The following is a 111649-nucleotide window of genomic DNA, read 5'->3' as shown; positions in this document are numbered from 1 at the left end:
ACGAGGCCTACAAGGACGAACCCGGTGCCGTGCTGCGGGTGGGCAACCTGCCCCGCAATGCCGACACCGCCGTCCACGCGGTTGACGACGTGGTGCTGCAGGCCACCGGCCCCGGCGCCGAGGGCTTCCATGGCTACATGGAGCAATCCGACGTCTACCGCGTCCTGGCCGAAACCTTTGCCCTGGGTCAGGTGCAGAAGTAATCTGCCCTGACGGCCCCCCGCCTGCGTGCCCCTGAGGGTGCGCAGGCTTTTCCCTTTTCCGAAAGGACCGCCGCGATGTCCCTGCGTCTTTCCCCCGATCCCCTGCGCCGCCGCCTGCTGGCGGGTCTGGCCTGCGGCACCGGCCTGCTGGCCGCCCGCCCGGCGCTGGCCGCCACGCCCGCGATCGGCTTCGACGATCTCTATGCCTCGTTCGGGGTGCTGGGGCTGGAATTCTCGGACCGGGTCAAGGCGCTGACCGGCCAGAAGATCGAGATGGACGGTTTCATGGCCCCGCCGCTGAAGGCCGAGGCGCAGTTCTTCGTGCTGACCCAGATCCCGATGGCGCTCTGCCCGTTCTGCTCGACCGATGCGGACTGGCCCGACAACATCATGGTGGTCTATCTGCGCCGCCGCCAGACCTTCACCCAGCCGAACCAGACGATCCGCGTCACCGGCCGGCTGGAGCGCGGCCACTGGATCGACCCCGATACCGGTTTCGTCAGCCAGCTGCGGCTGCGCGACGCGGCCTTCCGCACCGCCTGAGCCGCCATGCTGTCGCTGACCCTGACGGGGCTTTCGATGCGCTTTGCGGGCCTTGATGCCCCGGTCCTGAGCGTGCCGTCGCTGCAAATCCCGGCCGGAACGCAGGTCGCGCTGACCGGGTCTTCGGGATCCGGGAAATCGACGCTGGCGAACCTGATCACCGGACTGATGCGGCCCTCTGCCGGGCAGGTGCTGTGGGATGGCACCGATCTGGCGCAGCTTTCGGAAGGGGCGCGGGATCGCTGGCGCGGCGCCCATGTCGGGCTGGTGATGCAGGATTTCCACCTGTTTCCGGGGCTTTCGGCGCGCGACAACGTGCTGCTGCCGGCGCGTCTGGCGGGGGTCAGGGACCGCAGCCTGCCCGCCCGCGCCTCGGATCTGCTGGCCCGCACCGGCCTGTCGCGCCCCGACCAGCCCGTCGAAACCCTGTCGCGCGGCGAGATGCAGCGCGTGGCCGTCGCCCGCGCCCTGTTGCGCCGACCGGCCATCCTGGTCGCGGATGAACCGACCGCCAGCCTGGATGCCGACCACGGCGCGGCGATCGGTGCCCTGTTGCTGGACCTTGCCCGCGACACCGGCGCCACGCTGATCGTCGTCACCCATGACCCGGGCCTGACCGCCCGCCTGCCCCGCCGCATCCGGCTGGAGCGCGGTCGCCTGACCGAAGACACGACCCGAGACCTGATTCCATGCTGAAATTCATCCTGGCCGACCTGCGCCGCCTCTGGCCGGGGGCGCTGATCGTGGTGCTGCTGGTCTCGCTTGCCGTTGCCATGGGCACGGCGATCACGCTGGGGGAACGGGCGCTTCGGCTGGGCTCGGCCCGGGCGTCGCAGGCCTTTGACCTGGTGATCGGCGCCCCGGGAAGCGAGACCCAGCTGGTGCTCTCCAGCGTGTTCCTGCAGGCGGCGGCGCTGCCGCTGATGCCGGGATCGGTGCTGGCGGATCTGCAGCGCGATCCGCGGGTTGCCTGGGCGGCGCCGGTGGGCTTTGGCGACTTTGCCGAAGGTTTCCCGGTCATCGGCACCACGACGCCGCTGCTGAACGGCCTGGCGCAAGGTCTGGCCGAGGGCCGCGCCTTCACGGCCGAAGGCGAGGCGGTGGTGGGATCCGCCGTCAACCTGCCCCTGGGCGCCGAAGTGCATCCGACCCATGGCGCGCTGGCACAGGGCGGCCATGCCCATGCGGGCGTGCACTACAGCGTCGTCGGCCGCCTGCCCGCCACCGGCACCCCCTGGGACCGCGCCATCCTGGTGCCGATCCAGGCAGTCTGGCATGTCCACGGGCTGCAGGATCACGACGCGGAAGACCACGCCGCAGGGCAGGACCACGACGCTCATGATCATGAAGCGCAGGACCACGCCGCCCAGGACCATCAGGCACAGGACCATGATGCGGCGGGCCATGCCCCGGGCGATCCTGCGATCGCGGCACGGGCAGGGCATGGGGCGGCCTCCGGCCCTGATGCCGCAGAAGACCATGACCACGACGCCGCCTTCGACCCCGATGCGCCCCTGCACGAGGGCCTGCTGCAGGCCGATGCCCCCGGCCTGCCCGCGATCCTGGTCAAGCCGGTCAGCTGGTCCGCCGCCTACCGCCTGCGACAGGACTACCGCGCCCGCCCCGACACGCTGGCCGTCTTCCCGGCCGAGGTGCTGACCGCGCTCTATGCGCTGATGGGGGATGCGCGGGTGCTTCTGGCGGCGGTGGCGGCGGCGGCGCAGGGGCTGGTGGCCGCGGCGCTGGTGCTGGTCGCGGTGATGCATGTCGGCCAGCGGCGGCGCCAGATCGGCGCGCTCAGGGCCTTTGGCGCCCCGCGTCCGGCGATCTTCGCCATCGTCTGGGGGGAACTGTTCCTGCTGGCCTGCCTCAGCATCGCGCTCGGCAGCGGGCTGGGGGTGCTGGCGGCGCGGGTCCTGGCCGGGGTCGTCGGCCGCCGCCAGGGCTTTGCCCTGCCGGTCGAGGCCGCGCCTTCGGACCTGCTGTCGCTGGGGCTGCTGCTGGCGCTTGCCGCGGTGATGCCGCTTCTGCCGGCAGCGCTGGCCTGGCGGCAATCCCCCGTCAGCGCCCTGCGCGGCTAGCCTGCCGTCTTTCCGATTGCCCGCGACGATTTTTTGAGACATATCTCAAAAGTATCTTCAGAGGAGGAGGACGACATGCATTACAGGGCGATCAGGGACGCTGAGCTGCACGGGATGGCGGCCAGCCGCGACGGGCGGGACTGGCACGCGCTGTTCGAGGGGGACGCGGGCTTTCCGGGAATGCTCGACGACATCCTGCGCGCGGGCGAGGGCGCGCTGCAGGCGGCGGGACAGGCGCTGCTGGCGGGGCCCGCGGTGCGCATCGAGGCCTATGACTGCCTGCCGCCGCTGACGCGCGCCGGCAAGATCCTGTGCGTCGGGCTAAACTATCGCGCCCATGCGGCCGAAAGCGGCGTGCCGGTGCCCGATTATCCGACTGTCTTTGCCCGCTTCAACACCGGTCTGGTGGGGCATGATCAGCCGCTGCTGCGGCCGGATTGCTCGGACCAGTTCGACTTCGAATCCGAGCTGGCGGTGGTGATCGGCCGGACCGCCCGCCATGTCGGCGCCGAGACCGCGCTGGATCACGTGGCGGGCTATTCGATCTTCAACGACGGCTCGATCCGCGATTACCAGCTGCGCACGCCGCAATGGACCATCGGCAAGAATTTCGACGCCACCGGCGGCTTCGGCCCCGATCTGGTCAGCGCCGATGCCCTGCCGCCGGGCTGCAAGGGCCTGACGATGACCGGCCGCCTGAACGGAGAGATCGTCCAGCAGACACCGCTGTCGGACATGGTGTTCGACGTCGCGCAGCTGGTGTCGCTGCTGTCGCAGGCCATGACGCTGGAACCGGGCGACGTGATCATCACCGGCACGCCCTCGGGGGTGGGCATGTCGTGGGCGCCGCCGAAGATGATGAAGGCCGGCGATGTCTTCGAGGTCGAGATCGACCGCATCGGCACCCTGCGCAACCCGGTGCGCGACGCGGCCTAGACCGCCAGCCGCGCCTGCGCCTGCAGCCAGCCCGCCCGGGCCAGGCTGCGGGCGCGTTCGGCCGGAACCCCCAGCAGCCGCAGCTGCTGTTCGGCGGCAAAGCGGCTCAGCCCGTCGTTGTCCGGCTCTGCGATCTGGTGGCGGATGGCCATGGCGTTGATGGCGCCGAACATCTCGAACAGCAGCGGGCCGGGGGTGATGTCGAACTGCCCCGCCGCGATGCCCTGCTCGATGTCCTGCGCCAGATGGGTAAAGAACCCCTCGCGCAGCGCCAGCGGGCCGGTCATCGTCTCGGCCACCAGAGCGCCGGTGGTGGGCTCGGCCCGGGCCTTCAGCACCAGCCATTGCACCCCGAAGGCGACGCGCGCCTCGGGGCTGCCGATGCGTTCGACCTCGGCATTCAGGGCGTCCAGAATGGAACGGGTCAGATAGGCGCGCACCGCCTCCAGCAGCGCGTCCTTGTTGGCGAAATGGTAGTAGAACGACCCGTTCGACACCTGCGCCGCCTCGGTGATCGCCAGGATCGAGGTCCCCTCCAGGCCGCGCTCGGCGATCAGCCGGATCGCCGTGTCCAGCAGCATGGCCCGGGTCCTGTCGCGTTTCGCCGGGGTCTTCGCCGCCGCGCCCCCTGCCGATCTGTCCCGCGCCATCTCTGCCCGCCATCCTGTCCGATCCGCGGCACCTTAGCCGCCAGGCCGGGGAAGGGCAAACATGGTTGACAGACTCATTTTTGAGAGTACTCTCATTTTTTGAGAGCGTTCCGGAAGGACCCGTGAGGAGACGGGTCCCGGACCGTCGGAGGAAATCATGACACCAGATGGACATCCGCCCCCCGCGGAGCGACCCGCCATGCCCGCATGGACGCAGGCCGAGGCCACGACCTGTGCCGGGCTGCTGACCGCGCTGGTCAACGGGCTGGACGCAGGCGACGTGGCGAAGGTTGCGGCGCTCTTTGCCGCCCAGGGCATATGGGCCCGCCATGGCCGCAGCCTGACCGGGCGCGCGGCGATCCTGGCCGATCTGACGGCCCATCCCCCCGCGCCCCGCCGCCGCCATGTCCTGAGCAATATCGAGGTCACCCCCGGCAGCCCCGGCACCGCCCGGGCCGAGGCCTGCGTGCTGCTGTATCACGGCACCGAAGGCGCGCCGCGCCTCGACGGCATCGGTGGCTATCGCAGCCTGTTCCTGCTCACCCCCGAGGGTTGGCGCATCGCCAGCCACGAGGCCGCCCGCATCCTCTGACCCGGCCCCGCGCGCCCCGCGGCCGGATGCCCCGCCCCGTGCCCCCGTTCCGGGCGGCGCGCCCATCCCTGCATTCCGACGAAAGGATCCCCATGACCCGCCATTCCGCCTTTCCCGATCCGCGCACGCCCCCCGTCGTCATTGTCGGCGCCGGCCCCTCGGGGGTGATCACGGCGCTGCTGCTGGCGCAGTTCGGCCTGCGCTCGGTGCTGCTGGAACGCGCCGAGGCGCCGATGCTGGCACCGCGCGCCCATGCGCTGAACCCCCGCAGCCTGGAAATCCTGCGCGCCATCGGCTTTGACATGCAGGGCCTTCTGGCCTCTGGCCTGACCCGCGCCGAAGGCGGCATGGTGCGCTACATGACCTCGCTGACCGGCCGAGAGCTGGGCGCGCTGCCCTATGAACGCCAGGACGATGCCGCCCGCGCCCTGACCCCGATGCCGCTGCTGAACATCGACCAGCCCCGCTTCGAGGCCCTGCTGTTCGAGGCCCTTGCCGCCGAACCCCTGGCCGAGCTGCGCCGCGGCCATGCCTTCCTGACCTTCCGCCAGGACGATCACCGCGTCGAGGTCCAGGTCCTGGGCCCCGACGGGCCCTACAGCCTGACCACCCCCTACGTGATCGGGGCCGACGGGGCGGCCAGCGCCGTGCGCAGCTGCGCCGGCATCGCGATGCAGGGCGAAGAGGCCGTGCAGGCGGCGCTCTCGATCATCGTCGAGGCCGATTTCAGCGATCTGGTCGCCGATCATCCGGCCATCCTCTACTGGCTGACGCGCTCGGACATCCGGGGCGGGTTCCTGGCCTATGATCCGAAACGCCTCTGGAGCTACGTGACCACCTATCCGGCAGGCTATATCGACATCGACACCTTCACCCCCGAACGCTGCGAGGCCATCGTGCGCAAGGCCCTGGGACCGCGCGGCGGGGCGGTGCCGCTGACGATCCGCACCGTGGTCCCCTGGACCATGCGCAACGAGGTCGCCGAGACCTATCGCTGCGGCCGGGTGCTGCTGGTGGGCGATGCCGCGCACCGCTTTCCGCCGACCGGCGGGCTGGGGCTGAACACCGGCCTGCAGGATGCCCACAACCTGGTCTGGAAACTGGCGATGGTGCTGGCGGGCACGGCATCGGATGCGCTCCTCGACAGCTATACCGCCGATCGCCGCCCCGTCGCCCTGCGCAATGCCGCCCAAAGCACCGGCAACGCCCGCCGCCTGCCCGCCCTGGCCGCGCTTGACTGTCCGCCCGAATTGGAGGGCGACGAGGCCGCCTTTGCCCTTTGGCTGGCCACCGCCGGACGCGCCGACAGGATCGCCGCCGCCATCGCCCTGCAACGGCAGCATTTCAACTCGATCGGGTTGCAGCTGGGGTTCTCCTACGATCCCGCCACCGCCCCGCCCGAGGTCGAACGCTATACCCCCCGCGCCCGACCCGGCGACCGGATGCCCCATGCCTGGCTGGACGGGGCCGAGGCGACCTCGACCCTGGATCTTCTGGATCCGCGGCAGTTCAGCGTGCTCTGCCCCGGCACGCCACCCCGGGGGCCCTGGCACGCGGTATCGCTGGCCGGGCGACAGGTGCCGCAGGACTGGCTGGCGCTGACCGGGCTGGATCAGGGCGGGGCGCTGGTGGTGCGGCCCGACGGCCATGTGCTGGCGCGCCTGCCCGATGCCACCCCCGGCCCCATCGCCACCGCCATCGCCGCGCTGACCGGCGCCCCCCAGACCGCCACCGCCTGACCGGAGTGCCCATGTTCACCCCCCTTCCCGAGGACCTGACCCCCGCCTTTCGCATCAGCCGCTCCGGGCACCTGCGCCTGCAGGTCCGCGACCTGGGCGCCGCGCGCGCCTTCTACGCCGATCTGCTGGGCTTTCTGGTGACCGCGGAAACCGCCGATACGCTCTACCTGCGCGGGCTGGAGGAAATCGCCCACCATTCCCTGGTGCTGGAACGCGCCGAGCAGCCCGCAGTCACCCGGCTGGGCTTTCGCTGCCTGACCGGCGACGACCTGCAGGGCTGTTTCGACCATTACGCCCGGCTGGGGCTGGCGCCCGAATGGATCGCCCTGCCCGGCCAGGGGCGCAGCTTCCGCGTCACCGATGCCAGCGGGGCGGCGCTGGAATATTGCGCCTCGATGGCGGTGCAGCCGCGCCGGATCGCCGATTTCGCCGCCTGGCGGGGGGCGGCGCCGCTGCGGCTGGATCACTTCCAACTGCTGCTGCCCGATGTCGCCGCCGCCTATCGCGCCTGGACCGCCATGGGGTTCCGCCTGTCCGACGCGATCGTGCGACAGGACCGGCTGATCGCCACCTTCCTGCAGCGCAAGGGCAATCCGCATGATCTGGTGCTGCTGCAGGGCCCCGGACCCCGGCTGCATCATGTGGCCTTCACCCTGCCCGACAGCGAAAGGCTGTTGGCGCTTGGCGATCTGCTGGCCCAGGCCGGGCATCATCACGCCATCGAATGGGGGCCGAACCGCCACTGGGGGCCGGGCTGGGCCCGCAGCCTGTACCTGCGCGACCCCGACGGCCACCGGATCGAATTCCTGGTCAACCATTACCAGTGCATCGACATCGACGAGACCGCCCGGATCTGGCAGCTGGACGATCTGATGGCCCGCCCCGGCTGGGGCGCCGCGCCGCCACGCAGCTGGATGGACGAGGCCACGGACTTTGCCGGCCAGCCCCCCCGCATCCCTGCCGCCAGCGCCTTTGCCGCGCTGGCCGATCCCCGCTGAAAGGACATCCCATGGATCTGCACCTGACAGGCCGCCATGCGCTGGTCTGCGCCGCCTCCTCCGGGCTGGGGCTGGCCTGCGCCACGGCCCTCGCCCGCGAGGGCTGTTCGCTGACCCTCAACAGCCGCAACCCCGAGCGCCTGGCTGCCGCCGCCGAGCACCTGCGCGACCAGACCGGCGCCCACATCACCGAACATCCCTGCGACCTGAATGACGCCGATGCCCGCGCCGGGCTGGCCCAGGCCGCAGGCGCCGCCGACATCCTGGTCAACAACAACGGCGGCCCGCCCCCCGGCCCCTTCGGCGACATCGCCCGGGACGACTGGCTGGCCGCCTTCGAGGCGAATTTCCTTTGTGCCGCCGACCTGATCGCGCGGCTGGCGCCGGGGATGCGCCAGCGCGGCTTTGGCCGGATCGTCAACATCACCTCGGCCATGGTGAAGACGCCGCATCCGATGATGACCCTGTCGACAGCCCCGCGTACCGCGCTGACGGCACTGACCCGGGCACTGGCGCGCGACATGGCGGCCGACAATGTCACCGTCAACACCCTGCTGCCCGAGCGCCTGGCCACCGACCGCCAGGTCTTCATGGTGGGCCGCATGGCCAGCGAACGCGGCATCCCGCCCGAGGAGATGCGGGCCGAGATCGCCCGCACCATCCCCGCCCGCCGCTTTGGCCGCCCCGAAGAGCTGGGCGATCTGTGCGCCTATCTGTGCAGCCCCCGGGCGGGCTTTGTCACCGGGCAGCACATCCAGATCGACGGCGGCGCCTATGCGGCGCTGATCTGATCGCGGCGGGGGCGGCCGGGACAGGAGGCCCGCCGCCCCCGTCATCGCAACGGGAGGAGACAACATGAAAATCCATCATCATCCGGCGCCAGGGCGCCGCAGTCCGGGCACGCTGCAGGGGCTTTTGCTGGTGTCGCTGGGCATCCTGTCGGTCATGGCGATCGTACTGCTGGCGCCCTCGGTGCCGCAGCTGGCGGCCGCCTTTCCCGACCGGCCCGAAGCCATGCAGCTGGCGACCTTCGCACTGACCTGCCCCGCGCTTTGCGTGGCGGTGCTGTCGCTGGTCGTCGGCCGCCTGCTGGACCGGTTCGGCCGCCGCGGCCCGCTGCTGGTGGCGCTGGCGGCCTACACGATTTGCGGCACCGCGCCCTTTTACCTGCAGGATCTGGGGCTGATCGTGCTCAGCCGGCTGGGGGTGGGCGCCAGCGAAAGCGTCATCCTGGCGGCCTCGCTCGCGCTGCTGGGAGACTATTTCGAAGGCCCCCGGCGGGAACGCTTCCTGGCGGCCAACACCGCCATCACCTCGGTCGCGGCGGTGCTGTTCTTCGCGCTTGGCGGCTATCTGGGCGGCTTCGGCTGGCGGGTGCCCTATCTGGTCTACCTGCTGGCACCGGTGATGCTGCTGGCGGTGCTGGTCCTGACATGGGAACCCGAGGCCACCCGCGTCCGTGGCGCCACCGGTTCGCTGGCCGCCCTGCCCTGGGCGGTGCTGGCGCGTGTCGCGGGGCTGACGCTGCTGGGGGCGGTGATGTTCATCCTGCCGCAGATCCTGATCGCGCCGATCGCTGCGGCGCATGGGTTTTCCGCCCCGCAACAGGCGGGCCTTGTCGGGGCGATCGGATCTGCCGCCATGCCTCTGGGTGCCTGGGGCTACATGCGGGCCCGGCAGACCGGGCGCCCGCAGCAAGCGCTGATCGTGCTGTCTTTCGTGCTGATGGGCGCGGGGTTGCTGGCGCTGGCGCTGGCCCCGGGTCTGGTGGCGCTGTCGGCGGCCATGGTGCTGCACGAATTCGGCGGCGGCATCCTGCTGTCGGGGCTGATGGCCTGGAGCCAGGGCCAGTTCACCGACACCGACCGCGGCATCGGCACCGGCTGCTACTTTTCCGCCTTCTTCCTGGCCCAGCCGATCTGCGGCGCGCTGTTCGGGCTGCTGGCCGATCACGTCACCGGATCGGTCCTGAGCACTCTTGCAGGCTTTGGCCTGGCCTGCCTGCTGGTGGCGCTGGTGCTGCCCGTTTCGGGCTTCCGCCGCCGCGCCCCGGCCTGAGGCAGGCGCCCCCCGGGCAGGAATTTGCCCGGGGGGTGGTCTTGCCGCGTCACCGCACTAATTTGCTGGAACAGCGCCCCAGGCTTTCCGTGTTGCCGACACGCCCTTGCACCCCTGGGCCTGTCATCTGCGGCCCGTTTGCGTCACACGGGCGCCCGATGACATTGGCAACCAACGTGGTGACATGAAAAAGACACGAACGTGGCTCTCCGTCTGGCTGATCCTGGCCGGGCTGGCGATGACGAGCCTGGCGCCCGCCCCCGGATGGGCCCAGACCACCGACACGACAACCGCACAGGGCGCCTCGACCGACACGGCCTCGGACGATGGCAGCACCACCGGCAGCGACCAGAACAGCCTGAAGCTGCTGCTGAACGTGATCCAGGACGACAAGAGCCGCGCGGCGCTGATCGATCAGCTGAAAGCGGCCGAAAAGACCGCGGACACGCCCGTCAGCGACAAGATCGTCGACGGGCTGGCCGAGGCGACGCCCTCCAAGCAGGCCCCGGCCGAGACGCTGTCCTTTGGCAAGCGCATCGCGCTGATCACCCAGGAGGTGGCGCAGAACGCCGCCGGCCAGCTGCAATCCGCCTGGAGCCAGATCGTCCTGGCCCCCCAGGTCTTTGACGGGCTGAGCGGCGACGAGGTATCAGTACTGCTGGAGGCCCTGAAGGAGCTGGCGCTGGTGATCGTCGTCACCGTCGCCGTCTTCCTGGTGCTGCGGCGGCTGGCCAAGGCGCTTTACGTGCGCATGGGCGCCCGGGCGCAGCGCAGCGGCCTGATCCGCACGCTGGCGCTGTTCGTCGTCTCGGTGGTGACGGATGCGCTGATCGTCGTGGTGTCCTGGGCGGTGGGCTATCTGATCGCCACCCTGCTGCTGGGCACCTTCGGCCAGATCGGCATCCGCCAGACCCTTTATCTGAACGCCTTCCTGCTGGTCGAGACGTCGAAGGTCGCGGTGCGCATGGTGCTGTCGCCCTCGGCGCGCAGCCTGCGGCCGCTGCCGGTTTCGGACCAGGCGGCGCGCTACCTGACGGGGCGGCTGAACTTCATGGTGGGGCTGGTGGGCTATGGTCAGCTGCTGATCGTGCCGATCATCAATTCCAACGCCAGCTATGCGGCCTCCAGGGCCGTGTCGGCGCTGATCGCGCTGATCGTGGTGGCGCTGGCGATCTGGATGGTGTTCCGCAACCGCCACGGCGTCGCCGGATGGCTGGAACGCGGCGGCCGCACCCGCGCCGAACAGGTGCAGGAACAGCGCTTTGCCGAAGCCGCCGAGGCCGAGGCCGAACTGCCCGATACCGACACCCCTGACGCCCCGGTTGACGAGATCCCCGAGGAATTCCCCATGGGCACCCCGGAAGAACCCGCGGGGCCGCGCGGCGCGATCAGCTTCCTGGTGCGGCACTGGCACTGGCCGGCGCTGGTCTACCTGCTGACCATGCTGGTGCTGGTGCTGGTGCAACCCGGCGACGTGGCCTTCCGTTCGCTGATGAATTCGGGGCAGGTGCTGGTTGTGGCGCTGCTGGGGGTCACGATTTCCGGGATGCTGACCCGCGTCATGGTGCGCGGCGTGCAGCTGCCGGAAAACGTCAACCTGCGCCTGCCGCTGCTGGAGCGCCGCCTGAACACCTTCGTGCCGAAGGCGCTGTTCGTGCTGCGTTTCGTGATCTTCGTGCTGGTGGTGGCCTTCGCGCTGAACGCCATCAGCCTGATCGACCTGAAGGCCTGGCTGGCCAGCCAGATCGGGGTGCAGCTGACCAGTCGGCTGTTCGCCGTGGCGGCCGTGCTGGTGGTGTCCTTCGTGATCTGGGTGGCGATGACATCCTGGGTAGATTACCGGCTGAACCCGGAATTCGGCAAGGTGCCGACGGCGCGCGAACGCACCCTGCTGACGCTGCTGCGGAACGCCGCCACCATCGCGCTGATCATCATCACGCTGATGTTCGTGCTGTCGGAAGTGGGCCTGGACATCGCGCCGCTGCTGGCTTCGGCCGGGGTGCTGGGCCTGGCGATCGGTTTTGGCGCCCAGAAGATGGTGCAGGACATCATCACCGGCATCTTCATCCAGTTCGAGAACGCGATGAACGTCGGCGACGTGGTGACGGTGGGCTCGACTACCGGCGTGGTCGAGCGGCTGACCATCCGCTCCGTCAGCCTGCGCGACTATACCGGCGCCTTCCATGTCATCCCGTTCTCGTCCGTCGACATGGTGACGAACTTCGTGCGCGAATTCGGCTATTCCGTCTGCGACATGGGCGTTGCCTACCGCGAGAACATCGACGACGTGAAACAGGCCATGCAGGATGCCTTCGAGGCGCTGCGCCGCGACCCGGCCCAATCCGCCAACATCATGGGCGATCTGGAATGGTTCGGCATCAACTCGTTCGGGGACAGTGCTGTGAACGTGCGCACGCGGATCAAATGCGTGCCGGGCGCCCAGTGGGGCGTGGGACGCGCCTATAACGGCCTGCTGAAGACGATCTTCGACGAACGCAACATCGAGATCCCCTTCCCCCACCAGACGATCTACCTGGGCGAGGCGAAGGACGGCAGCACCCAGCCCTTCCGCATCCGCGCCGAAGGCCCCGGCGCGGCCGAGGTCCTGCCGCCGACACCCTCGGGCACCGGCGGTCCCGAAACCGCCTGACCCCCGGATCCGGGCGCCCCAGCGGGCGCCCGGTTTCGTTTCAGAACAGCTCGACCAGGGGTTCGGCAGAGCCGTTCACCGCGGCCTGCCCCCCGCCCCCGTCATGGGCCTGCCGCTGCGACTCCATCACGTAGGATTGCGACAGCTCCTGCAGCAGGTCGCGCAGGCGGCCTTCCAGCGCGACCGCATCCGGATCCCCCCGGGAGACGTCGCGCAGCCGGGTCATGCAGGTGATGATGGTCTCGATCTGCTGTCGGATGATGTCGCCATATTGCGCCGAGGCCAGCGCCGAGCGGATCGACTGCTCGACATCCTCGCCGACGTGCTGGGCATGGCGAACGTTATCGCGATTGGCGCGGATCAGATCATCGTAATCCTCGCTCAGCCGGCCGATCTTGCCGCGCACCATTTCCAGCAGGCCCACCTGCTCGGCCAGGCGGCGGCCGATCTCGGTGGCATCATGGCTGACATCCTGGTCGCGGGATCCGTGGCTCATCACCGTGGCGCGGGCCTCCTGGATCAGCGGCTCCATGCGCGAGGTCAGCCCGTGGGTCTTGGTGGCAAGGTCCCGGATCGCCCCGGCAATGACGGCAAAGCCCGCGCCCGCCTCGCCCGCGCGGGCGGCGGTGATCGCGGCATTGATCGACAGGATGTTGATTTCGCGCGCGATGCGGCCGATGTCGCCCAGTTCCTCGTGCATGCGCAGGATCGTTTCATCCACCGCATGCAGGGCCCGGGTCGAGGCCGCATATTCCACCTGAACCGCCTCGTTGAAACCGATCGCCGCACCGATCGCATCGGCGATATGGGCGCTGTCGGCGGCGTGATCCTGGGCCATGTCGTCGATCCCCTGCAACGAGGCCGCCGCCGCATCATGGCGCAGGTTGGCGGAATTCACCCGCTGTTCGATATCGCCCAGCTGGCGGATGAAATCGAGGCTGGAGCGGTTGGTATCCGCGACCGCGTTCAGCGCCAGCCGTTCGAGGACCTGCAGAACATCGGGCAGATAGCGGCCCCAGGGGGTGCTGCCATCGCCGGTCGGGGCCTGCAGGGCGATCACCTCGGCCGGGTCCGGCGGCGGCGCGGCCTTAGGGGCAACGTCCCTGTCTGCGGGCGGCGGCAGGGCGCGGCGGCGCGGCCGGAGCAGATGCTGCGCGCCCAGCACCAGCAGCACCAGCCCCGCAGCCCCCGCAGGCCCCAGCACGAAGGCCCCCAGCCCGGCGGCAAGCACCGGGCCCAGCAGAGCAATCAGGCGGATCACGGTCGCTTTCATGGCCTAGCCGTTCGGCAGCAGCTTCTTCAGCACGCCTTCCAGCTGCGCCGGATCCACAGGTTTCACCAGCCAGCCCGTGGCGCCGGCAGATTTCGCCTCGTCCCGGCGTTCGCGCTGGCTTTCCGTGGTCAGCACCAGCATCGGCGTGAAGCGATGCGCCGCCATGCCACGCAGGGCGCGGATCAGCTCGGCCCCGTTGCGGCCGGGCATATTGAAATCCGTGATCACAAGGTTCGGACGCAGCCCGCCGTTGACGACCCGCAGCGCATCCTCGGCGCTGTTGGCCTTGCTGACCCCGTAGCCGAACCGCGACAGCAGCTGTTCCATGCTCATCAGCACGGTCGGACTGTCGTCGACGATGAGGATTGTACTCATTTTCTCACTCCACTTCTTGCGGCGCGGCCGCGGCCAGCAGCGCCCGCCAGTCTGTCTGGCCCGTCGCGCCCTGGATCTGCGGCCGGGTCGCCAGCAGCACCTGCAGCACCGCCATATGGGCCGAGCCACAGCCCGAGACATCGACACGCGGCGCCGTCTGTCCGCGCAGCCAGTCCAGCAGGGTCTCGGCCTCGGTGATCTCGGCATGGCCGGTCAGGACGGCCAGGGTTTCGTTCAGTTCCAACGGCATGACAGAACCTCCGCCAAGTTGAGCGCCAGCAGTACCGAGCCGTCGCCCAGAAGCGCCGTGCCCGCAAAACAGCCCACGCCGCCAAGGATGCCTTCCATGGGTTTCACCACCGCATCGACGCCGGCATGGAAGCGGTCCACCACCAGCCCGACCTCGTTGCCATCCACATTTACGACCATGACATTGATTTCCGGTTTCGGATCCTCGGGCGGGCAGCCGAACAGGCTGCGCAGCCGCAGCAGCGGGATCATCCGCTGGCGCAACAGGATCATCTCCTCGTGGCGGTGGCAGTGGATGCGTTCGGCCGCAAGGCGCTGGCTTTCCACCACCTGGTCCACCGGCACGCCGTAAAGACCGCCTGCGACCTCGACCATCATCAGCCGCTGCACGGCCATCGACAGCGGCAGAGAGATCCGCACCACGGTGCCCGCGCCGGGGGTGCTTTGCAGGCCGATCTGGCCGCCCACCCGGCGCACCATGCTGCCCACCACATCCATCCCGACGCCCCGCCCCGACAGGTCCGAGATCTGGTCGCGCGTCGACAGCCCGGCCAGGAAGATCAGCTGCAGACGCTCTTCAGGGCCCATGGCCGCCAGGGTGTCGGCCTCGATCAGGCCCTTTTCCAGCGCCTTGGCGGCGACGCGCTCGGTGTCGATGCCACGGCCGTCGTCCGCGATTTCGATCACCACGCTGTCGTCGCGCTGATAGGCGGTCAGGCGGATCACGCCCTCCTCGGGCTTGCCGGCGGCGCGGCGATCGGCCGGGGTTTCCAGCCCGTGATCCAGCGCATTGCGGATCAGGTGCACCATCGGATCGGCCAGTTCCTCGACCACGGCCTTGTCGGCCTCGGTCTCCTCGCCCTCGATCTCCAGCCGGATGCGCTTGTCGAGCTTGCGCGACAGGTCCCGCACCAGCCGGTTGAACCGCCCCAGAACCGAGCCCACCGGCACCATGCGGATCTTCATCACCGCCGATTGCAGCTCATCGGCAATGCGGTTGATGACATCGTGCTGGGCCTTGATCTCGCGCGCAAGGATGCGGGGATCGGCGGCTTCCTCTGCCTTGCGGACCAGGAAGGGCATCGCGTTCTTGGCGACGATCAGCTCTCCGGCCAGGTTCATCAGCTGGTCGATGCGATCGGCATCGACGCGGATCGGCGCGGCCTTGCGGGGCCCCGAGGGCCCCGGGCCGGTGTCAACCGGATCGGGATCTTCGGGCAGCGGCGGCGGCGGGGCGGCCTGCGGCACCTCGGGCGGCACCGACAGCGCCTGGGCCAGGGTCTCCGCCAGCCGGTCCAGCTGCGCCGCCGCATCTGCAGCGCCAGGATCGAGCGCCGCGACCTGCAGCGCGACCTCCGGGTGATCAAGATGCCCGGCCAGGCGGCGCAGCACCTGCCGGGCGCTGGCCAGATGCGCCGGCTGCGGGGCCTCGGCCTGGATCTGCAGCAGCCGCCGCTGCGACGCCAGCAACCCGAGCGCCATGGACGTGGCCGGATCCGTCGGCGCGGCAGCAGCGGGCAGCGGCGCGATGCTGACCTGGTCCTCGACATAGAGGAAATGTGCCTGCAAGACCTCGGGCGGGGCATCGCTGACCAGTTGGAACCCCATCAGCGCGGTGAAGGGATCCATCTGCTCCAGCGGTGGCCAGGCGGCGGGCGGCAGGGCGATGCGCCAGCGCAGACCGGGGGTGGTGGTGACCGTCAGCAGCGGGTCGTCACCGGCGTAAAAGGCCTCGGGCTGGGGATGGTAGGTGACCAGATGGGCGGTGCCGCTGCGCAACGCGGGCGGCACCGCATCGGGCCAGGGGACGGTGGCCTGGGCCGTGGCCACGGGCGCCTCGGTGGCAGGGGTGCCCTCGACCAGGCGGGTGCGCAGGGCCTCGGACAACCGATCACCAATGGCACCGGCACCATCGGACAGGGTCTCGGTCTGCTCCAGCTCGTCCAGCCATTCCGAGACCTGGTCCAGCAGGTCCAGCAGCAGGTCCGCCAGATCCGCATCAAAGCGCACGTCGCCCGCGCGCACCGCATCCATCAGGTCCTCGCCTGCATGAACGGCGCGGGTGAAGGGGGCGATCTCGAACAGGCCCGAGCCGCCCTTGATCGTGTGCACCGCGCGGAACAGCCCGTCGAGATGGCCGGTATTGCCAGGCTCTGCCTCAAGCGCCAGCAGCGCCTTCGAGGCCTGTTCCAGCAGGTTTCGGCCCTCGCTCACGAACTGGGTCAGCAGCGCGTTCATGGCCGGTCCTCCGGGCTGAGCAGGTCGAGGATCGCGTGCAGATCCTGCGGCTGCGCGGGTTTCACCAGGTAATGGTTGGCGCCCGCCGCGAAGGCCCGGTCGCTGTCGAGCATCTGCGCCTCGGTCGAGATCATCACCGCAGGCACATCGGCCAGTGCCGCGCTGGCACGGGCGGCCTCGACAAAGCGGTAGCCGTCCATCACCGGCATGTTGACGTCGACGAACATCAGGTCGATGCGCATGTCCATGGCGCGCTCCAGCGCCTCCATGCCGTTCTCGGCCTCGACCACCTGCCAGCCGGCGGCCTCGACCAGGCTGCGATGGTACATGCGCACCGTGTTGGCATCGTCGACGACAAGGGCCACGGGGCGGCGGGGGGCGGATGCGGGATCGGTCATGACAGGGGCCTCTGGTAGACGATCGCCTCGGGGAACTTGCGCACGGCAAAGAGCGAGGACATGCGGCTCATGCTTTCGGAATGGCCAAGGAACAGGAAACCGCCGGGGTTCAGCGCGTCATAAAGCGCATCCGTCGCCGCCCGACGCGAGCTGTCGTCGAAATAGATCAGCATGTTGCGACAGAAGATGACGTCGTAATTGCGCAGGCCGCGGGCCTCGTCGGGGTTCGACAGGTTGATGCGGAAAAAATCTACCGAGCCGCGCAGGTCTTCACCGATGCGATAGCCCCGGTCCCCCTCGCGGGTGAACTGCGCCGACAGCACCTTGGGCGGCACGTTCTGCACCGACCGTGCGCTGAACAGCCCCTCGCGGGCGCGGCTCAGGACCTCGGTGTCGATGTCACAGCCCGCAAGCTCGACATCGTGATGCGCCAGCCCCGGCCAGTCGGCGATCAGCGACAGCGCGATCGAGAACGGTTCCTCGCCGGTCGAGCAGGGCAGCGACAGGATGCGGATCGGGCCCTTGCGGCGGCGGCGGATCTCGACCAGCTCGTCCAGCACATGGCCCGTCAGACAGCGGAACTGGTGTTCCTCGCGGAAGAAGTAGGTTTCGTTCACCGTCATCACGTTGACGATGTTCTGGAATTCCTTCTGGCTGGCCTCGAAGCGCAGCTTGACGAAATAGTCGCGAAAGGTCGCGGCGCCGGTGGCCTCCATGCGCTTGAGGATCCGCTTGTCGACGAAGTAGCGCTTGCTCTCGTCGAACTCGATCCCTGTCTTCTTGTAGAAATATTCCCGGAAAACGCTGAAATCCTCGGCGCTGAGGCTGGCGGTCATGCGCCGCCCTCCCCGGCCATGGCCTCGATGCGACGGATCACCAGATCAGTGGCAAAGCAGATATAGGGTTCGGCGGCAAAGCGATGGCGCACCGCTCGCAAGGCCGGCAGGTGGTCGGGGCTGCCGATCTCGGCCAGGCGATCGACGATGACGCCCACCACGTTCACATGGGTCTCGCGTTCCAGCAGATCGCCCAGCCAGTGCGGCGCCTCGGGGTGGGGTAGCAGGCGCAGCACGTCCACCGCCATGATGCGCATGTCGGGATCGGGGTCCTTCAGCAGCGCCGCCATGTGCTGCGCCACCGGCGCCGACAGGTGTTGCAAAGCGGTGACGGCCTCGTTGCGGCGCTCGGCATTCTCGACCCGAAGGGTCTCGATCAGCGCCGCCACCACCCGGTCCGACCCGATGGCCGCCAGCGCCTCCAGCAGGGCGGCACGCACCGCGGCCTCGGGCTCGGTGGCCAGCCGGGCGATCAGCGGTTCGGTCGCTTCCGCATCCCCGGAAAGGTCCAGCGCGGCCTGACGACGCGCGAAGGGGGTGCCCTCGGCCAGGGCCTTCAGGGCCGCGGCCCGGCCGGGCTTGCGACGCGGCACCGGCCGTTCGGCCGGAGACGAGATCAGCGGCATCGGACTTCCCTTTCGGCAGGGGCGGACTGGACCCAGCGTCGGATCTGGTCCGCAATGCGATAGGCAGGCAGGACCTTGGTGGCACCGCCATGGGCGATCAGCTTTTCCGGCATGCCGAAGACCGCGGCGGTTTCCTCGGATTCCGCGACGGTCCGGCCACCGCCGGTGTGGATGCGCGTCATCTCGGAAGCGCCGTCATCGCCCATCCCGGTCAGCATCACACCGATCATCCGGTCCGGTGTGACATGATCCAGTGCCGAGGCCACCATGCGTGCCACGCTCGGGTGCCAGGTAAAGGACGTATCCGACGCTGCGGTATCGGCCAGCAGGCCACGGCCGCGGCGCTTGACCACCACGTCGCTGCCGCCGGCTGCGATCAGCGCCGTGCCAGGCATCAGCGGGACGGGTCCGGTGACCTCGCGGACCTTCAGCGCGCAGGCCCCGTCAAGGCGGCTGGCGAAGATCCGGGTGAAACGTTCCGGCATGTGCTGGGCAACCAGGATCGGCACCGGGAAATCGGCGGGCAGCGCCTCCAGGATGGCGCCCACCGTCTTCGGACCACCGGTCGAACTGCCGATCAGCAGCAGTTCCGGCGCCCCCACGGGCAGAGGGCGGCCCGGCACGGCCGCGGCCTTGGCGGGACGCGGCGCGGCGCGCGGGGCCGGCCTGGGCGCCGCGCGGGCCATCGGCGCCGGGCGCCCCCGGGCCCGTCCTGCAGCACGCACCTTGGCGCGCAGCTCCTCGAAGACCATCTCAAGGTTCAGCGACACCGTGCCACCGGGCTTGGCGACAAAGTCCACCGCCCCCAGTTCCAGCGCCTCGAAAGTGGCCAGCGCGCCCTTCTCGGTCAGCGACGAGACCATGATCACCGCAGCATCGCTGATCTCGCTCAGATGGGCCAGGCAGGTCAGCCCGTCCATCTTCGGCATGTTGATGTCGAGCGTCACCACGTCGGGCCGGAATTCCTGGGCGACGCGCAGCGCATCTTCGCCATCGCGGGCAATGGCAATCTCGATGCCGTCCTCGCCCTCGAAGCATTGCTGCAGGACCCGGCGCATCAGGGCGGAATCATCGACGATCAGCAACTTCATCCCGGTCGCCCCCCGCGTCAGCCGCCAGCCATCAGGGCGTCAAGCCCCTCTTCATCGGCCACCAGTGCCTCGGCATCCAGAACCAGCACCATGCGGGCCCCATTCTGCAGGCTGGCCACCCGGCCGACCAGCCGGTCCGCCTCCTTCGACAGCCGCGGCGAAGCCTCGGTCGCCGAGGCCGGCACCCGCAGCACCTCGGACACGCTGTCGACGATGTAGCCCGTGCGCATGCCGCCGACGTTCAGCACCAGGATGCGCTGGCGGTCGTTGCGTTCCATCGGAGCCAGACCGAAACGGCGGCGCATCTCGACCACCGGCAAGACCATGCCGCGCAGGTTCAGGATCCCCTCGACCGTGTCGGGGGCCTTGGGCACGCGCGCCAGCTTTTCCGGCAGGCGGATGATTTCCTGCACCGAATGGATGTCCACCCCGAATTCCTGCGCCTCCAGCTGGTAGACCACCAGCTGGGTCTCGTCGGTCTCATCCCCGATCATGACGTCGTGGTCCTCTTCCTCGGTCTCTGCGGTGGCCAGCTGCGCCGCCTCGCGCAGCGCCGGCATCTCGAACAGCGCCGGACCCGACAGCACCGAGACCAGGCGGGCGCCGTCCTCCAGCTGGCAGACCGCCTCGATTTCGTGACGCTCGCCCCGGCGCAGCACCCCGGGCAGCCGGTCGCGGGCCGAGGCCGGCACCCGCAACACCTCGCGCACCTGATCGACCACGACGCCGACGCGCAGCGCCTCGCCGTCTTCCTCGCCCAGCCGCAGCACGACGACGCGGTTGCTGTCGCTACGCTCGGCCGCGGGCAGCTGGAAGATGCCGCGCAGGCAGACCAGCGGCAGCAGCCGGTGGCGCAGGTTGATCAGCCCCAGCACATGCGGCGCATTGCAGGGCACGACCGAGATCTTCTCGGGGACGCGGACGATTTCGTCGACAGTGTCGATCGGAAAGGCATATTCCTCGCCCGCGACAACCAGGCTGACCAGCTGGACGGTATCATCCTCGGCCTCCTCGGTGACGGCCGGCCGGGCGGCCGCCGACAATGCCGCCGCCATTGCCGTGCCGGGGCCGCCTTCCGGCGCCGGAAACTGCCGCGCGATCACCAGCGCCGGGTCGAGGATCTGCACCAGCTCGGCGTCGGAATGGTTCTTCACCACGCCGGTCAGAACCTCGACATCGACGGCGCGCTCGACACCATTGGCGGGCTCGATCTGGTCCTCGGAGACATTGGTGACGCGGGCCACCCGGTCCACCACCAGTCCGACGGACTGGCCCGCATGGACCACGATCACCCGGGACGCCTCGCCGTAATCGGCGGTTTCAATGTCCAGCGCGGCGCGCAGGTCCACCACCGGCAGCACCACGCCACGCAGGTTGGCCAGCCCGATCAGCGCCGGCGGCGTCATCGGCACCGCCACCGTATCGGGAACGCGGATGATCTCCTGCACCATGTCGATCGGGAAGGCAAAGCATTCGCCGCGCAGGTGGAAGGTCACGTACTGGCGCGTCAGCGCCTCCTCGGCCGTGCCGGGAGAGTCCTCTAGCAGATCGTCCGTCAGGGTCATGCAGGCATCCTCCTGGGTCCGGGCGCGCGCATCAGGCGCTCTGCAGCTCGTCGGCGATCGAGGCGATGGCGTCGATCGCATTGGCCAGCTCCTGGCCGCCTTCGCTTTGCTGGCGGGCGGCGGCACTGGCCTGCTCGGCGGCGGTGCGCGCCTGTTCGGCGGCGGCGGCGATCTGTTCCATGCCGCGCTTGGCATCGGCGACGGCCTTGGCGATCTCCTGGCTGGCGGTCTGGATCTCGCGGTTGCCCGAGATCACCTTGGTCATGTCACCGGCCACCGTGACCAGCTTCTGAGTGGTCAGCGCAGCGCGCTCGACCTCGGCCAGCGAGGCCTCGGCCGTGGCGATCAGGTCCAGGCGCACCACCCCGATCTGATCCTGGATGCCCTTGACCATGTCCTTGATCTGCTCGGCGTTCAGCGCCGCATCATTGGCCAGGTTCTGGATGTCGGTCGACACCACCGCGAAACCCTTGCCGTATTCGCCCGCCCGCGCCGCCTCGACCGCGCCGTTGACCGCCAGCATGCTGGTCTGGATCGCGACGTTGGAAATCGCATCGACAATCTTGTCGATCTTGCGGCTGATCAGCTCCAGCTCCTGAATCTCTTCCACCGATTTCTGTGCCGAATCCATGGCATCGGTGACGCCGGCGATGATCTCGTCGATGCTGGTCTTGTTGGTCTCCAGCAGGGCACTGATCGCATCGCCCTTCTCCAGAGCCTCGCCCGCCCGGGTTTCCGCCAGGTCCGAGTTCTTCTCGATCTGCGCGATGCCCGCGACGCCTTCCTCGACCGCGGCGGCCTGGGTGGCGGCGGTCTCGGCGATCTCGCGGATGGCGGCCATGATCTGGCTGCTGGCGCGGTTCAGTTCCTGGATGGTGGCCGAAAGCTCCTCGGCGGCGGCCGCGACCTCCTCGGAGGATTTCGCGATGTCGGTCGAGGTCTTCAGCTCGTCCGAGAGGTCATCAAGCTCGGCGGCGGCGCGCTCGGCCTCCGACAGGGCCTGGGCCTGCATGTCGACGGCCTTGCGGGCCTGAAGGGCCCCGGCAGACTGTTCCTCGGCGGCGGCGGCGACCTCTTCGGCGCCCTTCTGCGCCTGCTCGGCGGCGGCGCCCATCTCCAGCGCGGCATCGGCCAGCTGGCGCGCGCCGGTCATGATCAGCGCCATGTCATCCTTGATCTCGTCCAGCTGGGTGGTCACCACCTTGCCCTTCTCGACCTCGCGGCTCGCCGTCTCGGCCGAGCTGCGCACCCCGTCCGAGATCTCGCGCGCGCCGGTCTGGATCTGCCGGATCAGCACCTCGATGCTGGTGGCGTTCTTCTCCGAGGCCTCGGCCAGGGTGCGCACCGTGTCGGCCACCACCGCAAATCCCTTGCCATGCTTGCCCGCCCGTGCCGCCTCGATCGCCGCGTTCAGCGCCAGCAGGTTGGTCTGGTCGGCGATGCGGATGACCTGGTTCACCGCCTCGATGATGCCCTTGGCCTGGCTTTCCAGCTCTTCCATCTTGACCACCGAGGCCGACTGCCGCCGGGCCGCCCGGCCGACGTTCTCGATCAGAAGGGAAACGCCGGTGTTGGTCTCTTCCAGCAAGGCCTGCAGCTTCTGGGTGACGTCACGGGACTGGTCGGCGGCCTCGCGTTGCAGCCCCACCCGGCGGCTGATCTGGGTCATCGCCGCGGCGCTTTCCTCACTGGCCGAGGCCGCTTCCTCGGCGCCGCCAGAGATCTGGTTCATCGCCTTGGCCAGTTCCTCGGTCGCGGCACTGGCCTGCGACACGCCCGCGTTCAGCTCCAGCGAGGCCGAGGCAATGCGCTCTGCCGCCTGCTGCTGGCGCGCCAGGGTGCGGGCCCGCTGACGCTTCTGGTCCACCCCGGCCCCCGCCCGCGGCTTGCGCTCGCTCGCGGCGGACTGGAACTCGGCATCCAGCGCCTCTTCCGGGGCGGCCGAGGGGCTTGAGGATTGCTTCTTGATCAGGGCCATGTCGTCATCTCCCGCGGCGTTGATCGGGTGCTGTGGCCTTGCCTTCGGGATGCCCCGGCGCCCGGCCTGTCCTTTGGCGGGATACGGCAGCGGGTCTTAACCGGACGTTGATCCCGCAGCGGTTCCGCGCCCCGGTCGCCCACATTCCACGGCAGGACAGGGACTTGGGCCGTTTCACGCCGGAAAGGAAATTGCGCGGCATTTGCCTTAATTCTCCTCAAGCTGGCCAAAGACCGCCCGAGCCCCCAATTCCTGACTTTTTCACTTGAGTATTGCGCGACACTTTGTCATGCCCCGCTCAGGTAGCCAGACGATCCCCTGCGGGGCCGCAGCCCGCCCAATGATCCGCGTTCCGCCCCGGCGGAATCCCATCAAAGGAGGGTGCTATGACACGTCCGTTCCCGCAGATCCTGGCCGAGGCGACCGACCCGACCCCCGCTTTCGCATTCCTCGAGGCCTCTGGTCCGCGCGTTGCCGCAGGCCAGGTCACCGCCCTGCCGCGCGGCACGGCCGACACGCTGGCCACGCGCCTGGCAGCGGCAAAGCCGGGCCCCGACGGGCTGATCGCCGGCGCCCTGCCCTTCGATCGCACCCAGCCCGACTGCCTGTGGACCAGCACCGCGACCGCCGCACCGGCGCTGCCGCAGGCCGCGCCCGGCCCCTGCCGCCTGCGGGCCGAACCCGCCGCCGCCGCCTATGCCCGCGCCGTCGCCACCGCGCTGGATGCCATGGCCACCAGCACCCGGCTGGAAAAGGTCGTGCTGGCGCGCAGCCTGCGGCTGGAGGCCGAGGCGCCGATCGACCGCGCCGCGCTGCTGGCCCGCCTGGCCCGTGATCCCGCCGCGCTCGGCTTTTCGGTGCGCCTGCCCGATACGGCCGCAGGTCCCCGCCACCTGGTCGGCGCCACCCCCGAGCTGCTGCTGCGCAAGACCGGCGGACAGGTCTTCTCGCATCCGCTGGCGGGCTCGGCCCGGCGGCAGGCCGACCCGGTGCAGGACCGCGCCGCCGCCGAGGCGCTGCGCGGCTCGCCCAAGGACCGGCGCGAACATGCGCTGGTGGTCGAGGCGATCATGGACACGCTGGCGCCGCTGTGCCGTCAGCTGGCCGCGCCCGAGGGCACGACCGTCACCTCGACCGGCAGCATGTGGCACCTGGGCACCCGCATCGAGGGCCGGCTGAGCGACCCCGAGACCCCCGCCCCCGTGCTGGCCGCGCTGCTGCACCCGACGCCCGCCGTCTGTGGTGCCCCCCGCGCCGAGGCCGCAGCCCTGATCCGCCAGCTGGAACCCGTTGACCGTGATTTCTATGCCGGCGCCGTGGGATACAGCGATGCGCAGGGCGATGGCGCCTGGTACGTGGCGATCCGCTGCGCCGAAGTCGGCCAGCATCATGCCCGCCTTTATGCCGGGGCGGGGATCGTGCCCGGCTCGGATCCGCTGGCCGAAACCGCCGAGACCGGCGCCAAATTCGCCGCCATGCTGGAGGCCTTCGGCCTGCCGCGTGACGCCGCCCTGACCCTGACGGAGTAACCCATGGCCCTGCCCGGCATTGCCCCCTATCCGCTGCCCGAGGCAGCCAGCCTGCCCGCCCCCCGCGCGCCCTTCCACCCCGAAGCCCGCCGCCTGGCCCTGCTGGTCCACGACATGCAGCGCTATTTCTGCGCCCCCTATCCGCAGGACACGCCCCTGCTGCCCGTGGTCGCCAACATCGCCCGGCTGATCGCTGCGGCCCGGGCCGCGGGCGTGCCGGTCTTCTGGACCGCGCAGAAGGGCAACCAGTTCCGCCCCGACCGCGGCCTGCAGGCCGACCTCTGGGGGCCCGGCATGAAAGCCACCGCCGAGCATGAACAGATCCTGCCCGACCTCGCCCCCCTGGCCGAAGAGATCGTGCTGACCAAGCACCGCTACAGCGCCTTCCAGCGCACCAACCTGGAAACCCTGATGCGCGCGCGGGGCCGCGACCAGCTGATGATCACCGGGATCTATGCCCATATCGGCTGCCTGTGCACCGCCGCCGAGGCGTTCCAGCGCGACATCGAACCCTTCGCCGTGGCCGATGCCCAGGCCGATTTCGACCGTGCCCGCCACGACATGGCGATGGGCTGGGTGGCGGCGACCTGCGGCGGGGTCGTCTCGACCGAGGCGGCTCTGGCCACCCTCTCTCCGGCCGAGGTGCTGGCATGAAGCTGACCGGATTCGAAGGCCGCAATGCGCTGGTCACGGGTGCCGCGGGCGGCATCGGACAGGCGATGGTGGGGCTGCTTCTGGCCTCGGGGGCGCGGGTGACGGCGACGGACCACCCGGATGCGCTGGACCGGCTGGCGCCCGAGGACCGCGAGGGGCTGGCCTGGGTCGGCCTCGACGTGCGCGACACCGAGGGCGCCGAGGTCTGCGTGGCCGAGGCCGAGGCACGCTTTGGCCCCCTGGGGCTGGGCGTGCACGGCGCGGGCGTGCTGGCGATGGGCCCGCTGCTGGAGACCTCGGCCGAGGACTGGCAGCGCGTCATGGACATCAACGCCGGCGGCACCTTCGCGGTGACGCGCGCGATGGGCCGGGCGATGGCGCGGCACCGGGCGGGGGCGATCGTGGTGATCAGCTCGAACGCGGCGGGGATCCCGCGGGCGGGAATGGGCGCCTATGGCCCCTCGAAGGCCGCAGTCACCATGCTGACCCGCTGCCTGGGGCTGGAGCTGGCGCCCTATGGCGTGCGCTGCAACATCCTGGCGCCGGGCTCGACGCTGACACCGATGCAGACCGGCATGTGGGCGGACGAGAGCGGCGCCGAACGGATCATCGCCGGTGATCTTGCCAGCCACCGCACCGGCATCCCGCTGGGCAAGCTGGCCACCCCCGAGGACATTGCCCGCGCGGCGATGTTCCTTCTGTCGGAAGAGGCCGGGCATGTGACCATGGCGGATCTCTATGTCGACGGTGGCGCGACGCTCAGGGCCTAGGGGCCTGTCTGCAGGGCCGCACCCTAGGCCTCGCCGGTGATGAGGCTGGCGCCGCGATGCGCCAGCATCGTCACCGCCGCCCGCCCCGGCCCCGAGACCGGTTTCGGCAGCACCGAGGCGTCGATCACCCGCAGCCCCGCGATGCCGCGCACCCGCAGCCCCGGATCCACCACCGCGCCCGGATCGGCGCCCATCCGGCAGGTGCCGCAGGCATCACCCGTCAGCACCAGCCCCGCGGCCGGCAGCCCGGCCAGGGGCGTTTGCAACTGCGGCGCGAAGGGCCTCACTGGCGGCTGGTCCATCATGAGGCGCGCCAGCGACAGGCCGGCGGTCAGGGTGCTGCGGTCCTCGTCGCGGGTCAGCAGGCCCGCCACCAGCTGGGGCGGGCGGAAGGGATCGGGATCGACCGCATGGACACGGCCGCGCGACTGCGGCCGCAGCAGCCCCACCTGCAAGGTGACGTCCCCATCGCCCGGCCGCAGTTCCAGCTGCACATCGGCGCGCATCGCCCCCGGTCGCGCCCGCAAAAAGCCCCCTGCCACCGCCGCAGGCCGCAGCCGCCCGGCCAGGTGCTGCAGGATCCGCGCGCGCCATGGCAAAGCGCCGTCAGGCTGGCCCAGGTGCCAGTGCAGCGGCACCGCCTGGCCCAGCGACAGCCCCTCGCCCACGCCCGAGGCCGCCACCACCGGCCGCACCCCAAGCGCCACCAGCCGCATCGGGTCGCCGATCCCCGACAGCTCCAGAAGCTGCGGGCTCTGGACCGGCCCGGCGCACAGGATCACCTGGCCTGCCAGCACCTCGGCCCGCTCGGTCCCGCGCTGCAGCCGCAGGCCGGTGACGCGGCGGCCGTCCAGCAGGATCTGCAGGGCGCGGGTGCCGGTCAGGATCATCAGGTTCGCCCGGCCCCGCGCCGGGGCCAGCCAGACCTGCCGGGCCGAGCGCTGGCGCCCATGCCGCCGGGTCTGCTGCAACCAGCCGACGCCCTCGGGCAGCGCGCCGTTGCAATCTGGGGTAAAGCGCTGGCCCTGCTGGGTCGCGGCCTCCAGGAAGGCGCGGGCCAGCGGGGCACGCCAGCCCGCCGCCGTCACCGGCATCGCCCCGTCCCGCCCGCGCGAGGGGTCGGGATCGGGACCGGCCCAGGCCTCGATGGCGCGCAAATGCGGCAGCACGTCGGACCAGCCCCAGCCCGGGACCCGCCAGTCGTCGTAATCCTGCGGCAGGCCGCGCATCCAGGGCGCATCGTCGCGGCGTGTCAGCAGCAGCGCCCGGCGGCCGGTGGCCGCTTCGGGTTCGGCGGCGAAACCGGGCGGCGCTGTCCGCTGCCAGGGACGCGGCGCGGCCCGCGCCTCGATCAGCAGGACCCGGGCACGGCCCGAGCGCGACAGCGCCTCGGCCAGCAGGCAACCGGCGGTCCCGGCCCCGACGATCACGTGATCGAAGCGCGCGCCCGCCGGCAGGGTCATGGTCAGAGCGCCCCCATGTGCTGCGCCATCATGCGGATCTGCTGCTGCAGCATCGGCCGGCCCGGCTGGATCCGGGCGCCGGCCGCGCGGGCCGCGGCCAGCAGCGGCGTCTCGACCGGATCAAGTATCGCATCCGCCACCACCTGCCCGGGCCGGAACGCCAGATCCGCCAGCGGCAGCGGATCGCCCGCCCGCATCCCCAGCGGCGTCGCGTTGACCAGCAGATCCCGGCTGGCCGTCAACGGCAGCCCGGCATGGACATCGACACCCGGGTAGCGCCCAGCCACCCGCGCCGCCAGGTCCCGCGCCCGCAGCCCAGAGCGGTTGACGATCGTCAGCCGCGCCACCCCCGCGCCCGCCAGCGCGAAGGCGATGGCCGATCCCGCCCCGCCCGCCCCCAGCAGGCAGGCATCCATCCCCGCCAGCGCGATCCCCGCCGCCTGCAACCCGCCCACGAAGCCCGTGCCGTCCAGCATGGCGCCCACCAGCCGCCCGTCGGCCTCGCGGCGCAGGACGTTGACGGCCCCGATCAGTGCCGCGTCCCCCTCCAGCGCATCGCACAGAGCCAGCGCCGCCGCCTTGTGCGGCATCGTCACCACCGCGCCGCCGAAACTGCCGATGCCGCGCAGCCCCGCCAGCACCGGCCCCAGGCCCCCCGCAGGCACCTGCAGCGGCGCCAGCACCGCATCCACCCCCTCGCGCGCGAAAAGGGCGTTCATCTCTTCCGGGGTCTTCGCCTGAACGATCGGGTCGCCCAGGATGCCGAAAAGCCGCGTCCGGCCGGTGATCGGGGTCATGCCATGTCCTGCTTCGGGTTTGCCGCCATCCTGTCAGCCCGCGCCCGCCTGCGCCAGAGGGGCATCCTGTCCCGCCCCGCCCGATGCCCCCGGTGCAGGGCGATTGCGCATCCCCGCACCGCCAAGGCCCTTTCGCCCGGCGCCCCGCCGCCTTATCTGTCGCTCACGGAACAGAAAGGGCCCGCAGCATGTATACCGGCATCGTCCAGACCGTCGCCTCGGTCGCCTCGGTCACCGAACACCCCGGCTATCGCAGCCTTGTCATCGACATCGACCAGGGCCACCTGCAGGATCTGAAGATCGGCGGCAGCGTCGCCATCGAAGGCGTCTGCCTGTCCGCCACCGCCATCGCGGACAGCAAGGTATCCTTCGATGCCATGACCATGACGCTGGAACGCACCAACCTGGGCCGGCTGGAACCGGGCATGGCAGTGAATGTCGAACGCTCGGCCAGGATGTCGGACGAGAACGGCGGCCACCCGATTGCCGGCCATATCTCCTGCACGGCCGAGGTCGTGGCCCTGAAGACCGACGAGGACGGCGCCTTCCTGCGTTTCCGCGTGCCCGCCGACTGGGCCAAGTACATCTTCAACCGCGGCTTCATCGCGGTGAACGGCGCCAGCCTGACCGTCGCCGAGGCCGAGGGGGACGAATTCACCATCTACCTGATCCCCGAGACCCTGCGCCAGACCACCTTCCGCAACTACCGGCCTGGCGATCACGTCAACATCGAGGTCGATCACCAGACCAAGGTCACCGTCGATGTCATGGAACGCACCCTGGAACGGCTGCTGCCGCAATACCTGGGCGGACGCTGACCGGCGGCCGCAAGGCCACCAGGACGTGATTTGCCTCCGGCGGGGCAAAAGATCAGAACCGGCGCTCAGGGCGACGCGGCCCGGCGGCACGACGACGCAATAAAATCGCCTTCACGGTTTTGTGAGCGACGGAATGTGCCGCTGACTGCGTTGAACCCTGAAACAACACGGAACATTGTTAGGCCCATGAACAGAACGCTCGCGATTGCCCTGTCCGCCCTTCTCGCCTTCGGTCCCGCTGCCGGCGCCTTTGCGGAAACGCACACGCCCACCACGCAGGACTGCAGCGGCTCGAAGTCGGACTGCAGCACCAAGAAGAGCACCCAGGCCGCCCCACAGGCCAGCTCGAAGACCACCAGCAAGACCGAGGCCAAGACCCCCGAGAAGAAATCCTCGGTCTCGTCGAACACGAAATCGGCCACCAAGACCTCGGCTCCGAAGGTCGGGGAAAGCGGCAAGTCCGGCAGCAAGTTCACGCCCTCTTCCAAGAGCAAGCTGAGCAAAGCGCCCTCGGGCGAGGAATACCGCGTGGTCGGAAACTATCTGGTGCTGATCAAGACCAGCTCGCTGAAGATCTCGAAGGTGGTCGGCCCGGCGGCCAACTACCGCTGATCACACTGGCGGAAACCGGCGCCCCGCGTCGCACCGCCTTGCGGGGCCCCCATGCGGGGCCCCGTTGCCTGTCTGCAGGCAGGGCCTTGCCGGCTGCGGCCATTGGCTCGGCGTCTTTTCACCGATTCTCAGCTATTTTCCGGCTCCTGTAGCCGTCAGGGAACGGCTGCGGCCCCGGCCGCGTTCTTCCCGAACGGTTTCATCGTCCGGCTGCATGCCCCCGGGCGGCCCGTCCCGTGCGGATGCGGGGCCCGGCCCCTGCGGCAATACGGCGCCTATGGCGCGAAAATGCTTATTGAAGCGCCGCTACCACGACGATACGAGCCGGAATTTGTCCTGTCCGCACTCTGCGGGCAAGTCCCTGTCGAGGATCAACCCTTGGAAGCGAAACAGATAAAGCGTCATGACTACCTGGACGGGATGCGGGGCTTCTTCCTGCTGACCATGACCCTGTCGCATCTGGTGCTGCAGGGCGGCGTCTGGCTGACCGAGGTCCATTTCCGCCAGGTGATGTTCGTCGAAAGCGCCCAGGGCTTCGTGTTCCTGTCGGGTCTGATGATCGGGCTGGTGCAGGGCCGCAGGCTGCTGCGCGACGGCCCCACGGCGATGCACCGCTCGATCCGCGGCCGCATGGCCGAGCTGTGGCTGTGGAGCATCGGGCTGGTCTTCGCCGCACTTCTGGCACGCGACATCCTGCCCGGCGGCGTGGCGGCCTGGCACAACTGGGTCTCGACCGCGCGGATCGACGACCCGCTGCGGGTCTTCGCGATCCTGACGCTGCTGTTCCAGCCCACCTTCATGGACATCCTGCCGATGTACATCCTGTTCATGGCGGCCGCACCGCTGATGCTTCGCTGGGTGATGGCGGGGCGCTGGATGCTGGCGGCCGGGGTGGCCGGGCTGGTCTGGACGGCCTGCCAGATGCAGGTGATGCTGCCGATATCGGGCGCTGTGGACCGGGCGCTGGAAACCACCGACAGCCAGGGCCTGCGCATGGCCTTCGACCCGATGGGCTGGCAGCTACCGTTCATGGCGGGCGTCATCCTGGGCGGGCTGTGGGTTTCCGGCCGGCTGCGGTGGGAGGCCTTCCTGGGCCCGCGCACCCGCGATCTGGCACTGGTGGCGGCGCTGTTCATGGCGCTCTTCGCGCCGCTGCGCATCGCCTCGGCCAACGGGATGATGTCGCCCGAGCTGCTGAAGGTCTTTGCACCGCTGGAACTGCGGACCAATTTCGGCCCCGTCTACCTGCTGAACTTTGCCGCTGCGGCCTTCCTGTTCGCCTGGCTGGCCATCGGCGGGCGCGAGGCGCCGCAGGGCTGGATCCGGGGCCTGTCGGGGGCCATGCGGTGGCTGTTCACCCAGCCCGCGCTGTGCCTTCTGGGGCGTCATTCGCTGCATGTCTATGCCTGGCACGTCGTGCTGGTCTATGCGGCCTGCTACATCTCGGCCATGCACAGCGGGGGCGGGGCGCTGGTCAACACCACCATCGGGCTTTACGTCCTGGCCCTGCTGTGGCTGCCGGCGCTGTGGCGCGAACGCACCCGGCCGGTCACGGTGCCCGCACCGGCAAAGCCGCCGCACAGGCCGTGACGCAACAGGGGCGCCCCATCGGGACGCCCCTTTTCACTGACCCCGAGGGGCCCCGGATCACAGCCCGCCGAAGTGGAAGGCCTTGGTTTCCAGGTATTCCTCGATGCCTTCCTGGGCGCCTTCGCGACCCAGCCCCGAGGCCTTGACGCCACCGAAGGGGGCCTCGGCATGGGAGACGGCACCGGTGTTCAGCCCCACCAGGCCCACCTCGAGCGCCTCGCCAAAGCGGAAGGCGCGGGCCATGTCGGTGGTGTAGAAATAGGCCGCAAGACCAAAGGGCGTGCCGTTGGCGATCGCCAGCGCCTCTGCCTCGGTCTCGAACTTGAAGACCGGGGCGACGGGGCCGAAGGTTTCCTCGGAGGCCAGGCGCATCTCGGTGGTGGCGCCGGTCAGCACGACCGGATCGGCATACTGGCCCGCCACATCGCGCTGCGCGGTGGCGCGGGTGGCGCCCTTCGACAGCGCATCCGCGACATGGGCGTTGATCTTGGTGATCGCGGCGTCGTTGATCATCGGGCCGATGGTGGTTCCCGCGGCAATGCCCGACCCGACCTTCAGCGCATCGACCTTGGCCGCCAGAGCCGCCACGAAGGCGTCATGGATGCCCGACTGCACCAGGATCCGGTTGGCGCAGACGCAGGTCTGGCCGCCGTTGCGGAACTTCGACACCATCGCGCCCTCGACCGCCGCGTCCAGATCGGCGTCGTCGAAGACGATGAAGGGCGCGTTGCCCCCCAGCTCCAGCGACAGCTTCTTCAGCGTCGGCGCGCATTGTTCGGCCAAGAGGGCCCCCACGCGGGTCGAGCCGGTGAACGACAGCTTGCGCACCACGGGGCTTGCCGTCAGCGTCGCGCCGATCACCTCGGGGCGGCCGGTCAGCACGTTCAGAACGCCCGCGGGAATGCCCGCGCGTTCCGCCAGCACGCACAGCGCCAGCGCCGAATAGGGCGTGAAGTCCGAGGGCTTGATGACCATGGTGCAGCCCGCCGCCAGACCCGGTGCCACCTTGCGGGTGATCATCGCGTTGGGGAAGTTCCACGGCGTGATGATCGCGCAGACGCCCACGGGTTCCTTCATGGCAAAGATCTTCTTGCCGGGCACGGGGCTGGGGATGATCGCGCCGTTGATGCGGCGGGCTTCCTCGGCGAACCAGCGCACGAAGGAGGCGCCATACAGGATCTCGCCCCTGGCCTCGGCCAGCGGCTTGCCCTGTTCGGCCGTCAGGATCATCGCCAGATCATCGGCATGTTCCAGCATCAGATTGTACCAGACCATCAGGATGTCGGCACGTTCGGCATGGGTGCGGGCCTTCCAGGCCTTCATCGCCTCGGCGGCGGCGGCGATCGCGGCCGAGGTTTCCTCGGCCGTGCAATCGGGCATCTGGCCCAGGATGCCGCCCGTCGCCGGGTTGGTGACGCCCATGTCGTCCCGGGCGATCCACTGGCCATTGATCAGCGCGGCTTCGCGGAACAGATCCGCATCCTTCAGCGCAGCGCGGATGTCGGTGGGGAAGGTGTCGTGAACGGTCATGGATCAGGCCTCCAGCGCGGCAAGGATCGCCGCGGTGATCGCGGATGTGGAATGGCTGCCCGGGCGGGTGCCGATGCCCTGGGCGGTGGCGGCTTCGATGGCGGCAAGGATCTCGGCGGCGGTCTCGGTCTCGCCCAGGTGCTCCAGCATCATGGCGCCGGACCAGATCGCGGCGATCGGGTTGGCGATGTCCTTGCCGGCGATATCGGGGGCCGAGCCATGCACCGGTTCGAACATCGAGGGCACCGAAGGATCGGGGCAGATGTTGGCGGAGGCCGCAAAGCCCAGACCGCCCTGGATCGCGGCGCCCAGGTCCGTCAGGATGTCGCCGAAGAGGTTCGAGGCCACGATCACGTCCAGATCCTGCGGCGCCATCACCATCTTGGCCGCCATGGCGTCGATATGCATGTGGCTGACGGTCACGTCCGGGTATTCCTTGGCGACTTCCTTCGTCACCTCGTCCCAGAACACCATCGAGTATTTCTGGGCATTGGATTTGGTGACCGAGGTCAGGTGCTTGCGCCGGGCGCGTGCCTGTTCGAAACCAAAGCGGATGATGCGTTCGACGCCCTTGCGGGTAAAGACCGACACCTCGGTCGCGACTTCGTTGTCCTGGCCCTGATGGACGCGGCCACCGGCGCCGGCATATTCGCCCTCGGTGTTCTCGCGGATGCACAGGATGTCAAAGCCCTCGGCCTTCAGCGGCCCTTCGACACCTGCCAGCAGGCGGTGCGGACGGATGTTGGCATATTGGGTGAAGGCCTTGCGGATCGGCAGCAGCAGGCCGTGCAGCGACACGGCATCGGGCACGGTCGCGGGCCAGCCGACGGCGCCCAGGTAGATCGCGTCGAAGGCGCTCAGGGTCTTGATGCCGTCTTCGGGCATCATCTGGCCATGTTCCAGGTAATATTCGCAGGACCAGGGGAAGGTGGTGGTCTCCAGCGTGAAACGACCCTTGGCGGCGGCGCTCAGCACCTCCATCGTGGCGTCGGTCACGTCGACACCGATCCCGTCACCGGGGATCAGGGCAAGGCGGTGGTTGGTCATCGAAAGGCTCCCCTGGGGTCTTACAGGTCGATCAGAACGGATTTGGTGCGGCGGTTGGCAAGGTAGGCTTCGCGGCCCAGGTCCTTGCCCAGGCCGCTTGCCTTCCAGCCGCCGGTCGGCAGGATGTGGTCGCGCGAACGGCCGTAGCGGTTGACCCAGACGGTCCCGGCCTCGAGGCGGCGCGACAGGCGCAGCGCCCGGCTGAGATCGCGGGTGAACAGGCCCGCCGCCAGACCATAGGTCTGATGGGCGGCCAGCGCCATCGCCTCGTCCTCGCCTTTGAAGGTCTGGAAGGTGGCGACGGGGCCAAAGATTTCCTCGGTCACGGCGGGGTTGTCCTGGGTGACACCGCCAATCAGCGTCGGCTGGTAGAAGCTGCCTTCGCGGTCGAAGGCGGCGCCGCCGCACAGGATCTGGCCGCCCTGCCGGGCCGAGGCCTGCACGATGCTGTCGATCCGCGCCATCTGCCGCGCCGAGATGATCGGAGAGAACCCGGCCTCGGGCGCCAGCGTGTCGGCGGGCCGGTAGGCGGCAAAGCGTTCCTGCAGCCGTTCGGCCAGCGCGCCCGCGATGCTTTCCTCGACCAGGATGCGGGATCCGGCGACGCAGAACTGCCCGGCATTCGGCATGATGCCGCGATCAAGGCAGCTGGCGGCCAGGTCCAGGTCGGCATCGGCAAAGACGACCATCGGGCTCTTGCCGCCCAGTTCCAGCGTCATCGGCTTGATGCCGGTGCGGGCGATGTTCTCCATGATGGCGGATCCGGCGCGGGTCGAGCCGGTGAAGGACACCTTGTCGATCTGCGGATGGCCGGTGATCGCGGTGCCGGTGACGGGGCCGTCGCCCAGCACGATGTTGATCAGGCCCGCCGGGATGCCCGCCCGCACCGCCAGTTCCGCCATGTAGAGCGTGCTGTAGGGCGTCATTTCCGAAGGCTTCAGCACCACGGCATTGCCTGCCGCCAGCGCCGGGCCCAGTTTCCAGCCCGCCATCGAGATCGGGAAGTTCCAGGGCGTGATCGCCCCCACCACGCCGTAGGGTTCATCCGAGATATAGCCGAAGGCCGCGTCCGACGTGGGCACCAGCGCGCCGCCTTCCTTGTCGGCGAATTCGGCGAAGAAGCGGATCTGCTCGGCGGTGACACTGACGTCGCCCGCCTTGGCCTGCACCAGCGGGCGCGAGGAACAGATGGCCTCCAGATAGGCCAGCGTCTCGGCCTCGGCCTCGATCAGGTCGGCCCAGGCGTGCAGCGCCTTCAGCCGTTCGCGGGGGCTGATGCCCCCCCAGTTCGAGGTCCGCCGCGCCTCGATCGCGGCCTGCACGGCCATGTCGACCACGGCGGCATCGGCACAGGGGATGGCCCCGATGCGCTGCCCCGTCGAGGGCGAGATCACGTCGATGGCGTCCTCACCGGGGACATAGCGGCCACCGATGTAATGACCCGCGGGCAGCGGGATGTCGAAGCCGGGCATGGGCATCTCCTGTCGTTCCTTGAGTGCAGGCTGCCGTGAAACGCCCGGCGGAAGGTGCCGAATGCCGGACCGCGGCAGAATAACCTGCGGGATGCGGCGGGCTGGCAGATTATTCTGCCTTGCCCGCCGGGTCTTCGGGGGTCAGCCAGGCGCCGATCAGCGCCGGACGGGCCGGGGGCTGGGCGCGCAGGCGACCGGCACGGAGCACGGGAATCCCCTCGGCGGCGGCGATGATCTCGGCCCCGGCCAGCTGGCAGTAGCGGCCCTGACAGCGCCCCATGCCGACACGCGCCAGCGACTTGGCGCGGTTCGCCTCGGGGCCCGAAAGCGGCAGGGTGGCGCGCAGATCACCCGCCCGGATGCCTTCGCAGCGGCAGATGACGGCATCGTCGGGCAGCGCGCGGATGGCGTCTTCGGGCCAGGGGAAGGCGCGGGCCAGACCTTGCGCGAACCGCTGCATCCGGTGCAGCCGCGACAGCACGGGCTGCGGGTCGGGATGGGGCAGACCCAGATCCTTCAGGCAGGCGATGGCGGCGGCGCGCCCGGCGGCCTCGGCACCGTCGGCGCCCAGGATGCGCAGGCCGTCGCCCGCCAGATAAAGGCCCGGGGCGGCACGGCCCAGCGGATCGGTCTGCGGCAGCCACTGGCGGAAGTCGGGGCACCATTCAAAGGTCGCCCCCGCGATGTCGGGCAGGGTGCTGTCGGCGCGCAGGTGCCAGCCCAGCCCCACCATGTCGCAGGCGGTGCCATGGGCCTTGCCCTGCGCATCGCTCCAACGGATCGCGGTGGGCCCCGAAGCATCGGCCTCGATCTGCTGCAGGCGGACGCCCGCATGATAGATCCGGCCCAGCCCCGCGCGCATCCGCAGCCCGCGCAGGGTGACGAGGGGGCGCGCCAGCGCCATCCGCATCCCGCCCGCAATCTGGGTCTTCATCGGCGCGGTATCCAGCACCGCCGCGACGCTGGCGCCCGCCGCCAGCAGCTGCGTCGCCAGCAGCGTCAGCAGCGGACCCGAGCCCGCCAGCACGATCTGCCGTCCAAGCGCCACGCCCTGCGCCTTCAGCGCGATCTGCGCGGCGCCCAGCGAATAGACGCCCGGCGATTGCCAGCCGGGCACCGGCGCCAGCCGGTCGGTGGCCCCGGTCGCCAGGATCAGCCGGTCATGGGCAATCTCCTGCCGCTTGCCTTCGGGGCCATGGCCCAGCACATGCGCCACGCCATCGCGCAGCGCCATGACCGAGCGGTTCGGCAGATGCGTCACGCGGCCTTCCGCGACCAGCCGGTCAAAGGTGGCGTGCAGGGCACGGGCCTTGGCGGCCTCGGAACCATAGAGTTTCTCGGGCGGGCGGGTGAACCCTTCGGGGGGGCGGCGGTAGATCTGGCCACCGGCACGGGCGGCTTCATCCACGACGATGGGGTGCAGCCCCGCGGCGGCAAGGGTTTCGGCGGCGCGGATGCCCGCGGGGCCGGCGCCGACGATCAGGATACGGGTCATGCGGGCTCTCCGGGCCAGGTGGGCGTGGCGCCGGTCAGAAGGCGCATCCCCTCGGTCAGGGGCGTCGAGCACGCGCGCAGGCGCGGCCCCTCTTCCTGCCAGACCCAGCAGTCCTGGCAGGCGCCCATCAGGCAGAAACCAGCACGGGATTCGGGGCCGAACTCGGCGCTGCGCAGGGCCCGGCGCGACAGCAGGATCGCCGTCAGCACCGTGTCCCCGTCAAGCCCCGTCAGCTCCTCTCCATCCAGAGAGAAGCGGACGGGGGCGCGGGCCGTCTCGGCCAGGCGGACGAGACGACCCTGGCTCATTGTGCGGCCTCGGCGAAGGCTGCGGGGCGCGGCAGCTCGGGGAAGCGCGCGCAGGTGGCATCGAAGGCCGCGTCCACGGCCTGGGCACCGGTGCCCTCGATCCGGGCAAAGATCTCGGTCTTGGTGAAGAAGCGCCAGTGGATCGGCAGCGCCGCCAGGATTTCCGTCAGCCGGTCATAGGCATCCGAGGTCCAGCGCGCCTCGTAGCCGTCACGCTCGGGGCCATAATGGAAGAAGGCACCCGAGGGGCCGGGCATCGCGGCGCGGGCCTTGGCGGTTGCGTCCTCGTCCACCTCGCCATCCTTCAGGATGACGCCGTAGTCGCGTTCGGCAGCCTCGGCCGAGACATAGCCGCGGGCCACGTCGCGGGCCACCCGCCAGGGTTCGCGATCCAACGGATTGCCGCGGCCGCCACCCCCGGCCGAGCGCACTTCCAGCACGTCGCCCGGTTGCAGGATCGCCGTGTCCTTCGAGCCCATGCGGCGTTCGTCCGGCGTGCCGGGGTTCACCACCATGTCCGCCAGACCCGCCGCGCGGCCGCCATCCGTGCCCCAGGGCCGGAAGAAGCTGCGGTCGCGGTTGCGCGCGGTGATGCGGCTGTCGGGGGTGAAGACACGGAAGGCCATCTCGGTCGCCAGACCGCCGCGCCAACGCCCGGCACCGCCGGTGTCCTTGGCCAGACCGTATTTCACGAACTCGACCGGAACTTCGGTTTCGGTGATCTCGATCGGGGTGTTCTTCAGATAGGCCGCATCGGCGCCCGAACCGTTGGTGCCGTCGCGATGCGGCATCCCGCCGCCACCGCCCACCACCGGGTTCACGGCGGCAATCACGGTCTTCTGGCTGCGTTCGTCCCGGGTCATCACGTTGACGATGCAGTTGTTGCCGGCGGGGGCCGCGGGCATCCGGTCGGGGATCGCCTGGACGAAGGCGCCGAAGATCACCGAACGCAGACGCGCACAGGTCAGCGAGCGCATCCCCACGGCGGCGGGCGATACCGGGTTCAGCACCGTGCCTTCGGGCGTGATGCAGGTGAAGGGCCGGGTCAGGCCGGTGTTCAGCAGGATGCGCGGGTTCAGCGTGTAAAGCACGTAGTACACGCCCACCAGCAGCATCGTGTGCCGCGGATCACCGCCCGAGGGCACGTTGAGCGAGGACGCCAGCTGCGGATCCGAGCCGGTGAAGTCCAGGATCGCCTCGTCGCCCTTGATGGTCAGCGTCAGCTTCAGGCGGCAGGGGTTGGCCTGATCGCTGTCCTCGTCGGCGTAATCGGCAAAGACGTACTGGCCGTCGGGGATCTCCGACAGGATCGAGCGCGCCTGGGCCTCGGCCTGCTCCATCAGGGCGGCGACGCCCGACAGGAAGCCATGATGCCCGAAGCGGTCGATCATCGCATGGACCTTGCGCTCGCCGGTGTTCAGGGCGCCGACCAGCGCCTTGATGTCCCCGATGTTCAGCGACGGCTTGCGCACGTTCGTCGACATGATCTTCATGATCTGCTCGTCGAAGACGCCTTCGCGCACCAGCTTCATCGGCGGAAAGCGCAGGCCCTCCTGGTGGATCTCGGTCAGCGAGCGCGACAGCGAGGCGGGCACGGCGCCGCCCATGTCGGTGTTGTGGATGTGGCCGCCGGTCCAGGCGACGATCTCGCCCTCGGAGAACACCGGTTTCCACAGGTGGGTGTCGGGGGCGTGGGTCGCGACATGGCCCGAATAGGGATCGTTGGTGAAGGCCACGTCACCGGGGCGGTAGTCCTCGTCGACCATGTTTATGGCACGGCCATAGGTCAGGCCCGGGTACCAGGTCGCGCCCAGTTCCATCGGCACGGCGAAGGTGTCGCCGCGCTGGTCCATCAGCATGACGGTAAAGTCCTGCGTTTCCTTCACGAAGGCCGAATGCGCCGTGCGATGCAGGGTGTGGGCCATGTTCTCGGCCGCGGCGCGGGCGTGGTTCGCGAGCACCTGGAGGGTCATCTTGTCGAACATGGATCAGTCCTCGAAGCTGAGATGGATGTTGAGGTTCTCGTCCACACGGGCCTTCGAGCCCACGGGGATGGCAAAGGTGGTGTCTTCCTGCGCGACGATCGCAGGGCCATCGAAGGTGGTGCCCGCCGCCAGCGCCGCACGGGTGTGCAGCGGCACCGGACGCCAGCCGCCGATATGCACCTGCACATCGCGCGAGGTGCCGGCCTCGACCTGGGCCAGTTCGGCAAGGTCGGGCTTGGGACCGGCGCCGATGGCGGAAAGGCGCAGGTTGACCATCTCGATCCGGCCTTCGGGATCGTCGAAATCGTAGATCCGGCGGTGGGTCTCGTGGAAGGCCTGCGTCATCTTCGGCAGATCCGACAGCCAGTCGGGATCCAGCACGACCTCGATTTCATAGCTTTGACCGGCATAGCGCATGTCGGCCGACAGCTTCAGCTCGATCACGCCGTCGTGGCCCTGGGCCGCCAGCCAGTCCCGGCCTTCGGCCGCCAGCGCCTGGAAGTGGTCGCGCAGCAGCGGCAGGCGTGCCTCGTCCAGATCGGCAAAGACGGTGCGGATGAAGTCGCCCTTCAGATCCGCCACCAGACCGCCAAGCGCCGAAACCACGCCCGGACGGCGCGGTGCCATGACGCGCGGCATCCCCAGTTCCTTGGCCAGGAAGGCCCCCAGCATGGGGCCGCCGCCGCCGAAGGGCATCAGCGCAAAGTCCCGCAGATCGACACCGGCGCGCGACGACAGCTTCTCGACCTCGACGAACATTTCCGAGATCGCGATGTCGAGGATCGCCTGCGCGGTCTCTTCCAGGCCGCGGCCCAGTTGCGCGGCCAGCCTGCCCACGACCTCGCGCGCCAGATCGACATTCATGTCAAGCTGCCCATAGGCCATTTCGCTATGCCCCAGCCAGCCGCAGACGGCCATGGCATCGGTCACGGTGGCGCGTTCGCCGCCACGGCCATAGCAGGCGGGCCCGGGGGTGGACCCGGCGCTTTCGGGGCCGACGCGCAGCACGCCGTGGTCATCCACCGACGCAATCGAGCCACCGCCGATGCCGATCGAGCTGACCGAGACCGAGGGGATGTGCAGCGGGAATTCCCCCACCAGCTCGTCCGAGCCGAACTGAACCTCGCCGTCGATGATCAGCGCGAAATCGGCCGAGGTGCCGCCGATGTCCAGCGTCAGGATACGGCTTTCACCGGCCTGACGGGCCAGCCATGCGGCGCCGATGACGCCCGAAGCGGTGCCCGACAGCAGCATCGACACGCAGTCGCGGCGGCCTTCGGCGGCGGTCATCACGCCACCGTTGGATTTCGTCAGCATGGCACGCGCCGGAACGCCCTGGGCCTTCAGGCGGGCCTCCAGCGCCTCCAGATAGCCAGAGACGCGCGGGTAGACATAGCCGTTCAGGATCGCGGTCGAGGTGCGCTCGTACTCGCGGATCACCGGCCAGACCTCGGACGAGGTGAAGACGAACAGATCGGGGGCGATGGCCTCGATTTCCTTGCGGATCTCGGCCTCTTGCGCGCTGTCGCGCCAGGCATGCAGCAGCGCCACGATGACACCTTCGGCGCCCGCGGCGCGGGCCTTGGCGACGGCTTCGGCAACGGCGCCCTCGGGGGCGTCGGTGCGGCGGCCATCGGCGCGCATCCGCACCGGCAGGCCAAAGATCATGTCGCGCGTCACCAGCGGATCGGGACGCTGGCAGAACAGCGAATACATGTCGGGCATCCGCAGGCGGGCCAGCTCGATCACGTCCTCGAAGCCGGCATTGGTGAACATCGCCAGTTTCGCGCCCTTGCGCTGGATGATCGTGTTGATGCCCACCGTGGTGCCATGCACGAAGCGGCTGACCGCCTCGGGCGACAGGCCCTCGCGCTCGGCCAGCAGGTCGAGGCCGGTGCGCAGTTCGGCCCCCGGATCATTCGGCGTCGTCAGCACCTTGAGCGAGGCGATGCGCCCCGAGCGTGCTTCGAGCGCGCAGAAATCCATGAAGGTGCCGCCGATGTCGACACCGATCTTCCAGTCTTCGCCAGGGGTATGGCCGTCCATGGGTCATCGCCTTTCGTTCCGTTTGCCCCAATCGAACAGAGCCGGGGCGCGCGGTCCAAGTCGGATGACGGCCGAAGCCATAAGTTCAGCCTATGGGACGGCGAGTCCCTCGGGCAAAAGCGCCCGGACCTGACCGCGCATCAGCTCTTCGGCGCGTGACAGGCTGCGGCCGCGCAGGGTCAGCAGCGACAGCGGCAGGGCGGGGGAATCGGCCAGGGGGCGGATCTCGATGCCGGCGAACTGCTCCCATGGCAGCAGGGAATCGACCACCGCAATGCCCAGCCCCGCCTGCACGAAGCCCACGGCGGAAATCGAGGTGTCGATTTCCAGCCGCGGTTCGAACCGGCGGCCCGACCGGCGGGCGACCTTGTCCAGCTCTTCGTGGGGGCGGGTGGCGGCGCGGTAGGAAATCACGAATTCCTCGGCCAGCTGCGCCAGCGCGATACTGTCCTGCGCGGCCAGCCGGTGATCGGCGGGCAGCAGGCAGCAAAAGCCGGTGCGGCCCAGGACCTCGACCTCGATTTCCTCGGGCATCCGGTCGGTCAGGGCCAGCGCCATCGCGGCATCGCCCTCGCGCAGCATGGTGCGCAGCGATTGCACCGGGGCCACGTTGCAGCGCAGCGCGATGTCGGGGTGACGGGCGCGGAACGCCGCCATCACCCGGGGCAGCAGCGACATGGCGGGGGGCGTCGAACAGCCGATGCGCACCAGACCGGCGCGCCCCAGCTTCAGATCGGCGGTCTTGCGGCGCAGCCCCTCCAGTTCCCCGAACAGCCGTTCGGCCTCGGGGTACAGCTCCTGCGCCTCGGGGGTGGGTTTCAGCCGGCCCTTCTCGCGGTCGAACAGGGCAAAGCCCAGCTCGTCCTCGGTATGGCGCAGCACCTGGCTCAGCGCGGGCTGCGAGATGTTCAGCATCCGGGCGGCCTCGGTCACGGTTCCGGCACGCATCACGGCGGTAAAGACTTCCAGCTGGCGGGCCCGCATCCCGATACCCCATAGGTTATGCTTATGACATTCCCCGTTTCCCGTCTTTGACGCCACAGGTCAAGCCGGGCTTTGCTGGCGCAACCACGGAAAGGAGATCCAATGCAGGTGATCGTTCTGGGAGGCGGCCTGATGGGCACCTCGACCGCCTTTTTCCTGGCCCGTCGCGGCCTGCAGGTGCGGCTGATCGAACGCGGCTACATCGGCGCCGGGGCGACCGTGGCCTCCTTCGGCAATATCCGGCGCACCGGGCGCTACCTGCCGCAGCTGCCGCTGGCGCATCGTTCGCTGGCGCTGTGGAACCGCGCCGAAGGCTTGCTGGGCCGCGACGTGGAATTCCGTGCCACCGGCCATCTGCGACTGATCTTCGACGAGGCCTCGCGCGCCGACATGCGGCGCTTTGCCGAAGCCGCCAAGCCCTGGGGCCTTGCCATCGACGAGCTGACCCCCGAAGAGATCCGCCGCCGCTTCCCGGGCCTTGGGCCCGCAGCGATCGGGGCCAGTTTCTCTGCGATGGATGGCAGCGCCAATCCGCGGCTGGTGGGCCCGGCCTTTGCCGATGCCGCCGCCCGCGCCGGGGCCCGGATCGTCACCCAGGCCGGAGAACCGCAGATCGCCAGGACCGCGCAGGGCTTCCAGGTGACCACCGCCCGGGGCACCTTCGAAGCCGATGTGCTGGTCAACTGCGCCGGGGCCTGGGGCCGCGACATCGCCCGCCAGTTCGGCGAGGAAGTGCCGCTGACCATGCATGGCCCCCAGATGGCGGTGACCGAGCCCCTGCCCCACCGCATCCTGCCGGTGGTCGGCATGTGGTCGCAGGACAGCGGCGCCTATCTGCGGCAGGTGGAACGCGGCAACGTCGTCTTCGGCGGCGGCGTGCCGCGGATGCCGGTGGACGAGACGGGCTTTGCCAGGAACCACCCCGGCCGCCTTGCCGCGCAGCTGGCGAAGGTGGTGCAGCTGTGCCCGGCGCTGGCCCATGTCGCGATCATCCGCCAGTGGTCCGGCTGCGAGGGCTACGTGGCCGACAGCCTGCCGGTGATGGGCGCCTCGCAGACCACGCCGGGGCTGTTCCACGCCTTCGGCTTTTGCGGTCACGGCTTTCAGCTGGGGCCGGGGGTGGGCGATGCGATGGCGGAACTGGTGGCGACGGGGCGGTGCGAAACCCCCTTGGGGGATTTCGCCATTTCAAGGTTCGCGGCGTGACCTCAGAACTCCGAGACCTTGCCCCATTGCGACTGGTTGAACCGGGCCAGGCGGTACTGGCGGGTCTCGGTGATGGGATCGCGGCCCAGCATCAGATCGGCCACCAGATGGCCGACGCCCGGGCCGATGCCAAAGCCGTGACCCGACAGGCCCGCCGCCAGCGTCAGGCCCGGCAGGCCCACATCGGTGTCGATCACCGGCACGCCGTCGGGGGTGCTGTCGATGAAGCCCGCCCAGGTTGCCTGCACCGGCAGCGCCTTCAGCGCCGGCATCAGCGCATGGGCATTGCGCAGCGTCTCCTGGATCAGGCTGTCCGAGGGCTTGGGGTCGAGGATCCGCATCCGCTCCATCGGGGTCTCGCGATCCAGCGCCCAGCGTTTGCGGGTCTCGTGACCGGCGCGCCAGGCCTGCAGCCCACCCGGGGCCAGCGCCTTCCAGCGCTTTGCGGCCATCGGCAGGAAATGCTTGAACCCCATCAGCGCGCCCGGCGTCAGATCCAGGTTGGCCCGCCCCGAGATCGCCAGCGTCCAGGCGCCATCGCCGCGCGCGGTGACCGAGATATCCTTGGTGTGCAGCGCCGGCGGCAGCCCCGCAGCGCCCGGCCCCACCGACAGGATCGAGGACCGCACGGCGCTTTGCGGGAACCTGATGCCCAGCTGATACAGAAAGCTGCCCGCCCAGGCGCCGCCCGCCATGACAACCTGTTTCGTGCGGATCGTGCCGCGTTCGGTGACCACGCCACTGACCGCGCCGCCTTCGGTTTCCAGACCCCGCGCCGCGCAGTATTGCAGCACCGTGCCGCCGTGCTTCATCACGCCTCGGGCAATGATCGGCGCGGCCTTCGACGGGTCGGAAATGCCATCGGTCGGCGACCAGACGCCGCCCTTCCAGGGCTTGCCCGTGGCGGCGCCGCGCTCGGCCGCCTCGGCGGCGCTCAGCATCCGGGTGTCGATGCCCTCGCCGCGGGCAAAGCGGCCCCACTTGGCCCAGCCCTCGATCTCGGCCTCGTTGTTGGACAGGTACAGCAGCCCGCAGCGGCGGAACCCCATGTCCTCGCCGATGTCGCGGGTCATCTCTTGCCACAGGTCCAGGCTGCGGGTCGACAGCGGCAGTTCACGCGCATCGCGGTTCTGCTGGCGGCACCAGCCCCAGTTGCGGCTGGACTGTTCGGCACCCACCTTGCCCTTTTCCAGCAACACCACCTTCAGACCGGCGCGCGCCAGCCAGTAGGCCGCGCTGACGCCGACGATGCCCGCACCGATGACGACGCAATCGGCGCTTTCGGGCGGCGTTTCCTGGGTTACGATATGCAGAAGCGGGGCGGTCATGGCGTCTCTCTCCGGTATTTGTCTCAGGGGTATCACCGCCATGCCAGCGCCATCTGCCATTTCCCGGCCCGGTTCAGCATTTCCTTCCGAATGCGATTGACACGACGGCCCTGCTGGCCTTTTCACATGACAATGACCAAGACCTGGGGACCCCCCGCATGACCGCCCGATACAAGCTCGACCGGATCGATCTGAAGATTCTCGCCGAGTTGCAACGCAACGGGCGCATCACCAACGTAGAGCTTGCCGACAAGGTGGCGCTCTCGCCCTCGCCCTGCCTGATGCGGGTGAAAAAGCTGCAGCAGGCCGGTTACATCACCGGCTACGCGGCCCAGATCGACGTGCCGAAACTGGGGGAAACCCTGACGGTCTTTACGGAATTCACCCTGAAGAACCACCGCCAGATCGATTTCGCGCGCTTCCAGGAGGCGCTGGAAAAGGTCGACAGCTGCGTCGAATGCCATCTGGTGTCGGGCGGCTATGACTATCTGGCGAAATTCGTCTGCGGGTCGATCTCGGACTACCAGACCATCATCGAGGCGCTGATCGACCGCGATGACGTGGGCATCGACAAGTACTTCAGCTTCGTGGTGATGAAGACGCCCTTCGCCAAGACGCAGATCCCGCTCAGCCGGCTGTTCGGCGACCGGCTGTGAAAAGGGGGCGCCCGGCGCCCCCTTCGTCCTGTCCATCACCGGCCCCACGGACCATCAGCGATGGGCGAACCGCGCCACCAGTTCGGGGTCCTGTTCCAGCCCGGCCAGCCAGCCCGTATCCAGCTGCGGCACCGAGGAAATCAGCAGCCGGGAATAGGGATGCTGGGCATCGGTCGCCATCCGGGCCGCGGGCATCCGCTCGACCACTTCGCCCTTGTACATGACCAGCACGTCGTCGCAGATCGCCTCGACCGTCGACAGGTCGTGGCTGATGAACATGTACGACAGCTGCAGTTCGCGCTGCAGTTCCTTCAGCAGTTCGATGACGGCGGCCGCCACCACCGTATCCAGCGCCGAGGTGATCTCGTCGCACAGGATCAGCTGGGGTTCGGCAGCCAGCGCCCGCGCCAGGTTGATCCGCTGCTTCTGGCCCCCCGACAATTCCGAGGGCAGCCGGTGGCGCAGCGCCGCCGGCAGGCGCACCATGTCCAGCAGTTCGATCACCCGGTCCTCGCGCGCCTTGCCCTTCATGCCGTGGTAGAAGGTCAGCGGACGGCCCAGGATGGTCTCGATCGACTGGGCGGGGTTCAGCGCGGTATCGGCCAGCTGGAAGACGATCTGTGCATGACGCAGCTGTTCCTTCGACCGCTGCGCCAGGGCGGCGGGCTGCTCGAACCCGTCGACCAGAACGTCGCCCCGGTAGGGCGGCAGGATCCCCGCCACCGCGCGCGCCAGCGTCGACTTGCCCGAACCCGATTCCCCGATCACCCCCAGGTTGCGGCCGCGTTCCAGGGCAAAGTTGATATCCTTGAGCACCTTGGCCTGCGGCTCTCCGTTGCGGATCGCGCCGTAGCCGGCCCAGAGGTTGCGCACCTCCAGGATCGGCGGCTGGTTCTCGACGTTCTCGAAGACGACGGGCTGGTGCATCACCGGCTCGAAGGCGGCAAGCAGTTCGCGGGTATAGGGATGCGCGGGCGCGTCGAGGATCTGCTGGGTGGTGCCCTCTTCCTGGATCTCGCCGCCCTTCAGCACGATGATCCGGTCGGCGATCTGCGCCACCACGGCCAGGTCGTGGCTGACATAGACCCCCGCCATGCCGCCCTGTGCCATCACAGACCGGAAGGCGCGCAGCACCTCGATCTGGGTGGTCACGTCCAGCGCCGTGGTCGGTTCGTCGAAGATCACCAGCTTGGGCCCGCCGATCAGCGCCATCGCCGCCGACAGGCGCTGCAGCTGCCCGCCGGAAACCTGGTGCGGATAGCGGTGGCCGATGGTGTCGGCCTGGGGCAGCGCCAGGGCGCGGAACAGCTCGACCGCCTTCTTCTCGGCCGCCTCGCGCGACATCAGCTTGTGGATCGCGGTGACCTCGATCACCTGATCCATGATCCGCTTCGAGGGGTTGAAGGCCGCCGCCGCCGATTGCGGCACGTAGGACACCTCGGTGCCGCGGATGTCGGCGCGCTGGCGCTCGGACATGGCGGTGACGATATCCTGATCCAGGCGGATCTCTCCGCCTTCGATCCGGCAGCCGGTGCGGGTATGGCCCATCAGCGACAGCGCGATCGTGGTCTTGCCGGACCCGGATTCCCCGATCAGCGCGACGATCTCTCCGGCGGCAATGTCAAAGCTAACACCCTTGATGATCTCGACATGGCGGCCGCTGTCGGTGGTGGCACCGATCCGCAGGTCACGGACGGAAACGAGGCTTGCTTGGTTCGTCATGGCTCAGCTCCGGTCGCGGATCTTGGTGGGCAGGTTGTCGATGAACATGTTCACCGAGATGGTCAGCGAGGCGATGGCGATCGAGGGGAAGATGATCGCGGGGGCGCCCAGCGACAGGCCCTCGATGTTCTCGCGCACCAGCGCGCCCCAGTCGGCATTGGGGGGCTGCACGCCCAGGCCCAGGAACGACAGGCCCGACAGCACCAGCACGATGAAGACAAAGCGCAGGCCCAGGTCGGCCAGCACCGGGCCCAGGATGTTGGGGAAGATTTCCCGCAGGATCAGGTAGGGGGTCTTTTCGCCACGGGCGCGGGCGACGGTGACGAAATCCATCGTGTTGACATTGACCGCCAGGGCGCGGGCAAAGCGGTAGCTGCCCGGCAGGTAGATCGCCGCCAGCGTCAGCACCAGCACCGGGATCGAGGACCCCACCGCCGCCACGGTCACCAGGCCGAACAGCAGCGAGGGGATGCCGTTGAACGCGTCCAGCAGCCGCGACAGGATCATGTCGAACCAGCCGCCGACAACCGCCGCGACCATCCCCAGGATGACGCCGCCCGCACAGGCCAGGAAGACCGAGACCAGCGCGATGCCCACCGTGTAGCGCGCGCCCATCAGGATCCGCGAGAACACGTCGCGCCCCAGATAGTCGGTGCCCATGATGAACTTGTGGGACATCGCGGTGAAGTAGTCATAGTTGACGATCTCGCCCGGGGGATAGGGTTCGATCAGCGGACCGATGATGGCGATCAGCGCCCAGAACAGGATCACCGCAAGGCCAAGGCGGCCGACCCAGTTGAAGGAATAGCCCAGGTTGGCCGGCGTCGGCAGGCGGAAGGAGTTTGCCTTGGTGGTCATCAGCGGCGCAGCCTCGGGTTGGAAAGGATGGCAATCATGTCGGCGAGGGTGATCAGCGACAGGTAGCTGACGCAAAAGATCATGGCGCAGGACTGGATCAGCGGCAGGTCGCGGGTGGCGACCGCATCGACCATCAGCTTGGCGACGCCGGGATAGTTGAAAATCGTCTCGACGATGATCACGCCGCCCACCAGATACGACAGCGACAGCGCGATGGCATTGGCGATCGGGCCGATGGCATTGGGCAGCGCATGGCCCAGCACCATACGGGCGCGTCCGGCGCCCTTCAGCAGGGCCATCTCGACATAGGGGGTGTTGATCGTCTCGATCAGGGCGGCGCGGGTCATGCGGATCATCTGCGCGGACACCACGCAGGTCAGGGTGATGACCGGCATCGCATAGGCCTTCAGCATCGCCCCCCACGAGGTCATGTCGGCCCCGTAGGACAGTGCCGGCAGCCAGCCCAGCCAGACCGCGAAGATCAGCACCGAGATCGTGGCGACCATGAATTCCGGCACCGAAATGACCGAGATGGTGACCATCGACACGATGCGGTCCAGCAGCGATCCGCGCCACATGGCGGCCGAGATCCCCAGCCCCAGCGACAGCGGCACCGACACCAGCGTCGTCACGCCCGCCAGTTTCAGCGAATTGACCAGACGGTCGCCGATCAGCTGCGCCACCGGCATGTTGTTGGCATAAGAGGTGCCGAGATCGCCGTGAAGAAGGCCCCACAGCCAGCTGAGGAAGCGCAGGATCGCCGGTTCATCAAGGCCCATCGCCTTGCGCAGACCGGCCACCGCCTCGGGTGTGGCGGCCTGGCCAAGCAGGATCTGGGCCACATCACCGGGAAGAAGCTCGGTTGCGAAGAAGACGGCAAAGGAAACGATGACCAGTGTCAGCAGCGCGATCAGAAGGCGCTGGCCGACAAGCATCCATGTGGCGAGAGATTGGAGCAAGGGCGACCTCGGCAGGTTCTTGTCGTTGAAAGGCTCGGGCGGGCCCGGCGGACCCGCCCGGGGGGGATCAGGCGTTCAGCCAGACGTATTCGGCGAAGGCATAGCCCATCATGCCACCCAGCGGGTTCGGCCGCAGGCCACCCACTTTCGACGACAGCGCATCGACGTTGGAAATGTAGACCGGGATCGCCGTGCCCGCCTCGTTGGCGACCATTTCCTGCATCTCCCAGTAGATTTCCTTGCGCTTGGCATCGTCCAGGGCGCCGCGGGCCTCGACCAGCATCTTGTCGAACTTCGGCGACTTGTACTGGCTTTCGTTCCAGGGCGCGTCCGATGCGTAAAGCAGCGAGAACAGGATGTCCGGCGTCGGGCGCGGGTTGATGTTGCCGAAGTGCACGGGCGCCTTCAGCCAGTAGTTCGACCAGTAGCCATCCGAGGGGACGCGATCGACCTTGAACTTCATGCCGATCTGATCGCCCGCCTGCTGCACGATGGTCGCCATGTCGACCGATGCGGTGGCGGCGTCCGACGCGGTGATGCCGATCTCGGTGCCCAGAAGGCCGGCCTTCTGGAACAGCGCCTTGGCCTTTTCGGGGTCGAAGTCGCGCGGCTTGAGGTTCGGGTTGTGGTACTTGTTCGCCTGCGAGATCGGCTGATCGTTGGCGATCTCGGCCAGGCCGCGGAACACCGACTTCTGGATGGCTTCGCGGTTGATCAGGTATTTCATGCCCTCGACAAAGCCCGCCTTGTCGCCGGGGTTCAGGTCAAGACGCATGTTGAGGTTGGTGTAGTTGCCCGAGGTCGTGACCGAAGTACCGACGGCCTTGTTGCCTTCCAGCAGGCGCATCGAACGCGGGTTGATCGAGGCGGCGAACTGGATGTCGTTCGACATCAGCGCGTTGACGCGGGCGTTGTTGTCCGAGATCGCGAAGAACTCGAAGCTGTCCAGATACGGCCCCTGCTCTTTCCAGTAGTTGGGGTTCTTCTTGACGATCGACTTGACGCCCGGCTCGAAGGCTTCCAGCACGAAGGCGCCGGTGCCGTTGCCCTTGCTGAAATCGGTGGTGCCGTCGGCGACGATCATGAAGTGGTGCAGCGACAGGATGGTCGGCAGGTCGGCATTGGCCGCGGCCAGGCCGATCTTGACGGTGTTGTCGTCGACCTTGGCGATCTCGGTCATCTGCTTGGCGATCGAGTTCACCTTGGAGCCCACGGCCGGATCCAGGTGCCGCTTGAGCGAATAGACCACGTCGTCGGCGGTCATCGTCTTGCCGTCGTGGAACTGCACGCCCTTGCGCAGCTTGATTTCCCAGGTCTGCGCGTCGTCGGTGTTGATCGCCTCGGCCAGCTCCAGCTGGGTTTCGCCATGTTCGTCGAGGAAGGTCAGACGGTTATAGAGCGAGCAGCAGCGCACATAGTCGGTCGACAGCGACGCCTTTGCCGGATCCAGCGTGTCGGCGGTCGAAGACGACCAGCCGGCGGCACGCATATGGCCGCCCGAGACCGGAGTGGCCGCGACGGCCGCGGTGGCGCGCATGAACAGCGAGCCGCCCGCGGCGACACCCACGCCCGAGGCCATCAGCATCTTCAGCAAGTCGCGGCGCGAGGCACCGCGGCGGATCATGTCCTCGACCCGCGCATCATCGCGACGGGTCCAGTTGGTGGGGGTCTTCGTCATGGTCTACTCCTCGTTGGAACGTCTGTCCGTTGTGGCCCCGGCGATCTTCAGGCCGCCTGGGTGTGGCTCACGCCTTGACGGCGAAGGCCTCGTCCGCCGCCACGGCCAGCTCGGCCAGGGCGTGGAAGTGGTAATCGGGCTCGGTGTATTCCTTCGGCTCGATCGTGCCGCCATAGCCCTTCTGGGCGTGACGGCGCTGGATCCAGGCGTTGGTCATGCCAAGCGCGCGGGAAATCCCGATGTCGTGGTACTGGCTTTGCGCGGTGTGCAGGATGTCATCCTTGCTGCCGCCGTCCTTTTCCACGAAGGCGAAGACCTGGTGGAAATAGTCGGGGTTGGGCTTTTCGCAGCCGGTGTCATCGGTGGTGAAGCCTGCCCAGAACGGCTGGCCCAGCTTCTCGGCATATTTCTCGAAGGCCCAGCGACGCGCGTTGGTCATCGCGATCAGCTTGTAATGGCCTTTCAGCTTTGCCATTGCCTCGGCGCTGTCGGGGAAGGGTTTCGCCTCGCCGACGGTCTCGATCATGAAGGCGCGGTTTTCCTCGGTATCGGGCAGGCCAAGCTTGGCCGCGATGCGGGAATAGCAGCGCCCCAGATCATCGGGGAAGCGCAGCGCATCGGGCTCATAGCGCGCATCGCGATAGATCGAGAGGGCCTCTTCGCCGTCGACCTCGACACCCGCCTTTGCGGCGATGGCGGCCAGGCCATCCTTGATGGCCCCCTCGAAGTCGATCAGGGTTCCGACCACGTCGAAGGTGACGTAGGCAAAGTCGGTAAGGGGTTTCGCAGTCTTCGTCGCGTCCATTGCGACAGTCCTTTCCTGGGGCGGCCAGAGCCTGGTCCGCCATCTTCTGGAAACCGCATCTGCGTGCGCGGCCGTGGTGATGCGGGAGGGTCCCCGCGCTGTCAGCCTTGCCCATCCGGGCCATCCCATGATGTCATCATCCATGGGCAAGGCGGCATTTTCTTCTCTATTCGGGCCGCGCACAGCAGATCCGGCGGTATGCTGCGGCCTCCTCAGTATCCGCGGGCCTGGTCCACCAGACCGGGGATCGCGGTGCCGTCGCGGCTGGCGCGCACCACCGCAAGCCCGTGCAGCGCGCCCTCTTCGTGATCGGTGAGCGAGCCCACGTGCGGCGTCACCACGACGCGCGGATCGGCCCAGGCCCAGTGGTCCGCGGGCAGCGGTTCGGGGTCGGTGACATCCATCATCGCAGCCCGGATCTGCCCGGCCTCAAGGGCGTCACGCAGGTCATCCAGCCGCAGCTGCGCGCCGCGTCCCGCATGGACCAGCGCCGCGCCCTGCGGCAGTTTCGCCAGGAAGGCCGCATCCATCAGGCCGCGGGTCTCGGGCGTCAGCGGCAGCAGGCAGACCAGCAGGTCGCTTTGCCCCAGGAAGGCGTCCAGGTGATCGGCACCGCAGACCTGCATCCCCGCGACATCCCGCCCGGACCGGGAATATCCCGTCACCGGGAAGCCCATGCCCGACAGCGTTTCCGCCACCTTCTGGCCGATCCGGCCGGTGCCCATGATCCCCACGCGGCAGCGCCGCGCCAGGCGGGTGGGATGTTCCTGCCATTCCCCGCGTGTGGCCTGGTCCAGATAGACCGGCATGTCGCGGTGCAGCATCAGGCAGGCCATGACCACCCAGTCGCGGACCATTTCCTCGATCCCGGGGGCGATGGTACGCGACAGCGCCACGCCTTCGGGCATGGGCGGAAGGTGATCCACGCCGGCTCCGGCGCAGATCACCACTTTCAGGTTCGGGTAGACCGACAGGTCCTCGGGCGGGGTCCAGCACAGGATATGGGTGATGGCTGCGGCATCCGTGACCGCCGCAGCCCCCATGACGATGTCCTCTCCGGCCGCGTCGAAGACCCGTTTCCAGACGGCACCCCTGGCAGGCGTGGAGAGGAACAGCAGCGCCATCAGGCCAGTGCCGCCCGCACGTCCGCGTCTTCCAGCGTCTCGTCCAGCACGGCCTTGGTGCGGGCGACGATCTGGTCGATCTCGTCCATGGTGCAGCACAGCGGCGGCGCGTAGCCGAAGATGCCCTGCGCGAAGGACCGGATGATCAGGCCCTTTTCCCAGGCCCGGTCAAAGAGCCGCGTCGCGGGCTGCACCGAGGCGGGCAGCGGCGTCTTCTTGTCCTTGTCGGTGACCAGCTCGATCGCGGCCAGCATGCCACGGCCGCGCACGTCGCCCACCAGCGGGTGGTCCTTCAGGCCGTTCAGGCCCTCCATCAGGCGCGCACCGGCCTTGCGGCCGTTCTCCAGCAGGCCGCCCTCGTAAAGCGCCAGCACTTCCAGGGCGACCGCCGCCGACACCGGGTGGGCCGAGTAGGTGAAGCCGTGGCCAACCGCCTTGGCGCCCGCACCTTCGGCGATGGTTTCATAGACGTGATCGCGCATGAAGACCGCACCCATCGGCACATAGCCCGAGGTCAGGCCCTTGGCGCAGGTCATCAGGTCGGGGACGATACCTTCGTCTTCGCAGGCAAACAGCGGGCCGGTGCGGCCAAAGCCGGTGATCACTTCATCGGCGATGAACAGCACGCCGTATTCCGCGCAAAGTGCGCGCATCGCCTTGACCCAGCCCTTCGGCGGAACCAGCACGCCGCCCGAACCCTGGATCGGCTCCAGGTAGAAGGCTGCGACCTTTTCGGGGCCGATGGCCTCGATCTTGGCCTTCAGCTCGGCCACCGAGGCGTCGATGATCGCCTGATCGCCCTGGATCGGGTTGCGATAGGTGTAGTGCGACGAAATCTTATGCTGCCACTGGTAGGGCACGCCGAAACCGTCGTGGAAGCCCGGCAGCGCGGTCAGACCGGCCCCCATGGTGGTCGAACCGTGGTAGCCCTGCTCGACCGAGATGAACTGATCGCGGTTCGGCTGGCCCTTGGCGTGCCAGTAGTAGCGCACGAAGCGGATGGTGCTGTCGACCGAATCCGAGCCGCCAAGCGCGAAGTAGACGTGGTTCAGGTCGCCCGGCGCGCGTTCGGCAAGGGCTGCGGCCAGCTTGATCGGGGCTTCGGCGCCCAGATCGAAATAGCCGGTCGCGTAGGGCAGCTTGCGCATCTGCTCGGCCGCGGCCTCGACGATGCTTTCATGGCCGTAGCCGGCGTTGACGCACCACAGGCCGGCAAAGCCGTCCAGCAGTTCGCGGCCTTCGGCATCGATGACGGTGGCGCCCTTGGCGCCGGTCAGGATGCGGACGCCGCGGGCTTCATGGCCGCGGAACGAGGAAACGGGATGGACGAGGTGCTGGCGGTCCAGCTCGACCAGGGAATTTGTCAGCATGATATGCTCCACTCAGCCCAGTGCCTGCGAGACAAGGGCGTAGGTTGTGAATTCTGCGTCGGTGCGGGGCTTGCCGTCGCGCACCATGGAGACACCGCCACCGGCATGGGCGAGGCCGAGGCTTTCGGCGAAATCCGAAAGGCCTGCGGTCTCGGGCAGGTCGATGCGCAGGAAACGGCCCTCGCATTTCGTGGCCGCCGCGGCGATCAGCGCGCGGGCGGCGGCAGGGTCGCGGGCCACCACCGGGCCCACCACCTGACCGCGACCGAAGGGGCGCAGCATGGCAAAGCCGCCCTCGGTCACAAGCATCTCTCCCTCGGCCTCGATCCGGGCCAGAAGGCTGGCGCGGTCCAGCCCCGAGGCCGCCAGATCGGCAGCGGCAAAGGCCTCCAGATCGGCGACAGAGCCCGCGCGCACCTCGCGGCGGGGATCCATGGCGCGGGCGATGCCCTGATGCTGCAGGATCTGGCCGGTGGCGACAAAGCCCAGCTTTTCATAAAGCGGCAGACCGTCCGCAGTGGCCACCAGGCGCAGTTCATGGCCCGCGCCCAGGTTCAGCACCGCCTGCATCAGCCGGCGCCCCAGGCCGCAGCCGCGCATCCGTTCCGACACGATGATCATGTTGATCGTCGCCACAGTGCCAAAGGCCGAACAGATCGCCGTGCCGACGACCGTCTCGCCTTCCAGCGCCACCACCCCGCGCGAGACCGACAGCGTCAGCGCCCAGTCCTCGGCCCGGTGGGGCCAGACGCATTCCTGCGACAGGCGCAGGGCGCCCGGGATATGGGCGGGGGTGAACGGCTGGATCGCGATCTCGGGCTGGGCGGCCGCGAGGGGAGAGGCTGCGGTCATCGGGGGGCTCTCTTCTTGTGTCTTTCGGGGTCAGCCTAGCCTGCGCGAAGCGGCAGTTTCGGCCTGATCTGTCGGCCGCGCAGCAGTTTGCCCTGCGGCGGCGCGCGACCGCCGCAGGATATGCCGTGGTCAGCTCAGCCTGCGGCCAAGCGCCAGAACCATCTCGACGGCACCGGCCAGTTCGGCCGTGGTCAGGTACTCTTCGGGCTTGTGGGCACGGGCAATGTCGCCCGGTCCGCAGATCACCGAAGGCACCCCGGCCTGCTGGAAAAGGCCCGCCTCGGTGCCGTAGGACACCGCCTGCAGCGCCGCATGGCCCGAAATCGCCTCGGCCAGGGTGGCCAGCGGATGGTCGGCGGCCAGCGCCAGCGCCGGGTAGCTCGACATCCATTCGGCCTCGATGCCGGGGATCTCCAGCAGCGGCGACAGAATCTGCTGCGGATCGACACCGGCGATGGCGCGGGCCTCGATGCAGGCCTCGGCCCGCTCGGGAATGATGTTGATCGCCTGGCCGCCCGCCACCGTCCCCACCTGCAGCGAGGACCACGGCGGCGCAAAGCGCGCATCCTGCGGGCCGTCCTTCAGCGCCTCGGCCTGGGCCACCGCGGCAGAAAGTGCCGTGGTCAGCGCATGGATGGCATTGACCCCCAGATCGGGCCTCGAGGAATGCCCCGAGACGCCGCGCGCCGTCAGCCGCAGCGCCGCCTTGCCCTTGTGCGCCAGCACCGGCACCAGCCCCGAGGGCTCGCCCACGATGCAGCCCAGCGGCGGCGCGCACAGTTCGGGCAGCCGTGCCAGCAGATGTGGCACGCCGCGACAGCCGGCCTCTTCGTCATAAGAGAAGGCGATGTGCACCGGCGCCGTCAGCGCCATCTGCGCCAGCTGCGGCACCGCCGCCAGCACCGCCGCGTCAAAGCCCTTCATGTCGCAGGCGCCGCGCCCGATCAGACGCTCGCCATCGCGGCGCAGCGCGAAAGGATCGGCCTGCCACTCGGGCTCTCCGGCGGGGACAACATCGACATGGCCCGACAGGATATAGCCCGGCACGTTCGGATCGCCCAGCGTTGCGAACAGGTTCACCCGGTCCCCCTCGGGGCCCGGCAGCACGGTGACCCGTGCGCCGAAACCCTGAAGGTAATCCGAGACATAGCGCATCAGCGCCTCGTTCGAGGTGCCGACGACGCTGGGAAAGGCGACAAGCCTTTCCAGGATCTCGGCGGCCAGCATCAGGATGCGGTCACGTAGATCTTGCGGACGGTCTCGATCGTGTTCCAGGTGCCGACGAAACCGGGCTTCATGACAAAGCTGTCGCCTGCGGTGAAGGTAAAGGTGTCGCCGCCGTCTTCGGTGATCTCGATCTTGCCGGCCAGGATGTGGCAGAATTCGAAGGTCTCGCCCTTCATCGAGATGGTCTTGCCCGGGGTGGCTTCCCAGATGCCGGTGCGGATCTGGCCCCATTTGGCGGCTTCGGCCAGCGCCGAATCCAGCGCCCAGGTCTTGTAGGAAGGGGTGCCCTCCAGCAGGCGGTCGGCGGCGGCAGTGCCTTCGACGGGGGCAAAGGCGGGGGCGGTTTCAACGGGAACGAGCAGGCTCATCGGGGTCTCCGGATGTGGTCTTTTGCAATGACGCCACAATGCCCTGCCCTGCCCGGCCGCTGGCACCGAATGCGCCCGCGGCACGGCAGGCCCTGCCGCGTCCCGTGCGACAAACGCAATTTCCTGCGCTGAAAGCGGCAAACGCGGCAGGCGCTGTGGCGCCGGACGGGCCAACATGGGATCACCAAGGACCCCCGGAGACTGACATGACCTTCCGCCCCAAATTCATCACCTTCGACTGCCACGGCACCATGATCTATTTCGACATGGCGGGCGCTGCGCGCGACTTCTACGGCGAACAGCTTGGCCCGGAGAAGATCGAGGTCTTCATCCGTGACTTCGCCGCCTACCGCCTGGACGAGGTCCTGGGCGCCTGGAAACCCTATGCCGAGGTCGTCCACAATTCGCTGGAACGCACCTGCAAGCGCAACGGCGTCGCCTTCGACCCCGAAATCGCCAAGAAGGTCTATGAGCGCGTGCCGACCTGGGGCCCGAACCCCGACGTGCCCGCGGGCCTCGCCAAGATCGCGCCGCACATCCCGCTGGTGGCGCTGACCAACTCGATGAACAGCCAGATCCCGCACAACATCGCCAAGCTGGGCGCGCCGATCGAACATGTCTTCACCGCCGAAAGCGCCCAGGCCTACAAGCCGCAGATGCGCGCCTTCGAATACATGTTCGACATGCTGGGCTGCGGCCCCGAAGACGTGCTGCACGTGTCGTCCTCGTTCCGCTACGACCTGATGACCGCGCATGACATTGGCATCAAGAACAAGGTCTGGGTGAACCGTGGCCACGAGCCGGCGAACCCGTTCTACGGCTATACCGAGATCAAGGATATCTCCGGCCTGCCCGGCGTCGTCGGCCTGTAAGGAGTAGCACCGCGATGCAATTCAAGTCCTATTGGCACGCCACCTCGACCCCCTTCGGTGCCGCTGAACGCGGCCCCGTCGAGGGCAAGGTCGACGTCGTCGTGATCGGGGCCGGTTTCACCGGTCTCAATGCCGCACGCAAGCTGGCCCGGGAAGGCGTGAGCGTCGCGGTGCTGGAAGCCCGCCATGTGGGCTTTGGCGGCTCGGGCCGCAACGGCGGCCATCTCAACAACGGCATGGCCCATGGCTATGGCGAGGCGAAGGCCCATCTTGGCGCGGAACGTGCCAAGCGTCTGTGGGATGCCTATGACCATTCGATCGACATGATCGAGCAGGTCATCGCCGAGGAAGGCATCGACTGCGACTTTCGCCGGGCGGGCAAGCTGAAGCTGGCCTCGAAACCCAGCCATGTCGCCGGCCTGCGCGCCAATTTCGAGCTGATCAACCGCGAGGTCGACCCCGACACGCGCTTCCTTGAAAAGCACGAGCTGGGCGCCGAGATCGCCAGCGACCAGTTCCACGGCGCGATGCTGTATGGCAAGTCGGCGATGATGCACATGGGCCGTTACGTCAACGGCCTGGCCGAGGCGGCGCAGCGCCGGGGCGCGAAGATCTGGGAAGACGCCCCCGTCACCGCCCGCACCCGCGAGGGCAGCGGCTGGCTGATCCAGACCCCCAAGGGATCGATCCGTGCAGATCGCGTGATCGCCGCGACGGGCGCCTATTCGAACAGTGTCGAGGGCGCGCCGCTGACCTATTTCCGCAGCCGCATCATCGCGGTCGGCTCGTTCATCGTGGCCACCCGGCCGCTGTCGGATGCCGAGGTGGCAGCGACGCTTCCGGGCAACCGGACCTATGTCAACACGATGAATATCGGCAACTATTTCCGCCTGTCGCCCGACAACCGGATCATCTTCGGCGGCCGCGCGCGCTTTTCGGCCACCTCGGACCAGAGCTCGGACGAGAAATCCGGCCGGGTGCTGCGCGCCGGTCTGGCGAAGATGTTCCCGCATATGGCGGATGTCGAGCTCGACTATTGCTGGGGCGGTCTGGTGGGCATGACCAAGGACCGCTACCCCCGCGCGGGCGAGGCCGATGGCATGATCTACGGCATGGGCTATTCCGGCCACGGGGCGCAGATGTCGACGCTGCTGGGTCAGATTCTGGCGGATCAGGCGATGGGCCGCACCGACACCAACCCGCTGCAGGGCCTGTCGTGGCCGACCGTGCCGCTGCATTCCGGCAAGCCGTGGTTCCTGCCGCTGGTGGGGCTGTATTTTGGCCTGAAGGACAAGATCTCCTGACGCGAAAGGGGGCCGCAAGGCCCCCTTTTTCATCGCGCGCATGCAGGGCGTCAGCCCAGCGACTGCATGGCCAGGCCATAGGTCACCGGGCCGCTCTGGGCGCGGCGCAGCCGACCATAGCGCATGTCGGTCACTGTGTCGAAGATGCCCATACCGGCCGCCGACAGGAAGGCCTCGAAGCGTTCGCTTTCGACGGTGGTGTCCAGGCGCAGGAACGTGCCCTCATGGGCCATGATGAACTGCGCGGCCAGCTGCATCGCCACGCCGTCCTGTTCCGCCACCAGCGGCCCGATCACCATGCCCTTGCCAAAGTTGCGCATCATGGCAAAGCCCTCGATGGCGCCACCGCGTTCGGCGACGATCACCTCGGACACCCCCAGCAGCGCATCCAGGATCGCCTGGCGCACGGCGCCGAAGGCATGCGCATCAAGCGCCCGCATCGCCCCAAGGTCGCGGGCCTCCATCGGGCGCAGGCTGACGCCCGGCACCGGTTCGGGCGGGCGGATGGCCCGGGCGACGCCCTGGTGCTGATAGACCAGACCGACCGGAATGAACCCGGCGCTTTCGTACAGCCGGTAGCCCTCGCGGGTGGCCGACAGGCGCAGGTCGCGGCCCGCACAATCGGCGATCACCCGGCGCAGCAGCCGCCCGCCGGTGCCCTGGGCCTGCAGCCGGGGCGTCGTGACCATCATCCCCAGCATGGCGAAATCCTCGCCGCTGCGGAACCCCATGGCCGAGCTCAGCGGCCGGCCGATCTCGTCCAGGGCGACATAGCCACTGCCCAGCTCGATCACCAGCGCGATATCGGGGGCGCGGTGCGGCCAGAACACGCTGACCGTCAGCTCGTGCAGGCGGTTGACCATCGTGGCATCCAGCGGCTCGATGCTGGCCTTGTAGATATCGACCTGCATCCAGTCGCTTTCGACCTTCGGCGCCTGGCGGCGCATGAAGGCGCTGTGGCGCGCAAGGGCCTCTTTCGGCATATGGGCCGCGCTGCCTGGGGGCAGTGCGTCATCCGTCCGGTCTTGCTCGACGCTCATGCTGAGTACTTTCCGTTCCTGGCCAATGGCCCTCTCACGGACCTGTCATCCTGGGTTATCCGACGGATCGCGTGAAAAGTTCTGCCGTATCACGCCCCGTTCCCGAAGTTTCTGCCGTTCCGGGCGACCGGGGACAAGCACAGGTGGAACACCCGGGCCTTGGGGCGCCCCGGTTTTCAGGCCCCACGGCCGCCGGTGATCACCCCGCAGGCAGGGGATGGCGCTGCAGATCGGCCTGGGCCTGTTCCAGCAGGGCGATGGTGCGGTCGTAGCTGTCCAACGCCTTCGGGAACTGGCTGCGCTGCGCGCGGTAGAACGCCAGCCAGCGGTCCAGCTCGGTCACCGGATAGGTGTTGAACCAGGTGCCCAGCGACAGGGTGAAGGTGCCTGCCGCGCGGTCGATGGTACAGCTTGCTTCGGTCTTTTCTGCCATGCCCCCCTCTTGCCCCGGGCGCGCGGCGGGGGCAAGCGGTCAGATCTCGCCCAGCAGCTTCCACCACAGGAAATCCAGCGGCACCAGCACCAGGAAACCGATCACGAACAGCGACAGGGTGATCTTCAGCAGCGGCCGGGTGGATTCCCCCGCCATCCCCATGGCGACGATCAGCGGCCCCACCTGATAGGGAAAGATCACGGTGGAAAAGCCGATGACCTGGGTCATCAGCACCGTCTGCACCGGCCAGCCGGTGGCCCGCGCCAGTTCGGGCGCCAGCGGCGTCAGCACGGCGGGCATCCCGGGGTTGGTGGTGAAGACGCCGGTCGCGGTGCCAAGGGCGCTCAGCGACAGGAAGTTCACAAAGTCATGGCCGGGCCGGAACGGCAGCACCGAAAGTGCCTCGCGGGCGATCACATCGCCCAGGCCCGACTGGCTGACCACCGCACCAAGCGCCAGCGCCCCCGAGACGAACAGCAGCGTGCTGACATCGACGGCGCCGCGAAAGGCGGCAGGCGGCAGAAAGCCGAACTGCGGCACCATCAGCACCAGCGCCGCCGTCAGCCCGACCCAGGCGGCGTTGATGCCGTGGATCTGGTCGGTGGCCCAGAAGCCCAGCGTCAGCAGCAGGATCAGCACCAGCAGCCCCTGCTGGCGGCCGTTGGCCTCGGGGTGCGGCACATGGGTCTGGCCGGGTTCCAGCCGGGCCGGGAAGAAGGCCAGCACCAGCCCGACGATGATCGCCGATTTCAGCAGCCCCAGCACCGGGTAGTGCAGCAGCAGGTAATGCGCATAGCCCAGATGGACGCCCAGCACGCGCTCGGCCAGGCCCGACATCACCACGTTGGGGATGTTCGAGGGCAGGATGGCAAAGCTGGGCATGTTGGTGCCGATGGCGATGATCACCGCCACGCCCGTGCGCCCCGGGTTGCCCTTCTGCAGGCCCATCGCATCGGCCAGCGCCAGCCCCACCGGCACCAGCACCGCCGCCCGCCCCAGCGACGAGGGCATGAAGAAGCCAAGCGCCATCCCCAGCCCCATCAGCCCCGCGATCAGCCCCGGATAGCTGCGCGACAGCCAGGGCCAGGCCAGCGCCCCCAGCCTCTGCCCCAGCCCCGAGCGGGTGATCGCCGCGCCGATGACGAAGCCCGACACGATCAGCCACATGGCGCTGGAGGCAAAGCCCGAGAACACCGTGTCCGGCGCCGCCAGCCCCCCCAGCAGCAGCGCCACGAAGAAGAAGACCGATGTCACATAGCCCGGCACCAGCCCCGTCGCCCACAGGCTGAGCGTCACCAGCACCACCGCAAAGGTCCGCCCCTGCGCCGCATCCAGCCCCAGCGGCAGGGCGATCGCGCTCCAGGCCGCCAGCAGCACCGCCACCGCCACGGTGGCCTCCCTTGCTCGGGTCATCTCGGGTCCTTTCCTGCATCCGGGCTGCAGGCTAGACCCCGGGGGCGGGCCGTGTAAGAACGACAACATGACACAGGATGTCGATTTTCCGCCAGATCCCGCCCGGCTGGGCGATCCCGACGCAGGCCCCCCCGTGGCGGTCTGGTCCGGCACGCTGACGGCCCCCCTGCGGCTGGCGCATCCCGGCCACGGCCGGGCGCTGCTGGTCTTCGGCTTCGAGGGGCTGGGCCGGGCCGAGGCCGCCGCCGCCACCTGGGTTCTGCCCGACCGCCACGGGCTGTGGCTGCCCGCTGGCCTGGGCTATGCGCTCGACAGCGGGTCGCTGCGCGAGGTGCAGACCTTCTTCATTCATCCCCGCCTTGCCGCCCGCCTGCCCCTGCCCCCGCATCCGGTGGTGCTGCGCGCCTCGCCTTTGATGCGCGGCATCGCGCGTCGGCTGGGGTCCGACACGGCGGTGACAGAGGCCGCCCCGCGCCGGCGCCTCTCGATCGTGGCCCTGGACGAGATCACCCGGCTGGAACACGCCGACCTGCGCCTGCCCGGCGGGCGCTCGGCCCGGCTGCGGGCGGTGATGGCAGATCTGCTGGCCCACCCGGCCGAGGCCGCCAACCTCGCGCGCCTCGCGCAGCGCCACGGCACCAGCGCGCGGACCCTGGCGCGTCTCTTCCAGGCGGAAACCGGGCTGGGCTGGCGCGACTGGCGCGACCGGATGCGCTTTCTGCTGGCCCTCGAAGGCGTCCAGACGGGCGAGGCCAGCGCCGCGCTGGCGGCAAGGCTGGGCTATTCCTCGGCCAGCGCCTTCGTCGCGGCCTTCCGGCGGCATTTCGGCCTGACGCCCTCGGCCTGGCGGCAGCGGCGCTGAGATCAAAGGCCCGGCGGATGCCTGCCGGCCTCACCGCCGGGCAGGCCCTGCCACACCTGCCAAAGGTCTAGTCGGCCGCCTCCAGGTCGTCGAAGGCGCCGGGCGACAGCTCGGCCCAGAAGGCCTCGATCGCGCGGACGTTCAGCGGCGACATCCAGCCGTGGCGTTCGAAATCATCGCGCGCGGCCCCCGAGAGTTTCGACAGGAACAGCCGCCGGTCGGCATCGCGCTGCGTCGGCGTGCGCGCGGCCGCCAGCGCCCGCACCCGCGCCAGCCGCAGGGCGCGCGGGCTGACGGCGGCCGGCGCCTCGGGGGCAGCGGGCACGGCACCGAAATCCTGCCGCAGCGCGGCGCTGAGGTAGCCCACCGCATTGCGCACCCCCCCCTGCCCCGCCATGTAGTCCAGCTTGCCGCGCACATAGCCCTCGCCATGTTCGCCGATCCACTGCCGCGCCAGCCGGTCGCTGACGCCAAGCGCGCGCAGCCGCCCGTAGACCTCGGAACTGCGCAGCCCCTCGCCATCATCCAGATCCAGGATCGCCAGCTGCGGGTTCTCGGCAATGCGAAAGCGTATGTCGGTGACGGTCCGGCCCATCTTGCGCACCTCGGGCGTGACCACGATGTTCGAGGACTTGTTGACCTCGGCCACGGCGGGCTTGATGATCTTGGCGTTCAGATGCTTGTAGGTTTCGTAATAGGGGCTGTCGGCGACGCCCATCAGGCGGCGGAACAGCTCCAGGTCCCACCAGCCGGTGGACCCGGTGCGCACGAAACGATAGCAGTTTTCATAAAGCGCCAGCGCATGGCCGCTGGTGAAGCGGCGCTGGATGTTCAGGTTGATCAGCGCAAAGACCTTGGGGTCATGCAGCTTTTCCGCCAGCGCCGGGGAATAGGCATATTCGCAGATCCCGCCCTTCAGCTTGGCATAGCTCAGCAGGCTGGACACGCCCCATTCCTGCTGGCCCTCGGCATCCAGCATGTCCCATTCGGCAACGGTTTCCGCCAGCCCCCGCAACGAGGCCTTCAGCGTATCCATATCGTTCGAATTGTAGCCGATCATCAGGCACAGGGTGCGCGCGTCGATGCGGTGCACCTGCTGGCTGACCAGCGTGTCATAGGCATTCAGCAGCAGCACATTCGACAGCTTGCGTTGCAGCAGCGACAGCTTGCCCGAGACATGGATCGCCGCCACGTGCTTTTTGACCGAACCGCGGCGCAGCGCGCCCGACAGCGTGTCGCGGGGAATGTCGTCCATCGGTCTCTCCTGGCGCCCCGGGGGTTGCATGCTCTGGCGGCAGCCGCCACGGGGGCGACTCTGGGGTCGCGGGCAGTATCCTCCATCAGGTACCCACCGGCAAGGCTGACGCTGGCACCTTCAGGGCCTCCCGTAAACGGGTACCCATGGGATTCCGGGCCCTGCAAAAGGTTCCCGTTTCCGGGATGGCCCGGGGCAGAGCCGGGGTGGTCTGTGTCATTTTGCATCCCCGCCCCCCCGATTTCGGGTCAATTTCGGAGGCTTTCCCCCGGCTTCCCGCGAATCGGAGCCCCTTCTCCTGCAAATGGGTGCCCAAGGACCTGCATCCGGCGCCCCTTGATCCCGCAGACGGGTACCTGACATGGGTTAAGCCATTACAGAGCAAACGGAAAATGGACTCTAAAGATCTTAAAAGAGTCTCAAAGAACCTAAACGATCCTGGTTCTGTGTGGAAAATTCGGTATTTTCAGGGGGCTGGGACCCCGAGATGATTCCCATCTGCCCCCCCGTGTGACATAGTTCATCGCATATCGCCGAAAACTGCGGACATGCGGAGAGTTCATGAGCACGAAGCAAGGAAATGGCACTTCCGCCGACCTTCCTCCCTATTTCAACATAGATCCTGCGACGGCGGCCGGGAACCTGTCGGACCCGATCGACACCACCCGCTTTGCGAAGGCCGCGGCCTTCGCGGCCCGTGGCCGGGCGGACCTCGCCAAGCGCGGCTATGCGCCCGACGGGCAGAAGCGGCTGCGCAAGTTCTCGACCTGGGAGGTCTGCCGCTACCTGATCCCCGTGGCCACGGCCCACCTGCGGCGGGTGCTGCGCAACAATCCCGACCTGCCCCAGGGGACCGGCGACGGGAACTCCAAGTGGTTCACCCTGGACGAGGTGCTGGTGCTGCGCGACCACTTTGCCGAGGAAGGTGCGGCCAACCGCGAATACCGCGCCTGGCGCCCCGAGGGCCTGCCCGCCAAGGTCGTGGCGGTGGCGAATTTCAAAGGCGGCGTCGGCAAGACTTCCACCGCGGCGCATCTGGCGATGTCGGCGGCGCTCGACGGCTACAAGGTGCTGGTGATCGACCTCGACAGCCAGGGCTCGATGACCTCGATCATGGGCGGCAAGGTCGAGGACGAATGGCAGACCGCCTTCCCGCTGCTGGCCCGCGACTATGCCCGCCACCTGCAGGAAGAGAACGCGGTGCGCGAGGCCGCTGGCCAGCCGACCATCCCCTTCGACGAAACCCTTAATGAAGCCTTGACGGTTTCGCCGCGAAACCTCGTGCAGAAGACGCACTGGCCGAATATCGACCTGATCGGGGCGCAGCTGAACCTCTACTGGGCCGAGTTCCAGGTGCCGGTCTGGCGGATGCAGGCGCGCAGCTGGGCGCTGTGGGATTCGCTGGCCAATGCGCTGGAGGACGGCGGCCTGCTGGACGACTACGATGTCATTTTCCTCGATACCCCCCCTGCCCTCGGCTACCTGACGATCAACGCGCTTTCCGCCGCCGACATCCTGCTGGTGCCGCTCGGGGCCTCGTTCCTGGAGTTCGACAGCACGGGGCGGTTCTTCGACATGATCTACTCGACCTTCGCCTCGATCGAGGAGGGCGAGAACCGGATCCGCCGCGCCGACGGCCTGCCCGAGATGCGCTTCGAATGGGATGCCGTGCGGGCGCTGATCACCCGCTTCGACGCCGCCCAGCAGACCGATCTGGCGAATGTCATCCAGGCCTATTTCGGCGACTTCATGACCACCTACCGGCAGGAGCTGACGGCCATGGTCGGTCAGGCCGGAGAGCAGGTTTCGGGCATTTACGAAACCGATTACCGTGACTTCAACCGCGACACCTATGTCCGGGGCCGCGAGACCTTCGACCGCACCTGGGCTGAGGTCAAGCAGGTCATCCTGGGCACCTGGTGGCGCGACCAGCAGATGGCGAAGGCCGAGCAGGCGGAGGGCTGACGAATGGCAAAGCGCAGGAAACTGGAGGCCCCCTCGGTCGAGGACCTGAGCCGGATCGAGGATGAGTTTCGTCGCGAAACCGGCCTGAGCCGTTCGCCCCTTGCCGCCCCCATCGCCCAGGTCGCCGCCGAGACCGCCGGCGCCTACCAGAGCCGCTCGGCCGAGGAACGGGCCCGCGCCGCGAAGGACGCCACCGATGCCGAGCGGCTGCGCGCCGCCGAGGACCGCGGGCTGGTGATGCTGGAGATCCCGCTGGACGAGATCGACGCCGATGCGCTGGTCCGCGACCGGGTGGCGCTGGATGCCGAGGAGATGGTCGAGCTGCAGCAGTCGATCGCTGCCAACGGCCTCCGCCTGCCGATCGAGGTCTTCACGCTGGCCGAGACCGATCCGTCGGGCTGCCGCTACGGGCTCCTGTCGGGCTACCGGCGGTTCCGGGCAGTGCAGGCGCTGCGCGGCAGCCACCGCCGGGGCGGCTTCGACACCATCCGCGCCGTGCTGCGCGACCCCGAGGCCCTGGGCGGCACCTTCGCCGCCATGGTCGAGGAGAACGAGATCCGCTCGGCCCTGAGCCATTTCGAACGCGGCCGGATCGCCGTGATCGCCAGCCAGCAGGGCGCCTTCGTCAATGTCGAGGCCGCGGTTGAGGCGCTTTTCCCGCAGGCCTCGAAGGCCAAGCGCTCGAAGATCCGCAGCTTCGCCCTGGTCTTCGAGGAGCTGGGCGACATGCTCAGTTTCCCGGATCTGATCAAGGAGAAAGAGGGGCTGCAACTGGCGGCGGCGCTGCGCAACGGCTGCGAGGGCCAGCTGCGCGATGCCCTGGCCGTGAAGGTCGCCGGCACCCCGGAGGAGGAGGCCGAGATGATAAGCCACGCGCTGGAGGATCTTGACGCCCCGGCCCCCGATCCCCGCCGTGGTGGCCGCCCGCGCAAGACCCCGGCGCCTGCCCGCGAGGTGCGGCTCGACACCGGGGTGGCGCTCAGCTGCGCCCAGGATGGCAAGGACTGGGTGATCCGCCTGCGCGGCCGAAGGGTCGACCGGGAGCTGGTCGAGGTCGCCATGCAGGAGCTCTCAAGGCTCTTGGGACCGGACTAGGTTTCGCCGCGAAACCGGTTTCGCAAGATCGGAAGAGGGCGCCGGGATTTCCTTCCGGCGCCCTTTTCTTGTCGAGAGGTTAAGGCAGAGATCGCTCAGGCGGCGCGGGCAGTGGACGTCATCCCAGGCAGATCGGCGATGGCCGCTGCCAGCGCCTCCTCGGGTGGGGTTGGGCGGAAGTCGGGCAGCAGGGCCGTAAACGCCTCTGCCGAGAGGCTGTGCGGGGTCTGCCAGAGATAGCGCATTTCCAGCAGCCTGCGGCCCATCGGCCAGGCGGGGGCGGCCAGCCGCATCAGCCCCCAGGACATCGGCTTCAGCCGGATCTGACGGTCGAGGATCCGGCCCAGATGCGCCGCCATCTGCTGGCCCGAGAGCGTGTAGCCGGGGAAGGGAATGTCGGCAAAACGGGGCAGGGGGATGCGGCCTTCGGCCAGCTGGACGGCCGCGCGGGCCATGTCGGGCAGGTAGGCCCAGGCATGGGGGATGTCGATGGGCCCGGGCCAGGTCAGTACGCCCCGCGACAGCCGCCGCGCCAGCACCGCGTCGAACCAGTTGCCCGAGGCGCGGGTGTCGAGGAAATCACCCCCCCGCAGCACGATCACCGGCAGGCCCGACCGGCGGTAGGGCTCTTCCAGGTCGATGCGGATCCGGCCCATCGGGTTCACCGCCGCATGGGGCGATGCGGCGGACCAGGGCGCGGGGGTCTGGGGCCCGAAGACATAGACATTGCCCGGCAGCAGAACGGTGGCGCCGCTGGCGCGGGCGGCCTCGATGGTGCGGGCGTGCAGGCCGGGCACGGTGGCGGCCCAGGCGGTGTAGGGCGGGTTCCAGGCGGCGACGATCAGCTGCACGCCCCGGGCGGCGCGCGTCAGCTCGTCGTGCTGGCGGTCAAAGCGGCGGACCTGCCAGCCGGCCTCGGCCAGGGCAAGGGCGCTGGCGCGGCCAAAGCGGCCATGGGCGCCAAGGATCAGGGCAGTTCGGGTCATGGGGGTCTCCTGTCTGGGGCCTACAGTCTCCGCCAAGTCACCCATGCATGGATATTGACCAATTTTGGCGATCTGGCATTCATAGGTGAATGGATAAGATCGACTGGACCCTTCTGCAAAGCTTCCTGGCCGTGGCCGAGACCGGATCCCTGTCCGCCGCTGCCCGCCGCCTGGGGCAAAGCCAGCCGACGCTGGGGCGTCATGTCCAGGCGCTGGAGGCACAGACCGGGCTGACCCTCTTCGCCCGCCACCCCCGCGGCCTGGGACTGACCGAGGCCGGCCACCGGATGCTGCCGCTGGCGCAGCAGATGCAGGCGCAGATGCGCGCCGTGGCGCTGCTGGCGGCGGGGCAGGGGGATGCGCTGGCGGGCACGGTGCGGCTGACCGCCAGCATGGTGGTGGCGCAGTACCTGCTGCCGCCGATCCTGGCGCGGATCCGCGCCGCCGAACCCGCGATTGAGCTGGAGCTGGTGCCCTCCGACAGTTCCGAGAACTTGCTGTTCCGTGCCGCCGACATTGCCGTGCGAATGTACCGGCCGACCCAGCAGGAGGTCGTGGCCCGCCATGTCACGGATCTGGAGCTGCAGGCCTTTGCCGCGCGCAGCTATCTGGCGCGGCGCGGGCGGCCGGGATCGGTCGCGGATCTGCGCGGCCACGACCTGGTGGGCTATGACCGAAGCGACCTGATGCGCCGCGCCCTGGGCGCCATGGGGCTGGACCCCGACAGCCTGCATTTCGCCACCCGCTGCGACAACCAGGCGACCTACTGGGCGCTGGTGCGGGCGGGCTGCGGGGTGGGCTTTGCGCAGCGCCGGCTGGGGCAGGACGACCCCCAGGTCGAGGCGCTGGATCTGGGCCTGGCGCTGCCGCAGCTGCCGGTCTGGCTGGCCGCGCAGGAGCGCATCCGCCGCACCCCGCGCGTCGCCCGCATCTGGGATCTGCTGGTGGCCGAGCTGTCGCAGCTGCATTAGCCCTGCCCGTTGCCGGGGCGCTTTGCCGCAAAACGGGGCATTGCGGGAATTTTGGTGAAGATTCACGCAAATTCCCCGATCCGGCGCTTTGGCGATGGCCGTATCGGGTGTCTTCTGGGGCCATTCCGACCCGGAGCGTCGCCATGCAGGACGGTATTGCCCATCACCACTTCCCCCATCTGGAGGCCTTCCGGGCCGGGATCCGCGGCATTTGCGGCGCCTATGAGGTCGAGCCGGGGCAGGGCGGGTTCCGCGCCCGTGCCGGGCTGGCGCGGCGCGGCGGGCTGGAGATCGCCTCGGTCGGGCTGGTGGCGCAACGGGTGTCGCGCGACGCAAGGGCGATCCGGCGCGACGGGGCGGATCATTTCGTGCTGGTGGTGCAGCAGGCGGGGCAGGCGGTGATGCGGCAGGGGGATGCGGCGCAGCGGCTGCGCCCGGGCGACATGTTCCTGTCGGATGCCGCACGGCCCTCGGTCTTTGATTTCGGCGGTGGCTACGGGGCGCAGCTGTCGGTGCATCTGCCGCGGGCCGCGGTGCTGGACCGCTTCGGGGCCCGGGCGCAGGGCGGGCTGGCGATCCGGCGCGAGGAACGCCTGGCGGTGGCGATGACGGCGCTGCTGCAGCGTGCCGCCGAAGACGACCCGCCCGAGATCGCCGAGGCTTTCCTGGCGCTGCTGGGCGCCTGGCTGCAGGATGCCGCCCGCGGCACCCCCGCCGATCCCCGCGCCGAGGGGTTGCTGGGCCAGGCCCTGAGCCTGATCGCCCGCCACGCCCGCGACCCCGAATTTGGCCCCGGCACCCTGGCCGCCCGGCTGGGGGTGGCGCCGCGCCGCCTGCAGCGCGCCTTCGCCCCCCTGGGCGAGACCCCGCGCGAACGCATCCTGGCCACCCGCCTGGCCCGCGCCCATCAGGCCCTGGAACAGCGCGGCCCCCGCACCGTGGCCCAGATCGCCTATGACCAGGGCTTTGGCGACCTGTCGCATTTCTACCATGTCTTCCGGGCCCGCTACGGCCATGCCCCCGGCACCACCGGTGACGCCTGAGGCCAAGCCGGCGCGACGCATCCGCCCAAGACCGCCCCTCGGGCCGCGCCTAGCCTGCGGCAAACACAGAGGGAAACCGCCATGTCGCTCGACCGCACCGACCTTCACAGCTACCCGATGATCATCGGCGGCCAGCCGGTCATGGCCGCCGCACAGTTCGCCGTCACCAACCCCGCCACGGGCGCCGTGGTGGGCCATGCGCCCCAGGGCACTGCCGCCGATCTGCAGGCCGCCATCGCCGCCGCCGGGGCCGCCTTCCCCGGCTGGGCCGCCACCCCCGATGCCGAACGCGCCGCCGCCTGCCATGCCATCGCCGCCAAGATGGAAACCCATGCCGAAGAGCTGGCCCGCCTGATCACCCTCGAACAGGGCAAGCCGCTGGGCGGTGTCGGATCGCGCTTCGAAATGGGCGGCGTCGCCGCCTGGTGCCATTACACCGCGACCCTCTCGACACCGGTGCAGGTGCTTTCGGATGACGACAAGGGCCGGGTCGAGCTGCATCGCAGGCCGCTCGGGGTGGTGGGCTCGATCACGCCCTGGAACTGGCCGGTGATGATCGCCACCTGGCACATCCTGCCGGCGATCCGCACCGGCAACACGGTGGTGGCGAAACCCTCGCCGCACACGCCCCTCTCGACGCTGCGCTATATCGCCCTGATGAACGAGGTCCTGCCGCCCGGCGTCGTCAACGTCGTCTGCTCGGATGAACGCCAGGACAATCTGGGCGCGCTGATGGCGGCGGATCCGGCGATCCGCAAGATCGTCTTCACCGGCTCGACCGCCACGGGGGCGAAGGTCGCCGCCGCCGCCGCCCCCCTGATGACCCGGCTGACGCTGGAACTGGGCGGCAATGACGCGGGCATCGTGCTGCCCGATGCCGATCCCGCCGCCATCGCGGAAGGCCTCTTCTGGAGCGCCTTCATCAACATGGGCCAGACCTGCGCCGCGCTGAAACGGCTCTACGTGCCCGACAGCCTGCATGACGCGGTGATCGAGGCGCTCTCGGCGGTGATCGCCTCCATTCCCATGGGCAACGGCCTGGACGAGGGGGTGATCATGGGCCCGCTCTGCAACAGGATGCAGTTCGACACCGTCTGCCGCCTGACGGAAGCCGCCCGCGAAAGCGGCGCCACCTTCCACACCGGCGGCACCCCGGGCGAGGGGCTGTTCTTCCCGCTGACACTGGTCAGTGGCCTGACCAATGGCCACCCGCTGGTCGACCAGGAACAGTTCGGCCCCGTCCTGCCCGTCATACGCTACCGTACGGTGGACGAGGCCGTGGCGCTGGCGAACGACGGCCCCGCGGGCCTTGGCGGCTCGGTCTGGTCGCCGGACATCGCGGCGGCGCGGGCGGTGGCGGCGCGGCTTGACTGCGGGTCTGTCTGGATCAACCAGCACGGCATGGTCCGCCCCGACGCCCCCTTCGGCGGGCGCAAGCAATCGGGCCTGGGCGTCGAATTCGGCCAGGAGGGGCTGAACGCCTATACCGACATCCAGACGATCATCGCCTGACCCCCTGCCTTTCATCTTTCCACAAATATGCACGTCGCCCGGTCGCCACCGGGCCGACGCCCGATCACAGGGACCTGCCCATGACATCTGCCCCCACCCCGCCCGCCGCCACGATCACCAGCGAAACCGGCACCCCCGGCGCCCGGATGAACCCCGCGAACGGCCGCGACGCCAGCTATGACTACATCGTCGTCGGCGCCGGATCCGCCGGCTGCGTGATGGCGGCGCGGCTTTCCGAAGACGGCGCCTCGGTGCTGCTGCTCGAGGCCGGCGGGCCCGACGACACCGACATGATCTGGACCCCCATGCGGGTGATCGAGCTGTGGAATTCCCCCTATGACTGGGCCTACTGGACGGTGCCGCAGCGCCATGCGCAGGACCGCACGCTGTTCTGGCCGCGCGGGCGCACGCTCGGGGGGTCGTCCTCGCTCAACGGGATGATCTACGTGCGCGGCGCCCCCAGCGATTATGACGGCTGGGCGGCGCTCGGCAATACCGGCTGGGACTGGGACAGCGTGCTGCCCTATTTCCTGAAATCCGAGGATTACTCGGGCGATGCCTCGGCCATGCACGCCAAGGGCGGGCCGCTGCATGTCACGGCGAACCCGGTGCCCCATGTGGTCAACAAGGCCATGGTCGAGGCCGCGGTGCAGGCCGGCCATCCGCTGAACCTCGACTGCAATTCCGGCGACCAGATCGGCGTGGGCTTTTGCAACCTCAACACGCGGGACGGCAAGCGGCAGTCGACGGCGGTGGCTTTCCTGCAACCGGCGCTGGCGCGCGCGAACCTGACGCTGATCACCCATGCCCGCGTCCACCGGGTCGAGATCGAGGACGGCCGCGCCACCGGTGTCACCTATGCCCAGTCGGGCCAGCTGCACACCGTCCATGCCCGGCGCGAGGTCGTGGTCTGCGGCGGTGCCATCGAAAGCCCGCGCATCCTGATGCTGTCGGGGATCGGCCCGCGCGACCATCTGGAAACCCTCGGGATTGCGGTGCGGCATGACCTGCCCGGGGTGGGGCAGAACCTGCATGACCATACGCTGCTGCCCGTCACCTGGGAGGCCTCGCGCCCCGTGCCGCCGCCGCCGCATACCGGCATGACGCCGCTGCACACGCATCTCTTTGCCAAATCCTCGCCTGATCGGGCCGAACCCGACATGCAGCCGCTGGGCCTTTTCGCGCCCTATTACGCCCCCGAGCAGGATGCGGGCATCGCCAATGCCTTCACCTTCAACGCCGGCGGCGTCAAACCCACCTCGCGCGGCGAGGTGCGGCTGACCTCGGCCGATCCGGAGGCGCCGATTGCCCTCGATCCGAATTTCCTGGCGACCCAGTACGATGTCGAGACACTGGTCACCTGCGTCAAGATGATCCGCCAGATCGCCGCCCAGCCCGCCCTGGCGGACTGGATCGCCCGCGAGATCTACCCCGGCCCCGAAGTCCAGAGCGATGCCGCGCTGGCAGACTACGCGCGTTCGGCGGTGATGAGCTATCACCACCAGTGCGGCAGCTGCCGGATGGGCGTGGACGAGATGGCCGTGGTCGACCCGGAGCTGCGGGTGCATGGGGTGGCGGGCCTCAGGGTGGTCGATGCCTCGGTCATGCCCTTCGTGACCACCGGCAACACCAATGCCCCCACGATCATGATCGCCGAGAAGGCCGCCGACATGATCCGTGCCGCCTGACAGGCCCCTGGCCGCGCCCCGGGCCCTTGCCAGCGCCGCCCGCCCCGGCGACAACGGGGCGGGCAGCAGGGCAGGGGGCCGCGATGAACCAGAAACAGCTGACGGCCTTTCGCATGGTGATGCGCCACGGCACCATCACCGAGGCGGCGCGGGCGCTGAATGTCTCTCAGCCTGCGGTCAGCCGGCTGATCGCGGATCTGGAGGCGGACATCGGTTTCCCGCTGCTGCACCGGCCCGGCGGCAAGGCCCTGCCCACCCGCGAGGCCTATGAATTCTTCCAGGAGGTCGAGCGGATGTTCTACGGCCTGGAGCGCCTGGGCCAGGTCGCCGAGGAGATCCGCCTGCTGAACCGCGCCGTCTGCCGGGTGGCCTCGATGCCGATGGTCTCGTTCGAGATCCTGCCGCAGGCGCTGCATCGCCTGGTCAGCCGCCATCCCGGCATCGACATCAGCCATGACGTGCATACCTCGCCGCGGATCCTGGATCTGCTGGCCTCGAGGCAGATCGACCTCGGCATCGCGCAGACCGATCCGGGGCGTCAGGATGTCGAGGTGCTGGCCGCCTATCGCACCGACTGCGTCTGCGTCATGGCCCCCGAACATCCGCTGGCCGCGCGCGAGGTGGTGACGGTGGCCGATCTGCACGGCACGCCGATGGTGGCGCTGAACTTTCGCACCCTGACCTACAGCTACCTGATGCGCTGCTGCGCCGAGGCGGGCGTCACCCCCCGCATCGTCGCCGAGACCCAGCCCAGCTATTCCGCCTGCAGCCTGGCTGCCCTGAACGTGGGCATCGCCATCGTCGATCCGATCACGCCCGGGGTCTTTGCCGAACGGCTGTGCGTGCGGCCCTTCCGGCCCGACCTGCCCTTTGACTACCAGGTGATCAAGCCCGCGGGCCTGCCAATGTCCCGCGCCGCAATGGCTTTCTTCCAGGCGTTGCAGGACACCATCGCGGCACAGGCGCATTACGGGCGGCGGGTTCATAACATTCCCGCATGAACCCAGCCGATCTTTGTATTTGAAATTATCTTCCTGTCACGGAACGGTCGGCCACAGAAAAGACGGCAACCAATCCAGCGACAGGGTGAAAAGATCATGACCATTTCCAGACGTGACGTTCTTGCCATGGGATCGGGCCTTGCGGCGCTGGCCGTGGCGGGCCCGGCGATGGCTGCGGCGAAATATACGCTGCGCATCCATACGCTGGTGAAGTCTCCGCATCCCTACAACGACATGGCCGCCGCCATGAAGGCCGAGATCGAGGAAAAATCCGCCGGCCGGATCGAGGTCAAGATCTTCGACAGCGGCCAGCTGGGCCAGGATCCGGCGGTGATCGGAGAGATGGCCTTTGGCACCATCGACATGATGGTCTCGACCACCTCGAACGCGGTGCAGCAGATCCCGGAATTCGGCATCTTCACCATGCCCTACCTGTTCAAGGGCATGGATGCGGCGCTGGCCAAGATCGGCCCCGGCACCCCGGTGCAGGATCACTTCGAGGCGGTCTATGAAAAGCGCGGGCTGGGCATGAAGCTGCTGGCGCTTGGCGTGTCGGGCACGCGCAACATGTCCTTCGCCAAGGTCGATGTGAACGGGCCGTCGGATCTGAAGGGGCTGAAGATGCGCACGCCCTCGTCGCCGATGGATGCCAAGACCTGGGCCGCCTTCGGGATGCTGCCCGTCACCGTCGCCTGGGGAGAGCTGTATGCCGCCATCCAGACCGGCGTGGCCGAGGCGCTGGAAAGCTCTCTGCCGGGCTATTCGGGATCGAAGCTCTATGAGGTGGCGCCGCATGTGGCGATGACCGAGCACACGCTGCAGGTCAACCATACCTCGATTTCCGACATCACCTGGAAGAAGCTGCCGAAGGATCTGCAGCAGGTGGTGGCGACGGCTGCCGTCAATGCCAATGCCCTGGGGGTCGAGAAGGCCAAGGGATATGATGCCCAGATGGTCGAGGATCTGCAGAAGTCCCATGGCGTCACCGTCACCCGCCCCGACAAGGCCGCCTTCATGGAGGTCCTGGCGCCGATGCAGGGCGATCTGGCCAAGTCGCTGTCGCTGTCGGATGAATATGCGCTGCTGACGGCGTGAGCTGCGGACGGCCGCCCGCTGCCCCCCCGGGGCATCGCGGCGGCCCCTATGAAAGTCTTCCCATGTACCACCGTCTGTGCGACGGGCTGGCGGCGGGGATCCGGGTGCTGTCCTGGATCGCCTTCGCGGCCATGATCGCCGCCGTTGCCCTGCAGGTGCTGGCCCGCAACGTGCTGGACCTGCCGATGATCTGGACCAGCGACGTGGCCCAGCTGCTGTTCACCTGGCTGATCTTCCTGGGCGCCGCCGCGGGGCTGCGCAAGGGCGCCCATTACGTCGTCGACGTGCTGCCCACCCACCGCCCGCGCGTGGCGCTGATGGCCGAGGGGATCTCGTTGATCGCGGGGGCCTTCGTGGCCTGGATCCTGACGCTGCACGGCTGGACGCTGGCCCAGCTGCGCGCCAGCGGCGAGATCCAGTCGCTGGGGATCTCGCAATTCTGGATGTACCTGCCGCTGCCGGTCTCGGGCGCGCTGATGGCGCTTTTCCTGGTCGAGCAGCTGCTGGAGCTGATCCGCAACCCCCTGCCGGAGCACCCCGCATGAGCCCCCTTGTCCTGCTGCTGGGCAGCTTCTTCGTGCTGATCGCCCTGCGGGTGAACATCGGCTTCGCGCTGATCCTGTCCTCGGCCATCGTCATCAAGACCCAAGGCCTGCCGCTGGTGTCGGTGGTGAACCAGATGTTCGCCGGGATCGACAGCTTTACCCTGCTGGCGGTGCCCTTCTTCATGCTGCTGGGGCGGATCCTGAATGCGGGCTCGATCACCGACCGGCTGCTGGGCGTCGCCGATGCCACGGTGGGCCATGTGAAGGGCGGGCTGGGCCATGTGAACGTCTTCGTCTCGATGGTGTTCGCCAGCCTCTCGGGGTCGGCGGCGGCGGATACGGCCTCGGTCGGGTCGATCCTGATCCCGGCGATGAAGAAGGCGGGCTATCCGGCGCCCTTCGCGGCGGCGCTGACGGCGGCCTCGTCGACGCTGGGGGTGATCATCCCGCCCTCGATCATCCTGATCGTCTACGGCGCCTTCGGCAATGTCTCGATCGGGGCGCTGTTCGTGGGCGGCGTGGTGCCGGGGGTGCTGATCGGCCTGTTCATGATGGTCTATACCTACCTGCTGGCGGTAAAGCACGGCTATCCGGCCAACCCCTTCCCGGGGATTGCGAAATACCGCCGCATCCTGGTCCGGGGCGCGGCGCCGCTGATGATCCCGGTGATCGTGCTGGGCGGCATCGTGGGCGGCGTCTTCACCCCGACCGAGGGCGCCATCGCGGCGGTCCTTTGGGCACTGTTCCTGTCGGTCGTGGTCTACCGCGACATCGCGCTGCGCGACCTGCCCGGGCTTTTGTCGGAGGCGGTGGTCGATTTCGCCATCCCGATGTTCACCGTCGCGGGTGCCGGCATCTTCGGCTGGCTGATCGCCTATCTTGGCGCCGCGCAGATGGTGGTGGATTTCATCCTTGGGATGACCCATCAGCCCTTCCTGATCATCCTGATGCTGATCATCTTCCTGCTGCTGATCGGCATGGTGCTGAACCCGATCTCGGCCACGCTGATCTTTCTGCCGATCATCCAGGCGCTTGGCGATGCGGCGCATGTGAACCCGATCCACATGGGCGTGCTGTCGACCATCATCCTGTCGGTCGGGCTGATCACGCCACCCTACGGCATCTGCCTGCTGATCGCCTCGCAGATCGCCGGCGCCTCGCTGGGGTGCTGCATGCTGGCGGCGGCTCCGATCTGCCTGCTGACCATCGGCGTGGCGATCCTGTCCTATTTCGTTCCCGATCTTGTCCTGGGCCTGCCCAAGCTGCTGGTCCCGCAACTTTTCAACGGAGGTTGATCCCGATGTCCCATCCCAAGCCCAAGGGGTCCTTCGTGGCCCTGGTCACGCCCATGAACGACGACGGTTCCGTCGATTACGAGGGCTTCCGCACGCTGCTGAACTGGCACCATGAAAACGGCACCTCGGCGGTGCTGATCATGGGATCGACCGGCGAGGTGTCGATGCTGTCGCCCGAGGAGCGCCGCAAGATCATCGCCGAGACGGCGAAGATGAAGCCGGGCAACATGCTGATGTACTACGGCGTCACCGGCAACAACACCGCCACCACGATCGAGTACACCCGCTTCGCCAAGGAGAGCGGCGCCGATGGCGTGATCATGGCCGCCCCCGCCTATATCTGCGCCGACAACGACGCGATTACCGATTACGCGATGGAAGTGCTGGACAGCACCGATATCGCCATGGGCTTTTACAACAACCCGCCGCGGGTCAAGACCGACCTGCACTGGGATGACATCCTGAAGCTGGCAAGGCACGACAACATGGTGGTCCTGAAGGAAAGCACGACCCGGGTGGGGCAGGTGGCGCAGGTCTGCGCGGCGAAGCCCGACATGTCGATCATGTGCTGCTGCTCGCCCAATCTGGGGCTGGTGATCCCGACCATGGCGCTTGGCGGGCATGGCACGGCGAACATGACCGGCAACATCATCCCGCAGGAAATGGCCGTGATCTCGACCCCGTGGGAGACGGGCGAGGATGCCTTTGCCTGCCGCGAGGCCTGGCTGGAAAACCTGCCGATGCTGCATTTCGCCTATTCGACGATCAACCCGGTGTCGATGAAGACGCTGATGCGGGCGGTGGGGCTGCCTTCGGGGCCGCTGCGGGCGCCGCTGAAACCGGCGAAGCCCGAGGTGCTGCAGAAGGGCATCGACGCCTTCGCTCGGCTGGGGCTGGCGCAGAAATACGGCCTGTCCGTGCCCAAGCTGGCGGCCGAGTGATGCCCGGGGCCCTGCCGCACGATCCCCCGGGGCCCGTGGGGCTGGGCCATTGGGGCGCCTTCCGCGCCGAGGTGGCAGGCGGCCGGCTGGTCGCCGCCCATCCGCTGGGGGGCGCCGATCCGCAGATGATCGGCGCTTGGCCCGAGCTGGTGCATTCGCCCCTGCGCATCGATCGCCCGCACATCCGCCGCGGCTGGCTGGAACAGGGCCCCGGCCCCACCGATGCCCGCGGCCGCGACGAGATGGTGCCCGTCGACTGGGACACCGCCCTAGACCTGGCGGCGGCCGAACTGGCGCGGATCTACCGCGACCACGGGCCGACGGCGATCCTGGGGGGCTCTTACGGGTGGTCCTCGGCCGGGCGGCTGCACCATGCGCGCAGCCAGCTGCGGCGCTTTCTGGCGGCGGCGGGGGGCTATACCGACCAGGTGACGAATTACAGCTGGGGCGCGGCGGCGGTGATCCTGCCGCATGTGCTGGGCTCGACCGCGACGGTGGCCCATGCGGCGACCAGCTGGCAAAGCATCATCGAGCACAGCGACCAGGTGGTGGCCTTCGGCGGGCTGAACCCGAAGAACTGGCGGCTGACCTCGGGCGGGTCGGTCGACCATCCGCTGCCGGATCTGGTGGCGCGGGCACAGGCGGCGGGCTGCGGCTTTACCGTGCTGTCGCCGCTGGCGCAGGACATCCCCGAGGGGCTGCAGGCGACGCTGATCCAGCCGCGTCCCGGGTCCGATACCGCGATCATGCTGGCCCTGGCGCACGAGGCCTGGATCAGCGGCCGCGCCGATCTGGACTTTCTGCGCCGCCACACCACCGGCCATGCGGCGCTGGTGGCCTATCTGACCGGCGCCACCGACGGCCAGCCCAAGACGCTGGCCTGGGCGGCGGCGCTGGCCGATATCCCCGAGGCCGAGCTGCGCGCGCTGTGGGAACGGATCCGCACGGGGCGCATCATGCTGACTGCCGCCTGGGCGCTGCAACGGGCCGAACATGGCGAACAAAGCTTCTGGGCGCTGATCGCGCTGGCGGCGATGCTGGGGCAGGTGGGGCTGCCGGGGGGCGGGTTCTGCTTTGGCTATGGCTCTATGGGGTCGGTGGGGGATCAGGCGCGGCGCGGCTATGTGCCGACCTTTCCGGGGCTGGCGAACCGCGGCATGGCGATCCCCTGCGCGGCCTTTGCCGATGCGCTGCTGCACCCGGGATCCGATCTGGCCTTTGACGGCGGCCGGATCACCCTGCCGGACCTGCGGCTGGTCTATTGGGCGGGCGGCAATCCGTTCCATCACGCCCAGGACCTGACAAAGGTCGAGGCCGCCTGGGGGCGCGCCGAAACCGTCATCGTGCACGAGCCCTGGTGGACCCCCACAGCGCGGCGCGCCGATATCGTCTTTCCCGCCACCACCGCGGCCGAGCGCGCCGACATCGGCGGCACCTCGCGCGATCCGCATGTGGTCTACATGGTGCCGCTGGTGCCGCCGCAGCACCAGGCGCGCAACGACCGCGATATCCTCTGTGCGCTGGCGGACCGGCTGGGCTGCCGCGCCGCCTTCGACGAGGGCCTGGACGAGGACGGCTGGCTGCGCCGCATGTGGGACGAGACCCGCGCCCGTGGCCGGGCCGAGGGGATCGCGGTGCCCGATTACGACAGCTTCCGCGCCATGGGCATCTGGCGGGTCCCCGCGCCCGAGCGCCCCGAGGTGCTGCTGGAGGCGTTCCGCGCCGATCCCGTGGCGCATCCGCTGCCGACGCCCTCGGGGCGGATCGAGCTATTTTCCGAACGGATCGCGGGCTTTGGCCTGGCGGATCAGCCGGGCCATCCGGTGTTCCATGCGCCGGTCGAATGGCTGGGCGCTGCCGCCGGGGACGAATTCCACCTGGTCACCCACCAGCCCGAGCGGCAGCTGCACAGCCAGCTGTGGCAGACCGGCGCGGGCATGTCGGGGGGGCCTGCCGCGATGCGGATCCACCCCGCGGATGCGGCGGCGCAGGGGCTGCGGGACGGGGCGCTGGCGCGGGTCTGGAACCGGCGCGGCGCCTGCCTGGCCCGAGTGCTGGCCGATGCGGGGGTCAGGCGCGGCGTCGTGGTGATGCCGACCGGCGCCTGGTTCGCCCCCGAAGCCGGGCTGGAGCGCAACGGCAATCCGAACGTGCTGACCTCGGACCGGCGGACATCGACACTGGGGCAGGCCTGCGCGGCACTGTCGGCGCTGGTGCGCGTGGCACCGGCGGATTTGCAAGACTGAAGGAGACGACGATGGATCTGGGCATCAGGGGGCGCCGGGCGCTGCTGACGGGGGCCAGCCGGGGCATGGGGCGTGCCTGTGCCATGGCGATCGCGGCCGAGGGCGCCGAAATCACCATCGCCGCGCGCGATCCCGGGCAGCTGGAGCGCACCGCCGAAGAGATCCGCGCCGCGACCGGTGCCACGGTCCATTGCGTCGCAGCCGACGTCACGACCGAGGACGGCCGCGCGGCGATCCTGGCGGCCTGTCCCGATCCCGACATTTTGCTGAACAATGCCGGCGGCATGTTGCCCGGCGATTTCCGCGACTGGTCCCGTGACGACTGGATCGCCGCGGTCGACCTGATGATGCTGCCGCCGATCCTGATGATCCGCGACGTGGTCGACGGGATGATGGAGCGGGGCTGGGGCCGGATCGTCAACATCGTCTCGCGCAGCGTCAAGATCCCGCAGGCGGAACTGGGGCTGTCGAACGGGGCGCGCTCGGGGTTGGTGGGGTTCACTGCGGGGCTGGCGCGGCAGACCGTGGGGCAGGGGGTCACGATCAACAACCTGTTGCCCGGCGCCTTCGACACCGATGCGCAGCGCGAACATGTGGCGGGGATGGTGGTGCCGGGGGGGCCCTCGGCCGAAGATCTGTACGCCCGGCGCGCGGCCGCAAACCCCGCCGGCCGGATGGGCCGCCCGGAAGAGATCGGCGCCTATTTCGCCTTCCTCGTGTCGCAGCATGCGGGCTATGTGACGGGGCAGAACCTGCTGGTGGATGGCGGCGGCTATCCCGGCACCTACTGAGGGGCATCCCATGAAGATCACCGTGATCGGCGCTGGCGTGGTGGGGGTGACCTCGGCCTGGTATCTGGCGCGCGACGGCCATGAGGTCACCGTGCTGGAGGCGCGCGAGGGCGTGGCGCTGGAGACCTCCTTCGGCAATGCGGGCGGGGTCTGTCCCGGCGTCGCGGGGCCCTGGGCTGCGCCCGGAATGCCGTGGAAGGCCGCGAAATGGATGTTCCAGCCCTCGGCGCCGCTGAAGGTGCGGCCGCGGGCGTCGGTGGCGCAATGGCGCTGGCTGGCGCAGTTCGTCGCCAATTGCACCGAGGCGCGCTTTGCCGCCAACAAGGCGAAGATGCAGAAGGTGGCGCATTTCTCCAAGGCCTGCCTGGTGGGGCTGCGGGGGGAAACCGGCATCAGCTATGACCACGGCACCGGCGGCGTGCTGCAGGTCTTCCAGAAGGATTACGAGCTGGAGGGCGGGCGCCGGTCGGCGGCCGTGCTGCAAAACCTTGGCATCGCGCATCGCCTGCTGGGCCCCGAAGAGGTGCTGGAGACCGAGCCGGGCCTGGCCAATGCGGGGCTGACATTCGCGGGCGGGCTGCTGCTGTCGGGCGACGAGACCGGCGATTGCCACCTGTTCTGCAAGGCCCTGGCCAAGCTGGCCGAGGGGCGGGGCGCGAGGTTCCGCTTCGACACCCGCGTCACCGGGGTCCGGCTGGAGGGCGACGCGATCGCCGCCGTCCGGGTGGGCGAGGAAGAGATCCGCACCGAGGCCGTGGTGATCGCCACCGGGCCGCAGACCGGGCTGCTGAAAACCCTCGGGATCCGGGTGCCGGTCTATCCGGTCAAGGGCTATTCGATGACTGCGCAGATCACCGACATGGCCGCCGCGCCGCGCTCTTCGGTGCTGGACGAGCATTCCAAGGTGATGATCACCCGGCTGGGCAACCGGCTGCGGGCGGCGGGGATCGCGGAACTGGCGGGGTTCGACCGCTCGATGCCCGCCCCCGTGCTTGAGGGCATGAAGGCGCGCGTGGCCGAGCTGTTCCCGGGGGCCGCGGATTACGAGGGCGCGAGCCTCTGGCATGGGTTCCGCCCGATGACGCCTGCCGGGCCCAGCATGGTCGAGCGGCGCAAGTACGCGAACCTGTACCTGAACCTTGGCCATGGCTCGAACGGGTGGACGCAGGCCTGCGGCACGGGGCGGATGATGGCGAACCTGGTGGCCGGGCGCGACACCTTCGCCGCGCCCTGAGCCCCTCAGCCATACAGCAGGTGCGGGATGATCAACGAGATCTGCGGCACGTAGGTGATCAGCAGCAGCACGATCAGGTTCACGACGACAAAGGGCCAGACCCCGCGGATGATCTGCGCCACCGGCTTGTTCAGCGTCGAGGAGGCGACGAAGATGTCCAGCCCGAAGGGCGGCGTGATCATCCCCAGGCAGACGTTCAGCGTCACCACCATGCCGAAATGCACCGGGTCGATGCCGAAGCTCTGCGCCACCGGGAAGAGCGGCGGCACCAGCACCAGCAGGGTCGAGTTCGGGTCGATGAACATCCCCGCGATGAAGAAGCAGAGATTGACCGCGATCATGAAGACGACCCAGTTGGCGTCGATCATGTGCAGCAGGTCGATGATCTCGGTCGGGATGCGGGCGAGGGTGACGAAGAAGCTGATCAGCCCGCCCATCGCCAGCAGCACGAAGATGACGGCGGTGTTGATGGCGCTGGCCTCGGTGATGCGGGCAAGGCCCTTCAGGTCGAGGCTGCGGAACACCGCCATTTCCACCACGATGGCGTAGACGACGCTGATGGCGGCGGCCTCGGTCGGGGTGAAGAGGCCCGAATAGATGCCGCCCAGGATGATGACCGGCATCCCCAGGGCCCATTTCGCATCCCGGATGGCGCGCAGGCGGGCGGACCAGGGCAGGCGGGGGGCATGGGTGACATTGTCGCGCGCGGCCTGGATGCGGACATAGACCGCAAAGGCCAGGCCCAGCACCACGCCCACCGCAAGCCCCCCCGCGAAGAGTTGCGAGATCGACGTGCCGGTGATCCAGCCATAGACGATCAGCGTGATCGAGGGCGGGATCAGCAGAGAGGTCTCTGCCGCCGCCACCAGCAGCCCCAGGGCGAAGCGGTCGGAATAGCCCGCGGCGCGCATCTCGGGGTAGACCATGCGGCCCATGGCGGCGACGGTGGCGGGCGCCGATCCCGACACTGCCCCGAAGGCCATCGAGCCGCCCACCACCACATGGCCGATGCCGCCGCGGGTATGGCCCACCAGCGCGGTGACGACGCCGATCAGCTGCCGCGCGATCTGCCCCGAGCCCATCAGGTTCGCCGCTAGGATGAAGAAGGGAATGGCCAGCAGCGTCGAATGGTCGATGCCGCCCACCATCTTCTGCACCACCGCCGCATCGGGCAGGCGGGCATAGAAGGCTTCCTTGTAGGCCAGCGCCGGAACCCCCAGCACCAGCAGCATCTCAAAGCCCAGCCCCAGAAGGGCCACGGCCAGGATCAGGATCAGCAGGATCATTCGGGCGCCCCCTGGTAACGGTCGATCAGCCCCGCAAGGCTCAGGCCATAGCGCAGCCCCATCAGCACGAAGCCCGCGACGGGCGCCGTGTAGATCAGCCCCATCGGAATGCCCAGCGTCGGAGAGGTCTGGCCCGATTTCAGCACGAATTGCACCAGCCCCACCGCCAGCCAGGCGACGTAGAAGCTGAACAGCATCCCCACCAGGTCGATCAGCTTCAGCAACAGGCGCATGGCGCCGGGCGGCAGGCGTTCGCGCAGGTTGGTGATGCCCACGTGCTTGCCCCGTTCCAGCGCCAGCCCCAGGGCCAGGAACACCAGGAACAGGTTCATGATCCGCACCGCTTCCTCGATCCAGGAGAACTGCGTGGCGATGTCGCCGCCGATTTCCCGGGTGATGACCGACAGGGTGAACAGCGCCACCATGGCCAGGAAGAGGGTGACGAGAAGACCGCGCTCGATCTTCCTGAGTAGGTCAAGGACAGGCATGGCGGCCTCCGGTCAGGGCGGGGGGCGCGGGGGGCGCCCCCCGGGGCAGGGGTTACTTCAGCTTGGCGTATTCGGCATCGTAGATGTCGAGCAGCTTCTGGCCCGCATCACCGGTCTTTTCCAGATAGGCCTTGGAGGCCGGGCCGAACATCGCCTCGCGGAAGGCGGCGCGTTCCTCGGGGGGGGCGACACGGACGTTGATGCCCGAGGCCTTGATGTCGGCCAGCGCCGCATCGACGGCCTTCTGCTTGCCGGCGGTCAGATCGGGGACGACCTCTTGGAAGGCTTCGGTGATGATCTGCTGGTCCTTGGCGGGCAGGCTTTCCCAGAACATCGGGTTGAACAGCACCACGTCTTCCATCGCGCCATGGTCCGAAACCACGAGGTATTTCTGCACCTCGTTGTATTTCATCGCCTTGATCGTATCGAGGGGGTTTTCCTCGCCATCCACGACGCCGGTCTGCAGCGAGGTGTAAAGTTCGCCGAAGGGCAGGGCGATGGCCGAGGCGCCAAGCGCCTTGAACTGTTCGATCAGGATCGAGCTGTCCATGACGCGGAACTTCTGGCCCTTGAAATCGGCGATGTTGTCGAGGGGCTTGTTCGAGGTGAACTGCTTTTTTCCGTTGGGCCACAGGGCGATCGCCACCATGCCCTTGTCATCGAAGGATTTCAGCAGTGCCTGGCCGAAGGGGCCTTCGCGCAGCGCCTCGGCCTTCTGGGCGTCGTCGGGCAGCAGGTAGGGAATGTCGAGGATCGACACCAGCGGGTTGAAGCCGCCCAGGAAGGCGGCGGGCGCCACGGTGGCCTCGATGGTGCCCAGCTGGACGCCTTCGTTCATCTGGCGCTGGTCGCCCAGCTGGCCTTGCGGGAAGATCTGGAATTCGACCTCGCCGTTGGTGCGTTCCTTGACCAGGGCCGCGACCTTTTCCAGGTAGATGTTGCGGTTCTGCTGGGCGCTTTCCAGATGGCCGATCTTGGCCACGTAGGTTTCGGCCATGGCCGGCGCCGACAGCCCCAGCCCCAGCAGGGCAAGGGCGGGATAAAGAATGGATTTCGCGAGCATGTGGTTCCCCTTGGACTGTCCCGGATGTCTGACCGAACCGTCATACCGGCCCCGATTGCAGGTCAACCGGCAAGGCGGGGGCGCCGGGTCCCGGGCAGGGGCCGCTTAGCCGTTCACGGCTCCGAGATCAAGAAACAGGCACCGGCCCGGGGCGCATGCCGTGGCGATGGCGCCGCGCCGGGCTGCCCATCAAAGCGGCAGGGAGGGGGGGCGGACGGATTTGGCGGCCGTCCGGCGCCGACAGGGTTGCGCGCCGCCTGCCGCAGGGGGTCAGCTGGCCGGGCATAACAACGATAAACGACGAGACCGCCATGACGACCAGCGACACGGGCTTTGGGCCCGTCCTTTCGGTGCGCAACCTTTCCGTCGCGCTGCCCGGCAACCACGACCGGCCCTATGCGGTGCACGACATCAGCTTTGATCTGAACCCGGCCGAGATCCTGTGCATCATCGGCGAGAGCGGATCGGGAAAATCGGTGACCGCCAATACCGTGATGGGCCTCTTGCCCGAGGTGATGACCGTTTCCCAGGGCGAGGTCGATTTTCGCGGCCAGCCCCTGCTGAGCCTGCCCGAAGCCGAAAAGCGCCGCCTGCGTGGGCGGGCGGTGTCGATCATCTTTCAGGATCCTCTGTCGGCGCTCAATCCGCTGATGACGGTGGGCGCGCAGATCCGCGAGGTTCTGGATGCCCATCACGAAGGCACGCCGGAAAGCCGCGCCGACCGGGTGGTCGAGATGCTGACCGAGGTCGGCCTGCCGGATCCGGCGCTGATCCAGCACCAGTATCCGTTCCGCCTGTCGGGCGGGCAGCGCCAGCGGGTGATGATCGCCATGGCGCTGGCGCTGGATCCCGATATCCTGATCGCCGATGAACCCACCACCGCGCTGGATGTCACCACCCAGGCCCAGATCCTTGAGCTGATCCGCCGCATCCAGCAGCGCAAGGGCATGAGCGTGATGTTCATCACCCATGACTTCGGCGTCGTGGCGCAGATCGCCGACCGGGTGATCGTGATGGAACAGGGCCGGTTGGTCGAGCAGGGCGAGGCATCCGCGGTGCTGCAGGCGCCGCGCCATCCCTATACCGCCAAGCTGATCGCCGCCGTCCCCCAGATGCGAGAGACCGACCGGACCCGTGCCGAAACCCGCCCCGTGGCGCTGCAGGTGAAGGGCCTGCAAAAGACCTACCGGACGCGCTCGGGCTTTCTGGGGCGGATGAGAGAGGTCCATGCGGTCAATGACATCAGCTTTACCCTGCACAAGGGCGAGACCATCGGCATCGTCGGCGAGAGCGGCTCGGGCAAGTCGTCGATGGGCAAGGTGCTGATGAAGCTGATCCCCGCCGATGGCGGCCAGATCCTGTTCCAGGGCGAGGACACGCTGGCATTGGACGAGGACGCCTTCCGCCCGCTGCGCCCGCGCATCCAGATGATCTTTCAGGATCCCTATGCCTCGCTGAACCCGCGGTTCACCATCGGGCAGGCGCTGACGGTGGGGCCCATCGCGCATCGGTTGCTGACGCCACGCGACGCGCGCCGCAAGGCCGAAGGCATCCTGCAGCAGGTCGGGCTGGATCCGCAGGCCTTCGAGCGCTATCCGCACGAGTTCTCGGGCGGGCAGCGCCAGCGGGTGGGCATCGCCCGGGCGCTGATGTTCGACCCCGAGGTGATCGTCGCGGACGAGGCGGTTTCGGCGCTGGACGTGTCGATCCAGGCCCAGGTGCTGGAACTGCTGGACCAGATCCGCCGAGAGCGCCGGCTGGCGATGATCTTCATCACCCATGACCTGCGGGTGGCCAGCCAGATCAGCGACGAGATCCTGGTGATGCACCGGGGCCGGATGGTCGAATACGGGCCGCCCTCGCAGATCTTCCACGCGCCGCAGCATGACTACACGCGGTCGCTGGTGGCGGCGATTCCGGGGGCGAAGGTCGCCTGACCCCCGATCAGGGTGCCGCTGGGGCAGTCCGGGGCCCCGGCGGTTGCGCGATTTTTGCCCATCCGCCGCTTTCGCCGGGCAGGTGGTTGTGATTTACAACTTAATGCTTGCCTGCCGGGGGCCGGGCCGGGTGTCATGGCGACAGTTCCGCCCCCAGGACCCCGCAATGCCCGACATTCCCGCCATAGCCCTTCTGGACGACCCCGAGGTCGAGATCGACGGTCTGCGGATCGACGTCCTGGAAGGCGCGTTCAGCTGGTACATCCGCTCGATCGAGGTGATGGTCTCGCGCGATCTGGATGCCCGCATGGCCGCGCTGGAGGTCGCGCGCGGCAAGGGCAAGATCACCACGCTTCTGCTGGTGGACGACTATCCGGGCATCCGCCCCTCGCAGATCGCCGGGGTGCTGATGCGTGACCGGCCCTCGACGGGGCGGGTCATCGACCGGATGGTCGAAGCCGGGCTGATCCGGCGCGAGACGGCAGAGGACGACCAGCGTGCCCATGCCCTTTTCATCACCGACAGGGGCCATGCCCTGTCGCAGCAGGTGCGCGACATCATCCGCACCCAGGAAGAGGAATTCTTCGACTTCATCGAGCCGGAGGACCGGGCGCAGTTCATGTGCCTGCTCAAGCGCGCCTACCTGAAACTGAGGACGAAATGGTAACCCGACCCGGGCGCGTGGCGCCCCTTTCCCCGGCGCGCATCCGCGCCTTCTCCCTTCCCCGATCCGCGCAAGGAGCCCTCTGATGCCCGGTCCCTTTGTCAATCCGTTCCATGGCGATACCGACCTGCCCAGGAAGGTCGACGTGGTGGTCATCGGCGGCGGCATCATCGGCACCACGACAGCGCTGGAGCTGGTCGAGCGCGGCTTCAGCGTGGCGCTGTGCGAAAAGGGCGGTATCGGTCACGAACAGTCCAGCCGCAACTGGGGCTGGGTGCGCATCACCCGTCGCGACCCGCGCGAGGTGCCGCTGATGGCCGAGGCGCTGCGGATCTGGCCGGGCATGGCCGAACGCTGTGGCCGCGACCTGGGCTACAGGCGCGCGGGCATCGCCTTTGCCTGCACCACCGAAAAGGACTTTGCCCAGCACGAGACATGGCTGGAGAACCTGCGCGATTATCAGATCGAAAGCCGGATGGTGACCGGCCAGGAGCTGGAAGAGCTGTTCCCCGGCAACCGGATGCAGATCAAGGGCGCCCTTTACACCGCCGCTGACGGCCGGGCCGAACCGCAATGGGCCGCCCCCGCCGTGGCCGAGGCCGTGCGGGCCCGTGGCGGCCATGTGATGACCGAATGCGCGGTGCGCGGCATCGAGACCCAGGCCGGCCAGGTCTGCGGCGTGGTCACCGAACGCGGCGCCATCGCCTGCGAGCAGGTGGTGCTTGCCGGTGGCGCCTGGTCCAGCCTGTTTGCCCGCAACACCGGGCTGCGGTTGCCGCAGCTGAAGGTGAAGAACTCGGTCATCCGCACCAAGCCGCTGGAGGGCGGGCCGGAATGTGCGCTGTGGAACGAGGGGTTCTCGATCCGCAAGCGGGCGGATGGCGGCTATACGATTGCCGACGGCTTCCGCAACGAGGTCGACATCGTGCCCGACAGCTTCCGCTTTCTGCGCGATTTCATGCCCGCGCTCGGCGCTGAATGGAAATCGCTGCTGCTGCGGGCGGGGGGGCGTTTCTTCGACGAGGCGCGCATCCCCAACCGCTGGAAGATGGACGAGGCCAGCCCCTTCGAATACTGCCGCGTGCTGGATCCGAAACCGGCGTTTTCGTTGCAGGACAAGGCTTTCGACAACCTGCGCAAGGCCTTCCCGGTCTTCGAAAAGGCCGAGGTCGCGCAACGCTGGGCCGGTGCCATCGACGTCACCCCCGATGCGGTGCCGGTGATTTCCGGCATCGACAGCGTGCCGGGCTTCTTCATCGCCACGGGCTTTTCGGGGCATGGTTTCGGCATCGGACCTGCGGCGGGGCGGCTGGCGGCGGACCTGGTCAGCGCCCGCACGCCGGTCGTCGACCCCACGCCCTTCCGCTTCGGCCGCTTCAGCGACGGCTCGAAGATCGAGATCATCAGCGGCTTCTGACGCGGTGGCTGATTTCGGGGCCTTCCCTTCGGGGGCGGCCTCTCCCCGGTGGGCGAGCGGGCGAGCGCCGGGGGCCAATCAACCCGCACAGCAACAGGGAAAGCGACCATGACTGACAAGACGAAAGCGACGTTCATGAACCGCCGTCAGGCGATCTCGCTGCTGGGGGCGGCGGGGCTGATGGCGCCGGCGATGCTGGGCCGCGACAAGGCCTTTGCCGCGGTGGCCGATCCGACGGGCAAGCTGACACTGGCCTTCTCGCAGGAGCCCACGGTCTTCAACCCGCTGATGCCGCATATCGAGGTCGACGAGGGCGTCTATTATGCGATCTACGACCCGCTGTTCGACTTCGATCCCGACGGCAACCTGTTCCCGATCCTGGTGACCGAGGTCCCGAGCGTCGCCAATGGCGGCATTTCCGAGGACGGGCTGAGCTGGAAGGTGACGCTGAAGCCGGGCACCACCTGGCATGACGGCACGCCCTTCACTGCCGAGGACGTGAAATTCTCGCTCGAACTGACGATGGATCCCGATTTCCGCTCGTTCCGCTCGACCGGTTACAAGTTCATGAAGAACATCACCGTCGTCTCGGACACCGTGCTGACCTGGGAGATGAGCGAACCCTTCGCGCCGATGGCGGCGATCCTGGCCTCGACCTACATCATCCCGAAACATGCCTTCGACGGGGTGGCCGACAAGAACACCGCGCCGTTCAACAATGCGCCGATCGGCACCGGGCCCTTCAAGTTCAAGCAACGCATGGCCGGCGATCACATCGAATTCGAGGCCAACACCGCCTATCACATGGACGGCCCCTATCTGAAGACGCTGATCATCAAATACGTGCCCGACCTGAACGTCATGTACACCCAGTTCAAATCCGGCGACATCGACGTCATCGGCCTGCAGTACATCAGCCCCGACCACCTGGGCGAGGCCGAGAAGCTGCCGGGCAAGGTGGTCAAACTGGCCGGGGCCTCGACCTTCGAATCCATCGGGCTGAACATGACCCGGCCGCAGTTCAAGGATCCGGCGGTGCGTCAGGCGATGTACATGGCGCTCGACAAGGCCTCGATCATCGACGCGCTTTATTACGGCGTGCCGAAACCCACCGAGACCTACATGCCGCAGCAGTCCTTCTACTACAATCCCGACCTGCCCAAGCATGAATTCAGCATCGAAAAGGCCAATGCCCTGCTGGACGAGGCAGGCTGGGCCAAGGGCGCCGACGGCATCCGCGCCAAGGACGGCGTGAAGCTGGAGTTCACCAACTCGACCACCGCCGGCAACCACCTGCGGGAACAGGCGCAGCAGTTCTTCCAGCAGACCTTCCAGCAGATCGGCATCAAGATCACGATCAAGAACTTCCCCCCGGCCGTCATGTGGGGCGACTACTGGATGAAGTCCGAGTTCGATTCCGTCGTCGTCGGCCTGAACTGCCTGGCCGGTGCCGACCCGGATTCCTCGGATTACTTCATGTCCACCATGTCGCCGGTGCTGGGCGGGGCGGGGCAGAACACCTTCGCCTATCAAAACCCCAAGGTCGATGAGCTGCTGGTCAAGGGCGCCGCCAGCTTTGTCCCCGAAGAGCGCAAGCCGATCTACCAGGAGATCCAGAAGGTCATCCGCGACGACCTGCCGTTCCTGCCGGTGTTCCAGTATGCGCTGATCAAGGGCTACAAGGACGATGTCTCGGGGGTTGAGCCGAACGTCAACAACCGCATCGACACCTGGAACGTGCGCGACTGGAAGCGGACCTGACACCGCCCGGCAGGGCGGCCGGTCCGCCCGGCCTCCGGGGGCGCCGTTTCCGCGCGGCGCCCCGCCTTTCCCCCCACTGAGAAAGGGCGCCCGGCATGTTGCGCTACATCGGATCCCGGCTTGGTCAGAGCCTCGTTCTGCTGCTTATCGTTTCGTTCATCGGCTTCGCGGTGCTGACGCTGGCCCCCGGCGGGCCGCTGTCGCAATTCGCGCTCAGTCCGGGGATGACGCAGGAACAGATCGCCAAGATCGCCGCCCAGATGGGCCTGGACCGGCCCGTGCCGCTGCAATATGTCGACTGGCTGGGGCATCTGGTGATCGGCGACTGGGGGACGTCGTATCGCGACGGCCAGCCGGTCCTGCGGGTGATCGGCAGCCACCTGTTCGCGACGCTGCTGCTGATGGGCACGGCCACCGTGATCTCGGTCAGCCTGGGCAGTGCCATCGGCATCGCCAGCGCGCTGAAACGCGGCACCGCCTTTGACTATGCGATGGCGGTCTTTGCCATGGTCGCCCTGTCGATCCCCACCTTCTGGTTCGGCCTGATCGCCATCTACGTCTTTTCGCTGCACCTGGGCTGGCTGCCTGCGGGCAACATGTATTCGGTCGAGGACGGGTCGGTGCTGGATTACCTGCGCCACCTGATCCTGCCGGCGCTGGTGCTGGCCCTGGTCGATATCGCGGTCTGGAGCCGCTACATGCGCACCGCCACGCTGACGGTGATCAGCCAGGATTTCGTGCGCACCGCCCGGGCCAAGGGGCTGACGCGCCGCCGGGTGCTGTTCAAGCATGTGGTCGGCAATGCGCTGGTGCCGATGATCACCCTGGCCGGGTTGCAGCTGCCGACCATCCTGGGCGGCGCGCTGGTCACCGAAACCGTCTTTACCTGGCCCGGCATGGGGCGGCTGTTCCTCGATAGCCTGGGCTATTCCGACTATCCGGTGGTGATGGGCCTGCTGATGTTCTCGGCCATGCTGGTTTTGGTGGGAAACCTGGCCGCCGACCTGATCGTTGCGCTGATCGATCCGCGCATCCGCCTGGACTGAGGAGAGCCCGAGATGACCGCCCTGAGCCCCGATCCCGCCGCCCTGCCTCGGCGTCTGAAATCCCGCGCGCTGCGGCGCTTTGTGAAACACCGGCTGGCGCTGGTGGGCCTTTTCATGGTGCTGGCGCTGACCGCCGCCTGTTTCCTGGGGCCGCTGGTGCTGCCTTATGACGAGCTGTCGATCGACCTGCGCGCCCGCTTTGCGCCGCCGCTGACGGGGGCGCATATCCTTGGCACCGATCCGCTGGGCCGCGACCTGGCGGCGCGGCTGTTCCACGCCGGGCAGATCTCGATGGCGGTGGGCTTTTCGGTGATGCTGATCGCCACCTGCGTCGGCTCGGTCATCGGGGTGGTGTCGGGCTATTACGGCGGCAAGGTCAGCGCCACGCTGATGCGGCTGGTCGATGCCTTCCTGTCCTTTCCGGCGGTCTTCCTGCTGCTGACGCTGGCGGCGTTCATCCAGCCCGGCCCGGTGATGATCGCGCTGATCATCTCGGCCACCGGCTGGATGGAGGTCGCCCGCATCGTCGAGGCCGAGGTCAAGTCGCTGCGCAGCCAGGATTTCGTCCAGGCGGCACATATGCTGGGCCTGTCGCGCCGCTGGATCATGTTCCGAGAGTTGCTGCCAAATGCCATCGGCCCGATCATCGTCGCGGCCACCCTGACCGTTGCGCGCGCCATCCTGCTGGAGGCCTACATCAGCTTTCTGGGCTATGGCATCCAGCCGCCGCTGCCCAGCTGGGGCAACATGCTGAACGGCGCCCAGCAGTACCTGCAGTCGGCGCCCTGGCTGGCCATCGTGCCGGGGCTGGCGATCACCATCGCGGTCACCGGGTTCAACTTTATCGGCGACGGGCTGCGCGATGCCTTCGACAGCCGCACCCAGGAGGGCTGACATGGCCAGACGCTTTTCCCCCTTCCGCGAGACGCTGTGGTACGCCACCGCCCCCGAGGCCCCCGAAACGCCCGTGCTGCAGGGCGAGCAGCGCGCCGATGTCTGCATCGTCGGCGCCGGCTATTCCGGCCTGACCACGGCGCTGGAACTGGCCCGCAAGGGCGCTTCGGTCGTGGTGCTGGAGCGCGAGGAAATCGGCTTTGGCGGCTCGGGGCGCAATGCCGGGCACTGCACGCCGACCTTCACCCATTATTCCCTGCCGGCGCTGCGCCAGGTGCTGGGCGCGCCCTGGGCGGACCGGCTGATCACCCGCCAGACCCGCGCCAACGACCGGGTGGGCTGCATGGTGCGCGACTATGCCATCGACTGCGAATGGGAGCAGAACGGCTATGTGCAGGGGGCGCTGTTCCCCTCGCATCTGAAGACGCTGCAGGGGCACCGCGATGCCTATAATGCCGTTGGCGCCAGGACCCGGATGCTGGACCGGGACGAGGTGGCCGCGATCACCGGTTCGCCACGGTTCTATGGCGGCTGGCTGCACGAGGAGGCGGGCGGGCTGAACGCGCTGGCCTATGCCCGGGGTCTGGGCCGCGCGGTGCTGCGCGAGGGCGGGCGGATCTTCACCGGATCGGGCGTCACCGGCTGCAGCCGTGCGGATGGCGCCTGGAAGGTGACGACGCCGCAGGGGGCCGTGCGCGCCGAGAAGGTCATCTATACCACCGGTGCCTATACGGTCGCGGGCTGGCCGAAGCTGGAACAGACCTTCCGCATCATGCGCGTCTTCGTCGCCGCGACCCAGCCGCTTTCGCCGGAAAGCCAGGCGGTGGTGTTGCCCCGGCGCACCACCATCCAGGACGGCCGCGGCGACATCTATGTCTACAAGTACAACCGCGAGAACCGCATCGTCGCCTCGATGTTCCCGATGGGCGCCCGGGGTCGCGATCCGGCCTATACCCGGCAGGTGCTGTCGGACCGGCTGCGCTGGTTGCATCCCGATCTGAAGGAAACCCCGCGATGGGACTTCTTCTGGTACGGAGAGCTAGACATGCAGCGCCGCACCGTGCCCCGCCTTTACGGGCTGGCGCCGGGGGTGGTGGCGATGACAGGCCTGTCGGGCCGTGGCGTGCCGACCGGATCCATGCTGGGCGGCATCCTGTCGGACTGGGCCCTGGGCACCCCCGAGGACCAGCTGGACCTGCGGCTGGAGCCCCTGTCGCGCCAGCCCCTTTACATGAGCATCGCGCCCCAGGCGGCTTTGCGCGGCTACAGGCTGCGCGATGGCCTGCGGGCCTGGCGCCAGAAGGCTGCCTTGCCGCCACACGCATGAAACGTGCTGGTGACTGCCCAAAAACTCATCCTGAAGGTATTTGCAATCGTTTGCACTTCGAGTATTACCTAAGCCTATGACAGGCTGTCAAAAACCGCCCGGATATTGATCCAAGTAATAGTCGGGATCAGTCCTTTCTATTGGGCCCGGCGGTGTCCCTGCCGCAGGTTTCGGGACACAGACGGCGGGACCTTGGACAGGGACCCGTTTCACCACAGGGCCGGGCCCCGTTCGGGCAGGGTGCCGCGCTTTGGCGCGGGCCGGTCCTGCCTGGCCCCTCAGTGGGGCCTTGCATCAGGCCAGGTCCCCGGCGGGGACAGGGCGGAACGTGGTCCGGGCAACGGACCCGCCATGAAGACCAACAGGGAAACCAACCATGAAATCCTTCCTTACCGCGCTTTGCATGACCACGGCGCTGGCCTTTCCGGCCCTCGCGCAGGAGACGCCGCAACCGGGCGGCACGCTGGATGTCGTCGTTCAGCCCGAACCCCCGGGGCTGGTGATCGGCATTGTCGCGAACGGCCCTGCGGGGCTGGTGGGCGGCTCGATCTACGAAAGCCTGCTGCGCTATGACGACAACCTGCAGCCGCACCCGAGCCTGGCCAAAAGCTGGGAGGTCTCGGCCGATGGCCTGACCTATACCTTCCACCTGCAGGAGGGCGTGAAATGGCATGACGGCCAGCCGTTCTCGGCCGATGACGTGCTGTTCTCGTACCAGACGATGCTGCCGAAGACGCTGGTCAAGGCCCGCCTGACGATGGAACATGTCGAAAGCATCACCGAGCCCGACAAGAACACTGTCGTCTTCAAGCTGAAAGCCCCCTACGAACCCTTCATCCGGGCCTTCAACTACGGCTCTCTGCCGGTGATGCCCAAGCATATCTACGAAGGCGTGACCGATTACGCACAGGCGCCCGCCAACGACACGCCGATCGGCACCGGCCCGTTCAAGTTCGTCGAGTGGAAAAAGGGCAGCTACATCAAGCTGGTGAAGAACCCCGACTATTACATCAAGGGCAAGCCCTATCTGGACGAGGTGGTCTATCACATCATCCCCGATGCCTCCTCCCGCGCCGTTGCCTTCGAGACCGGCCAGGTCGACGTGCTGCCCGGCGGCTCGGTCGAGAATTTCGACGTGCCGCGCCTGACCAAGCTTGAGGGCAGCTGCAACACCACCAAGGGCTGGGAATTCTATTCGCCACTCAGCTGGATCTGGGTGAACGAGGCCAACCCGACGCTGGCCAAGGTCAAGGTGCGCCAGGCGATGATGTATGCGCTGAACCGCGAATTCATGGTCAAGGTGCTGTGGAACGGCATGGGGCAGCCCGCCGACGGTCCGATCACCTCGACCACGCCGTTCTATACGAAGCCCGACCAGCCCTTCTATCCCTACGATCCGAAGAAGGCGAAGGAGCTGCTGAAGGAAGCGGGCTATGACGGCACGCCGATCCGCCTGCTGCCGCTGCCCTATGGCGAGACCTGGCAACGCTGGGCCGAGGTGGTGCGCCAGAACCTGGAGGCCGTGGGTTTCAAGGTCGAGATGCAGAGCACCGATGTCGCCGGATGGAACCAGAAGCTGGCGCAGCGCGACTATGATCTGGCGTTCACCTACCTCTACCAGAACGGCGACCCGGATCTGGGGGTGGCACGCAACTACCTGTCGAACAACCGCGACGCCGGCAGCCCCTGGAACAACGTCGAGGGCTATGCCAACCCCGAGGTCGACCAGCTGTTCACCGAGGCCTCGACCGCCTTCCCGGCCGCAAAGCGTCAGGAGCTTTACGGCAAGGTCCAGGCCATCCTGCGCCAGGACGTGCCGGTGCTGTGGCTGACCGAGATGAGCTTTCCCACCATCTACAAGTGCAACGTGCATGACCTGGTGAACACCGGCAGCGGCGTCAACAACAGTCTGCGCGACACCTGGATTTCCAAGTAGGGGAGATCTTCAGGTAGGCAGGATTGCCAGATGGCGCCCCCCGGCTTCCCGGACCTGTCGCGCAGCCGCCCTGGCGGTTGGCAAGGCGGCCGGGGGGCGCGCGAATGACGGGTGACACCGCCGCCGGGGTCCCTGGCGGCGGGTCTTGCAATTGCGGGTGGGGCCGGGTCCTTCTGGCGGGGACCCGCCCCTGCTGTTCCGAGGCCCCGATGACCGATCCCAGATCCGCCGATGACGGCCCCGTGGCTGGCCATTCGCCACGTCTTGCCCCCGACCGCGACGGCGACGGACCGGCGGTGCGGCTGGCGCGCGATCTGGACTGGAACCTGCTGCGCACCTTCGTGGTGCTGGCGCAAAGCAGCTCGGTTTCCGATGCGGCGCACCGGTTGCGGCTGGCGCAGCCCACCGTCTCGATGGCGCTGAAGCGGCTCGAGGACCGGCTGGGCCGGCAGCTGATCGACCGCCGCCCGGGCCATTTCACCCTGACCGATGCCGGCCGCCTGCTGCGCGACGAGGCGGTCGAGATCGAGGGCGCCGTGCGCCGCCTGGGCGTGCTGCTGCGCGAAACCCGCGAAGAGGTGCAGGGCCATGTGACGCTGGTGCTGGCCAGCCATGTGGTGACGCCGATCCTGGACCGGGCGCTGGCGCGGTTCCATGCGGAAAACCCCCGCGCGACCAGCACGCTCGAGGTCGTGCCCTCGCGCGATGCGGTGGCGCTGGTGGCGGCGCGGCGGGCGACGGCGGCGGTCTGCCTGCTGCGAGAGCCAGTGACCAAGCTGGCCTCCGAAGTGGTCTACCGGGAATTCTTCGGCCTGTTCTGCGGGCCCGCGCATCCGCTCTTTGCCCGCCCCGAGGTGGCCCTGCAGGCGCTGGCAGGCCGCCCCGCCGTCGCCCACATGAGCGACACCCACGCGGTCGAGATGCTGATGATGGCGGCGCGTCTGCACGGGTCCGTGGTGGCGCGGTCCTCGAATACCGAGGAATTGCGGCGGCTGATCGGCGCCGGGGTGGGCATCGGGCCACTGCCGGTGCATGTCGCGGCCGAGGATGTCGCCCTTGGCCGCCTGCGCCGCCTGCCGCCCGAGGATTTCGAGGCCGCCGTTGATGTCCATCTGATCTGGCATCCTCAGGCCCGGCTGAACCGCGCCGAAGAGGCCTTTCTGGCGCTGCTGCGGGCCGAGATCGCCGCCCGGCCGCTGGCCGAGCGGACTTATCGCTAGCCTGCGATCCGCAGCAGGCGGCGGCGGAACTCGGGCTCGGACAGCACCACCTCTCCGGCGCCCAGGTCGCGGGCATGCGACAGGGCGCGGGCCGTCAGGTCCTGCGCGGTCCCGACGGCGCGGGACAGGGGGTGGCCATGGGCCAGATGCGCCACGACCAGCCCGGCGAACAGATCACCCGTGCCCGGCAGCGCGATGGGCAGATGCGGGGTGGGGTGGCGGCTGGGGCCTTCGGGGGCCAGGATGACGCTTTCGATATGGCCGGGGGGGCTGTCGTCCAGCGCGCAGCCGGTGACGATCAGCCGGGCGCCAAGAGGCAGCGACAGCGCGGCGCGCGCCGCCTGCAGATCGGCCAGCGTCGCGGTGGGGCGGCCGGTCAGCCAGGCCAGTTCGAACGGGTTGGGGGTGGCGATGTCGGCCAGCGGCAGCAGCTCTTCGCGCATCACCCGGGCGATCGTCTCGGGGACATAGAGGCCGGGGCCGGCATCGCCCATCACCGGGTCGCAGACATAAAGCAGCGCAGGGTTGGCGCGTTTCGCCTCGGCGATGAAGGCGGCGGTCATCTGCGCCACCTCGAGCGATCCGATGTAGCCCGTCAGCAGGATCTGCGCGCGCTCTGGCAGGCCGCGTTCGCGGGCCCCCTGCAGCAGATCCGAGAACATCTCGGGCGGCAGGGCCCGGCCGCGCAGCGTCGGGTAGTCGGGCGTGTTCGAGAACACCACCGTCGGGATCGCCGCGACCTCGAGCCCCGCGGCCTGCATGGGAAACAGCGCGGCGGAATTGCCGACATGGCCAAAGACCACCTGGCTCTGGATCGAGATTACGAAGGGGGGGCGGGTCATGGCGTGCCGTCCGTTCTGCTGGGTCCTGCGGCGTCGGGGCGCCGATGGGCCCGACCAGATAGACCCGGCCGGGCCCCGCTGGCAAGCGCGGCTAGCGCGCCGACCAGGTGGCAAAGAGGATGATCGCCAGCGCCAGACCCCCAAGCGCGGTGGCCATCGGGCGGGTCAGGCGGGCCCGGGATGCAGGGCCGGGGCCCGTCGGCCTTGCCCGGGCGGCCACGGTGATCAGCAGCAGTCCCAGCAGCGTGCCGAAGCCCTCAAGCCAGGTCAGCAGCGCCGACATCGGCTGGCTGGCGACCGGGAAGACCCGCCCGAGGTCCAGCAGGTAGACCGCGACAAAGCCGATCCCCGCCAGCAGCGCCGGAAGGCGCGCCGGGGCGCCGCGCAGGATCTGCCAGGCCAGGCCCAGGCTGGCCAGCCCCAGCCCGGTCAGGAACAGGTTGAAGCTGGCCAGCACGGCCAAGCCATAGCTGGGAAAGGTGCGGGTCTCGACCAGGCCGCCGGGGATCATCAGCGCCAGGTTCAGCGCGCTCAGGGTCAGCAGCGCGGCCAGCAGGCGGGGGCGGGTCATGGGCGGACCTCATCGGCGGGACGCAGGGCCGCCACCAGCAGCGCGAAGGCCTGCCGTGACAGCCGCGCCTCTTCGGCGGCGGGCAGGCTGGCGCCGTGGCGGGCGAACCAGCCGTCAAGCGTTGCGAGCAGGGTCAGGGCGACCTCGGCCAGCAGGTCCAGGGGCAGGTCGTGGCGCACGGCACCCAGGGTCTGTCCGGCCGCCAGCAGGGTCTGCACCCGGCTCTGCAGCTGGGCCAGCGGTCCGGCGCAGGCGCTGCGTGCGGCCGCCTCCTGGTGCAGGCAGCGCAACAGGGCCGCCAGGCAGGGGTCGGCCTGCAGGGCCAGGGTCAGTCGCGCACAGTCCTGGGCCAGCAGGGCCCAGAAGGTGTCGTGGTCGGGGGCGTCTTCGGGCCGGGCCATCGGGCCCAGGGCATCCAGCCGGCGTTCCAGGGTGGCGCGGAACAGTTCGGCCTTGTCGGCGAAGTAGTGGTAGGTGCGGCCCTTGCTTTCGCCCGCCCGGGCCAGAATGCGGTTCATCGAGGCGCCCTCGAAGCCATGGGCGGCGAATTCGGCTTCGGCCGGGTCCAGCCAGACGCGCCGCCCCTCGGGGGGCAGGGCGGCCAGCCGCAACCGGGTCGGGGTGTCGGAAAGTGGCATGGGGCCTCCTGGACCAGTGGTCTACCGCTATTCTTGAATTAGACCTTTGGTCTAATTTCGTCAACCGGGCTCGGATCGGGTCATTTGATCTTTACAAGATGCTCATATGGTCCATATCTGACGCAAGGAGACCCGCATGCAGATCACCGCCCAGACCCGGGACCCGGCCGATATCCGGGCGATTGCCCTGAAGGCCTATGTCCGTGTGGTCACGGTCTGGGGCCTGTCGGTCCGCGAGGCGGCGGGGCTGGCCGACATGTCCGAAAGCACCTGGAAGCGCGCCCGCAAGCCCGGCTATGGCGGAGAGCTGACCCGCGACCAGCTGCTGCGGCTGTCGGCGGTGATCGGCATCTACAAGTCGCTGGAGCTGTATTTCGCGGCCCCCCTGGCGCAGGACTGGATGCGCCGAACCAATGCCGGGCCGCTGTTTGCCGGTGCCCGTCCGGTGGATACGGCGATCGAGGGCGGCCTGCCGCAGATCCTGAACATCCGCACCTACCTGGACGCGCTGCGGGGGGGCGCATGAAGACCACCAGCCTGTCGGATCGCGGCCTGATCCGCCTGCTGCCCGCGACTTATCACAAGGCGCCGGTGCTGCGTGGCCTGGTCGATACCGACGAAGAGGCCGAAATCCTGGCCGAGATCGAGGGCCTGACCAGCGCCCGGCTGATGGCCGAACGCGGCCGCAGCCCGCATCTGGATTCCCGCGAACTGGCGTGGCAGCGCCGCAAGGCCGACCTGCGGGTCTACGGCAACAGTCATGTCAACGCGGCCTTCACCTATACCCGCACCGGTGGCAACCGCTTCAATCCCGGGACACGCGGCGCCTGGTATTGCGCCTGGGACGTGCTGGTCAGCGTCGCCGAGGTCGCCTTTCACCGGACCAGAGAGCTGGCCTATGTCGGCCATTTCCACGACAGCGCCCGCTATGTCGAGCTGCATGCGGATTTCATCGGTGATTTCGCCGATCTGACGGATCAGCCCGGCCATCCGGCGCTGCACCCCGATCCTGCCATCGGCTATCCCGAGGGGCAGGCCCTGGCCGAGGGGTTGCGGCGTGGCGGGGCCCGTGGGCTGGTCTATCCTTCGGTGCGTGCGCCCGAGGGCAACTGCCTGGTGTGCTTTGATCCGCAGGCGATTCAGAATGTCCGTCCCGGGGCTGCCTGGACACTGGCCTGGCGCGGCACGCCCGATTATGAACTGACCCAGGTGGCCTGAGGCCGGGCGGAGATCTCGGACAGCAGGACGGACGGCGATGCGAAGGGACCATGGCGATCCCATCGGGGGTTGCGGACCCTTGCGGCCGGGCTTGAGGCAAGTTGCGCGGTGGCGGGGTATGACCGTCGCGCCGGGCAAGGCGTTTGCCACGGAAACCGGCATTCCGGCGACCTTTGCAGGCGCAGAGAGGATGCCGGTCCGCGGGATCACCGCTGCGGGCACGTCGGCAACAGTCGCAGAAGGTGCTTTGCCGCAGCAGGATGGGCCCGACGGTCTTCGGCCTTTGGGCTCGGGCGCAGGGTCCGGGAAACGGATGTTGGATTAACATAAGCGCAATTATCAGATCAATTGGGCCGCCGGGTGCATCCTGTGCGGGTGTGCAAGGCTGCCATGGGTCCTGGCAGGCTATTGCATCGGGGTCGGGTTCCACTAAAACAGGATAATCTGTTCGTAAAATTGGGCTTCGCAACCGACCATGACCGCCTCCTCCGACAATGCCGCGGCGCCCCGCAAGCGGCGGACCCAGGCCGAACGCTCGCAGGAGACCCGCACCCGGGTCTGCGAGGCCACCCTGCAGGCGCTGGTCGAGGTCGGCTATGACAGGATCTCGACCACGCTGATCGCCGAGCGCGCCGAAGTCTCGCGCGGGGCGCTGACGCATCAGTTCCCGATGCGCAACGACATGCTGATCGCCGCCTTCGAATATCTGGTCAGCGAATGGCGCGACGGCTACCCCTTCGGTCTGGACCCCGACACCACCCAGTTGACCATGGACGGGCTGATCGACGCGCTTTGGGATAACATTTTCTCGAACGAGCGCTACATCGCCGCGATGGAGCTGATGCTGGCGGCGCGGCAGAACACCGAGCTGGGCCACAGCCTGCGCGACATCATGGTCAGCTGGGTGCAGCAGCGCGACAAGGTGACGGTGCAGCTGATGGGCGCCGATGCCCAGGATGCCGAGGCCGATCTGATGGTGCAGCTGCAGCTGTCGGTGCTGCGCGGCATCGCCATGCACCGCAGTTTCGATTCCGATCCCGACACCGCCGGGCGGCTGGTGGCGCTGTGGAAGCAGATCGCGCGGTCCCATTTCGGTCAGGATCCGGCGCCCCTGCGGCCGCGCTGATCCCCAAAACGACCGGAAAACCGGATCAAGCCCCTCGAATGCCTAAATTTTAGGCTGTTTAATTATTTTTATTTGCAATGGCTTAAACGATTTCCCCGTCAGGCTGCGCCTGTTCGGCTGGCTCAGGCCGCATCGCGCTTGATTTACGGACAGTTCTGCTCGCAATATACGAACAGAATTGTTCGCAAGTGGCGTCGCGGTTTGCTCCGCTGCCCGAGAACCGCAATGACAGGGACATCGACATGCTTATCCGTACATTGACTGCGGCTGCCGCTCTGAGCTGCGCGGCACTGCCCGCGCTGGCCGAGAACTGGGACCTCACGAACGAGTATCCCGGTGGCTCTCTGCAGGGGAAGACGGCGGATTTCTTTGCCCAGGCGGTGGCCGAGAAGACCGGCGGCGCGCTGACCATCACGGTGCATCACGGCGCTTCGCTGGGCTACAAGAGCGTCGACAACTTCGATGCAGTCAGCAGCGGCGCGGTGCAGGCGGCGTCTTCGGCGATGGTGGCCTGGCCGGGGATCGATCCGATCTTCCAGCTGTCCTCGCTGCCCTTCGTCGCGCCCACCAGCGATGATGCGCACCGCCTCTACGAGCTGGCCAAGCCGGAATACGAGAAGGTGATGGAGGACAACGACCAGATCCTGCTGCTGGCAACGCCCTGGCCGTCCTCGGGGCTGTGGGGCAACAAGGCCTTCACCACCATCGGCGATCTGAAGGGCGTCAAGGTGCGCACCTATGACGTGGCCTCGACCCAGACGATGAAGAACGCCGGTGCCTTCCCGATGCAGATCTCCTGGGCGGATGTTCCGGCGCAGCTGTCGACCCATTCGATTGACGCGGTGCTGACCTCGTCGAACGGTGGTGTGGGTGTGCAGATGTGGGAACAGCAATCCAATTTCACCAACGTCAACTATGCCTCGTCGCTGCAGGTGATCCATGTCAACCGCGACGCCTTCGACGATCTGAGCGCGGATGAACGGGCCGAGGTGCGCGCCGCCGCCCAGGAGGCCGAGGACTATGGCTGGAAGCTGCTGGCGCAATCCAATGCCGCCGATTTCGCGACCATGCGCGCCCATGGCATGACCGTGACCGAAACCGTCCCGGCCGAGCTGTCGGTGGCGCTGAAGGCAGCCGCCCAGCCCTTCATCGACGACTGGATCAAGGCCACCGGTGCACGCGCCAGCAAGATCATGGCGGCCTACGCGGCGGAATGACCCCTCCCCGACTGCGGGCCGGCTGTCCGGGCTGGCCCGCCCCTTTTCTTCCGGCAGGAGCCCCCCGATGACCCGCTTCTATTCCCTGGTCTATGCGATCTCGCGGCTGGCCGCTGTCGTCGCCGCGCTGGCGGTGGTCTACATGGTCGGCCATATCGCGCTGGAGATCCTGCTGCGGACGGTCTTCCAGACCTCGACCTTCGTGCTGTCGGAATTCGTGGGCTATGCGGTCTCGGTCTGCGTACTGTGGTCGCTGGGCTATGTGCTGGAGCACGAGGACCTGATCCGCGTGTCGCTGCTGCTGGACCGGCTGCCCCCGCGCGCGCAGGAACTGCTGACGGCGCTGGCCGCCTTCGTCACCTGCCTGGGCAGCGCGGGTCTGGCGTGGATGATGTGGCTGCGCGTCGCCAAGGCGGTGCAGCGGCACACGCTGTCGGCCTCGATCGCGCAGGTGCCGACCTGGATCCCGCTGGCCGCCGTGGCCCTGGGCTTTGCGCTGTTCGCGCTGCAATGCCTGGCCTACGGGCTGCGCCATGTCACCCGCCATCCCTCGCCGGCCGGCGCAATCCAGGCCGCCACCCCGGTCGAATGACCCCCCGCCACGATCTTTGACCGGAGTACGCTTTGGAAACGCTTTTCATTGCCGGGATCACCCTGCTTTTCCTGCTGATGTTCCTGGGCCTGGGGATCTGGGTCTGCGCCAGCCTCGGCCTGGTTGCGACCGCCGCCCTGTTCTTCCTGCACGGCATGAGCCTGGAACGCATCGGCAGCATCGCCGCCACGACGATCTACCGCTATGCCTCCAGCTGGGAGCTGTCGGCGATCCCGATGTTCGTCTGGATGGGAGAGATCATCTTTCGCACCGACATTTCCGCACGGCTGTTCCGGGGGCTGGCGCCCTTCGTCGATTACATCCCGGGGCGGCTGCTGCATACCAACGTGCTGGGCTGCACGCTGTTTGCCGCAGTGTCGGGGTCGTCGCCTGCAACCACCGCCACCGTCGGACGCATCACCACGCAGGAGCTGTCGGCGCGCGGCTATGACGAGCGGCTGTCGCTGGGCTCGCTTGCCGGTGCGGGCAGCCTGGGGCTGCTGATCCCGCCGTCGATCGTGATGATCGTCTACGGCATCCTGGCCGAACAGTCGATTTCGCGGCTCTTTGCCGCCGGTGTCGTGCCGGGGCTGATGATCGCGGGGCTGTACTGCGGCTATATCGTGGTGCGGGCGCGGCTGAATCCGTCCATCGCGCCCACTGATCCGCCGCGCCACGGGCCGCGCGACTTTGCCCGCGCGCTGGTCAATCTGGCGCCGCTGCTGACGCTGATGGTGATCGTGCTGGGCTCGATCTACACCGGCATCGCGACCCCCAGCGAAGCCGCCGCCGTCGGTGTCATCGCCGCCATCGTGATCACCGCGCTGATGGGCCAGCTAAGCCTGGGCCTGCTGCGCGACACGCTGATGGGATCGCTGCGGACCTCGACCATGGTGTGTTCGATCCTGATCACCGCGGCCTTCATGTCGACGGCCATCGGCTATCTGCACATCCCCGCGGATGTCGCCAAGGCCATCGGCGCCATGCACCTGCCGCCCTGGGGGCTGCTGATCGTGCTGTCGCTGTTCTACCTGGGGCTGGGGTTCTTCCTGGACGGCAATTCGATCGTGGTGATGAGCCTGCCGATCGCACTGCCGCTGGTCCAGCAGGCGGGCTTTGATCCGGTGTGGTTCGGCATCTATCTGGTCCTGATGGTGGAGATGGCGCAGGTGACGCCGCCGGTGGGCTTCAACCTCTTCGTGCTGCAGGGCATTTCCGGGCGCTCGATCGGCTATGTCGCGCGCGCCGCCCTGCCCTTCTTCCTGCTGATGCTTTTGGGCGTGGTGCTGCTGGCGCTGTTCCCGGGCATTGCGCTGTGGCTTCCCAACGTTCTTTACGGCTGATCCGACATGACCCTTTCCGACACCACCCTGTCCCCGCTCTTGATGACCCAGGCAGCGGCAGGCCAGCCCCTTGCCCTGTTCGAGGCCGTCACCCGGACCTGCCGCGACCGCTTCGGCTTTACCTTCCTGACCATCCTGAAGAACCTGCCGGGCACCGGCAACGTGATGCGGATGCACAGCTCCGAGGCCGACTATCCGGTGGGCGCGCTGAAACCGATGGGGCGCACGGAATGGGGCAAGGTCGTGCTGGACGCCGGCCGCCCCTGGCTGGGCAACAGTGCCGAAGAGGTCCTGTGGGCCTTTCCCGATGCGCAGCTGATCCTGTCGAAGGGCTGCGAAGCCTGCGCCTGCGCCCCGGTGATCTGGGATGGGCGCGTGCTGGGGGTGCTGTCGCTGAACGCCCCCCGCGACAGCTATGCCCAGGCCGACATGGCACCGATGACCGCGCTGGCACAGACCCTGGCGCCGGCGCTGCTGTGACCTTTGTGCGGGGGGCGGGCGCTGTTCCGGCGCCCCCCTCTGCCCCGCCCGGCCGCTGTGCGGCCGCGACGGCCCCCCCCTTGAACGACCCCCGAAAGGACCAGCCATGAGCACCCTGCTGATCAAGAACGCCCGCATCGTGGACGGGACGCAGACCACCCCCACCGACCCGATGCAGATCGCCATCGAGGACGGCATCATCCAGGAGGTGGCCCCCCGGATCACGCTGCAGGCGGACGAGGAACTGGACATGGCCGGGCTGATCACCATGCCCGGCCTGACCGACTGCCACGTCCACACCATCGCCAGCACGGCGAACCTGGGGCTGAACGCGGCGCTGCCGTCGTCGCTGGTGGCGGCGCGGGCCTCGACGCTGATGCGCGACATGCTGATGCGCGGCTTCACCACCGTGCGCGACCTGGGAGGTGCTGATCGCGGGCTGCAGCAGGCCGTGGAAGAGGGCCATTTTGTCGCCCCGCGCCTGGTGATCTGCGGCAAGGCGCTGTCGCAGACCGGCGGCCATACCGATTACCGCGGGCCCTACGACAATCGCGATGTCAGCTGGTACGCCAGCCAGCTGGGCACGCTGGGCCGGATCTGCGACGGCCTGCCCGAACTGCAGCGCGCCGCGCGGCAGGAACTGAAGGGCGGCGCCCAGTTCCTGAAGGTGATGGCCGATGGCGGCGTGTCCTCGCCCTCGGATCCGGTGGGCTATCTGGTCTTCTCGGTCGACGAGCTGAAGGCCCTGGTCGAGATCGCCAATGGCTTTGGCACCTATGTCGCCGCCCACCTTTATGCAGACGAAGCGATCGTGCGGGCGCTCGACTGCGGCATCACCTGCATCGAGCACGGCAACCTGATCGGCGATGCCACCATCGCCCGGGTCGCCCGCGAGGGCGCGGTGGTGGTGCCCACCAACATCACCTATGACCTGCTGGCGCGGCGCGGTGCCGAATTCGGCCTGCCGCCGGAATCCGTGGCCAAGGTCGCCGATGTCCGCGAAGCCGGGCTGGAGCGCGTCGTCAAGCTGCACGAGGCCGGCGTCACCATGGGCTATGGCTCGGACCTGCTGGGCGGGATGCAAAGCGAACAGTCCGGCGAATTCCCCCTGCGCGGGCGCTACATTCCCGCCGATGCGGTGATCCGTTCGGCCACGGTGGATGCGGCCAAGGTGCTGCGGATGGAGGGCAAGATCGGCCAGATCGTCCCCGGCGCCCATGCCGATATCCTCGGGGTCGAGGGCAATCCGCTGCAGGACCTCGATCTGCTGACCCGCCAGGGTGCCCATATGCCGCTGATCATGAAGGACGGTCGTGCGGTCAAGAAGGCCGCCAGCCTCTGACGGCGGCCCGCCCCTGGGCGTGACGCCAGCGCCACGCCCCCCCAACACGGAGAAACCCCATGAAGACGACGCTTCTCGCGGCCGCCCTGGCCGCGGCTGCCCTGGTGCAGCCTGCGCTGGCCAAGACCAGCTTCATTGCCGACTCGTTCTACGACGGCGCCCATCCGCTGACGAAATACGGCTATACCGACTGGGCCGAGATGGTGAAACAGCTGTCGAAGGGCACGCTGGATCCGCAGGTTTATACCGGCACCGTGCTGCTGGCGCCGCGCGCCGTGCTGCAGGGGATCCGCGACAATGTCGTGCAGGTCGGCAACCATGCCGCCATCTACACCCCCGCCGATCTGCCCGTGGCCAATGCCGTGCAGGAACTGGGCTTTAACTATGCCGATCCGCTGGTGGCGATCTTCGCGGTGGCGGATTTCTCGACCCATGATGCGGCACAGCTGGCGGAATGGCACAAGGCGGGCATCGTCTATCTCGGCGCCTATGCGACGCCGCCCTATATCCTGATGTGCTCGAAACCGGTGAAGACGCTGGCGGATCTGAAGGGCAAGCGCATCCGTACCGCGGGCTCGGCCGTGTCCAGCTGGGTGCAGCAGGCCGGTGGCATCCCGGTCAATGTCGCCTCTTCCGAGATGTACACCGGGATCGAGCGCGGCACGCTTGATTGTGCCACCAATGCCGCCAACGACCTGGTAGACCGCTCGCTGATGGAGGTGGCGAAATACACCACGCTGCTGCCCACCGGCATGTACTGGTCGGGGCCGGAATGGGGCTTTAACCCGAAGTTCTGGAAGGGCCTGAGCCCCGATCAGCGCGCCGTCTTCATGCAGGCCAGCGCCCGGTCGATGGCACGGATGACGATCCGCTACATCGCCGCCGCCGACAGCGCGCTTGAGGCCTCGAAGGCCAAGGGCGGCGAGGTGTTCGAGCCCTCGGCAGATCTGCAGGCCTCGGTTGATGCGTTCCGCGCGGCCTCGCTGGCGAAGGTCTATGACACCGCCCGTGACAAGTACGGCCTGAGCGACGGCAAGGCGGTGATCGACGATTTCCGCGCCACCATGGAGAAATGGGACGGGCTGCTGAAGGGTGTCGACCGCACCGACGAGGAGGCGCTGACCAAGCTGGCGATGACGCATATCTACGGCGACCTCGACCCCGCGGTTTACGGCGTCAAGTGATGGCGTGGGGTCCGTCGCGGCCCCGCCCCTGTCCCTGCCGGACCCGTCTACGCGCGTTGGCTGGCCTGTACTGATGGCCCCCCGTCCGGTCGCCTTGCCGTGGCGACTCTGCCCCCATGCGTCCTGACGGGCACACTGCCCGCCGGCCCGCGTTCCGATCCTGCCCCGCTGCGGCATTGCGAAGACGCCCTGCCCGGGTGGTCCCGAGGCCGCAGCCCCGGGGCCGCCCCGCCCCAAAGCCTGCCCCCGGAGACCCCGATGACCCTGCTGATCCTCTGGCTGAACCGCGCCACCATGGCGCTGGCCTGTGCCTTCATGCTGCTGATGATGGCCCATATCACCCTCGACGTGGCGCTGCGGGCGCTTTTCAACGGCCGCCTCGTCGGCACGCTGGAGGTCGTGTCCTACTACTATATGGTCGCGCTGGTCTTCCTCAGCCTGGGGCTGGTCGAGCTGCGCGGTGAACATATTCGCGTCGACCTCTTTGCCCAGATGCTGCCGCGCCGCGTGCAGCTGGGGCTTTACGTGCTGGCCTGCGCCGCCGGGCTGGTCTTTTTCGGCCTGCTGTTCTGGCAGACACTGAAGGATGCCCTCGACGCCACCGCCAGCGGCGAACAGGCGATGAGCAACTTCACCTTCTACATCTGGCCCGCCCGCTGGGCGCTGCCGCTGGGCTTTGCCGGGATCGTGCTGGCGACGCTCTCGAACCTGCTGCGTGCGCTGCGCACCGGCCGCGCCCTCTGACCTGCGAAGGATCCCCACATGAGCAACCTCGACATCGGCATCCTCGGCACCGTTGCCGCGCTGGTCCTGATCGCCCTGCGCGTGCCCATCGGGCTGACGCTGGGGCTGACCTCGATCCTGGGCATCGCGGCGATGTTCAACATGAACGTCGCATGGGGGATGATTTCGGCCACCCCCTTCGACTATGTCGGCCAGTGGGAGCTGTCGGCGGCGCCGATGTTCCTGCTGATGGGCTTCCTGTGCTCGGCTACCGACATGACGCGCGGGCTGTTCCTGTCGCTGCGCCTGTACCTGGCGCGGCTGCCGGGCGGTCTGGCGATCACCTCGGTGGGGGCCTGTGCCTTTTTCGCGGCGGCCTCCGGGTCGTCGGTCGCGACCGCCTCGGCGATGTCGCGCATGGCAGTGCCCGAGATGCTGAAATCGGGCTATGACCGGGGGCTTGCCACCGGCACCATCGCCTCGGCCGGCACGCTGGGCTCGCTGATCCCGCCCTCGGTGCTGCTGATCCTTTACGGTGTCTATGCGCAGGTCTCGGTCGGGCAGCTGTTCATGGCGGGCTTCCTGCCGGGGATCCTGTCGGCACTTGTCTACATCGCGATGATCGTCGTGCGGGTCAGGCTGAACCCGGCGCTGGCGGGCACCGCGCCGCCGCCGCCCACCCCCGCGGAACGCCGCGAGGCGCTGCGCGACATCTGGCCCCTGCCGGTGCTGATCCTGCTGGTGCTGGGCGGCATCTTCAGCGGCATCTTCTCTCCGACCGAGGCAGGCGCGCTCGGGGCGTTCTTCGCCGCCGTCATCGCCCTGCTGCGCGGCAAGCTGACCCGCAAGGCCCTGACCGAGGCGGTGGTGCAGGCGGTGTCCTCGACCGCCTCGATCTTCATCATCCTGATCGGCTCGCTGTTCTTTACCCGCTTCCTGGCGCTGTCGGGCCTGCCCACCGCCTTCTCGAACGCCATCCTCGAGGTCAGCTCGCAGACCTGGTGGATCATGCTGGCGGTGGCGGTCATCTACCTGGTGCTGGGCATGCTGATCGATTCCATCGGCCTGCTGCTGCTGACCCTGCCGATCCTGGTGCCGCTGGTGCAGGAAACCGGGATCAACCCGATCTGGTTCGGCATCATCGTGGTCAAGCTTCTGGAAATCGGCCTGGTGACGCCGCCGATCGGGCTGAACGTCTACATGATCAACGGGGCGCTGAACAATTCCGTCACTCTGCCCGAGATCTTCCGCGGCGTGACCTGGTTCATCATCATGGATCTGTGCACGCTGCTGGTGCTGATCCTGTTCCCGGCGATCAGCCTCTGGCTGCCGTCCCTGGCCTTCTGAGCCCCTCCGCAAGCGAAAGGATCCTTTCATGACCGACAGACCCGTAATGATGCTGACCGGTGGCAGCCGCGGCATCGGCGCCGAGATCGCCCGCCAGGCCCAGGCCGCCGGCTGGCATGTCTGCCTGGGGCTGCGCGATCCCGCACTGCTGCCCCCGGGGCTTGATCGCGCCGCCTGCGACAGCTTTGCCTATGACGCCACCGACCGCGCCGCCGAGGCGCCCTGGGCGGCCGATGTCCTGGCCCGCCACGGCCGCATCGACGCCCTGGTCGCCAGTGCCGGGATCTTTACCGCGACCGGCATCGTCGAGGCCTCCGAGGCCGAGGTCGACCAGCTGCTGGAAATCAACCTGCGTGCGCCCCGGCGTCTGGCGCAGGCCTGCTGGCCGGCGCTGAAGGCCGCCGGACGGGGCCGGGTGATCATCCTGGGCTCGCTGTCGGGCAAGCGCGTGGCCTCGGCCGGATCGGCGCTTTATTCCGTCAGCAAATTCGCCGCCGTGGGGCTGGCCCATGCGCTGCGCTACGAGGGCTGGGACGACGGCATTCGCGCCACGGCGATCTGCCCCGGTCTGGTCGCCACCGACATGGGCGAAACCGCCGCCGGTGGCAGCCGCGCCGCCGCCGAGATGACCCAGCCCGAAGAGGTCGCCCAACTGGTGATGCAGGCGATCGGGCTGTCGAACACCGCCTCGGTGTCGGAGATGCACATCAATTGCCGCCCCGACGGGATCTTCTGATCCCGCCGCAGGCGATGGCGGGGGGCCTGCACCGGTCCCCCGCGCGCGCTCAGGCGGCCAGGTCCAGCTCGGCCTCGTGGGTGGTCGTGGGCACGAAGGGCAGGTACGAGATCCGCAGCCGTTCGGCCAGTTTCACCCGGTGGCGGCCTGCAGCCAGCCCGCCCGGCAGGCGGATCTCGATCAGCGCCCGCTCGCCAAAGTTCCAGCGGTCGTCATAGCAGGTCTCCAGCGCGTCGAGCGTCCAGCTGCGGCCACGCAGCGTCAGGCGGATGTCGGCGCGCGGGATCTGGGTGCCGTCGATGGTGACGGCCAGATCCTCGACCATCGACAGGCCAAGGCCGCGGTAATAGGGCAGCCGGGCCTCGAAGGCGAAACCGGTGACGGTGCCGTCGCGGGTCAGGTTGCGCAGGCCGTCCGGGCAGATGATGTGGTGATCGAACATGGGCAGGGTTCCTTTCAGGCCACGAGCGTTGCGGGCACGGTTTCGCCAAGAAGGGTGCAGAACATGCGCTGCTGACGGCGGACCTGCTCGACGCTCTCGACCTCCTGGGCGTCTTCGACCCAGCGGTTGCCTTCGTATTCCGAGCAGATGTAGCCCTTGAAACCGCCGGTCTTCAGCACCTCGATGATTTCGGCATAGGGGATGGAATATTCCTCCAGATCCTCGGTCATCTCGTAGAACTTGGCGTGGATGCTGTGGATGCGCGGCATGAAGTCCAGCATCCGCTTCGGGCTGAAGGCGGCGTTGTGGCGCAGCGTTTCGACCATGCCCATCTGCGGCCCGGGGCCCCATTTCTGCAGCACGTCATTGACGACATATTCGGCCAGCCGCCGGTCGTTGAAGGACTGTTCGATGAAATCGGCGGCCTCGGGCGGGACGCCATTGCGGATGAAGCGCTGTTTCCAGACGCGCGGGTAGCGGTAGAGAAAGACGCCCATGTCCGGCAGGAAGCCAAGCGCCGGGCTGCCGGCCTTGTCATAGGCCTCGGCGTGGCGCAGCACCCAAGGATGGTCGAAATGCAGCGGTGCGTGGACCTCCAGCAGGATGGTGATGCCATGCGCTTCGGCATGGGGGGCGGCGGCCACCAGCACCTCGGGGTCGATCGAGACCAGCGCCCGGATAAAGCGCATGCCCAGACGGGCGCCAAATTCGATGTCCCTGCGGACGCTGGCCACCTGTTCGTCAAAGGGCATCGGGCGGCCCTTGTAGCGTTTGTAGTCCAGCATGAAGTCATGGCAGACCGGCACGGTGCCGTATTTCGCCATCAGCGCGTGCCATTCGTCGATCTTGGCATCGGCCACGCCGACCTCGGGCCAGCCCCAGAAGGTCTG

102 protein-coding genes (2 of these 102 only partly in view) are annotated in these 111649 nt (G+C 68.4%); 57 read left to right on the top strand and 45 right to left on the bottom strand.

The features are described from left to right. The 5 genes from AC2ITM_RS24910 to AC2ITM_RS24890 all read left to right on the top strand — a co-directional run. On the top strand, positions 1-203 hold the final stretch of the coding sequence (locus AC2ITM_RS24910) for an alkaline phosphatase (protein ID WP_486470899.1). 1552 nt of this gene lie to the left of the window's left edge; 203 of the gene's 1755 nt are visible here — the last part of the coding sequence; its start codon lies off the left edge, out of view; its stop codon occupies positions 201-203. Between the two features lie 75 nt (positions 204-278). After that, the gene (locus AC2ITM_RS24905) at positions 279-746 is read left to right on the top strand and encodes a hypothetical protein (protein ID WP_486470898.1); all 468 of its coding nucleotides are present in this window, start codon (positions 279-281) and stop codon (positions 744-746) included. 6 nt (positions 747-752) lie between these two features. Then, positions 753-1442: an ABC transporter ATP-binding protein gene (locus tag AC2ITM_RS24900; RefSeq protein ID WP_486470897.1), complete on the top strand. Its 690-nt coding sequence runs from the start codon at positions 753-755 to the stop codon at positions 1440-1442. Beyond that, positions 1436-2827: an FtsX-like permease family protein gene (locus tag AC2ITM_RS24895; RefSeq protein WP_486470896.1), complete on the top strand. Its 1392-nt coding sequence runs from the start codon at positions 1436-1438 to the stop codon at positions 2825-2827. Before AC2ITM_RS24900 ends, AC2ITM_RS24895 begins: the two co-directional genes overlap by 7 nt. 75 nt (positions 2828-2902) lie before the next feature. Beyond that, a complete protein-coding gene (locus AC2ITM_RS24890; RefSeq protein WP_486470895.1) occupies positions 2903-3763 on the top strand; it encodes a fumarylacetoacetate hydrolase family protein in 861 nt (286 codons plus the stop codon). On the opposite strand, the gene AC2ITM_RS24885 is transcribed toward AC2ITM_RS24890, so the two are convergent. Further along, on the bottom strand, positions 3760-4344 hold the full coding sequence (locus AC2ITM_RS24885; protein WP_486470894.1) for a TetR/AcrR family transcriptional regulator: 585 nt from the start codon (positions 4342-4344) through the stop codon (positions 3760-3762). The two genes, AC2ITM_RS24890 and AC2ITM_RS24885, sit on opposite strands and share 4 nt — an antisense overlap. A 268-nt stretch (positions 4345-4612) precedes the next feature. On the opposite strand from AC2ITM_RS24885, the gene AC2ITM_RS24880 reads away from it, so the two are divergent. From AC2ITM_RS24880 to AC2ITM_RS24855, 6 genes are all read left to right on the top strand, one after another. Continuing rightward, on the top strand, positions 4613-5005 hold the full coding sequence (locus AC2ITM_RS24880) for a nuclear transport factor 2 family protein (RefSeq protein ID WP_486470893.1): 393 nt from the start codon (positions 4613-4615) through the stop codon (positions 5003-5005). A 92-nt stretch (positions 5006-5097) separates the two neighbouring features. Further along, positions 5098-6744, top strand: coding sequence for an FAD-dependent monooxygenase (locus AC2ITM_RS24875; RefSeq protein WP_486470892.1), 1647 nt, complete (start codon positions 5098-5100; stop codon positions 6742-6744). Between the two features lie 11 nt (positions 6745-6755). Next, the gene (locus tag AC2ITM_RS24870; RefSeq protein WP_486470891.1) at positions 6756-7742 is read left to right on the top strand and encodes a VOC family protein; all 987 of its coding nucleotides are present in this window, start codon (positions 6756-6758) and stop codon (positions 7740-7742) included. Between the two features lie 11 nt (positions 7743-7753). Beyond that, on the top strand, positions 7754-8533 hold the full coding sequence (locus AC2ITM_RS24865; RefSeq protein WP_486470890.1) for an SDR family oxidoreductase: 780 nt from the start codon (positions 7754-7756) through the stop codon (positions 8531-8533). Positions 8534-8597: 64 nt separating this feature from the next. Further along, positions 8598-9800, top strand: a complete 1203-nt coding sequence (locus AC2ITM_RS24860; RefSeq protein ID WP_486470889.1) for an MFS transporter — start codon at positions 8598-8600, stop codon at positions 9798-9800. Between the two features lie 184 nt (positions 9801-9984). Beyond that, positions 9985-12450 (top strand): mechanosensitive ion channel domain-containing protein, encoded by a 2466-nt coding sequence (locus tag AC2ITM_RS24855; protein WP_486470888.1) that lies wholly within the window; start codon positions 9985-9987, stop codon positions 12448-12450. 40 nt (positions 12451-12490) lie between these two features. Here the strand turns inward: AC2ITM_RS24855 and AC2ITM_RS24850 are convergent, their stop codons facing one another. From AC2ITM_RS24850 to AC2ITM_RS24805, 10 genes are read right to left on the bottom strand one after another with little or no spacing between them, the layout of a single operon-like run. Next, the gene (locus tag AC2ITM_RS24850) at positions 12491-13723 is read right to left on the bottom strand and encodes a methyl-accepting chemotaxis protein (protein WP_486470887.1); all 1233 of its coding nucleotides are present in this window, start codon (positions 13721-13723) and stop codon (positions 12491-12493) included. Positions 13724-13726: 3 nt separating this feature from the next. Next, entirely contained in the window at positions 13727-14098 is a 372-nt protein-coding gene (locus AC2ITM_RS24845; RefSeq protein ID WP_486470886.1) for a response regulator, read from the bottom strand. A 4-nt stretch (positions 14099-14102) separates the two neighbouring features. Further along, positions 14103-14348 (bottom strand): hypothetical protein, encoded by a 246-nt coding sequence (locus tag AC2ITM_RS24840; protein ID WP_486470885.1) that lies wholly within the window; start codon positions 14346-14348, stop codon positions 14103-14105. Beyond that, positions 14333-16585, bottom strand: coding sequence for a chemotaxis protein CheA (locus tag AC2ITM_RS24835; RefSeq protein WP_486470884.1), 2253 nt, complete (start codon positions 16583-16585; stop codon positions 14333-14335). Before AC2ITM_RS24835 ends, AC2ITM_RS24840 begins: the two co-directional genes overlap by 16 nt. Beyond that, entirely contained in the window at positions 16582-16983 is a 402-nt protein-coding gene (locus AC2ITM_RS24830; RefSeq protein ID WP_486470883.1) for a response regulator, read from the bottom strand. The genes AC2ITM_RS24835 and AC2ITM_RS24830 overlap by 4 nt, the downstream gene beginning before the upstream one ends. Continuing rightward, positions 16980-17819 carry a CheR family methyltransferase gene (locus AC2ITM_RS24825; protein WP_486470882.1) on the bottom strand — a complete coding sequence of 280 codons (840 nt, stop codon included), beginning with the start codon at positions 17817-17819 and terminating at the stop codon, positions 16980-16982. The genes AC2ITM_RS24830 and AC2ITM_RS24825 overlap by 4 nt, the downstream gene beginning before the upstream one ends. After that, positions 17816-18445 (bottom strand): HEAT repeat domain-containing protein, encoded by a 630-nt coding sequence (locus AC2ITM_RS24820; protein ID WP_486470881.1) that lies wholly within the window; start codon positions 18443-18445, stop codon positions 17816-17818. The genes AC2ITM_RS24825 and AC2ITM_RS24820 overlap by 4 nt, the downstream gene beginning before the upstream one ends. Beyond that, positions 18436-19536 carry a chemotaxis-specific protein-glutamate methyltransferase CheB gene (gene cheB, locus AC2ITM_RS24815; protein WP_486470880.1) on the bottom strand — a complete coding sequence of 367 codons (1101 nt, stop codon included), beginning with the start codon at positions 19534-19536 and terminating at the stop codon, positions 18436-18438. The genes AC2ITM_RS24820 and cheB overlap by 10 nt, the downstream gene beginning before the upstream one ends. 17 nt (positions 19537-19553) lie before the next feature. Next, positions 19554-21101, bottom strand: coding sequence for a chemotaxis protein CheW (locus AC2ITM_RS24810; RefSeq protein ID WP_486470879.1), 1548 nt, complete (start codon positions 21099-21101; stop codon positions 19554-19556). A gap of 31 nt (positions 21102-21132) precedes the next feature. Continuing rightward, a complete protein-coding gene (locus AC2ITM_RS24805; RefSeq protein ID WP_486470878.1) occupies positions 21133-23079 on the bottom strand; it encodes a methyl-accepting chemotaxis protein in 1947 nt (648 codons plus the stop codon). 386 nt (positions 23080-23465) lie between these two features. Here AC2ITM_RS24805 and AC2ITM_RS24800 point away from each other — a divergent pair, with 386 nt between their 5' ends. The 3 genes from AC2ITM_RS24800 to AC2ITM_RS24790 are packed head-to-tail and all read left to right on the top strand — an operon-like array spanning position 23466 to position 26032. Next, positions 23466-24608 carry an isochorismate synthase gene (locus AC2ITM_RS24800; protein WP_486470877.1) on the top strand — a complete coding sequence of 381 codons (1143 nt, stop codon included), beginning with the start codon at positions 23466-23468 and terminating at the stop codon, positions 24606-24608. A gap of 3 nt (positions 24609-24611) precedes the next feature. Further along, the gene (locus AC2ITM_RS24795; RefSeq protein WP_486470876.1) at positions 24612-25262 is read left to right on the top strand and encodes an isochorismatase family protein; all 651 of its coding nucleotides are present in this window, start codon (positions 24612-24614) and stop codon (positions 25260-25262) included. Further along, positions 25259-26032 (top strand): SDR family oxidoreductase, encoded by a 774-nt coding sequence (locus tag AC2ITM_RS24790; RefSeq protein ID WP_486470875.1) that lies wholly within the window; start codon positions 25259-25261, stop codon positions 26030-26032. The genes AC2ITM_RS24795 and AC2ITM_RS24790 overlap by 4 nt, the downstream gene beginning before the upstream one ends. A gap of 23 nt (positions 26033-26055) precedes the next feature. Here the strand turns inward: AC2ITM_RS24790 and AC2ITM_RS24785 are convergent, their stop codons facing one another. Together AC2ITM_RS24785 and AC2ITM_RS24780 are read right to left on the bottom strand one after the other, a co-directional pair. After that, positions 26056-27495 (bottom strand): GMC family oxidoreductase, encoded by a 1440-nt coding sequence (locus AC2ITM_RS24785; protein ID WP_486470874.1) that lies wholly within the window; start codon positions 27493-27495, stop codon positions 26056-26058. Positions 27496-27497: 2 nt separating this feature from the next. Beyond that, entirely contained in the window at positions 27498-28292 is a 795-nt protein-coding gene (locus AC2ITM_RS24780; protein ID WP_486470873.1) for a shikimate dehydrogenase family protein, read from the bottom strand. 188 nt (positions 28293-28480) lie between these two features. Between AC2ITM_RS24780 and AC2ITM_RS24775 the strand changes: the two genes are divergently transcribed. The 3 genes from AC2ITM_RS24775 to opgC all read left to right on the top strand — a co-directional run bounded on the left by AC2ITM_RS24775 (position 28481) and on the right by opgC (position 31312). After that, positions 28481-29110 carry a riboflavin synthase subunit alpha gene (locus AC2ITM_RS24775; RefSeq protein ID WP_486470872.1) on the top strand — a complete coding sequence of 210 codons (630 nt, stop codon included), beginning with the start codon at positions 28481-28483 and terminating at the stop codon, positions 29108-29110. A gap of 186 nt (positions 29111-29296) precedes the next feature. Next, entirely contained in the window at positions 29297-29722 is a 426-nt protein-coding gene (locus tag AC2ITM_RS24770) for a hypothetical protein (protein ID WP_486470871.1), read from the top strand. Positions 29723-30100: 378 nt separating this feature from the next. Next, a complete protein-coding gene (gene opgC, locus AC2ITM_RS24765; RefSeq protein WP_486470870.1) occupies positions 30101-31312 on the top strand; it encodes an OpgC domain-containing protein in 1212 nt (403 codons plus the stop codon). A 57-nt stretch (positions 31313-31369) separates the two neighbouring features. Here opgC and AC2ITM_RS24760 read toward each other — a convergent pair whose 3' ends face one another. The 8 genes from AC2ITM_RS24760 to AC2ITM_RS24725 all read right to left on the bottom strand — a co-directional run bounded on the left by AC2ITM_RS24760 (position 31370) and on the right by AC2ITM_RS24725 (position 42179). Beyond that, positions 31370-32842 carry an NAD-dependent succinate-semialdehyde dehydrogenase gene (locus AC2ITM_RS24760; protein WP_486470869.1) on the bottom strand — a complete coding sequence of 491 codons (1473 nt, stop codon included), beginning with the start codon at positions 32840-32842 and terminating at the stop codon, positions 31370-31372. Between the two features lie 3 nt (positions 32843-32845). Continuing rightward, on the bottom strand, positions 32846-33889 hold the full coding sequence (locus AC2ITM_RS24755; protein ID WP_486470868.1) for a tartrate dehydrogenase: 1044 nt from the start codon (positions 33887-33889) through the stop codon (positions 32846-32848). A 20-nt stretch (positions 33890-33909) separates the two neighbouring features. Continuing rightward, entirely contained in the window at positions 33910-35361 is a 1452-nt protein-coding gene (locus AC2ITM_RS24750) for an aldehyde dehydrogenase family protein (protein WP_486470867.1), read from the bottom strand. A 109-nt stretch (positions 35362-35470) separates the two neighbouring features. Next, complete coding sequence (locus tag AC2ITM_RS24745; protein ID WP_486470866.1) at positions 35471-36856, bottom strand: FAD-dependent oxidoreductase; 1386 nt, start codon at positions 36854-36856, stop codon at positions 35471-35473. After that, positions 36853-37164 (bottom strand): (2Fe-2S)-binding protein, encoded by a 312-nt coding sequence (locus AC2ITM_RS24740; protein WP_486470865.1) that lies wholly within the window; start codon positions 37162-37164, stop codon positions 36853-36855. The genes AC2ITM_RS24745 and AC2ITM_RS24740 overlap by 4 nt, the downstream gene beginning before the upstream one ends. Beyond that, complete coding sequence (locus AC2ITM_RS24735; RefSeq protein WP_486470864.1) at positions 37161-39149, bottom strand: hydantoinase B/oxoprolinase family protein; 1989 nt, start codon at positions 39147-39149, stop codon at positions 37161-37163. The genes AC2ITM_RS24740 and AC2ITM_RS24735 overlap by 4 nt, the downstream gene beginning before the upstream one ends. Positions 39150-39152: 3 nt before the next feature. Next, complete coding sequence (locus AC2ITM_RS24730; protein ID WP_486470863.1) at positions 39153-41195, bottom strand: hydantoinase/oxoprolinase family protein; 2043 nt, start codon at positions 41193-41195, stop codon at positions 39153-39155. A gap of 90 nt (positions 41196-41285) precedes the next feature. Next, positions 41286-42179: a LysR family transcriptional regulator gene (locus AC2ITM_RS24725; RefSeq protein ID WP_486470862.1), complete on the bottom strand. Its 894-nt coding sequence runs from the start codon at positions 42177-42179 to the stop codon at positions 41286-41288. Between the two features lie 102 nt (positions 42180-42281). Here AC2ITM_RS24725 and AC2ITM_RS24720 point away from each other — a divergent pair, with 102 nt between their 5' ends. Next, positions 42282-43385, top strand: coding sequence for an NAD(P)/FAD-dependent oxidoreductase (locus AC2ITM_RS24720; protein WP_486470861.1), 1104 nt, complete (start codon positions 42282-42284; stop codon positions 43383-43385). Positions 43386-43387: 2 nt separating this feature from the next. On the opposite strand, the gene AC2ITM_RS24715 is transcribed toward AC2ITM_RS24720, so the two are convergent. Continuing rightward, the gene (locus AC2ITM_RS24715; RefSeq protein WP_486470860.1) at positions 43388-44713 is read right to left on the bottom strand and encodes an NAD(P)/FAD-dependent oxidoreductase; all 1326 of its coding nucleotides are present in this window, start codon (positions 44711-44713) and stop codon (positions 43388-43390) included. A 158-nt stretch (positions 44714-44871) separates the two neighbouring features. On the opposite strand from AC2ITM_RS24715, the gene AC2ITM_RS24710 reads away from it, so the two are divergent. Then, on the top strand, positions 44872-45369 hold the full coding sequence (locus AC2ITM_RS24710) for an Lrp/AsnC family transcriptional regulator (RefSeq protein ID WP_486470859.1): 498 nt from the start codon (positions 44872-44874) through the stop codon (positions 45367-45369). Positions 45370-45423: 54 nt separating this feature from the next. Here the strand turns inward: AC2ITM_RS24710 and AC2ITM_RS24705 are convergent, their stop codons facing one another. The 10 genes from AC2ITM_RS24705 to AC2ITM_RS24660 all read right to left on the bottom strand — a co-directional run bounded on the left by AC2ITM_RS24705 (position 45424) and on the right by AC2ITM_RS24660 (position 56332). After that, the gene (locus tag AC2ITM_RS24705; RefSeq protein WP_486470858.1) at positions 45424-47091 is read right to left on the bottom strand and encodes an ABC transporter ATP-binding protein; all 1668 of its coding nucleotides are present in this window, start codon (positions 47089-47091) and stop codon (positions 45424-45426) included. A gap of 3 nt (positions 47092-47094) precedes the next feature. Further along, the gene (locus AC2ITM_RS24700; protein WP_486470857.1) at positions 47095-47949 is read right to left on the bottom strand and encodes an ABC transporter permease; all 855 of its coding nucleotides are present in this window, start codon (positions 47947-47949) and stop codon (positions 47095-47097) included. After that, on the bottom strand, positions 47949-48884 hold the full coding sequence (locus AC2ITM_RS24695) for an ABC transporter permease (RefSeq protein ID WP_486470991.1): 936 nt from the start codon (positions 48882-48884) through the stop codon (positions 47949-47951). Before AC2ITM_RS24695 ends, AC2ITM_RS24700 begins: the two co-directional genes overlap by 1 nt. A gap of 91 nt (positions 48885-48975) precedes the next feature. Next, the gene (locus AC2ITM_RS24690; protein ID WP_486470856.1) at positions 48976-50586 is read right to left on the bottom strand and encodes an ABC transporter substrate-binding protein; all 1611 of its coding nucleotides are present in this window, start codon (positions 50584-50586) and stop codon (positions 48976-48978) included. 67 nt (positions 50587-50653) lie between these two features. Beyond that, positions 50654-51391 carry an HAD-IA family hydrolase gene (locus tag AC2ITM_RS24685; RefSeq protein WP_486470855.1) on the bottom strand — a complete coding sequence of 246 codons (738 nt, stop codon included), beginning with the start codon at positions 51389-51391 and terminating at the stop codon, positions 50654-50656. Between the two features lie 212 nt (positions 51392-51603). Further along, positions 51604-52515 carry a 2-hydroxyacid dehydrogenase gene (locus AC2ITM_RS24680; protein WP_486470854.1) on the bottom strand — a complete coding sequence of 304 codons (912 nt, stop codon included), beginning with the start codon at positions 52513-52515 and terminating at the stop codon, positions 51604-51606. Beyond that, the gene (locus AC2ITM_RS24675; protein WP_486470853.1) at positions 52515-53885 is read right to left on the bottom strand and encodes an aminotransferase class III-fold pyridoxal phosphate-dependent enzyme; all 1371 of its coding nucleotides are present in this window, start codon (positions 53883-53885) and stop codon (positions 52515-52517) included. Before AC2ITM_RS24675 ends, AC2ITM_RS24680 begins: the two co-directional genes overlap by 1 nt. A gap of 12 nt (positions 53886-53897) precedes the next feature. Next, entirely contained in the window at positions 53898-54737 is an 840-nt protein-coding gene (locus tag AC2ITM_RS24670) for a GNAT family N-acetyltransferase (RefSeq protein WP_486470852.1), read from the bottom strand. A gap of 129 nt (positions 54738-54866) precedes the next feature. After that, on the bottom strand, positions 54867-55964 hold the full coding sequence (argE, locus tag AC2ITM_RS24665; protein ID WP_486470851.1) for an acetylornithine deacetylase: 1098 nt from the start codon (positions 55962-55964) through the stop codon (positions 54867-54869). Continuing rightward, complete coding sequence (locus AC2ITM_RS24660; RefSeq protein WP_486470850.1) at positions 55964-56332, bottom strand: cupin domain-containing protein; 369 nt, start codon at positions 56330-56332, stop codon at positions 55964-55966. Before AC2ITM_RS24660 ends, argE begins: the two co-directional genes overlap by 1 nt. A gap of 206 nt (positions 56333-56538) precedes the next feature. On the opposite strand from AC2ITM_RS24660, the gene AC2ITM_RS24655 reads away from it, so the two are divergent. Both AC2ITM_RS24655 and AC2ITM_RS24650 read left to right on the top strand, forming a co-directional pair. Next, positions 56539-57204, top strand: coding sequence for a haloacid dehalogenase type II (locus AC2ITM_RS24655; RefSeq protein ID WP_486470849.1), 666 nt, complete (start codon positions 56539-56541; stop codon positions 57202-57204). A 14-nt stretch (positions 57205-57218) separates the two neighbouring features. Further along, the gene (locus AC2ITM_RS24650) at positions 57219-58508 is read left to right on the top strand and encodes an NAD(P)/FAD-dependent oxidoreductase (RefSeq protein WP_486470848.1); all 1290 of its coding nucleotides are present in this window, start codon (positions 57219-57221) and stop codon (positions 58506-58508) included. A gap of 50 nt (positions 58509-58558) precedes the next feature. Here AC2ITM_RS24650 and AC2ITM_RS24645 read toward each other — a convergent pair whose 3' ends face one another. From AC2ITM_RS24645 to AC2ITM_RS24635, 3 genes are all read right to left on the bottom strand, one after another. Continuing rightward, positions 58559-59548 carry a GNAT family N-acetyltransferase gene (locus tag AC2ITM_RS24645; RefSeq protein WP_486470847.1) on the bottom strand — a complete coding sequence of 330 codons (990 nt, stop codon included), beginning with the start codon at positions 59546-59548 and terminating at the stop codon, positions 58559-58561. A 199-nt stretch (positions 59549-59747) separates the two neighbouring features. After that, the gene (locus AC2ITM_RS24640; RefSeq protein ID WP_486470846.1) at positions 59748-59981 is read right to left on the bottom strand and encodes a hypothetical protein; all 234 of its coding nucleotides are present in this window, start codon (positions 59979-59981) and stop codon (positions 59748-59750) included. A 39-nt stretch (positions 59982-60020) separates the two neighbouring features. After that, a complete protein-coding gene (locus AC2ITM_RS24635; RefSeq protein ID WP_486470845.1) occupies positions 60021-61394 on the bottom strand; it encodes an SLC13 family permease in 1374 nt (457 codons plus the stop codon). 67 nt (positions 61395-61461) lie between these two features. Here AC2ITM_RS24635 and AC2ITM_RS24630 point away from each other — a divergent pair, with 67 nt between their 5' ends. Then, positions 61462-62256: a helix-turn-helix domain-containing protein gene (locus AC2ITM_RS24630; RefSeq protein WP_486470844.1), complete on the top strand. Its 795-nt coding sequence runs from the start codon at positions 61462-61464 to the stop codon at positions 62254-62256. 67 nt (positions 62257-62323) lie between these two features. On the opposite strand, the gene AC2ITM_RS24625 is transcribed toward AC2ITM_RS24630, so the two are convergent. Beyond that, on the bottom strand, positions 62324-63511 hold the full coding sequence (locus tag AC2ITM_RS24625) for a replication initiation protein (RefSeq protein WP_486470843.1): 1188 nt from the start codon (positions 63509-63511) through the stop codon (positions 62324-62326). 561 nt (positions 63512-64072) lie between these two features. Between AC2ITM_RS24625 and AC2ITM_RS24620 the strand changes: the two genes are divergently transcribed. Both AC2ITM_RS24620 and AC2ITM_RS24615 read left to right on the top strand, forming a co-directional pair. Beyond that, the gene (locus tag AC2ITM_RS24620; protein ID WP_486470842.1) at positions 64073-65476 is read left to right on the top strand and encodes an AAA family ATPase; all 1404 of its coding nucleotides are present in this window, start codon (positions 64073-64075) and stop codon (positions 65474-65476) included. Between the two features lie 3 nt (positions 65477-65479). Continuing rightward, positions 65480-66571 carry a ParB/RepB/Spo0J family partition protein gene (locus AC2ITM_RS24615; RefSeq protein ID WP_486470841.1) on the top strand — a complete coding sequence of 364 codons (1092 nt, stop codon included), beginning with the start codon at positions 65480-65482 and terminating at the stop codon, positions 66569-66571. A gap of 95 nt (positions 66572-66666) precedes the next feature. Here AC2ITM_RS24615 and AC2ITM_RS24610 read toward each other — a convergent pair whose 3' ends face one another. Then, positions 66667-67557: a Rossmann-fold NAD(P)-binding domain-containing protein gene (locus AC2ITM_RS24610; protein WP_486470840.1), complete on the bottom strand. Its 891-nt coding sequence runs from the start codon at positions 67555-67557 to the stop codon at positions 66667-66669. Between the two features lie 89 nt (positions 67558-67646). Here AC2ITM_RS24610 and AC2ITM_RS24605 point away from each other — a divergent pair, with 89 nt between their 5' ends. The 12 genes from AC2ITM_RS24605 (at position 67647) to AC2ITM_RS24550 (ending at position 81919) form a co-directional block, all read left to right on the top strand. Further along, the gene (locus AC2ITM_RS24605; RefSeq protein WP_486470839.1) at positions 67647-68528 is read left to right on the top strand and encodes a LysR family transcriptional regulator; all 882 of its coding nucleotides are present in this window, start codon (positions 67647-67649) and stop codon (positions 68526-68528) included. A gap of 143 nt (positions 68529-68671) precedes the next feature. Next, a complete protein-coding gene (locus AC2ITM_RS24600; protein WP_486470838.1) occupies positions 68672-69571 on the top strand; it encodes a helix-turn-helix domain-containing protein in 900 nt (299 codons plus the stop codon). An 81-nt stretch (positions 69572-69652) separates the two neighbouring features. Continuing rightward, positions 69653-71083 carry an aldehyde dehydrogenase family protein gene (locus AC2ITM_RS24595; RefSeq protein ID WP_486470837.1) on the top strand — a complete coding sequence of 477 codons (1431 nt, stop codon included), beginning with the start codon at positions 69653-69655 and terminating at the stop codon, positions 71081-71083. A 146-nt stretch (positions 71084-71229) separates the two neighbouring features. Next, positions 71230-72771, top strand: a complete 1542-nt coding sequence (locus AC2ITM_RS24590) for a GMC family oxidoreductase (RefSeq protein ID WP_486470990.1) — start codon at positions 71230-71232, stop codon at positions 72769-72771. A gap of 83 nt (positions 72772-72854) precedes the next feature. After that, complete coding sequence (locus AC2ITM_RS24585) at positions 72855-73772, top strand: LysR substrate-binding domain-containing protein (protein WP_486470836.1); 918 nt, start codon at positions 72855-72857, stop codon at positions 73770-73772. 96 nt (positions 73773-73868) lie between these two features. After that, entirely contained in the window at positions 73869-74867 is a 999-nt protein-coding gene (locus AC2ITM_RS24580; protein WP_486470835.1) for a TRAP transporter substrate-binding protein, read from the top strand. 62 nt (positions 74868-74929) lie between these two features. Further along, entirely contained in the window at positions 74930-75412 is a 483-nt protein-coding gene (locus AC2ITM_RS24575; protein WP_486470834.1) for a TRAP transporter small permease, read from the top strand. Next, positions 75409-76707, top strand: a complete 1299-nt coding sequence (locus AC2ITM_RS24570; protein WP_486470833.1) for a TRAP transporter large permease — start codon at positions 75409-75411, stop codon at positions 76705-76707. The genes AC2ITM_RS24575 and AC2ITM_RS24570 overlap by 4 nt, the downstream gene beginning before the upstream one ends. A 5-nt stretch (positions 76708-76712) precedes the next feature. Continuing rightward, positions 76713-77648 (top strand): dihydrodipicolinate synthase family protein, encoded by a 936-nt coding sequence (locus AC2ITM_RS24565; RefSeq protein WP_486470832.1) that lies wholly within the window; start codon positions 76713-76715, stop codon positions 77646-77648. Then, on the top strand, positions 77648-79894 hold the full coding sequence (locus AC2ITM_RS24560; protein ID WP_486470831.1) for a molybdopterin-dependent oxidoreductase: 2247 nt from the start codon (positions 77648-77650) through the stop codon (positions 79892-79894). Before AC2ITM_RS24565 ends, AC2ITM_RS24560 begins: the two co-directional genes overlap by 1 nt. An 11-nt stretch (positions 79895-79905) precedes the next feature. Then, the gene (locus AC2ITM_RS24555; protein ID WP_486470830.1) at positions 79906-80685 is read left to right on the top strand and encodes an SDR family oxidoreductase; all 780 of its coding nucleotides are present in this window, start codon (positions 79906-79908) and stop codon (positions 80683-80685) included. A 10-nt stretch (positions 80686-80695) separates the two neighbouring features. Continuing rightward, positions 80696-81919, top strand: coding sequence for a D-amino acid dehydrogenase (locus AC2ITM_RS24550; RefSeq protein WP_486470989.1), 1224 nt, complete (start codon positions 80696-80698; stop codon positions 81917-81919). A 5-nt stretch (positions 81920-81924) separates the two neighbouring features. On the opposite strand, the gene AC2ITM_RS24545 is transcribed toward AC2ITM_RS24550, so the two are convergent. From AC2ITM_RS24545 to AC2ITM_RS24535, 3 genes are read right to left on the bottom strand one after another with little or no spacing between them, the layout of a single operon-like run. Continuing rightward, complete coding sequence (locus AC2ITM_RS24545; RefSeq protein WP_486470988.1) at positions 81925-83205, bottom strand: TRAP transporter large permease; 1281 nt, start codon at positions 83203-83205, stop codon at positions 81925-81927. Continuing rightward, entirely contained in the window at positions 83202-83693 is a 492-nt protein-coding gene (locus tag AC2ITM_RS24540) for a TRAP transporter small permease (RefSeq protein ID WP_486470987.1), read from the bottom strand. The genes AC2ITM_RS24545 and AC2ITM_RS24540 overlap by 4 nt, the downstream gene beginning before the upstream one ends. Positions 83694-83745: 52 nt before the next feature. Further along, the gene (locus AC2ITM_RS24535; protein ID WP_486470986.1) at positions 83746-84756 is read right to left on the bottom strand and encodes a TRAP transporter substrate-binding protein; all 1011 of its coding nucleotides are present in this window, start codon (positions 84754-84756) and stop codon (positions 83746-83748) included. A gap of 311 nt (positions 84757-85067) precedes the next feature. Here AC2ITM_RS24535 and AC2ITM_RS24530 point away from each other — a divergent pair, with 311 nt between their 5' ends. From AC2ITM_RS24530 to AC2ITM_RS24490, 9 genes are all read left to right on the top strand, one after another. Next, positions 85068-86693, top strand: a complete 1626-nt coding sequence (locus tag AC2ITM_RS24530; protein WP_486470985.1) for an ABC transporter ATP-binding protein — start codon at positions 85068-85070, stop codon at positions 86691-86693. A 166-nt stretch (positions 86694-86859) separates the two neighbouring features. Continuing rightward, positions 86860-87360 (top strand): MarR family winged helix-turn-helix transcriptional regulator, encoded by a 501-nt coding sequence (locus AC2ITM_RS24525; protein WP_486470984.1) that lies wholly within the window; start codon positions 86860-86862, stop codon positions 87358-87360. 82 nt (positions 87361-87442) lie between these two features. After that, entirely contained in the window at positions 87443-88774 is a 1332-nt protein-coding gene (locus AC2ITM_RS24520; protein ID WP_486470983.1) for an NAD(P)/FAD-dependent oxidoreductase, read from the top strand. Positions 88775-88882: 108 nt separating this feature from the next. Next, positions 88883-90535 carry a peptide ABC transporter substrate-binding protein gene (locus AC2ITM_RS24515; RefSeq protein ID WP_486470982.1) on the top strand — a complete coding sequence of 551 codons (1653 nt, stop codon included), beginning with the start codon at positions 88883-88885 and terminating at the stop codon, positions 90533-90535. Positions 90536-90630: 95 nt separating this feature from the next. After that, the gene (locus AC2ITM_RS24510; protein ID WP_486470981.1) at positions 90631-91581 is read left to right on the top strand and encodes an ABC transporter permease; all 951 of its coding nucleotides are present in this window, start codon (positions 90631-90633) and stop codon (positions 91579-91581) included. A 12-nt stretch (positions 91582-91593) separates the two neighbouring features. After that, positions 91594-92475, top strand: a complete 882-nt coding sequence (locus AC2ITM_RS24505; RefSeq protein WP_486470980.1) for an ABC transporter permease — start codon at positions 91594-91596, stop codon at positions 92473-92475. A 1-nt stretch (position 92476) separates the two neighbouring features. Next, the gene (locus AC2ITM_RS24500) at positions 92477-93802 is read left to right on the top strand and encodes an NAD(P)/FAD-dependent oxidoreductase (RefSeq protein ID WP_486470979.1); all 1326 of its coding nucleotides are present in this window, start codon (positions 92477-92479) and stop codon (positions 93800-93802) included. A 376-nt stretch (positions 93803-94178) separates the two neighbouring features. After that, positions 94179-95738: an ABC transporter substrate-binding protein gene (locus AC2ITM_RS24495; RefSeq protein WP_486470978.1), complete on the top strand. Its 1560-nt coding sequence runs from the start codon at positions 94179-94181 to the stop codon at positions 95736-95738. A 209-nt stretch (positions 95739-95947) separates the two neighbouring features. Next, positions 95948-96958, top strand: a complete 1011-nt coding sequence (locus AC2ITM_RS24490) for a LysR family transcriptional regulator (protein ID WP_486470977.1) — start codon at positions 95948-95950, stop codon at positions 96956-96958. Here AC2ITM_RS24490 and pdxY read toward each other — a convergent pair. The 3 genes from pdxY to AC2ITM_RS24475 all read right to left on the bottom strand — a co-directional run bounded on the left by pdxY (position 96955) and on the right by AC2ITM_RS24475 (position 99009). Then, complete coding sequence (pdxY, locus tag AC2ITM_RS24485; RefSeq protein WP_486470976.1) at positions 96955-97800, bottom strand: pyridoxal kinase; 846 nt, start codon at positions 97798-97800, stop codon at positions 96955-96957. The two genes, AC2ITM_RS24490 and pdxY, sit on opposite strands and share 4 nt — an antisense overlap. Before the next feature lie 91 nt (positions 97801-97891). Beyond that, positions 97892-98371 (bottom strand): DUF8051 family protein, encoded by a 480-nt coding sequence (locus tag AC2ITM_RS24480; RefSeq protein ID WP_486470975.1) that lies wholly within the window; start codon positions 98369-98371, stop codon positions 97892-97894. Beyond that, positions 98368-99009 carry a TetR/AcrR family transcriptional regulator gene (locus AC2ITM_RS24475; RefSeq protein WP_486470974.1) on the bottom strand — a complete coding sequence of 214 codons (642 nt, stop codon included), beginning with the start codon at positions 99007-99009 and terminating at the stop codon, positions 98368-98370. Before AC2ITM_RS24475 ends, AC2ITM_RS24480 begins: the two co-directional genes overlap by 4 nt. Positions 99010-99145: 136 nt before the next feature. Here AC2ITM_RS24475 and AC2ITM_RS24470 point away from each other — a divergent pair, with 136 nt between their 5' ends. The 12 genes from AC2ITM_RS24470 (at position 99146) to AC2ITM_RS24415 (ending at position 110317) form a co-directional block, all read left to right on the top strand. After that, positions 99146-99535, top strand: a complete 390-nt coding sequence (locus AC2ITM_RS24470) for an antitoxin Xre-like helix-turn-helix domain-containing protein (protein WP_486470973.1) — start codon at positions 99146-99148, stop codon at positions 99533-99535. Continuing rightward, the gene (locus AC2ITM_RS24465; RefSeq protein WP_486470972.1) at positions 99532-100227 is read left to right on the top strand and encodes an RES family NAD+ phosphorylase; all 696 of its coding nucleotides are present in this window, start codon (positions 99532-99534) and stop codon (positions 100225-100227) included. The genes AC2ITM_RS24470 and AC2ITM_RS24465 overlap by 4 nt, the downstream gene beginning before the upstream one ends. 475 nt (positions 100228-100702) lie before the next feature. Continuing rightward, the gene (locus AC2ITM_RS24460; protein ID WP_486470971.1) at positions 100703-101353 is read left to right on the top strand and encodes a TetR/AcrR family transcriptional regulator; all 651 of its coding nucleotides are present in this window, start codon (positions 100703-100705) and stop codon (positions 101351-101353) included. Between the two features lie 242 nt (positions 101354-101595). Beyond that, entirely contained in the window at positions 101596-102570 is a 975-nt protein-coding gene (locus AC2ITM_RS24455) for a TRAP transporter substrate-binding protein (protein WP_486470970.1), read from the top strand. A 67-nt stretch (positions 102571-102637) separates the two neighbouring features. Continuing rightward, positions 102638-103162 (top strand): TRAP transporter small permease subunit, encoded by a 525-nt coding sequence (locus tag AC2ITM_RS24450; protein WP_486470969.1) that lies wholly within the window; start codon positions 102638-102640, stop codon positions 103160-103162. Between the two features lie 32 nt (positions 103163-103194). Next, complete coding sequence (locus tag AC2ITM_RS24445) at positions 103195-104505, top strand: TRAP transporter large permease (RefSeq protein WP_486470968.1); 1311 nt, start codon at positions 103195-103197, stop codon at positions 104503-104505. Positions 104506-104511: 6 nt separating this feature from the next. Further along, on the top strand, positions 104512-104985 hold the full coding sequence (locus AC2ITM_RS24440; protein ID WP_486470967.1) for a GAF domain-containing protein: 474 nt from the start codon (positions 104512-104514) through the stop codon (positions 104983-104985). Positions 104986-105091: 106 nt separating this feature from the next. Continuing rightward, positions 105092-106327, top strand: coding sequence for a metal-dependent hydrolase family protein (locus tag AC2ITM_RS24435; RefSeq protein WP_486470966.1), 1236 nt, complete (start codon positions 105092-105094; stop codon positions 106325-106327). Positions 106328-106386: 59 nt separating this feature from the next. Further along, positions 106387-107511 (top strand): C4-dicarboxylate TRAP transporter substrate-binding protein, encoded by a 1125-nt coding sequence (locus AC2ITM_RS24430; protein ID WP_486470965.1) that lies wholly within the window; start codon positions 106387-106389, stop codon positions 107509-107511. Between the two features lie 258 nt (positions 107512-107769). After that, entirely contained in the window at positions 107770-108255 is a 486-nt protein-coding gene (locus AC2ITM_RS24425) for a TRAP transporter small permease subunit (protein WP_486470964.1), read from the top strand. Positions 108256-108273: 18 nt separating this feature from the next. Beyond that, positions 108274-109581, top strand: a complete 1308-nt coding sequence (locus AC2ITM_RS24420; RefSeq protein WP_486470963.1) for a TRAP transporter large permease — start codon at positions 108274-108276, stop codon at positions 109579-109581. 28 nt (positions 109582-109609) lie between these two features. Continuing rightward, complete coding sequence (locus AC2ITM_RS24415) at positions 109610-110317, top strand: SDR family NAD(P)-dependent oxidoreductase (RefSeq protein ID WP_486470962.1); 708 nt, start codon at positions 109610-109612, stop codon at positions 110315-110317. 49 nt (positions 110318-110366) lie between these two features. Here the strand turns inward: AC2ITM_RS24415 and AC2ITM_RS24410 are convergent, their stop codons facing one another. Then, the gene (locus tag AC2ITM_RS24410) at positions 110367-110759 is read right to left on the bottom strand and encodes a C-glycoside deglycosidase beta subunit domain-containing protein (RefSeq protein WP_486470961.1); all 393 of its coding nucleotides are present in this window, start codon (positions 110757-110759) and stop codon (positions 110367-110369) included. Positions 110760-110773: 14 nt separating this feature from the next. Then, on the bottom strand, positions 110774-111649 hold the 3' portion of the coding sequence (locus AC2ITM_RS24405) for a sugar phosphate isomerase/epimerase family protein (protein ID WP_486470960.1). Its footprint extends 135 nt past the window's final position; only the last 876 of its 1011 coding nucleotides appear in the window; its start codon lies off the right edge, out of view — the gene reads right to left on this strand; its stop codon occupies positions 110774-110776.

The organism is Pseudooceanicola sp. NS-SX9 (assembly GCF_057380705.1).
Note: the sequence above shows the minus strand (reverse complement) of the source record. Positions and strands in the feature narration are given on the sequence as shown.

What these genes read in the sequence shown, in the direction of transcription:
- AC2ITM_RS24835 (WP_486470884.1), bottom strand. Translation starts at nt 16,585, where the DNA reads ATGAACGCGCTGCTGACCCAGTTCGTGAGCGAGGGCCGAAACCTGCTG.
- AC2ITM_RS24480 (WP_486470975.1), bottom strand. Translation starts at nt 98,371, where the DNA reads ATGACCCGCCCCCGCCTGCTGGCCGCGCTGCTGACCCTGAGCGCGCTG.
- AC2ITM_RS24800 (WP_486470877.1), top strand. Translation starts at nt 23,466, where the DNA reads ATGACACGTCCGTTCCCGCAGATCCTGGCCGAGGCGACCGACCCGACC.
- AC2ITM_RS24795 (WP_486470876.1), top strand. Translation starts at nt 24,612, where the DNA reads ATGGCCCTGCCCGGCATTGCCCCCTATCCGCTGCCCGAGGCAGCCAGC.
- AC2ITM_RS24585 (WP_486470836.1), top strand. Translation starts at nt 72,855, where the DNA reads ATGAACCAGAAACAGCTGACGGCCTTTCGCATGGTGATGCGCCACGGC.
- AC2ITM_RS24475 (WP_486470974.1), bottom strand. Translation starts at nt 99,009, where the DNA reads ATGCCACTTTCCGACACCCCGACCCGGTTGCGGCTGGCCGCCCTGCCC.
- AC2ITM_RS24435 (WP_486470966.1), top strand. Translation starts at nt 105,092, where the DNA reads ATGAGCACCCTGCTGATCAAGAACGCCCGCATCGTGGACGGGACGCAG.
- AC2ITM_RS24735 (WP_486470864.1), bottom strand. Translation starts at nt 39,149, where the DNA reads ATGTTCGACAAGATGACCCTCCAGGTGCTCGCGAACCACGCCCGCGCC.
- AC2ITM_RS24780 (WP_486470873.1), bottom strand. Translation starts at nt 28,292, where the DNA reads ATGACCCCGATCACCGGCCGGACGCGGCTTTTCGGCATCCTGGGCGAC.
- AC2ITM_RS24645 (WP_486470847.1), bottom strand. Translation starts at nt 59,548, where the DNA reads ATGAGCGTCGAGCAAGACCGGACGGATGACGCACTGCCCCCAGGCAGC.
- AC2ITM_RS24650 (WP_486470848.1), top strand. Translation starts at nt 57,219, where the DNA reads ATGCAATTCAAGTCCTATTGGCACGCCACCTCGACCCCCTTCGGTGCC.
- AC2ITM_RS24675 (WP_486470853.1), bottom strand. Translation starts at nt 53,885, where the DNA reads ATGCTGACAAATTCCCTGGTCGAGCTGGACCGCCAGCACCTCGTCCAT.
- AC2ITM_RS24540 (WP_486470987.1), bottom strand. Translation starts at nt 83,693, where the DNA reads ATGCCTGTCCTTGACCTACTCAGGAAGATCGAGCGCGGTCTTCTCGTC.
- AC2ITM_RS24680 (WP_486470854.1), bottom strand. Translation starts at nt 52,515, where the DNA reads ATGGCGCTGCTGTTCCTCTCCACGCCTGCCAGGGGTGCCGTCTGGAAA.
- AC2ITM_RS24895 (WP_486470896.1), top strand. Translation starts at nt 1,436, where the DNA reads ATGCTGAAATTCATCCTGGCCGACCTGCGCCGCCTCTGGCCGGGGGCG.
- AC2ITM_RS24495 (WP_486470978.1), top strand. Translation starts at nt 94,179, where the DNA reads ATGAAATCCTTCCTTACCGCGCTTTGCATGACCACGGCGCTGGCCTTT.
- AC2ITM_RS24425 (WP_486470964.1), top strand. Translation starts at nt 107,770, where the DNA reads ATGACCCTGCTGATCCTCTGGCTGAACCGCGCCACCATGGCGCTGGCC.
- AC2ITM_RS24730 (WP_486470863.1), bottom strand. Translation starts at nt 41,195, where the DNA reads ATGGACGGCCATACCCCTGGCGAAGACTGGAAGATCGGTGTCGACATC.
- AC2ITM_RS24465 (WP_486470972.1), top strand. Translation starts at nt 99,532, where the DNA reads ATGAAGACCACCAGCCTGTCGGATCGCGGCCTGATCCGCCTGCTGCCC.
- AC2ITM_RS24685 (WP_486470855.1), bottom strand. Translation starts at nt 51,391, where the DNA reads ATGGACGCGACGAAGACTGCGAAACCCCTTACCGACTTTGCCTACGTC.
- AC2ITM_RS24850 (WP_486470887.1), bottom strand. Translation starts at nt 13,723, where the DNA reads ATGAAAGCGACCGTGATCCGCCTGATTGCTCTGCTGGGCCCGGTGCTT.
- AC2ITM_RS24880 (WP_486470893.1), top strand. Translation starts at nt 4,613, where the DNA reads ATGCCCGCATGGACGCAGGCCGAGGCCACGACCTGTGCCGGGCTGCTG.
- AC2ITM_RS24605 (WP_486470839.1), top strand. Translation starts at nt 67,647, where the DNA reads ATGGATAAGATCGACTGGACCCTTCTGCAAAGCTTCCTGGCCGTGGCC.
- AC2ITM_RS24705 (WP_486470858.1), bottom strand. Translation starts at nt 47,091, where the DNA reads ATGACGAACCAAGCAAGCCTCGTTTCCGTCCGTGACCTGCGGATCGGT.
- AC2ITM_RS24855 (WP_486470888.1), top strand. Translation starts at nt 9,985, where the DNA reads ATGAAAAAGACACGAACGTGGCTCTCCGTCTGGCTGATCCTGGCCGGG.
- AC2ITM_RS24755 (WP_486470868.1), bottom strand. Translation starts at nt 33,889, where the DNA reads ATGACCAACCACCGCCTTGCCCTGATCCCCGGTGACGGGATCGGTGTC.
- AC2ITM_RS24510 (WP_486470981.1), top strand. Translation starts at nt 90,631, where the DNA reads ATGTTGCGCTACATCGGATCCCGGCTTGGTCAGAGCCTCGTTCTGCTG.
- AC2ITM_RS24415 (WP_486470962.1), top strand. Translation starts at nt 109,610, where the DNA reads ATGACCGACAGACCCGTAATGATGCTGACCGGTGGCAGCCGCGGCATC.
- AC2ITM_RS24550 (WP_486470989.1), top strand. Translation starts at nt 80,696, where the DNA reads ATGAAGATCACCGTGATCGGCGCTGGCGTGGTGGGGGTGACCTCGGCC.
- AC2ITM_RS24905 (WP_486470898.1), top strand. Translation starts at nt 279, where the DNA reads ATGTCCCTGCGTCTTTCCCCCGATCCCCTGCGCCGCCGCCTGCTGGCG.
- AC2ITM_RS24620 (WP_486470842.1), top strand. Translation starts at nt 64,073, where the DNA reads ATGAGCACGAAGCAAGGAAATGGCACTTCCGCCGACCTTCCTCCCTAT.
- AC2ITM_RS24805 (WP_486470878.1), bottom strand. Translation starts at nt 23,079, where the DNA reads ATGGCCCTGATCAAGAAGCAATCCTCAAGCCCCTCGGCCGCCCCGGAA.
- AC2ITM_RS24520 (WP_486470983.1), top strand. Translation starts at nt 87,443, where the DNA reads ATGCCCGGTCCCTTTGTCAATCCGTTCCATGGCGATACCGACCTGCCC.
- AC2ITM_RS24830 (WP_486470883.1), bottom strand. Translation starts at nt 16,983, where the DNA reads ATGACCGATCCCGCATCCGCCCCCCGCCGCCCCGTGGCCCTTGTCGTC.
- AC2ITM_RS24580 (WP_486470835.1), top strand. Translation starts at nt 73,869, where the DNA reads ATGACCATTTCCAGACGTGACGTTCTTGCCATGGGATCGGGCCTTGCG.
- AC2ITM_RS24430 (WP_486470965.1), top strand. Translation starts at nt 106,387, where the DNA reads ATGAAGACGACGCTTCTCGCGGCCGCCCTGGCCGCGGCTGCCCTGGTG.
- AC2ITM_RS24600 (WP_486470838.1), top strand. Translation starts at nt 68,672, where the DNA reads ATGCAGGACGGTATTGCCCATCACCACTTCCCCCATCTGGAGGCCTTC.
- AC2ITM_RS24695 (WP_486470991.1), bottom strand. Translation starts at nt 48,884, where the DNA reads ATGCTTGTCGGCCAGCGCCTTCTGATCGCGCTGCTGACACTGGTCATC.
- AC2ITM_RS24420 (WP_486470963.1), top strand. Translation starts at nt 108,274, where the DNA reads ATGAGCAACCTCGACATCGGCATCCTCGGCACCGTTGCCGCGCTGGTC.
- AC2ITM_RS24440 (WP_486470967.1), top strand. Translation starts at nt 104,512, where the DNA reads ATGACCCTTTCCGACACCACCCTGTCCCCGCTCTTGATGACCCAGGCA.
- AC2ITM_RS24625 (WP_486470843.1), bottom strand. Translation starts at nt 63,511, where the DNA reads ATGGACGACATTCCCCGCGACACGCTGTCGGGCGCGCTGCGCCGCGGT.
- AC2ITM_RS24785 (WP_486470874.1), bottom strand. Translation starts at nt 27,495, where the DNA reads ATGACCCTGCCGGCGGGCGCGCGCTTCGATCACGTGATCGTCGGGGCC.
- AC2ITM_RS24555 (WP_486470830.1), top strand. Translation starts at nt 79,906, where the DNA reads ATGGATCTGGGCATCAGGGGGCGCCGGGCGCTGCTGACGGGGGCCAGC.
- AC2ITM_RS24715 (WP_486470860.1), bottom strand. Translation starts at nt 44,713, where the DNA reads ATGACCGCCCCGCTTCTGCATATCGTAACCCAGGAAACGCCGCCCGAA.
- AC2ITM_RS24865 (WP_486470890.1), top strand. Translation starts at nt 7,754, where the DNA reads ATGGATCTGCACCTGACAGGCCGCCATGCGCTGGTCTGCGCCGCCTCC.
- AC2ITM_RS24870 (WP_486470891.1), top strand. Translation starts at nt 6,756, where the DNA reads ATGTTCACCCCCCTTCCCGAGGACCTGACCCCCGCCTTTCGCATCAGC.
- AC2ITM_RS24470 (WP_486470973.1), top strand. Translation starts at nt 99,146, where the DNA reads ATGCAGATCACCGCCCAGACCCGGGACCCGGCCGATATCCGGGCGATT.
- AC2ITM_RS24720 (WP_486470861.1), top strand. Translation starts at nt 42,282, where the DNA reads ATGCAGGTGATCGTTCTGGGAGGCGGCCTGATGGGCACCTCGACCGCC.
- AC2ITM_RS24890 (WP_486470895.1), top strand. Translation starts at nt 2,903, where the DNA reads ATGCATTACAGGGCGATCAGGGACGCTGAGCTGCACGGGATGGCGGCC.
- AC2ITM_RS24565 (WP_486470832.1), top strand. Translation starts at nt 76,713, where the DNA reads ATGTCCCATCCCAAGCCCAAGGGGTCCTTCGTGGCCCTGGTCACGCCC.
- AC2ITM_RS24615 (WP_486470841.1), top strand. Translation starts at nt 65,480, where the DNA reads ATGGCAAAGCGCAGGAAACTGGAGGCCCCCTCGGTCGAGGACCTGAGC.
- AC2ITM_RS24640 (WP_486470846.1), bottom strand. Translation starts at nt 59,981, where the DNA reads ATGGCAGAAAAGACCGAAGCAAGCTGTACCATCGACCGCGCGGCAGGC.
- AC2ITM_RS24845 (WP_486470886.1), bottom strand. Translation starts at nt 14,098, where the DNA reads ATGAGTACAATCCTCATCGTCGACGACAGTCCGACCGTGCTGATGAGC.
- AC2ITM_RS24595 (WP_486470837.1), top strand. Translation starts at nt 69,653, where the DNA reads ATGTCGCTCGACCGCACCGACCTTCACAGCTACCCGATGATCATCGGC.
- argE (WP_486470851.1), bottom strand. Translation starts at nt 55,964, where the DNA reads ATGCTGGCCGCCGAGATCCTGGAAAGGCTTGTCGCCTTTCCCAGCGTC.
- AC2ITM_RS24450 (WP_486470969.1), top strand. Translation starts at nt 102,638, where the DNA reads ATGACCCGCTTCTATTCCCTGGTCTATGCGATCTCGCGGCTGGCCGCT.
- AC2ITM_RS24630 (WP_486470844.1), top strand. Translation starts at nt 61,462, where the DNA reads ATGACACAGGATGTCGATTTTCCGCCAGATCCCGCCCGGCTGGGCGAT.
- AC2ITM_RS24875 (WP_486470892.1), top strand. Translation starts at nt 5,098, where the DNA reads ATGACCCGCCATTCCGCCTTTCCCGATCCGCGCACGCCCCCCGTCGTC.
- AC2ITM_RS24575 (WP_486470834.1), top strand. Translation starts at nt 74,930, where the DNA reads ATGTACCACCGTCTGTGCGACGGGCTGGCGGCGGGGATCCGGGTGCTG.
- AC2ITM_RS24410 (WP_486470961.1), bottom strand. Translation starts at nt 110,759, where the DNA reads ATGTTCGATCACCACATCATCTGCCCGGACGGCCTGCGCAACCTGACC.
- AC2ITM_RS24610 (WP_486470840.1), bottom strand. Translation starts at nt 67,557, where the DNA reads ATGACCCGAACTGCCCTGATCCTTGGCGCCCATGGCCGCTTTGGCCGC.
- AC2ITM_RS24745 (WP_486470866.1), bottom strand. Translation starts at nt 36,856, where the DNA reads ATGACCCGTATCCTGATCGTCGGCGCCGGCCCCGCGGGCATCCGCGCC.
- AC2ITM_RS24860 (WP_486470889.1), top strand. Translation starts at nt 8,598, where the DNA reads ATGAAAATCCATCATCATCCGGCGCCAGGGCGCCGCAGTCCGGGCACG.
- AC2ITM_RS24505 (WP_486470980.1), top strand. Translation starts at nt 91,594, where the DNA reads ATGACCGCCCTGAGCCCCGATCCCGCCGCCCTGCCTCGGCGTCTGAAA.
- pdxY (WP_486470976.1), bottom strand. Translation starts at nt 97,800, where the DNA reads ATGACCCGCCCCCCCTTCGTAATCTCGATCCAGAGCCAGGTGGTCTTT.
- AC2ITM_RS24740 (WP_486470865.1), bottom strand. Translation starts at nt 37,164, where the DNA reads ATGAGCCAGGGTCGTCTCGTCCGCCTGGCCGAGACGGCCCGCGCCCCC.
- AC2ITM_RS24660 (WP_486470850.1), bottom strand. Translation starts at nt 56,332, where the DNA reads ATGAGCCTGCTCGTTCCCGTTGAAACCGCCCCCGCCTTTGCCCCCGTC.
- AC2ITM_RS24770 (WP_486470871.1), top strand. Translation starts at nt 29,297, where the DNA reads ATGAACAGAACGCTCGCGATTGCCCTGTCCGCCCTTCTCGCCTTCGGT.
- AC2ITM_RS24530 (WP_486470985.1), top strand. Translation starts at nt 85,068, where the DNA reads ATGACGACCAGCGACACGGGCTTTGGGCCCGTCCTTTCGGTGCGCAAC.
- AC2ITM_RS24455 (WP_486470970.1), top strand. Translation starts at nt 101,596, where the DNA reads ATGCTTATCCGTACATTGACTGCGGCTGCCGCTCTGAGCTGCGCGGCA.
- AC2ITM_RS24545 (WP_486470988.1), bottom strand. Translation starts at nt 83,205, where the DNA reads ATGATCCTGCTGATCCTGATCCTGGCCGTGGCCCTTCTGGGGCTGGGC.
- AC2ITM_RS24790 (WP_486470875.1), top strand. Translation starts at nt 25,259, where the DNA reads ATGAAGCTGACCGGATTCGAAGGCCGCAATGCGCTGGTCACGGGTGCC.
- AC2ITM_RS24570 (WP_486470833.1), top strand. Translation starts at nt 75,409, where the DNA reads ATGAGCCCCCTTGTCCTGCTGCTGGGCAGCTTCTTCGTGCTGATCGCC.
- AC2ITM_RS24460 (WP_486470971.1), top strand. Translation starts at nt 100,703, where the DNA reads ATGACCGCCTCCTCCGACAATGCCGCGGCGCCCCGCAAGCGGCGGACC.
- AC2ITM_RS24635 (WP_486470845.1), bottom strand. Translation starts at nt 61,394, where the DNA reads ATGACCCGAGCAAGGGAGGCCACCGTGGCGGTGGCGGTGCTGCTGGCG.
- AC2ITM_RS24810 (WP_486470879.1), bottom strand. Translation starts at nt 21,101, where the DNA reads ATGACCCTGACGGACGATCTGCTAGAGGACTCTCCCGGCACGGCCGAG.
- cheB (WP_486470880.1), bottom strand. Translation starts at nt 19,536, where the DNA reads ATGAAGTTGCTGATCGTCGATGATTCCGCCCTGATGCGCCGGGTCCTG.
- AC2ITM_RS24750 (WP_486470867.1), bottom strand. Translation starts at nt 35,361, where the DNA reads ATGCCCGGCTTCGACATCCCGCTGCCCGCGGGTCATTACATCGGTGGC.
- AC2ITM_RS24840 (WP_486470885.1), bottom strand. Translation starts at nt 14,348, where the DNA reads ATGCCGTTGGAACTGAACGAAACCCTGGCCGTCCTGACCGGCCATGCC.
- AC2ITM_RS24655 (WP_486470849.1), top strand. Translation starts at nt 56,539, where the DNA reads ATGACCTTCCGCCCCAAATTCATCACCTTCGACTGCCACGGCACCATG.
- AC2ITM_RS24560 (WP_486470831.1), top strand. Translation starts at nt 77,648, where the DNA reads ATGCCCGGGGCCCTGCCGCACGATCCCCCGGGGCCCGTGGGGCTGGGC.
- AC2ITM_RS24710 (WP_486470859.1), top strand. Translation starts at nt 44,872, where the DNA reads ATGACCGCCCGATACAAGCTCGACCGGATCGATCTGAAGATTCTCGCC.
- AC2ITM_RS24725 (WP_486470862.1), bottom strand. Translation starts at nt 42,179, where the DNA reads ATGCGGGCCCGCCAGCTGGAAGTCTTTACCGCCGTGATGCGTGCCGGA.
- AC2ITM_RS24500 (WP_486470979.1), top strand. Translation starts at nt 92,477, where the DNA reads ATGGCCAGACGCTTTTCCCCCTTCCGCGAGACGCTGTGGTACGCCACC.
- AC2ITM_RS24690 (WP_486470856.1), bottom strand. Translation starts at nt 50,586, where the DNA reads ATGACGAAGACCCCCACCAACTGGACCCGTCGCGATGATGCGCGGGTC.
- AC2ITM_RS24700 (WP_486470857.1), bottom strand. Translation starts at nt 47,949, where the DNA reads ATGACCACCAAGGCAAACTCCTTCCGCCTGCCGACGCCGGCCAACCTG.
- AC2ITM_RS24490 (WP_486470977.1), top strand. Translation starts at nt 95,948, where the DNA reads ATGACCGATCCCAGATCCGCCGATGACGGCCCCGTGGCTGGCCATTCG.
- AC2ITM_RS24825 (WP_486470882.1), bottom strand. Translation starts at nt 17,819, where the DNA reads ATGACCGCCAGCCTCAGCGCCGAGGATTTCAGCGTTTTCCGGGAATAT.
- AC2ITM_RS24515 (WP_486470982.1), top strand. Translation starts at nt 88,883, where the DNA reads ATGACTGACAAGACGAAAGCGACGTTCATGAACCGCCGTCAGGCGATC.
- AC2ITM_RS24525 (WP_486470984.1), top strand. Translation starts at nt 86,860, where the DNA reads ATGCCCGACATTCCCGCCATAGCCCTTCTGGACGACCCCGAGGTCGAG.
- AC2ITM_RS24775 (WP_486470872.1), top strand. Translation starts at nt 28,481, where the DNA reads ATGTATACCGGCATCGTCCAGACCGTCGCCTCGGTCGCCTCGGTCACC.
- AC2ITM_RS24760 (WP_486470869.1), bottom strand. Translation starts at nt 32,842, where the DNA reads ATGACCGTTCACGACACCTTCCCCACCGACATCCGCGCTGCGCTGAAG.
- AC2ITM_RS24900 (WP_486470897.1), top strand. Translation starts at nt 753, where the DNA reads ATGCTGTCGCTGACCCTGACGGGGCTTTCGATGCGCTTTGCGGGCCTT.
- AC2ITM_RS24590 (WP_486470990.1), top strand. Translation starts at nt 71,230, where the DNA reads ATGAACCCCGCGAACGGCCGCGACGCCAGCTATGACTACATCGTCGTC.
- AC2ITM_RS24820 (WP_486470881.1), bottom strand. Translation starts at nt 18,445, where the DNA reads ATGCCGCTGATCTCGTCTCCGGCCGAACGGCCGGTGCCGCGTCGCAAG.
- AC2ITM_RS24885 (WP_486470894.1), bottom strand. Translation starts at nt 4,344, where the DNA reads ATGCTGCTGGACACGGCGATCCGGCTGATCGCCGAGCGCGGCCTGGAG.
- AC2ITM_RS24535 (WP_486470986.1), bottom strand. Translation starts at nt 84,756, where the DNA reads ATGCTCGCGAAATCCATTCTTTATCCCGCCCTTGCCCTGCTGGGGCTG.
- AC2ITM_RS24670 (WP_486470852.1), bottom strand. Translation starts at nt 54,737, where the DNA reads ATGACCGCAGCCTCTCCCCTCGCGGCCGCCCAGCCCGAGATCGCGATC.